The 113345-nt window shown below is 71.1% G+C and carries 104 protein-coding genes, 5 pseudogenes and 1 riboswitch (1 of these 110 cut by a window edge); of the genes and pseudogenes, 53 read left to right on the top strand and 56 right to left on the bottom strand.

The window, feature by feature from the left end:
• Window positions 1-280: 280 nt before the first annotated feature.
• Both ACIGXM_RS16355 and ACIGXM_RS16350 read right to left on the bottom strand, forming a co-directional pair.
• Complete coding sequence (locus tag ACIGXM_RS16355) at window positions 281-790, bottom strand: DDE-type integrase/transposase/recombinase (RefSeq protein WP_396561259.1); 510 nt, start codon at window positions 788-790, stop codon at window positions 281-283.
• Window positions 787-1461, bottom strand: coding sequence for a Type 1 glutamine amidotransferase-like domain-containing protein (locus ACIGXM_RS16350; RefSeq protein WP_396561257.1), 675 nt, complete (start codon window positions 1459-1461; stop codon window positions 787-789). Before ACIGXM_RS16350 ends, ACIGXM_RS16355 begins: the two co-directional genes overlap by 4 nt.
• A 760-nt stretch (window positions 1462-2221) precedes the next feature.
• Here ACIGXM_RS16350 and ACIGXM_RS16345 point away from each other — a divergent pair.
• Entirely contained in the window at window positions 2222-2539 is a 318-nt protein-coding gene (locus ACIGXM_RS16345; protein WP_396561255.1) for a MazG-like family protein, read from the top strand.
• A 199-nt stretch (window positions 2540-2738) separates the two neighbouring features.
• On the opposite strand, the gene ACIGXM_RS16340 is transcribed toward ACIGXM_RS16345, so the two are convergent.
• Together ACIGXM_RS16340 and ACIGXM_RS16335 are read right to left on the bottom strand one after the other, a co-directional pair.
• On the bottom strand, window positions 2739-3359 hold the full coding sequence (locus ACIGXM_RS16340) for a pyridoxamine 5'-phosphate oxidase family protein (RefSeq protein WP_396561253.1): 621 nt from the start codon (window positions 3357-3359) through the stop codon (window positions 2739-2741).
• Between the two features lie 487 nt (window positions 3360-3846).
• Complete coding sequence (locus ACIGXM_RS16335; protein ID WP_396561251.1) at window positions 3847-4707, bottom strand: DUF427 domain-containing protein; 861 nt, start codon at window positions 4705-4707, stop codon at window positions 3847-3849.
• 883 nt (window positions 4708-5590) lie between these two features.
• Here ACIGXM_RS16335 and ACIGXM_RS16330 point away from each other — a divergent pair.
• The 3 genes from ACIGXM_RS16330 to ACIGXM_RS16320 all read left to right on the top strand — a co-directional run bounded on the left by ACIGXM_RS16330 (window position 5591) and on the right by ACIGXM_RS16320 (window position 8052).
• On the top strand, window positions 5591-5785 hold the full coding sequence (locus tag ACIGXM_RS16330) for a CGNR zinc finger domain-containing protein (RefSeq protein ID WP_396561282.1): 195 nt from the start codon (window positions 5591-5593) through the stop codon (window positions 5783-5785).
• A gap of 569 nt (window positions 5786-6354) precedes the next feature.
• On the top strand, window positions 6355-7221 hold the full coding sequence (locus ACIGXM_RS16325; protein WP_396561249.1) for an alpha/beta fold hydrolase: 867 nt from the start codon (window positions 6355-6357) through the stop codon (window positions 7219-7221).
• A gap of 135 nt (window positions 7222-7356) precedes the next feature.
• Window positions 7357-8052 carry an alpha/beta fold hydrolase gene (locus ACIGXM_RS16320; RefSeq protein WP_396561247.1) on the top strand — a complete coding sequence of 232 codons (696 nt, stop codon included), beginning with the start codon at window positions 7357-7359 and terminating at the stop codon, window positions 8050-8052.
• 191 nt (window positions 8053-8243) lie between these two features.
• Here ACIGXM_RS16320 and ACIGXM_RS16315 read toward each other — a convergent pair whose 3' ends face one another.
• Both ACIGXM_RS16315 and ACIGXM_RS16310 read right to left on the bottom strand, forming a co-directional pair.
• Complete coding sequence (locus ACIGXM_RS16315) at window positions 8244-9146, bottom strand: LysR family transcriptional regulator (protein ID WP_396561245.1); 903 nt, start codon at window positions 9144-9146, stop codon at window positions 8244-8246.
• A 113-nt stretch (window positions 9147-9259) separates the two neighbouring features.
• The gene (locus ACIGXM_RS16310; RefSeq protein ID WP_396561243.1) at window positions 9260-9691 is read right to left on the bottom strand and encodes a VOC family protein; all 432 of its coding nucleotides are present in this window, start codon (window positions 9689-9691) and stop codon (window positions 9260-9262) included.
• Window positions 9692-9923: 232 nt separating this feature from the next.
• Here ACIGXM_RS16310 and ACIGXM_RS16305 point away from each other — a divergent pair.
• From ACIGXM_RS16305 to egtD, 6 genes and pseudogenes are all read left to right on the top strand, one after another.
• Window positions 9924-10835 (top strand): annotated as a pseudogene (locus tag ACIGXM_RS16305) (MOSC domain-containing protein); the annotation flags it as partial.
• 133 nt (window positions 10836-10968) lie between these two features.
• Window positions 10969-11103 carry a 2Fe-2S iron-sulfur cluster-binding protein gene (locus tag ACIGXM_RS16300; RefSeq protein ID WP_396561281.1) on the top strand — a complete coding sequence of 45 codons (135 nt, stop codon included), beginning with the start codon at window positions 10969-10971 and terminating at the stop codon, window positions 11101-11103.
• A gap of 222 nt (window positions 11104-11325) precedes the next feature.
• Window positions 11326-12567, top strand: coding sequence for an ergothioneine biosynthesis glutamate--cysteine ligase EgtA (gene egtA / locus ACIGXM_RS16295; protein WP_396561241.1), 1242 nt, complete (start codon window positions 11326-11328; stop codon window positions 12565-12567).
• Window positions 12564-14024, top strand: coding sequence for an ergothioneine biosynthesis protein EgtB (gene egtB / locus ACIGXM_RS16290; protein WP_396561239.1), 1461 nt, complete (start codon window positions 12564-12566; stop codon window positions 14022-14024). Before egtA ends, egtB begins: the two co-directional genes overlap by 4 nt.
• A pseudogene (egtC, locus tag ACIGXM_RS16285) lies at window positions 14024-14767 on the top strand (ergothioneine biosynthesis protein EgtC); the annotation flags it as partial. The gene egtB and the pseudogene egtC, both read left to right, overlap by 1 nt.
• A 189-nt stretch (window positions 14768-14956) precedes the next feature.
• Window positions 14957-15946 carry an L-histidine N(alpha)-methyltransferase gene (gene egtD / locus ACIGXM_RS16280; RefSeq protein ID WP_396561280.1) on the top strand — a complete coding sequence of 330 codons (990 nt, stop codon included), beginning with the start codon at window positions 14957-14959 and terminating at the stop codon, window positions 15944-15946.
• A gap of 370 nt (window positions 15947-16316) precedes the next feature.
• Here egtD and ACIGXM_RS16275 read toward each other — a convergent pair.
• From ACIGXM_RS16275 to ACIGXM_RS16240, 8 genes and pseudogenes are all read right to left on the bottom strand, one after another.
• Window positions 16317-16657 (bottom strand): annotated as a pseudogene (locus tag ACIGXM_RS16275) (Na+/H+ antiporter NhaA); the annotation flags it as partial.
• Between the two features lie 246 nt (window positions 16658-16903).
• Window positions 16904-17431: a CGNR zinc finger domain-containing protein gene (locus ACIGXM_RS16270; protein ID WP_396561237.1), complete on the bottom strand. Its 528-nt coding sequence runs from the start codon at window positions 17429-17431 to the stop codon at window positions 16904-16906.
• Between the two features lie 342 nt (window positions 17432-17773).
• On the bottom strand, window positions 17774-18268 hold the full coding sequence (locus ACIGXM_RS16265; RefSeq protein WP_396561235.1) for an alpha/beta hydrolase: 495 nt from the start codon (window positions 18266-18268) through the stop codon (window positions 17774-17776).
• A gap of 267 nt (window positions 18269-18535) precedes the next feature.
• Window positions 18536-18685: pseudogene (locus ACIGXM_RS16260) on the bottom strand (IS5/IS1182 family transposase); the annotation flags it as partial.
• 75 nt (window positions 18686-18760) lie between these two features.
• Complete coding sequence (locus ACIGXM_RS16255; protein WP_396561233.1) at window positions 18761-19564, bottom strand: maleylpyruvate isomerase family mycothiol-dependent enzyme; 804 nt, start codon at window positions 19562-19564, stop codon at window positions 18761-18763.
• A 31-nt stretch (window positions 19565-19595) separates the two neighbouring features.
• Window positions 19596-20459 carry an NAD(P)-dependent oxidoreductase gene (locus ACIGXM_RS16250; protein ID WP_396561231.1) on the bottom strand — a complete coding sequence of 288 codons (864 nt, stop codon included), beginning with the start codon at window positions 20457-20459 and terminating at the stop codon, window positions 19596-19598.
• Between the two features lie 132 nt (window positions 20460-20591).
• Window positions 20592-20750, bottom strand: coding sequence for an aldehyde dehydrogenase family protein (locus ACIGXM_RS16245; protein WP_396561229.1), 159 nt, complete (start codon window positions 20748-20750; stop codon window positions 20592-20594).
• Between the two features lie 80 nt (window positions 20751-20830).
• Window positions 20831-21208, bottom strand: a pseudogene (locus tag ACIGXM_RS16240) (aldehyde dehydrogenase family protein); the annotation flags it as partial.
• A gap of 772 nt (window positions 21209-21980) precedes the next feature.
• Between ACIGXM_RS16240 and ACIGXM_RS16235 the strand changes: the two are divergent.
• Window positions 21981-22844 (top strand): SDR family oxidoreductase, encoded by an 864-nt coding sequence (locus ACIGXM_RS16235; protein WP_396561228.1) that lies wholly within the window; start codon window positions 21981-21983, stop codon window positions 22842-22844.
• A gap of 538 nt (window positions 22845-23382) precedes the next feature.
• On the opposite strand, the gene ACIGXM_RS16230 is transcribed toward ACIGXM_RS16235, so the two are convergent.
• Window positions 23383-23760 carry a winged helix-turn-helix transcriptional regulator gene (locus ACIGXM_RS16230; protein WP_396561226.1) on the bottom strand — a complete coding sequence of 126 codons (378 nt, stop codon included), beginning with the start codon at window positions 23758-23760 and terminating at the stop codon, window positions 23383-23385.
• A 140-nt stretch (window positions 23761-23900) separates the two neighbouring features.
• Between ACIGXM_RS16230 and ACIGXM_RS16225 the strand changes: the two genes are divergently transcribed.
• Genes ACIGXM_RS16225 through ACIGXM_RS16215 form a run of 3 tightly spaced genes read left to right on the top strand, consistent with a single transcriptional unit; the run spans window position 23901 to window position 25716 of the window.
• A complete protein-coding gene (locus ACIGXM_RS16225; RefSeq protein WP_396561224.1) occupies window positions 23901-24869 on the top strand; it encodes an NADP-dependent oxidoreductase in 969 nt (322 codons plus the stop codon).
• Window positions 24870-24899: 30 nt separating this feature from the next.
• Entirely contained in the window at window positions 24900-25220 is a 321-nt protein-coding gene (locus ACIGXM_RS16220; RefSeq protein WP_396561223.1) for an NIPSNAP family protein, read from the top strand.
• 55 nt (window positions 25221-25275) lie between these two features.
• Window positions 25276-25716, top strand: a complete 441-nt coding sequence (locus ACIGXM_RS16215; protein WP_396561221.1) for a heme-binding protein — start codon at window positions 25276-25278, stop codon at window positions 25714-25716.
• Between the two features lie 230 nt (window positions 25717-25946).
• Here the strand turns inward: ACIGXM_RS16215 and ACIGXM_RS16210 are convergent, their stop codons facing one another.
• Both ACIGXM_RS16210 and ACIGXM_RS16205 read right to left on the bottom strand, forming a co-directional pair.
• A complete protein-coding gene (locus tag ACIGXM_RS16210; RefSeq protein WP_396561219.1) occupies window positions 25947-26582 on the bottom strand; it encodes a hypothetical protein in 636 nt (211 codons plus the stop codon).
• Between the two features lie 2496 nt (window positions 26583-29078).
• Entirely contained in the window at window positions 29079-29282 is a 204-nt protein-coding gene (locus ACIGXM_RS16205) for a cold-shock protein (protein WP_184941582.1), read from the bottom strand.
• Window positions 29283-29596: 314 nt separating this feature from the next.
• On the opposite strand from ACIGXM_RS16205, the gene ACIGXM_RS16200 reads away from it, so the two are divergent.
• Complete coding sequence (locus ACIGXM_RS16200) at window positions 29597-29950, top strand: TetR/AcrR family transcriptional regulator (RefSeq protein ID WP_396561217.1); 354 nt, start codon at window positions 29597-29599, stop codon at window positions 29948-29950.
• Here the strand turns inward: ACIGXM_RS16200 and ACIGXM_RS16195 are convergent.
• The gene (locus ACIGXM_RS16195) at window positions 29884-30729 is read right to left on the bottom strand and encodes an alpha/beta fold hydrolase (RefSeq protein WP_396561215.1); all 846 of its coding nucleotides are present in this window, start codon (window positions 30727-30729) and stop codon (window positions 29884-29886) included. The two genes, ACIGXM_RS16200 and ACIGXM_RS16195, sit on opposite strands and share 67 nt — an antisense overlap.
• An 824-nt stretch (window positions 30730-31553) precedes the next feature.
• Between ACIGXM_RS16195 and ACIGXM_RS16190 the strand changes: the two genes are divergently transcribed.
• On the top strand, window positions 31554-32795 hold the full coding sequence (locus ACIGXM_RS16190) for an Ldh family oxidoreductase (protein ID WP_396561213.1): 1242 nt from the start codon (window positions 31554-31556) through the stop codon (window positions 32793-32795).
• A 3-nt stretch (window positions 32796-32798) separates the two neighbouring features.
• On the opposite strand, the gene ACIGXM_RS16185 is transcribed toward ACIGXM_RS16190, so the two are convergent.
• The 3 genes from ACIGXM_RS16185 to ACIGXM_RS16175 all read right to left on the bottom strand — a co-directional run bounded on the left by ACIGXM_RS16185 (window position 32799) and on the right by ACIGXM_RS16175 (window position 34875).
• Entirely contained in the window at window positions 32799-33182 is a 384-nt protein-coding gene (locus tag ACIGXM_RS16185; protein ID WP_396561211.1) for a cupredoxin domain-containing protein, read from the bottom strand.
• A gap of 92 nt (window positions 33183-33274) precedes the next feature.
• Window positions 33275-34069: a ferritin-like domain-containing protein gene (locus ACIGXM_RS16180; RefSeq protein ID WP_396561209.1), complete on the bottom strand. Its 795-nt coding sequence runs from the start codon at window positions 34067-34069 to the stop codon at window positions 33275-33277.
• Entirely contained in the window at window positions 34066-34875 is an 810-nt protein-coding gene (locus ACIGXM_RS16175; RefSeq protein WP_396561208.1) for a ferritin-like domain-containing protein, read from the bottom strand. The genes ACIGXM_RS16180 and ACIGXM_RS16175 overlap by 4 nt, the downstream gene beginning before the upstream one ends.
• Before the next feature lie 825 nt (window positions 34876-35700).
• On the opposite strand from ACIGXM_RS16175, the gene ACIGXM_RS16170 reads away from it, so the two are divergent.
• Window positions 35701-36258: a DUF3291 domain-containing protein gene (locus ACIGXM_RS16170; protein WP_396561206.1), complete on the top strand. Its 558-nt coding sequence runs from the start codon at window positions 35701-35703 to the stop codon at window positions 36256-36258.
• Between the two features lie 238 nt (window positions 36259-36496).
• Here ACIGXM_RS16170 and ACIGXM_RS16165 read toward each other — a convergent pair whose 3' ends face one another.
• Together ACIGXM_RS16165 and ACIGXM_RS16160 are read right to left on the bottom strand one after the other, a co-directional pair.
• Window positions 36497-37237 (bottom strand): anti-sigma factor domain-containing protein, encoded by a 741-nt coding sequence (locus ACIGXM_RS16165; RefSeq protein ID WP_396561204.1) that lies wholly within the window; start codon window positions 37235-37237, stop codon window positions 36497-36499.
• Complete coding sequence (locus tag ACIGXM_RS16160) at window positions 37234-37818, bottom strand: sigma-70 family RNA polymerase sigma factor (RefSeq protein ID WP_396561202.1); 585 nt, start codon at window positions 37816-37818, stop codon at window positions 37234-37236. Before ACIGXM_RS16160 ends, ACIGXM_RS16165 begins: the two co-directional genes overlap by 4 nt.
• 306 nt (window positions 37819-38124) lie before the next feature.
• Between ACIGXM_RS16160 and ACIGXM_RS16155 the strand changes: the two genes are divergently transcribed.
• Together ACIGXM_RS16155 and ACIGXM_RS16150 are read left to right on the top strand one after the other, a co-directional pair.
• A complete protein-coding gene (locus ACIGXM_RS16155; protein ID WP_396561200.1) occupies window positions 38125-38436 on the top strand; it encodes a hypothetical protein in 312 nt (103 codons plus the stop codon).
• Window positions 38437-38885: 449 nt separating this feature from the next.
• A complete protein-coding gene (locus tag ACIGXM_RS16150; protein WP_396561198.1) occupies window positions 38886-40298 on the top strand; it encodes an IS4 family transposase in 1413 nt (470 codons plus the stop codon).
• 154 nt (window positions 40299-40452) lie between these two features.
• On the opposite strand, the gene ACIGXM_RS16145 is transcribed toward ACIGXM_RS16150, so the two are convergent.
• Complete coding sequence (locus ACIGXM_RS16145) at window positions 40453-40635, bottom strand: hypothetical protein (RefSeq protein WP_396561196.1); 183 nt, start codon at window positions 40633-40635, stop codon at window positions 40453-40455.
• Window positions 40636-40642: 7 nt separating this feature from the next.
• Between ACIGXM_RS16145 and ACIGXM_RS16140 the strand changes: the two genes are divergently transcribed.
• Window positions 40643-40951 (top strand): VOC family protein, encoded by a 309-nt coding sequence (locus tag ACIGXM_RS16140; RefSeq protein ID WP_396561194.1) that lies wholly within the window; start codon window positions 40643-40645, stop codon window positions 40949-40951.
• A gap of 429 nt (window positions 40952-41380) precedes the next feature.
• Here the strand turns inward: ACIGXM_RS16140 and ACIGXM_RS16135 are convergent, their stop codons facing one another.
• Complete coding sequence (locus tag ACIGXM_RS16135) at window positions 41381-42025, bottom strand: LuxR C-terminal-related transcriptional regulator (protein ID WP_396561192.1); 645 nt, start codon at window positions 42023-42025, stop codon at window positions 41381-41383.
• Window positions 42010-43314 carry a sensor histidine kinase gene (locus ACIGXM_RS16130; RefSeq protein WP_396561190.1) on the bottom strand — a complete coding sequence of 435 codons (1305 nt, stop codon included), beginning with the start codon at window positions 43312-43314 and terminating at the stop codon, window positions 42010-42012. Before ACIGXM_RS16130 ends, ACIGXM_RS16135 begins: the two co-directional genes overlap by 16 nt.
• Before the next feature lie 194 nt (window positions 43315-43508).
• Between ACIGXM_RS16130 and ACIGXM_RS16125 the strand changes: the two genes are divergently transcribed.
• Window positions 43509-44786 carry a serine hydrolase domain-containing protein gene (locus ACIGXM_RS16125; protein WP_396561188.1) on the top strand — a complete coding sequence of 426 codons (1278 nt, stop codon included), beginning with the start codon at window positions 43509-43511 and terminating at the stop codon, window positions 44784-44786.
• Between the two features lie 102 nt (window positions 44787-44888).
• Window positions 44889-47405 (top strand): MMPL family transporter, encoded by a 2517-nt coding sequence (locus tag ACIGXM_RS16120; protein WP_396561186.1) that lies wholly within the window; start codon window positions 44889-44891, stop codon window positions 47403-47405.
• 381 nt (window positions 47406-47786) lie between these two features.
• On the opposite strand, the gene ACIGXM_RS16115 is transcribed toward ACIGXM_RS16120, so the two are convergent.
• Entirely contained in the window at window positions 47787-48755 is a 969-nt protein-coding gene (locus tag ACIGXM_RS16115) for an alpha/beta hydrolase (protein WP_396561184.1), read from the bottom strand.
• Window positions 48756-48933: 178 nt separating this feature from the next.
• Between ACIGXM_RS16115 and ACIGXM_RS16110 the strand changes: the two genes are divergently transcribed.
• The 4 genes from ACIGXM_RS16110 to ACIGXM_RS16095 all read left to right on the top strand — a co-directional run bounded on the left by ACIGXM_RS16110 (window position 48934) and on the right by ACIGXM_RS16095 (window position 53390).
• Complete coding sequence (locus ACIGXM_RS16110; RefSeq protein ID WP_396561182.1) at window positions 48934-49413, top strand: MarR family winged helix-turn-helix transcriptional regulator; 480 nt, start codon at window positions 48934-48936, stop codon at window positions 49411-49413.
• A gap of 1151 nt (window positions 49414-50564) precedes the next feature.
• On the top strand, window positions 50565-51110 hold the full coding sequence (locus ACIGXM_RS16105; protein WP_396561180.1) for a hypothetical protein: 546 nt from the start codon (window positions 50565-50567) through the stop codon (window positions 51108-51110).
• Between the two features lie 301 nt (window positions 51111-51411).
• Entirely contained in the window at window positions 51412-52656 is a 1245-nt protein-coding gene (locus ACIGXM_RS16100) for a sensor histidine kinase (RefSeq protein ID WP_396561179.1), read from the top strand.
• Between the two features lie 50 nt (window positions 52657-52706).
• Window positions 52707-53390 (top strand): response regulator, encoded by a 684-nt coding sequence (locus ACIGXM_RS16095; RefSeq protein WP_396561177.1) that lies wholly within the window; start codon window positions 52707-52709, stop codon window positions 53388-53390.
• 174 nt (window positions 53391-53564) lie between these two features.
• Here ACIGXM_RS16095 and ACIGXM_RS16090 read toward each other — a convergent pair whose 3' ends face one another.
• On the bottom strand, window positions 53565-54149 hold the full coding sequence (locus ACIGXM_RS16090) for a TetR/AcrR family transcriptional regulator (RefSeq protein WP_396561175.1): 585 nt from the start codon (window positions 54147-54149) through the stop codon (window positions 53565-53567).
• Between the two features lie 82 nt (window positions 54150-54231).
• On the opposite strand from ACIGXM_RS16090, the gene ACIGXM_RS16085 reads away from it, so the two are divergent.
• Window positions 54232-55152, top strand: coding sequence for an NADP-dependent oxidoreductase (locus tag ACIGXM_RS16085; protein WP_396561173.1), 921 nt, complete (start codon window positions 54232-54234; stop codon window positions 55150-55152).
• Window positions 55153-55361: 209 nt separating this feature from the next.
• On the opposite strand, the gene ACIGXM_RS16080 is transcribed toward ACIGXM_RS16085, so the two are convergent.
• Window positions 55362-56843, bottom strand: a complete 1482-nt coding sequence (locus ACIGXM_RS16080; RefSeq protein ID WP_396561171.1) for an LCP family protein — start codon at window positions 56841-56843, stop codon at window positions 55362-55364.
• Between the two features lie 1287 nt (window positions 56844-58130).
• Between ACIGXM_RS16080 and ACIGXM_RS16075 the strand changes: the two genes are divergently transcribed.
• From ACIGXM_RS16075 to ACIGXM_RS16055, 5 genes are all read left to right on the top strand, one after another.
• The gene (locus ACIGXM_RS16075; RefSeq protein ID WP_396561169.1) at window positions 58131-59633 is read left to right on the top strand and encodes an aldehyde dehydrogenase family protein; all 1503 of its coding nucleotides are present in this window, start codon (window positions 58131-58133) and stop codon (window positions 59631-59633) included.
• Between the two features lie 71 nt (window positions 59634-59704).
• The gene (locus tag ACIGXM_RS16070; RefSeq protein ID WP_396561167.1) at window positions 59705-61237 is read left to right on the top strand and encodes a GMC family oxidoreductase; all 1533 of its coding nucleotides are present in this window, start codon (window positions 59705-59707) and stop codon (window positions 61235-61237) included.
• A complete protein-coding gene (locus ACIGXM_RS16065; protein ID WP_396561165.1) occupies window positions 61237-62355 on the top strand; it encodes a glycine betaine/L-proline ABC transporter ATP-binding protein in 1119 nt (372 codons plus the stop codon). The genes ACIGXM_RS16070 and ACIGXM_RS16065 overlap by 1 nt, the downstream gene beginning before the upstream one ends.
• A complete protein-coding gene (locus tag ACIGXM_RS16060; protein WP_396561163.1) occupies window positions 62352-64334 on the top strand; it encodes an ABC transporter permease in 1983 nt (660 codons plus the stop codon). The genes ACIGXM_RS16065 and ACIGXM_RS16060 overlap by 4 nt, the downstream gene beginning before the upstream one ends.
• Before the next feature lie 18 nt (window positions 64335-64352).
• On the top strand, window positions 64353-65345 hold the full coding sequence (locus ACIGXM_RS16055; protein WP_396561278.1) for an ABC transporter substrate-binding protein: 993 nt from the start codon (window positions 64353-64355) through the stop codon (window positions 65343-65345).
• 90 nt (window positions 65346-65435) lie between these two features.
• On the opposite strand, the gene ACIGXM_RS16050 is transcribed toward ACIGXM_RS16055, so the two are convergent.
• Both ACIGXM_RS16050 and ACIGXM_RS16045 read right to left on the bottom strand, forming a co-directional pair.
• Window positions 65436-66251: a hypothetical protein gene (locus ACIGXM_RS16050; RefSeq protein ID WP_396561161.1), complete on the bottom strand. Its 816-nt coding sequence runs from the start codon at window positions 66249-66251 to the stop codon at window positions 65436-65438.
• 314 nt (window positions 66252-66565) lie between these two features.
• Complete coding sequence (locus ACIGXM_RS16045; RefSeq protein ID WP_396561159.1) at window positions 66566-67147, bottom strand: TetR/AcrR family transcriptional regulator; 582 nt, start codon at window positions 67145-67147, stop codon at window positions 66566-66568.
• Window positions 67148-67228: 81 nt separating this feature from the next.
• Here ACIGXM_RS16045 and ACIGXM_RS16040 point away from each other — a divergent pair, with 81 nt between their 5' ends.
• A complete protein-coding gene (locus ACIGXM_RS16040; protein ID WP_396561157.1) occupies window positions 67229-68110 on the top strand; it encodes an SDR family oxidoreductase in 882 nt (293 codons plus the stop codon).
• Between the two features lie 174 nt (window positions 68111-68284).
• Here ACIGXM_RS16040 and ACIGXM_RS16035 read toward each other — a convergent pair whose 3' ends face one another.
• From ACIGXM_RS16035 to ACIGXM_RS16015, 5 genes are all read right to left on the bottom strand, one after another.
• Window positions 68285-72715: a cation-translocating P-type ATPase gene (locus ACIGXM_RS16035; protein ID WP_396561276.1), complete on the bottom strand. Its 4431-nt coding sequence runs from the start codon at window positions 72713-72715 to the stop codon at window positions 68285-68287.
• Window positions 72716-73392: 677 nt separating this feature from the next.
• Window positions 73393-73920 carry a general stress protein gene (locus ACIGXM_RS16030; RefSeq protein WP_396561155.1) on the bottom strand — a complete coding sequence of 176 codons (528 nt, stop codon included), beginning with the start codon at window positions 73918-73920 and terminating at the stop codon, window positions 73393-73395.
• A gap of 349 nt (window positions 73921-74269) precedes the next feature.
• Entirely contained in the window at window positions 74270-74443 is a 174-nt protein-coding gene (locus ACIGXM_RS16025) for a CsbD family protein (RefSeq protein ID WP_396561153.1), read from the bottom strand.
• A gap of 280 nt (window positions 74444-74723) precedes the next feature.
• Window positions 74724-74909, bottom strand: a complete 186-nt coding sequence (locus tag ACIGXM_RS16020; RefSeq protein WP_396561151.1) for a hypothetical protein — start codon at window positions 74907-74909, stop codon at window positions 74724-74726.
• 436 nt (window positions 74910-75345) lie between these two features.
• Window positions 75346-76962, bottom strand: coding sequence for a threonine/serine exporter ThrE family protein (locus tag ACIGXM_RS16015; RefSeq protein WP_396561149.1), 1617 nt, complete (start codon window positions 76960-76962; stop codon window positions 75346-75348).
• Between the two features lie 258 nt (window positions 76963-77220).
• Here ACIGXM_RS16015 and ACIGXM_RS16010 point away from each other — a divergent pair, with 258 nt between their 5' ends.
• The 5 genes from ACIGXM_RS16010 (at window position 77221) to ACIGXM_RS15990 (ending at window position 79495) form a co-directional block, all read left to right on the top strand.
• Entirely contained in the window at window positions 77221-77415 is a 195-nt protein-coding gene (locus tag ACIGXM_RS16010; protein WP_396561147.1) for a hypothetical protein, read from the top strand.
• Between the two features lie 200 nt (window positions 77416-77615).
• The gene (locus ACIGXM_RS16005; protein ID WP_396561145.1) at window positions 77616-77795 is read left to right on the top strand and encodes a hypothetical protein; all 180 of its coding nucleotides are present in this window, start codon (window positions 77616-77618) and stop codon (window positions 77793-77795) included.
• A 95-nt stretch (window positions 77796-77890) separates the two neighbouring features.
• Window positions 77891-78511 carry an HAD-IA family hydrolase gene (locus ACIGXM_RS16000; RefSeq protein ID WP_396561143.1) on the top strand — a complete coding sequence of 207 codons (621 nt, stop codon included), beginning with the start codon at window positions 77891-77893 and terminating at the stop codon, window positions 78509-78511.
• A gap of 82 nt (window positions 78512-78593) precedes the next feature.
• Complete coding sequence (locus ACIGXM_RS15995; protein WP_396561141.1) at window positions 78594-78779, top strand: helicase associated domain-containing protein; 186 nt, start codon at window positions 78594-78596, stop codon at window positions 78777-78779.
• 119 nt (window positions 78780-78898) lie between these two features.
• The gene (locus tag ACIGXM_RS15990) at window positions 78899-79495 is read left to right on the top strand and encodes an HDIG domain-containing metalloprotein (protein ID WP_396561139.1); all 597 of its coding nucleotides are present in this window, start codon (window positions 78899-78901) and stop codon (window positions 79493-79495) included.
• A 283-nt stretch (window positions 79496-79778) separates the two neighbouring features.
• Here ACIGXM_RS15990 and ACIGXM_RS15985 read toward each other — a convergent pair whose 3' ends face one another.
• From ACIGXM_RS15985 to ACIGXM_RS15975, 3 genes are all read right to left on the bottom strand, one after another.
• On the bottom strand, window positions 79779-81155 hold the full coding sequence (locus tag ACIGXM_RS15985; protein WP_396561137.1) for a cytochrome P450: 1377 nt from the start codon (window positions 81153-81155) through the stop codon (window positions 79779-79781).
• A 92-nt stretch (window positions 81156-81247) separates the two neighbouring features.
• Window positions 81248-81673 carry a PPOX class F420-dependent oxidoreductase gene (locus tag ACIGXM_RS15980; protein WP_396561135.1) on the bottom strand — a complete coding sequence of 142 codons (426 nt, stop codon included), beginning with the start codon at window positions 81671-81673 and terminating at the stop codon, window positions 81248-81250.
• Window positions 81674-81977: 304 nt separating this feature from the next.
• Window positions 81978-82358 carry a nuclear transport factor 2 family protein gene (locus tag ACIGXM_RS15975; protein ID WP_396561133.1) on the bottom strand — a complete coding sequence of 127 codons (381 nt, stop codon included), beginning with the start codon at window positions 82356-82358 and terminating at the stop codon, window positions 81978-81980.
• A 452-nt stretch (window positions 82359-82810) separates the two neighbouring features.
• Here ACIGXM_RS15975 and ACIGXM_RS15970 point away from each other — a divergent pair, with 452 nt between their 5' ends.
• The 3 genes from ACIGXM_RS15970 to ACIGXM_RS15960 all read left to right on the top strand — a co-directional run bounded on the left by ACIGXM_RS15970 (window position 82811) and on the right by ACIGXM_RS15960 (window position 85666).
• The gene (locus ACIGXM_RS15970; RefSeq protein ID WP_396561131.1) at window positions 82811-83539 is read left to right on the top strand and encodes an SDR family NAD(P)-dependent oxidoreductase; all 729 of its coding nucleotides are present in this window, start codon (window positions 82811-82813) and stop codon (window positions 83537-83539) included.
• A 156-nt stretch (window positions 83540-83695) separates the two neighbouring features.
• Complete coding sequence (locus ACIGXM_RS15965; protein ID WP_396561129.1) at window positions 83696-84610, top strand: ABC transporter substrate-binding protein; 915 nt, start codon at window positions 83696-83698, stop codon at window positions 84608-84610.
• Between the two features lie 276 nt (window positions 84611-84886).
• Window positions 84887-85666, top strand: a complete 780-nt coding sequence (locus tag ACIGXM_RS15960) for an SDR family NAD(P)-dependent oxidoreductase (RefSeq protein WP_396561127.1) — start codon at window positions 84887-84889, stop codon at window positions 85664-85666.
• 126 nt (window positions 85667-85792) lie between these two features.
• Here ACIGXM_RS15960 and ACIGXM_RS15955 read toward each other — a convergent pair whose 3' ends face one another.
• Window positions 85793-86650, bottom strand: a complete 858-nt coding sequence (locus tag ACIGXM_RS15955; RefSeq protein WP_396561125.1) for an alpha/beta fold hydrolase — start codon at window positions 86648-86650, stop codon at window positions 85793-85795.
• Between the two features lie 271 nt (window positions 86651-86921).
• On the opposite strand from ACIGXM_RS15955, the gene ACIGXM_RS15950 reads away from it, so the two are divergent.
• Window positions 86922-87641: a TetR/AcrR family transcriptional regulator gene (locus tag ACIGXM_RS15950; RefSeq protein ID WP_396561123.1), complete on the top strand. Its 720-nt coding sequence runs from the start codon at window positions 86922-86924 to the stop codon at window positions 87639-87641.
• 123 nt (window positions 87642-87764) lie between these two features.
• Here ACIGXM_RS15950 and ACIGXM_RS15945 read toward each other — a convergent pair whose 3' ends face one another.
• On the bottom strand, window positions 87765-88370 hold the full coding sequence (locus ACIGXM_RS15945) for a PadR family transcriptional regulator (RefSeq protein WP_396561121.1): 606 nt from the start codon (window positions 88368-88370) through the stop codon (window positions 87765-87767).
• A 123-nt stretch (window positions 88371-88493) separates the two neighbouring features.
• On the opposite strand from ACIGXM_RS15945, the gene ACIGXM_RS15940 reads away from it, so the two are divergent.
• A complete protein-coding gene (locus ACIGXM_RS15940; protein ID WP_396561119.1) occupies window positions 88494-88886 on the top strand; it encodes a nuclear transport factor 2 family protein in 393 nt (130 codons plus the stop codon).
• A 70-nt stretch (window positions 88887-88956) separates the two neighbouring features.
• On the top strand, window positions 88957-89799 hold the full coding sequence (locus ACIGXM_RS15935; protein WP_396561117.1) for a siderophore-interacting protein: 843 nt from the start codon (window positions 88957-88959) through the stop codon (window positions 89797-89799).
• Between the two features lie 216 nt (window positions 89800-90015).
• Here ACIGXM_RS15935 and ACIGXM_RS15930 read toward each other — a convergent pair whose 3' ends face one another.
• Window positions 90016-91071 carry a threonine/serine dehydratase gene (locus ACIGXM_RS15930; protein ID WP_396561115.1) on the bottom strand — a complete coding sequence of 352 codons (1056 nt, stop codon included), beginning with the start codon at window positions 91069-91071 and terminating at the stop codon, window positions 90016-90018.
• A 24-nt stretch (window positions 91072-91095) separates the two neighbouring features.
• Window positions 91096-91899, bottom strand: a complete 804-nt coding sequence (locus tag ACIGXM_RS15925) for a proline hydroxylase (protein ID WP_396561113.1) — start codon at window positions 91897-91899, stop codon at window positions 91096-91098.
• A 62-nt stretch (window positions 91900-91961) separates the two neighbouring features.
• On the opposite strand from ACIGXM_RS15925, the gene ACIGXM_RS15920 reads away from it, so the two are divergent.
• Together ACIGXM_RS15920 and ACIGXM_RS15915 are read left to right on the top strand one after the other, a co-directional pair.
• Window positions 91962-92630 carry a TetR/AcrR family transcriptional regulator C-terminal domain-containing protein gene (locus tag ACIGXM_RS15920; RefSeq protein WP_396561111.1) on the top strand — a complete coding sequence of 223 codons (669 nt, stop codon included), beginning with the start codon at window positions 91962-91964 and terminating at the stop codon, window positions 92628-92630.
• 195 nt (window positions 92631-92825) lie between these two features.
• Entirely contained in the window at window positions 92826-93161 is a 336-nt protein-coding gene (locus ACIGXM_RS15915; protein WP_396561109.1) for a hypothetical protein, read from the top strand.
• A 174-nt stretch (window positions 93162-93335) separates the two neighbouring features.
• On the opposite strand, the gene ACIGXM_RS15910 is transcribed toward ACIGXM_RS15915, so the two are convergent.
• Window positions 93336-93842, bottom strand: a complete 507-nt coding sequence (locus tag ACIGXM_RS15910) for a DUF302 domain-containing protein (protein ID WP_396561107.1) — start codon at window positions 93840-93842, stop codon at window positions 93336-93338.
• Entirely contained in the window at window positions 93839-94597 is a 759-nt protein-coding gene (locus tag ACIGXM_RS15905; RefSeq protein ID WP_396561105.1) for a hypothetical protein, read from the bottom strand. The genes ACIGXM_RS15910 and ACIGXM_RS15905 overlap by 4 nt, the downstream gene beginning before the upstream one ends.
• A gap of 482 nt (window positions 94598-95079) precedes the next feature.
• Here ACIGXM_RS15905 and ACIGXM_RS15900 point away from each other — a divergent pair, with 482 nt between their 5' ends.
• Window positions 95080-95232 carry a hypothetical protein gene (locus tag ACIGXM_RS15900; protein ID WP_396561103.1) on the top strand — a complete coding sequence of 51 codons (153 nt, stop codon included), beginning with the start codon at window positions 95080-95082 and terminating at the stop codon, window positions 95230-95232.
• Window positions 95233-95592: 360 nt separating this feature from the next.
• Here the strand turns inward: ACIGXM_RS15900 and ACIGXM_RS15895 are convergent, their stop codons facing one another.
• From ACIGXM_RS15895 to ACIGXM_RS15885, 3 genes are all read right to left on the bottom strand, one after another.
• Window positions 95593-96549, bottom strand: coding sequence for a serine hydrolase (locus ACIGXM_RS15895; protein WP_396561101.1), 957 nt, complete (start codon window positions 96547-96549; stop codon window positions 95593-95595).
• A gap of 170 nt (window positions 96550-96719) precedes the next feature.
• A complete protein-coding gene (locus tag ACIGXM_RS15890; protein WP_396561099.1) occupies window positions 96720-97625 on the bottom strand; it encodes an oxidoreductase in 906 nt (301 codons plus the stop codon).
• A 240-nt stretch (window positions 97626-97865) separates the two neighbouring features.
• Window positions 97866-98504, bottom strand: a complete 639-nt coding sequence (locus ACIGXM_RS15885; RefSeq protein ID WP_396561097.1) for an HD domain-containing protein — start codon at window positions 98502-98504, stop codon at window positions 97866-97868.
• A 255-nt stretch (window positions 98505-98759) separates the two neighbouring features.
• Between ACIGXM_RS15885 and ACIGXM_RS15880 the strand changes: the two genes are divergently transcribed.
• On the top strand, window positions 98760-99677 hold the full coding sequence (locus ACIGXM_RS15880; RefSeq protein ID WP_396561095.1) for a DUF6891 domain-containing protein: 918 nt from the start codon (window positions 98760-98762) through the stop codon (window positions 99675-99677).
• A 97-nt stretch (window positions 99678-99774) separates the two neighbouring features.
• On the opposite strand, the gene ACIGXM_RS15875 is transcribed toward ACIGXM_RS15880, so the two are convergent.
• Entirely contained in the window at window positions 99775-100770 is a 996-nt protein-coding gene (locus ACIGXM_RS15875) for a chitinase (RefSeq protein ID WP_396561093.1), read from the bottom strand.
• A 319-nt stretch (window positions 100771-101089) separates the two neighbouring features.
• A complete protein-coding gene (locus tag ACIGXM_RS15870; RefSeq protein ID WP_396561091.1) occupies window positions 101090-102118 on the bottom strand; it encodes an aldo/keto reductase in 1029 nt (342 codons plus the stop codon).
• Window positions 102119-102453: 335 nt separating this feature from the next.
• On the opposite strand from ACIGXM_RS15870, the gene ACIGXM_RS15865 reads away from it, so the two are divergent.
• From ACIGXM_RS15865 to ACIGXM_RS15850, 4 genes are all read left to right on the top strand, one after another.
• Window positions 102454-103440: an alpha/beta fold hydrolase gene (locus ACIGXM_RS15865; RefSeq protein WP_396561089.1), complete on the top strand. Its 987-nt coding sequence runs from the start codon at window positions 102454-102456 to the stop codon at window positions 103438-103440.
• Window positions 103441-103620: 180 nt separating this feature from the next.
• On the top strand, window positions 103621-105195 hold the full coding sequence (locus ACIGXM_RS15860; RefSeq protein WP_396561087.1) for an SDR family oxidoreductase: 1575 nt from the start codon (window positions 103621-103623) through the stop codon (window positions 105193-105195).
• Complete coding sequence (locus ACIGXM_RS15855) at window positions 105192-106571, top strand: cryptochrome/photolyase family protein (protein WP_396561085.1); 1380 nt, start codon at window positions 105192-105194, stop codon at window positions 106569-106571. The genes ACIGXM_RS15860 and ACIGXM_RS15855 overlap by 4 nt, the downstream gene beginning before the upstream one ends.
• A 108-nt stretch (window positions 106572-106679) precedes the next feature.
• A complete protein-coding gene (locus tag ACIGXM_RS15850; protein WP_396561083.1) occupies window positions 106680-107312 on the top strand; it encodes a helix-turn-helix domain-containing protein in 633 nt (210 codons plus the stop codon).
• A 166-nt stretch (window positions 107313-107478) separates the two neighbouring features.
• Here ACIGXM_RS15850 and ACIGXM_RS15845 read toward each other — a convergent pair whose 3' ends face one another.
• A complete protein-coding gene (locus ACIGXM_RS15845; RefSeq protein WP_396561081.1) occupies window positions 107479-107769 on the bottom strand; it encodes a 3,4-dihydroxy-2-butanone-4-phosphate synthase in 291 nt (96 codons plus the stop codon).
• 137 nt (window positions 107770-107906) lie between these two features.
• Window positions 107907-108037, bottom strand: a riboswitch (FMN riboswitch).
• A gap of 176 nt (window positions 108038-108213) precedes the next feature.
• On the opposite strand from ACIGXM_RS15845, the gene ACIGXM_RS15840 reads away from it, so the two are divergent.
• Window positions 108214-108852, top strand: a complete 639-nt coding sequence (locus ACIGXM_RS15840; RefSeq protein ID WP_396561079.1) for a carbonic anhydrase — start codon at window positions 108214-108216, stop codon at window positions 108850-108852.
• Between the two features lie 134 nt (window positions 108853-108986).
• Here ACIGXM_RS15840 and ACIGXM_RS15835 read toward each other — a convergent pair whose 3' ends face one another.
• The 5 genes from ACIGXM_RS15835 to ACIGXM_RS15815 all read right to left on the bottom strand — a co-directional run.
• Window positions 108987-109469, bottom strand: a complete 483-nt coding sequence (locus ACIGXM_RS15835) for a DUF6328 family protein (protein WP_396561077.1) — start codon at window positions 109467-109469, stop codon at window positions 108987-108989.
• A 227-nt stretch (window positions 109470-109696) separates the two neighbouring features.
• On the bottom strand, window positions 109697-110950 hold the full coding sequence (locus ACIGXM_RS15830; protein WP_396561075.1) for an MFS transporter: 1254 nt from the start codon (window positions 110948-110950) through the stop codon (window positions 109697-109699).
• On the bottom strand, window positions 110947-111462 hold the full coding sequence (locus ACIGXM_RS15825) for a GNAT family N-acetyltransferase (RefSeq protein ID WP_396561073.1): 516 nt from the start codon (window positions 111460-111462) through the stop codon (window positions 110947-110949). Before ACIGXM_RS15825 ends, ACIGXM_RS15830 begins: the two co-directional genes overlap by 4 nt.
• Before the next feature lie 220 nt (window positions 111463-111682).
• The gene (locus ACIGXM_RS15820; protein WP_396561274.1) at window positions 111683-111886 is read right to left on the bottom strand and encodes an MbtH family protein; all 204 of its coding nucleotides are present in this window, start codon (window positions 111884-111886) and stop codon (window positions 111683-111685) included.
• Window positions 111887-112019: 133 nt separating this feature from the next.
• On the bottom strand, window positions 112020-113345 hold the 3' end of the coding sequence (locus ACIGXM_RS15815) for a non-ribosomal peptide synthase/polyketide synthase (protein WP_396561071.1). Its footprint extends 18690 nt past the window's final position; the window shows 1326 of its 20016 coding nt (coding positions 18691-20016); the start codon falls outside the window, past its right edge; the stop codon is at window positions 112020-112022.

The following is a 113345-nucleotide window of genomic DNA, read 5'->3' as shown; positions in this document are numbered from 1 at the left end:
GGCAACCTCGTCGGCACCGCGAAACTCGCCAACGTGCAGCACGGACAGAGCTACAACATCTCCTTCGTCTGCAGATCAGACCCCAAGACCGTGGTAACCAGCACCGTAGCGGTGAAGTAACCACACCCCACCACCCCCACCAGCCACACCCACGCTCAACGAGCCGGTGGCCCCCGCCCCCAAGGCACGGGACCACCGGCTCACCCACACCCCGAAAGGACCCGGAACCACCAACCCACTGAAGTTGCGCCGGTCTGACAGACACCCATGGGCTTGCGAGCTACGCGACTGCGTGGAGCACGCTATGCGGTGTCTTCGCTGCGTGACGACGTTCGAACTCGGCTGGGCTGAGCTGGCCGTTGGCTGAGTTGCGGCGCCGGGGGTTGTAGGCGAAGAGGGCTTGCTCGACATGGTGTCGGGTGGGGAAGGTGGTGCGGTCGATGAGCTCCGTTTCGAGTGCGGCGAAGAAGCTCTCGGTGGCGGCGTTGTCGAAGCACGAGCCGGTGCGGCCGGTGGGGGGTCGGACGCCTGCCTCGTCGCATCGCTGACCGAACGTCAGGCCGGTGTATTGGGAGCCCTTGTCGCTGTGATGCACGAGGCCGGGGCGAGGCCGGCGGGCGGTGATCGCCATGGCGAGGGCGTCGGTGATCAGTTCGGTTCTCATGTGGTCGGCCATTGCCCAGCCGACGATGCTCGCGGTCTTGATGCCGGCGAGAATCGCTTCGATCGCGGATTCACGCTCCGGCCCCGGCGCGGCGAACTCGAGGACGGGAAGGTTGTCGACGTTCACACTGCCGGATTGAGCAGCTTCCAGTGCCCTTCGGAGACGACTTCGACGCCGCTGTCGGTCACCTTGATGGCGGTCTGAGCATCGATGGCGTACGCCGGACCCATTATCTCGGCGGCCCACCGTTCCGCCTCAGCCATGGTGTTCTCCGGACAATCCGGGCTGTCGAGGTGCGGGAAAATGGAGAAGTCGACGACTCCCAGCGCGCTGTCGTCACCGATGGGCGGCTTCCAGCCGACGAAGTCTTCCCCGATGCGGGGAGTCAGCACCATGCTCCCGGCACTGAGCCCTACGTAGACCGTGTCGCGCAGCGACGGCAAGAGGTCGGCCAGTCCGGACTCCCGCATCCAATGGCACAGGTACAGCGCATCGCCGCCGTTCACCAGCAGAGCGTCCGCCTCTCGGACCCAGGAAACCCAGCGCTCCTTGTCGATGCCGGGCAATGCGGTGAGCTCCAGCACGCCCACCGACTTCCACCCCAACTCGGTCATGGGGCTGGGGGACCGTCCGCTGATGAAACGCCACGGCCCGCCCGGATCCCCGTACTGGCCCCCATAGCCTGCGGTGGGGATGCAGAGGGCGCTGGCCTCGGCGATCGGTTTGCCCAGGAGATCGACCAGCGCCGCCAGAATGCTTGCGTTTCTGACGCCAGAGTCGGTAAGGAGAAGCTTCATCACGCCATCCTAGGCCGACGGTCACGTCAGCAACTGCTCGAACGGGGAAGCCACTTGCACCACGCCTGCTGCACCGCCCAGCTTGTGCTCGCAAGCCCTCTGAACTGCGGTGATCGCGACATTCTCGCGGCCTGAGTCAGCCCCACACACAGGAGGCCTGATGCCCTCCTTGTCGTCGCGCAGTTGCAGCAGGATCTCGCCGCGCGGGGTGGTGATGAAGGCGTCGGCGCTCGTGAAGTCGGTCGGGCCGGCGCTCCGTTGACGAGCCGGCAGGCAAAGCCCGTGGCTTGGGCGAGTTGGAGGGCGGTGAGCAGGCGGAGCGTGGTGGGCGGCAGCAGGCTCAGGGATTCCGTCGGCCGACTTCTGCAGCCGACCCCGGACGGGCCTCAACCTGCACTCCCGTGAGGCAGCGGACCTCACCGCGAGGTGGCTGGACTCCTTCGAGCAGACGGGCCGGGCCCTCTTCTTCCTGTGGTCCGAAGGCCAGCTCACACGGGACCTGCGTGACGTGATCACCCACCACGTGATCTTCCACTGGAACCGTCTCGGCATCCCTTGCCCCACCCAAGGCGCACTCGCCCTCGCTGCCCGAAGCACCGTCTTCGACAGCGCCCCCGCCCAGCTGATCACCCCAGCCGCCCCGCCGGACCAGTGGACAACCGCGAAATCGAAAGCGTCCCGTACGTCCCGGGCGCGCCGCGATTCGCCCGGAACCGCCCTGCTTGAAAAGGGAGTTCGAACACCGGGAGGATCATCACCCGTGAACGAAATCTGGGAGATCACGAACTCCCTTGCAAGTAGGCTGGATTCACACTTCGACCGCGCTGATGAGCAGCGCTGGACCGTGCAGGCCCTCAAGCTCCAGGAAGAGGCCGGCGAGGTCGCCGAGGCGGTCATCGGGGCGCTCGGCGCCAACCCCCACAAGGGCTTCTCGCACGACTGGGACGACGTGCGCAAGGAGGTCTGCGACGTGGCCCTGACCGCGCTGGTGATGCTCGCCCGGATGGGCGGCGACCCGCGCCGGTTCTTCGAGGAACACGCGCGCGGCGTCGCCGCCCGCAGCGATGCGGGGGTCTGATCCGTGGCCGATCGGCACGCCCGCCTCCTCGACGCCGCACTTCCTCTGGACATCGACGTCCGCCTGGCCGCGCTCCGCACCGGGGCACCCGTGGTCGACGAAGGGGGTGGTCGTCTTCCCCGACTCCGCCCGCCCGTACCCGTACCTGTGCACCGCACCGGCCCCGGCCCGCAGGGGACGGGCGCCGTCGCGGGGGCTGTCAGGCGGCCCCGTTGCCCTGGCGTGTCTGGGCGAGACGCCTCTCGAGTTCGGCGATGGTCGACGTCAGCTCTTCCACGCGGCGGCGGACGGTGTCCTCGGGCAGGAGCAGGGGGATGTGCTGGTTGCAGTTCCAGGTGGATCCCTCGATGGCGATGACGACGGCGCGCTCGACCTTGGCCTGGTACCCGTCGGCCGGAGCGAGACGGTTCAGCAGTTCGGGGTCGTCCAGCTCGGTGACGATCCTTGCGTGGCCGAACGCCTTGAGGCGCGCCTGGTAGGTGTAGTCGACGAAGAACAGCGCGACGCGGTCGTCACACGTCAGGTTGCCGACGCTGACGTACTGGCGGTTGCCGCGGTAGTCGGCGAAGGCGATGGTGCGCTCGTCCAGCACGTGGACGAAGCCGCGTGGCCCTCCCCGGTGCTGGACGTAGGGCCATCCCGTCTCGGTGACGCTCGCGAGGAAGAAGCTGTTGGCCTGGCCGATGAACTGTTCCTCGAATTCCCCGATGGGAGCATCGGGAGAGTCCTCGGCCCGGCCCTGGTAGGCGCGGTCGCTGCCGTGGGCCCGCTGCTGCTCGCGGACGGCCGGGGTGAAAGCGATCTGGGTGTAGCGGCTCATGGGTTGTTCCTTCCCTCGGTGGTGCGGGGCCGGGACTGTCGGGAAGGACGACGGCGTCAATGACACCGCGCTCGGCGGTGCGGGCCAGGTCGACCGTAGTAGTCCAGGTGAAGGACCTCCGCCGGCTCGGTCGAGCCGATCTTCCACGCGGCCTCGTGGTAGCCGGAGTTGCGTAGGTGGAGGTTGAGGCCGAGGTGGCGGGGTCCGCGGTCGTCACGGGCTCCTTCTCGGGGTGGGATGCGGGACGACCGGGATCGCTCATGTCGTGGACACGTCATGCGCTGGCAGGCGGGTTGCCTGTCGGCGGGTTTCCCACCGAAGGGGTGGGGCGTCTTGCTCTGCCGACCGGTGAGGCCGACCCGGCCGCCGCCCTTCGGCGGTCGGACTTCTTGCCCCGTACGCCGCCCGGGAACCCGAGGGCCGGCCCCCGCCTCGCGCCCGGGTCCTGGGCGCCGTCGCAGTGGGGTGGCGCCCGGGGAGACCCGGGTCAGAGGCCCTTGACCTCGTCCACGTCCAGCCCTCGGTCCACGCCGTGGGCGACGACCCGCTGACCGGGCTCCAGCTCGAGGCGCTTGCCGTCGAGGTAGACCTCGACCCTGTCGGGCTCGAAGGAGACCGTGCCGGCGATCCGGTCGACCTCGCGGTAGGGGTTGGCGTAGTACCAGGCGCCTCGAGCCACGCCGGCGACGTCGTAGTAGTCGCACAGCCCCTTGTAGGGGCAGAAGGTCTGCCCTTCGACGGAGGTCAGGTGCGTGCTGTCGATGTCGGCGAGCGGCACGTACCACCGCGGGGCGAAGCCGGACTCGAACAGGACGATCGGGTTCTGCGAGCGCGCGACCACGGTGTCCCCGACGCGGACCTCCAGGGTCCGGGAGGTGTCCCGGATGTCGATGCGGTGGTAGGGGTCGGCGGCGTGGCCGAGGATGCGCTCGTCTTCCTCGTAGAAGGCATCCATGGCCCGCCAGGCGAAAGCGATCCGGTCCTGGAAGTCCGCCGCGTACTCAGGCAGGTCGATCAGTTCCCAGGCGGCGCGCTGGGTTGCGCGGTCGCCGACGCTGACGGTGTACCACGCGGTGAGGCCGAGGTCCTTGTGCTGGGTGACCTTGTCGGCGGCGACCAGGGCGCCAGCCTTGACGCTCTCGCGGGGGAAGTAGGCGACGGGGTAGCGGCCGGGCTCGTGGAGCAGCACGACGTCGTCGCTGTCGGCGATCCAGGTGTCGTTGAACTTGACGCGCATGCGGCGGCGGAGCCGCTCGGCGAACAGCAGCCGCTCGGGCAGGGGGTCGGGAGTGAGGAAGTGTCCGACCGGTCCTGCTCCAAGAGGGCCTTGCTGCCAGGACAGTCCCATGGAATGTTCCTTCCGGGTGAGGGGCGGGTATGGCGACCGACCCCTGGGGCGGGTATGTGGGATGCCCCGATCAGGGCATCACCGGGCAGCTCGCACGGACGGATGCGCGGGTCGGAGACGGGTCCAGACGACCTTGCTCCTTACCGATCCCGATGCGGGGCTGGATTGCCGCTGCCGTCTGCCCAACCTTCCTGTGGGCCCCGAGTGGTTGCACACCCAGTCGACCACTCGATGCATAACCTGTCAAGTTCTCTTTGAAGGTTAGGTTTATCTTTTGCCGGCGACACCGGGGAGCGCGCGGGCCGGCCGCGCGCTCGAGGCAGGGCGGCATTGGCTCTCGAACGCGGACTGCCGGGCCGATGCCACGACGACCGGATCGACGCTGCTCGTCGACTCCGCCCACCTCGCTGACCCGGGCGTGCGCAGGCCTCCGCACTCGGCATCGGCCCACTGGGGACGCAGGCCCGGCGCGGGCCAGGGACATCCAGACCACAGGGCGGCGCGCCGCCTGGATGTGCACCAGCCGCCAGGTCGCGCGTTCGCGCAGGTCAGGCCAACTGGGGGCCGCCACGAGTCCGCCCCCGCTCCACCCTGGAATCCGGCCTGCCCGTCTTGCACGGCCGCCCACTCGCATGCTAACCAGAAAACCTAATTTATATGGTTAGCTAGCGTTGGACACAACCCACCAACCCCAGCCGCTGAGGTTAGGAGAAGTAATGAGCGAACGGGACCGGCAGCAGGCCCTGCTGGAGCTCCTGAACACAACGCCGACCGGAAGCCGGGGCCGCCGCTGCTGGATGGCGTCACGTCGCACCCGCGGGTCTCATCCGGGGGTATCGACTGGGCTCTGGAGGCTCCCAAGGGACGTGAGCTGGCCGTGGAGATGCTCATGACCTGGAGTGCGCTGCAGGAGTCGATGCCCGGGCGGCTGCGGCCGTGCGAGAACCCGGACTGCCAGCGGTTCCTGCTCGATCGGAGCAAGCCCAACAACGCCCACTGGTGCTCGATGGCCGCGTGCGGCAATCGCATGAAGGCGCGACGCCACCACGCGCGCACGCGCGCCGCCGCCGGGGAGTAATGGCCGGCAGCCCGCGAGAGGGCGGCGGGATCACTCCGATACGGCGGACGGTCAGCAACCCAGGCCAGGCGTGCCGCCTTCCGCGCCCACCGGGGTGATCCCCGCCGTTTCAAGGCCAAGATTTCAAGGCCAAGATGACGAATTGACCCCCGAAGCATCGGGCGGCGTCAGCGCCGCCGCCCGAGCCCGTGATTCCCCTGCGCGCCGGAGGGCGCGCGCCGGTCGCCCGGGGCCGCATCCCGAAGATCGAGCTGCTCGACGCCACCCATCGGGCGCCCCCGCTCCCATCCGTCGCCCGGCGGCGCCCCGGGCCCCACCATCGGCCGACCCCACCGGCTGCGAGCCGAGAGCCCGCCACCGAAACCCGGCCCGGTGCACGTGCGCCGATCGCAGGCGATCTGGACCAACGGCAAGGATCCGCAGGCCATGGGCACCGGCAGGCCATTTCGTACGACGGATGAGGCCCGCACCCCGCAAGAGTTGCCTAACCACTGAACGCGCATTGACAGGTTAGGTCGAAGCTGCTTGACTCGTCCTTGTCCACGAACGCGACAAAGGAGCTGAGTGAAATGGCCAACGCTGTGACCTACCGATCGGTCGACGTCGACGGGCTCAAGGTCTTCTACCGCGAGGCCGGCCCCAAGGACGCGCCGGCGCTGCTGCTGCTGCACGGCTTCCCGAGCGCCGGCCACATGTTCCGGGACCTGATCCCGCTGCTGTCCGACCGGTACCGGGTCATCGCCCCCGACCTGACCGGCTTCGGCCAGTCCGACATGCCCAGCCGCGACGAGTTCGACTACACCTTCGAGAACGTCGCCAAGGTGATCGACCGCTTCACCGAGGTCATCGACCTGCAGCGGTTCGCCGTCTACGTCTTCGACTACGGCGCCCCGACGGGGTTCCGCCTCGCACTGGCGCACCCCGAGCGGATCGCCGCGATCATCTCCCAGAACGGCAACGCCTACGAGGAGGGCCTGAGCGACGGCTGGGCACCCATCCGCGCGTACTGGGAGGACCGCTCCGAGGCCAACCGCGAGGCGCTGCGCGCCTTCCTGGCCCCGGAGACCACCGTGTGGCAGTACACGCACGGCACCTCCGACCCGGAGGCCGTGTCCCCCGACGGCTACAGCCTGGACAACCACTACCTGGCCCGGGCGGGCGCCGACGAGGTGCAGCTGGACCTGTTCGGCGACTACAAGTCGAACGTCGAGCTCTACCCGACGTTCCACGAGTACTTCCGCGAGCACACCCCCGCGTTCCTGGCGGTCTGGGGCCGCAACGACCCGTTCTTCCTGCCCGTGGGCGCGGAGGCCTTCAAGCGCGACAACCCCAACGCCGAGGTGCAGCTCTTCGACACCGGGCACTTCGCGCTGGAGACCCACGCGGTCGAGATCGCCGAGGCGATCCGCGGCTTCCTCGGCAAGGTCGAGTTCTAGAGCGGCTCACCGCCCAGGACCTGCCTGGGTTCGGTCGCGCAGAACCGCCGAGTTTCTGACATTCCGTCACCATCCAGCCGCACCTGGCGTGCCCGCATGCACGCCGCCGGCTCCCACAACCAAGGAGTTCTCACCATGTCTTCGGACATCACGGTCGTCCTCGTCCACGGCGCCTGGGCGGACGGTTCCAGCTGGAACAAGGTCATCAGCCGGCTCCAGGCCGCGGGCGTCCGTGCCGTCGCGGCGCCACTCCCCCTGACCTCGCTCAAGGACGACGTGGCGGCGCTGGAGCACACCCTGGACCACGTGGGAGGGCCGGTCGTCCTGGTCGGCCACGCCTACGCCGGCGGCGTGATCGGATCCACGGCGGCGGACAACGTCCGTGCGCTGGTGTACGTCGCGGCGCTCGCGCCGGATGAGGGCGAGACCGTCGGCGAGGTCTTCGGGCGCGGTACCCCGCACCCGGAGGCCCCGGCGCTGGCCCCGAACGAGCGCGGCTTCATGTGGCTGCCCGACGAGGCGTTCCCCAACGCGTTCGCGCAGCTGGCCACCGCCGAGGAGCAGGCTCTGCTGCGGGCGGTCCAACGGCCGATCAACGTCGCCTCGATCACCACTCCGGTGGGTCGCCCGCTGTGGAAGGACCGACCCAGCTGGTACCTGCTCGCCGAGCAGGACCGTATGATCCCGGCTGAGAACCAGCGCTTCATGGCGGGGCGCATGGGCGCCTCGGTGCGGGTGCACGACGTGGACCACACGCCGCTCGTGACGGCCCCGAACGTCGTCACCGACCTCATCACGGAGGTCGTGGAGCAGGTCGAGAAGGACTTGTAGCCGGCCTCGGCCCCCGGCCGACCGGTGGTGGAGGAACGGACACCCCCGACCGCGTCCACACCACCGGTCTCTCCGCGCGCCGTCACGGTGTCCTCGGTCCGGCGCGGGACGGCAGCCACGCGCCGGCTTCCCCCAGCCCTCACTCCTCGCGGGAACCGACCATGCCGACAGCAGAAGATCAAGCCGCAGTTCTACAGCTGGACCTGGCGTTCCGTGTTCACGCGGGGCAGTCCCCGCCGCCTCGGGTCGGCGACGAATCGGCGTACCAGTGCGTCGGACGGAGTCAACGTGATGGCCAGGATGTCGCGGTGCACCCTGGGCTCCATGCGGCGCACCGTGGCGGAGAAGCGCCCGGCCAGTGCGGAGACCGGCACGATCGTCACTCCCATCCCGGCTCCGGCGAGTTGGGCGGCGGTCCGCGGGCTGCGTGTCCTCAGCACCACGTCCAGTCGGGTGCCGTAGTCCGCGACGAACTCGTCGACCCATGCGCCCATGCCGTTGGTCGCGTCGTAGTGGACGAAGGGCTCCCCGGCGAGATCGGAGACCTTGACCGAGTCCCGGTCGGCGAAGGCGTGGTTCGGCGAGCTGACGATGACGACCTCCTCCTGGCCCAGGACCTCCACGTGAGCCGTGGTGGCGGTCGGCTCCGGCCCGACCACCAGGTCCGTGCCGTCGGCCATGAGTTCCTCGACCATGCGGTCGGCGCTGCTGAACTCCTGCAGGTCGAGCGATACCTGCGGCCACTTGGTGCGCCACTGGCGCAGCACGGGGACGAGCAGCCAGGCCGTCATCGTCTCCGCGCACGCGATCCGCAGGCGCCCCCCGAGCCCCTCCCCTACGCGGCGTCCTACCTGGACCGCCCGCTCGGCGGCCTCGAGTGCCAGCTTGGCCTCCTCGGCAGCTGCCCGGCCGGCGGCTGTGACCCGGATCCCCCGGGTCATCCGCTCCACCACCGGAGTGCCCAGTTCACGTTCCAGGGCCGCGATCTGGTGGGACAGGGCCGGCTGCGACATGTGCAGTGCGGCGGCCGCTTTGGTCACCGAACCCTCGTCGACCAAAGCCACCAGGCACTCCAGTGCCATCAGAGTGGCCATTCACGCTTCCTCGGGATCGTCACGGGTACACGCCGCCATCGTGCCGCACCCTTCACCACCCGGCCCCGACACGGCGGACGCTGCGCCGTCGTCGAAGCCGGGCCGTCCTTGGCTCACGATCTGGGGAACCCGACCTCCTGCACCGTCCACCTGTTGCCGTCGGGGTCCGCGAACTCGGCGAAGCTGGCGTAGTCCAGGCGCTCGGCGTGGACACCGGGCTCGAAGCCGCCCTGCCAGGATCCGACCGGGGACTTGTGCCTGATCTCGCCGACAGCCACACCGCCGGCGACCAGATCGGCCCGGGCCTGCTCGATGTCGGATACCACCAGGTACAGGCCACGGACCGAGCCCGGCGCGGCGTCACTGATTCCGACGCCGATCTGGACCGAGCAGGCCGACCCCGGCGGCGTCATCTGCACGACCCGGAAGCCGGGGTTGGGCGCGTAGTCCACGTCCAGGCAGAACCCCAACTGCTCGGTGTAGAAAACAAGGGACCGGTCGACATCGCGGACCGGAACAACGACCACCTCGAGCTTGAACTCCATGGAGACGTCTTGGCCAGCGCGGCTCGCGATCGCCAACACAGCCGCCATGCGCCATTTCGATGGACAAGCACGAAAATGCTAATGGCTGGTTTGCCCGTGGCCGGTCGCACACGTGGAAAAATCGCAATCACCTCATCGGCATGACCCACTATCAAGGTTTCGCGAGCACCCGACCTCAAACCCCGTGCCGTTTCCTTCGGACCGGGTCGGTCGCGCACACAGGAGAGCCACCATGGGGACGCTGCTGTCCGTCAACGTAGGTCTACCCGTCGACGTCACCTGGCGGGGCCGGACCATCCGGACGGGAGCATGGAAGTCCCCGGTGGACGGGCCCCGGATGGTGCGGCGCCTCAACATCGACGGCGACGGCCAGGGCGATCTCGCCGGGCACGGCGGCGAGATCCGCGCTGTCCTGGTCTACCAGGCCCAGTCCTACGCCTACTGGGTGCGCACCCTCGGGCGTCACGACCTGACGTCCGGCATGTTCGGAGAGAACTTCACGGTCGACGGCCTGCCCGACGACGAGGTGTGCATCGGGGACCGCTACCGCATCGGCGAAGCGGAGTTCGAAGTCACCCAGCCGCGTGTGACCTGCTACCGGGTGGGGATGCGCCTGGGGGAACCCGACATGGCCTCACTGCTGGTCGCCGCCCACCGCCCCGGCTTCTACCTGCGCGTCCTGACCGAGGGGCGGGTACGGGCCGGCGACGAGATCACCCTGCTCGCCAAGGGCCCCGAGGAACTGACCGTGGCCGAGGTCGACGCCCTCCTCTACCTGCCCGACCGCGACCGCGACAAGCTGCGCCGGGCGCTGAACGTCCCGGCTCTCAGCCCGGGCTGGCGGCAGTCGTTCAAGGAACTCGCCGAACCGCCCAAGCCCGCCCGACCGGCCGGCTGGCCGGGCTTCAGGCCGCTGCGCGTCGCCGAGGTCGTCCCCGAGACCCCCACCGTGTCCTCCATCCGCCTCGAAGACCCAGACGGCGCCCCGCTGCCGCCGGCGCAGGCCGGGCAGTTCCTGTCGATCCGCGTCCAGCCCGGCCATGGCCCGGTCACGGTACGCAGTTACTCGCTGTCCTCCGCGCCCGGAGCGGACAGCTACCGCATCAGCGTCAAGCGGGAACCGCACGGCCTGGTGAGCGGCTACATCCACACCAAGCTCCGGGCCGGCGACACCGTCGACGTCGCCAGCCCTCGCGGCGGCTTCGTCCTGGAAGCCGGGCCCCGGCCCGTGGTCCTGGGCATGCGACATCCCCACCCGCTGGTCGTGCCGCACCGGGGTGTGCCACACCTGCGTGACCGAGCTCGTTTCCGGAGAGGTCGACTACGTCCCCGAGCCCCTGGAAGCCCCCGAACAAGGACAGATCCTGGTCTGCTGCAGTCGGCCGACCACCGAGGTCGTCCTCGATCTGTAAGGGCCAACCGCCTACCCCCGCCGGACACCCCGGTGTTGACTCTTCCACGGCGCCCCGCACCCGACACCACATGACGGCCCCCGTCACCGGCCGTCACTGATGCTGCCTCGGGACGTGCCGCGCGATCGCCACTACCAGAAAGGTCGAGCAGTGACGGATTGGACCACCTCACAGTCCGCAGGAAAGCTCTCACTCGAACAAGCCAGAAGGCTCGGCCGTGCCGTGTGCTTCAAGACAGGACCGCCCGGGAACGCGGGCGTCGAACTCGAATGGCTGGTCCTCGACCGCACGCAGCCGCGCCTGCCCGTGGCGCCCGAGCGCCTCGACGCGGCCCTCGCGTCGCTCCCGGCGAGAGACGGCCGACTGCCCAGCGGGACCGTGCTGACCCGCGAGCCGGGCGGCCAACTGGAACTGAGCACTCCCTGCGCGCCCGGCCCGCTCGCGTGCGTCACCACCGCCACGGCCGACCTCGCCCTCGTCCGGCAGGCCCTGGACCACCACGGCCTGCACCTGGCCGGCTACGGCCTGGACCCCTTCCGCGATCCGCCGCGCGTGCTGGAGCACCCGCGCTACGCGGCGATGGAGGCCTACCTCGACCGGATCGGCCCGTGGGGCCGGATGATGATGCGCGCCACCGCGGCCGTGCAGCTCAACCTGGACGCCGGCACCGAGAACGGCGGACTCGACGGCTACCGCGCCCGCTGGCAGCTGGTCCACCGGCTCGGCCCGCTCCTGGTCGCGGCCTTCGCCAACTCCCCGCTGTGGCAGGGCCGGCCCACCGGCTGGCGGTCCACCCGCCAGGCCGTCTGGGAGCGCCTGGACCCGAGCCGCACCCGCCCCCCGCAGAGCCTCCCCCCGGACGCCGACCCCCGCGACACCTGGACGCGCTTCGCGCTCGACGCCGGCCTGCTGTGCCTGCGGCGCGAGGCGCCCGCGGACTGGACCTCCCCGCCCGGCCACACCTTCGCCTCCTGGCTCGACGGCAGCGTCACCGAACGCCCGCCCACCCGCGCGGACCTCGACTACCACCTCAGCACGCTCTTCCCGCCGGTCCGCGCGCGCGGCTGGCTGGAGCTGCGCATGATCGACGCCCAGCCGGGCGACGGCTGGCTCGTCCCGGCGCTCGTCACCACCGTGCTGCTGGACGACCTGGCCGCCGCGGAGGCCGCCTGGACGGCCACCGAGCCGCTCTGCCCCGCCACCTCCCCCTTCCCGCCGGGGAGCATGTGGAGCCGGGCGGCACGGCTGGGCGCGTCCAGCCCCGAACTCGCCAAAGCCGCAATGGCCTGCTTCGAGGCCGCGGACGCGGCCCTCGCCCGCGCGGGTGCCCCCGCGCCGCTGCGCGCAGCGGTCACCGCCTTCGCCGAGCGGTACACCGCACGCGGACGATGTCCCGCCGACGACCTCCTGGACGACCTGAGCGCCGCCGGTCGCCCCACCCACCCGGAAGGACTCCCGCGATGACCGCGACCGCCCGCCCCAGCCAGCCGGCGAGCACCCCGACACCGACCGACGACGATGCGGCTCACCCGTCCGGCACCGCAGGAGCGTCCGGGACGCTCCCCGCTCCCGAGGCCCTGCGCACGGCAGCGCGGGAGGCGCTGGAGCGGGCGCGAGCGCGCACCCTCGCGCTGACGGACTGCCTGGACGAGCAGGAACTCGCCGCTCAGCACTCGCGGCTGATGTCGCCGCTGGTCTGGGACCTGGCGCACATCGGCAACCAGGAGGAGATCTGGCTGGTCCGCGCCGCGGGCGGCCAGGACGCGATCCGCCCGGACCTGGACCCGCTCTACGACGCGTTCCAGCACCCGCGCGCCGAGCGTCCCTCACTGGCGCTGCTGCCGTCCGACCCCGCCCGCCGCTACGTCGCCGTCGTGCGTGAACGCGCCCTCGCCGTCCTGGACGCCGCGCCACTCGACCACGACACGGCGGATCCGCTGCTCGCCAACGGCTTCGTCTTCGGCATGGTCGCCCAGCACGAGCAGCAGCACAACGAGACCATGCTCGCCACCCACCAACTGCGCCGCGGCCCCGCTGTCCTGCACGCCCCGCAGCCCGCCCCGGCGCCCGCCGACGCCGCGGACCTGCCCGCCGAGGCATGGATCCCCGCAGGCCCGTTCAGCATGGGCACCGATGACGAACCGTGGGCGCTCGACAACGAGCGCCCGGCCCACCGCCTCGACGTGCCCGGCTTCTGGCTGGACACCGTGCCCGTCAGCAACCGCGCCTACCAGGCCTTCATGTCCGACGGCGGCTACGAGGACCCTAGTTGGTGGACCACCACCGGCTGGGCCCACCGCATCCAGGCGAACCTGCACGCGCCCCTGTTCTGGCAGCGCGCCGAAGATGCCGACGCCGTCGAAGGCGGGTGGCTGCGCCGCCGCTTCGGCGTCCTCGAGCCCGTGCCGCTGGACGAACCGGTCATGCACGTGAGCTGGTACGAGGCCGAAGCCTACGCCCGCTGGGCCGGGCGGCGCCTGCCGACGGAAGCCGAATGGGAGAAGGCCGCCCGCCACGACCCCGCCACCGGCCGCTCCCGCCGCTATCCGTGGGGCGACGCCGCGCCGACGCCGGAGCGGGCCAACCTCGGCCAGCAGCACCTCCAGCCCGCCCCCGTCGGAAGCTTCCCGGCCGGCCAGTCACCGTACGGCGTGCGGCAGCTGATCGGGGATGTGTGGGAGTGGACCTCCAGCGACTTCACGCCGCATCCGGGCTTCACGGCCTTCCCGTACCAGGAGTACTCGGAGGTCTTCTTTGGCCCTGACTACAAGGTGCTGCGCGGCGGCGCGTTCGGCGTGGACCCGGTGGCCTGCCGCGGCACCTTCCGCAACTGGGACTACCCGATCCGCCGCCAGATCTTCGCCGGCTTCCGCACCGCCCGCGATGCGCGCCCGGACGACGGTGCGGAGGCGCGGAACTGATGTGTCGCCACCTCGCCTACCTCGGACCGGTGGTGCCGCTCGCCGAGATCGTCCTGCAACCGGGGCGGGGACTGTACGAGCAGTCCTGGTCCCCGCGTCGGCAGCGCCACGGAACCGTCAACGCGGACGGCTTCGGGCTCGGCTGGTACCCCGAACCCGGCGCGCCCGGCCCGGACGAGGAAGCCTGGGCCCCCGAACCCGCCCGCTATCGCCGCGCGGTTCCGATCTGGGCCGACCCGAACCTCCCCGAGCTGGCGGGCGCGGTGCGCAGCGGCGCGATCCTCGCCGCGGTGCGCTCGGCGACGGCCGGCACCACGCAGGACGAGTCGGCCGCGGCCCCGTTCCGCGACGGGCGACGGCTCTTCAGCCACAACGGCGCGGTCGCGGACTGGACCCGCCTCCCGGCGGCCATCGCCGCCTCCGGCGGACCGGGTGCGGACGCGCCGCTGGACAGCGCCGCGTTGCTCGCGCTCGACGCGCACAGCGACTCCGCGCTGCTGTGGGCCATGCTGGTGCGCCGGATGCGCCGCGGTGAGCCGGCCGGTGGCGCGCTCGCCGCGCTGGTGCGGCAGGTCGCCTCGGTCCGCCCGGACGCCCGGCTCAACCTCCTGCACACCGACGGTGCGACGATCACGGCCACCCGCTTCGGCGACACCCTCTGGTACCGGCACGCACCGGGCCGCGTCCTGATCTCCTCCGAACCCGACGACGAACCCGCGACGCCCGCGACGGGCCCCTGGCAGGAGGTCCCCGACCGCTCCCTGCTCCTCGCGACCCGCTCCGGCGTCCGGATCATGCCCTTGCGTCCGCCGACGGAGCCTCGGCTCCCCCCAACGGAAGCGGCCGACAGCCCTTCCCGTCCCGACCGTTCCTCCCGCAGGCCCGACCGCGGCCTGCCCGCCCACGGCGGATCAGAACCCGAGAGAGTCACCATGAGCACGCAGCGACCCCGCTTCACCCTGGACGACCGGCTCCCCGCCGACCACCTGGCGAAGGCCCTGCACACCGACGTCACCGCCGGCCTCACCGCCGACCCAAAAACGCTGCCGCCCAAGTGGTTCTACGACGCCTTGGGGAGCGACCTGTTCGAACAGATCACCCGCCTCCCCGAGTACTACCCGACCCGCGCCGAGCAGGAGATCCTCACCCGCCGCGCCCCCGAGATCGCCGCCCTCACCCGCGCCGGCACCCTCTTCGAGCTCGGCTCCGGCTCCTCCCGCAAGACCCGTCTGCTCCTCGACGCGCTCACCGCCGCCGGCACGCTCTCCTGCTACGCCCCGCTCGACGTCAGCCCCAGCGCGCTGGAGCAGGCAGGGGCCGCGCTCATCCGCGACTACCCGGGACTGCGCGTCGCCGCGACCGTCACCGACTTCGAGGCCGACCTCACCCTGCCCGCGGACGCTCCCGGACCGCGGCTGGTGGCGTTCCTCGGCAGCACCATCGGCAACCTCGACCCCACGCAACGCGCGGCCTTCTACCGCTCGCTGCGGCTCACCCTCAGCGCCGACGACGTGCTGCTGCTCGGCGCCGACCTGGTCAAGGACCGCGAGGCCCTGGTCCGCGCCTACGACGACAGAACGGGCGTGACCGCGGAGTTCAACAAGAATGTGCTGAACGTGCTCAACCGCGAACTGGACGCCGACTTCGACCCCGACGCCTTCGCGCACGTGGCGCTGTGGAACGAGGAGCACCAGCGCATCGAGATGCACCTGCGATCGCTGCGCGCGCAGACCGTCAAGGTCCCGGCGCTGGACCTGTCCGTGGAGTTCGCGGCCGACGAGCTGATGCGCACGGAGATCTCCTGCAAGTTCCGACGCGATTCCCTCACCGAGGAGTTGGCGGCGGGCGGCCTGACCGTCCGGCACTGGTGGACCGACGACGCGGAGCGCTTCGCCCTGCTGCTGGCCGTACCGAGCCGCTGAACGCGGACAGCCTCGTGACCGGCGAGAGTTCCGCCGGTCACGAGGCTTCTTGCTGTGCGTACCGGTTCGACCGTGTCGCACCGGGTTCCGTCCGGGGCTCGCACCCCGGCTGGCCGGTGGCTGGCTGGTGGTCCTGGCGATCGGAGCCTTGACCGCTCAGCTCTTCGCGGTCGCGACGCCGGTGCGGAGGCGACGCTGCTGGTTGAGGGTCTCCAGCAGTCGGAGCCAGATCTCGCTCGGCGTCGGGTAGCTGGGGACGGCATGCCACAGGGCGGACAGGGGGATCCAGCGCGTCCCGGCCCGGCGCGGGCGCCGACGCGGCCAGGCCGATGGCCAGACCTGAGACGACCGGATCGATGCCGCTGGCGAGAAGGGCGCCCCATGCCGCGACGGCCAGGGTGGCGAAGACCGGCTTGCGCGCCCCGTAAGCCACGACGGCTGCGGCCAGCGCGGCCATGTTGATGTGCCTGCTGTAGACGGCGGCGATCACGACCAGGGAGAGGAGGTCGTCGACGACGAAGACCGTGAGGATGTACGCCCGGACGCGCTCGGGAACACCGCGGGCCACGAGCGGGAACACCGCCAGCGCGAGAGCGGTGTCGGTCGACATCGCGGCCCCCAGCCGCTTGCGCCCGCCCCGGCGCGGTTGATCGCCAGGTAGACCAGGACCGGGACGATCAGGCCCGCCAGCCCCGCAGCGACCGGGACCACCAGCCAGCGACGGTGTCGAGCTGGGTGCGGACCGCCTCGGTGGTGGGCTGGGCAAAGACCGTGCGGGCGCGGACGTGACAAAGCCACTGGGGGGCGCGGGGACTGCCTCCAAGGACTCCGGGGTCACGCATGTTCGACGATCGGAGGTCAAGGAGCAAGCTGAGCGCCCGCATGGTGCTGGCTGCTTGTCAGAGGGCTGTGCGCGCCTTCGCGGTGGAGCCCCTCACTCCGACGCGGCAGAACCGTCTACTCGTCGCGAGCCTGCTCCAACGCCGCGTCTCGCGTCCGTTGGTAGTGGCGCCGTACCTTCATTCGGTTGCCGCAGACCGCCATCGAGCACCAGCGGGCCTTGTTGGTCTTGCTGCGGTCGATGAGGAACAGTCTGCACTCCGGGTTCGCGCATGCCCTCAGACGGCCGGGCATCGTTTCCTGGAGTGCGCTCCACGCCAGCACGGCTTCGACGGCCATCCGTCGGTCTTCGCGGGTGTCCACCTCCCACAACACGCCCTCTGCCGAGACGAGAGGCCTGGAGACGACACCCTTCAGGATGGGATTCAACGAGTTGGCCGGCTGGTCGCCGCGGACCACGTCTTGGATAGCCTTGCGGGCCTGGAGCAGGTTGCGCAGCTCCGCCGGGGATCCGTTGCCCCCGTGAGCCCGCTGCCAAGCGCTCGCCGCCGCCGGATCTGCCAGCTTGTCCTCGACCGTACCGCTCGGCATGGGCGTGCTGTTGAGGAGGCCCAGCAGGGTCTCGTGCTGTTCGTTCCCGCTCACCTGCACGCGCCTCCTAACCAACCAATGTCAATATACAGGTTACAGGAGCGTGTGCGTTCCAACCATCCATCCACGGGGAACTGGTTGGTCGGAGCGGGTGGTCTCGCCAGGCTCGATGAGGCTGCCGCCCTGGCGAGCAGAACGAACCGCCTGCCTGCACCTGACCGACTGACCGCGCCGGCCGCCACGGCGAAGCCGACAGCGACCTTGAATAGGACCCACTGACCTGGCGTCGTTGAACAGGTTCTCCGGCTGGAGCAGCACCTGGGCCCGTCCCGGCAGAGCCACGCGCCGGCCCAGCGCGGTGACGGCCACGGGACGGAACTGACCAGCGCGGGGTGCCTATTTCCGCATGTAGTCCTCGACGGCGTCGACGACCAGATTTTTGACCGCCTCCGGCTGGAAAACAAGGGACACGTGCGAGGAGTCTATCTCCACCGTCTTGCGGGCATTCGCCCGCTTCGCTTCGAATCGCTCCAGGCTCGGATTGATCGCCCGGTCCTGCTTGCCGACAAGGGCGTAAACGGGCTTGTTCCGCCATGCGGCTCCGGTGAGCTTCTCCGTGAACGCCGACAGTGCGATCGGGCGCTGCGTGGCTGCCAGAATTTCGGTCCGGCTCGTGGACAGGTCCTCGGCGAAGACCAGGTGCAGTCTGTCCGGCTGTACATATACGTCCGTGCCGGTAGTGCCGTCCCCATTACGGAAGGGCACCTGCTTCAAAGCCTTGGTGAGTTCAGGGGGAGCGAACTTCGCCCAGAGGCCGGAGAACGACTCCCCCACATCGGGCATGATCGCATTGATGTACACCAGGGCCTTGACATTGTCCTTTCCGAACACCCGGGTACCTTCCCGGATGGCGTCCCGTGGAGTGGCGTGGCAGGGCCCATGGAGTGACCCCTGGCCATGGGACGACCGTCGCCCAACTCTTCGATTAGAAGCACGAGTTCACCGGGTCCTGCGCGACAGCCTTGCCCTGGCCTGATCCGGAAGTCATCTCATTTGGTGATTCTTCGGAGACAGATGAGTGCTGCTGCGGTGGTGGCGAAGGCTGCGGAGTGGTTGGCTTTGCGCTCGTAGCGGCGGTGGAGGCAGCGGAAGCCGCGCAGCCAGGCCACGGTCCGCTCGATGTTGAGCCCACGTGCAACCGGTCGTGGCCACGAACGCGATCACCGCCAGCAGCTACCGGTCCCCGCGTCGGCGCCGGCCACCGCCCTGGGGTCGTGTGGGCGCCGCCGGTACCACCCGCTGGAACAGCTCCTACACCTCGTCCGACACCAGGCGCCCCACGATCGTCGCGCCAGCAGCCTACAAGCCCCAATGAGACGACTTCTAAATGATGTTGAGGCAGTCGAGGAACGGTGTCGCGGCGGATGCGTCGCCCGTCATGCGGCAGTAGTCACGCCAGGGTTTGCGGGTGGTGGCCCACACGATGAAGTCGATTGCCGTGCTGTGGACCTGGGTGGTGGCGTCCGCGTCCGCTCCGGGTGCCACGCTCAGCAACCCGTCCGGCCGGGTCGCGGGGAGGATGGTGACAGTGGTGGCGCCCGGCCCGGTCAGGTCGAGGACGAGGGGCCGGCCGACGGTGGCGGTGAGTTCGGGCCCCTGCATCTGGGGGAGGCCGGCGAGCATGAAGTCGACGGCGGCGGCGACCTGGCCGTCGGTCGGTTCCGGCAGGGTGAAGGGGAGCGGGCCGCCCGGGGCGAGCATGTCGTTGCGCAGGTGGCAGAAGACGTTGAACGCCATGGTGTTCGCCAGGAGGTGGCGCGGATACGTCCCGAGCCCGGGCACCTCCACAAGCTCGTCGGCCCTGGGCGGTTCCTGGGCCGCTTCGAGGAGGTCCAGCTGCCGGGGGGTGCTGTGCCGCCACTCGTCCAGGACTTCCGCGTGGCTCCAGCCACGGCGTTCGTCGACGCGCAGGTCGTGGTAGCGCTCGCGGTTCTTGGGAAGTGAGGGGTCGGGCGGTGGCGGGTCCACCGCCTCGGAGGCGAGGGCCGCGAGGTGGGCCAGCACGTCGATGACGCGCCAGCCGTCGCACGCGGAGGGCAGGTCCCATTGCTCGTCGTCCACCCGGGGGATGATGTCCGCCAGTTGCGCCGTGCTCGAACGCGCGGCGGCCATGCCGGCACGGGTCATTGTTCCTCCCTCTCTGGAAGGGGCGGCCTGGTCAGGATGCGGCCTGGCGGGACATGCGGTAGGTCGCGGCGACGTCCGCGCGGCCGAGTCCGTCATCGACCGCGAGGCGGAGGCGTTCGCGTACGACTTCGGCGATGCCCAGGTGCAGGCCGGCGGCGCGGGCGGTGTCGGTGACCAGTCTCGCGTCCTTGGCGGCCGCTTCGAGGGGGAAGGAGGGGGTGTCGAGGTCGTCGTCGATCATCTTCGGGCCCTTGCTCTGGACATACGTGCTATTGAGGCCACTGCTGTCGAGGACGTCGATGACAAGGCGTGGGTCCAGCCCAAGGGTGGCGGCGAGGGTGAGGGACTCAGCGATGCCCTCGACGGTGGTCAGGACCCAGGCGTTGTAGGCGAGTTTGAGGCTGCTCGGTTGGCCGACCTCGTCGAGCCACACGGTGCGTGAACCAACCGCCTCCAGGACCGGTCGCACCTCTTCCCGTGCCTCCCGCTGTGGGGAGGCCGCCAGGACGGTCAGAGTGCCGGCCACGGCCGGTTCCTTGGTCCCCAGGAGGGGAGCCTCGACGTACGCGACATTCAGCCCGGTCGCCTGTTCCGCGAGACGGCGGCCCCCGTCCGGGGAGACCGTGCACGTCTGCACCCACACCGTGTGGCCACCCAGACCATCACGGGCCTGGTCCATCACATCGGCGACCACCTTCTCGTTCGCGAGCGCGGTCAGGACGACGTCGGCGCCGCGGCAGGCTTCGGCCGGCGTGTCGCACACGGCGGCGCCGGCGTCGGCCAGCGGTTCGGCGGCGGCGCGGTCGCGGTTCCACACGCGCAGTCCCAGTCCCGCCGCCGCGATGTTGCCTGCCATGGCCTTCCCCATGGTGCCCGTGCCGAGCACCGCGACCACGGGCCTTCCCTGCCTGGACGACGGGGTCCGGTTCGCTCCACTCATCGTCGCACCTCCATGCGCTCGGCGGGCCGCGCGCCGCGACGGCCAGCGCGCATGCCTGTGGTGTCGGCCACCGCCCGGTACCAGGAGTCAGGCGTCCTGGCCGATCCAGACGGTCTTGGCGTTCATGAACTCCCGCATCCCGAGGTCGGACAGCTCGCGTCCGTAGCCGCTGCGTTTGACGCCGCCGAAGGGGATCTCGGGGTAACTGGTCGTGTTGCCGTTGATGAAGGCCATACCCGACTGCACGTCGCGGACGAAAGTTCGCGTTCCGCCTCGTCCTCGCTCCACAGGTTCGACCCGAGGCCGTAGGGATGCCCGTTGGCCTCCCGCAGGGCCTCCTCCAGGGAGGGCACCATCCACACCTGCGCCACCGGGCCGAAGACCTCCTCGTGGTACATGTTCATCTCCGGCGTGATTCCGGTCAGCACAGTGGGGGGTAGAACCAGCCAGGCCCGTCCGGGCGTTCGCCGCCCAGCAGCACCGTCGCCCCCCGTGGTGATCATCCGGCTGACGCTCTCGGCCTCCTTCTCCAGACGGTCGGCCGCACGCAGCAGGCACCCGGCCCGCTCCTCGACGCTCGTCAGTCGGTACGAGGCGGCCGCTGCCGCCGCCCGGGCGAGCTTGTCCTCCAGCTCCTCAGGAGTCAGTTCTTCGAACCTCCTGAGGACCTCACCTGTCACAGGACTTGTGGTTGCGGTGGCCATGAATCCACGCTATGACCAGCCGACAAGAGCCGCAAATACGCCTATTTACACTCCCTTTCACTCCGCGAAGCGGGGCGCTCACCGTCGGGAGCCATGCCCTCCGCGCCAGCCAGAACCCCTTCCGACGAACGAGTCCGAGCCGCTGGCTCCACCCCGCAGAACCCACCAACCCCGGAGGAACCCCGTGGTATCGACATCTGTGAGCCGGATCGTTCCGGCCACCCTGCCCGCGTTTGGCAGCTCACCGGCGGGTTCGGCGCTCTGACCGACTGGCTGCCCCACATCCGTGAGAGCACGCTCGACGAAGGCGGCCGCACCCGGCGGCTGAAGAACCCCGACGGAAGCACGGTCGTGGAACGTCCTGTCAACTTCAACGAGACGGAACGGCCTGGACCGCGATCGGAACGGTCCCCCGCCGCAGACCGTGCCTGATCCGACGGTCGGCCACTTTGACGATCCGTCACTTCGTCGAAGCCCTGACCCGGATCCTGAGCAGGGGTCACCAACCACTGTGCACACTGTTGGTAGCCCTTGAGCATTGCTCTCTCGTGCGCTGCCAATACCCGATTGGCCTACTTGAGTTGCTTTCCTCGGCGGAATGCGTCGATCATAATCGTGCAACGCTCCCGGGCCGGAATGCTTCACTTGTTGCCCCGAGAGGGAGCGTCCTCGCGCATGACAGCCAGCACGCCGGCATGCCTCAGTCCACTCTCGGTGAACGGTCAAAGCGTCGACGACTGCGGGACCAACAACATGAAAGGAAGCACTCGGCATGGCGAATGCGGAACTCAGGAAGGTCCTCATCACGGGAGCCGGCACCGGCTTCGGGTTCGAAGCCGCCATGCGCCTGGCCGAGAAGGGCTTCGACGTGATCGCCGGGGTGGAGATCTACGCTCAGGTGCAAACACTGAAGTGGCAGGCGGTCGAGCGCGGAGTCAAGCTTCAGGTCGAGAAGCTCGACGTCACGAACGACGGCGACCGTCGCAAGGCCCTCAACTGGGGCGTGGAAATCCTCGTGAACAACGCCGGTGTCGGCGAAGGCGGCTCCACGGTTGACATTCCCGAGTCGAACATTCGGCACCAGTTCGAGGTCAACGTCACCGGGCCCCTGGTCCTCACCCAGGGGATCGCCAAGCAGATGATCAAGCGCGGGGCAGGCCGCATCGTCTGGGTTTCTTCGAGGGAAGGCCTGAACGTCAACCCGTTCACTGGTATCTACTCCGCCTCCAAGCACGCAGTCGAGGCCATCGCCGAGACTATGGCCTACGAGCTGCAGGAGCACAGAATCGAAGTCGCCACGGTCAATCCTGGGCCCTTCCTGACCGGGTTCAACGACCGCATGTTCCAGACCTGGGAGAGCTGGGAGGATGATCCGTCCCAGCGGCTCTTTGACTACTCCAAGCTCTCCTTCCCCCGCGCGCAGTTCGATCCTGAAGCGGTCTATGCGACCTTGACGGCCGTCGCTGCCGGCGAGGTCGACAGTTACCGCAATTTGGAGCCCAAGTCGATGCTTGAAGAAACCAAGCATCTTCAGGAGGTTCCGTGGGAGCGCAAGATCTCGGACGGCCTTGGGACCCGGCACCCGGCCATCCAGCATTCCTACGAGATGAAGCCGGAGACTCCTGTCGCCAAGTGACCCCCCACGCCCCAGGTGACCGTGAGCAGAAGAGGCTCCTGAGTCGCGCCGGTGGTCGCGCACGGCCCATTCCCCGCTGCTGCAAGAACGCTCCTGCCCGAGGACAGCCGGTTGTGGAAAGCAGCAGCAGTCATTTCGTGAAGTCCGACGGTGGACCGGGCTGTCGCACTCCGAGCCATGCGCTGGCACGAGCGCACAACACTCACGAGACGCCGAAAGGACATCAGTTCCTGTCAAACCGATCGTGTTGCAGGATCGCTACCGCTATCGCAACTGCGGCACCGCGTAGACGCTGGAGGAACGGACGAGGCTTGGGATCACCGGGCGACTGACTCGGCGCTCGGCGTTGGCGTGCTCGACGCAGATCCGACGGGAGGACTGGCGGCGGCGCTTCGTCGGACTCACCCCCGTGCGGTTCCGCGAACCGGTGCCCGAGGCGGCCACCCGGCTCGCACCACCCATCGGGCTGAGCGGCGTCGACGACTACCTCACCTGCGTCTTCGGCGCCCGCCGGGAGCAGTTCGTGGCCACTGCCGGATTACCCCGCGACCGGCTCCGAGCGGAAGGCCTGGTCGATGTTGTCCTCGACCCAGGAGCGGAGCGCGTTGAGCGGCACCGCGGCGCTGCGGCCGAGCGCCGTGAGGGAGTACTCGACGTGCAGCGGGACCGCGGGGTAGACCGTGCGGTCGAGGATGCCGAAGTCCTCCAGGCGGCGCAGGGTCTGGGTCAGCACCTTGGGGCTGACGCCCTGGAGCCGGCGCTGGAGCTCGCCGAACCGCTGCGGCCCGCCCTCCATGGCGCCGATGGCCAGCGCGGCCCACTTGTTGGCGAGCAGGTCGAGCAGCGCGCGGCAGGGGCACTGGGCGGCGTAGACATCGTGGTGCAAGTGCTGGCCGCTGGGGCAGGTGGTCGTCATGTTCGCTCTCCTCACCAGGTCACTTCCCAATGGGAAGTAGCAGACCTTGAAGGTAACTATACCCGCGGGGATAGCGTCGTCGACGTCAAGGGAGAGGCCGTCAACGGCCCTCCGCAGGGTGCTGTTTCAGGAGATGACGCATGTCCGCAGACACGATGCGCGCGGTGGTCCAGGACACCTTCGGCGGCCCGGAGGTGCTGCGGGTCGCCGAGGTGCCGAGGCCGCAGCCGCTGCCCACCGAGGTGCTGGTGCGGGTGCACGCCGCCGGGATCAATCCGGTGGACTGGAAGACCCGCGGCGGTACCGGCATGGCCGGGCTGCTGGGCGAGCCGCCGTTCACCCTCGGCTGGGACGTCTCCGGAGTGGTCGAGGAGGTCGGCTTCGGCGTGACCACCCTCGAGGTCGGCGACGAGGTGTACGGCATGCCGTGGTTCCCCCGCGTCGCGAACGCCTACGCCGAGTACGTCACCGCCCCGGCCCGCCAGTTCGCCCGCAAGCCCGCCACCCTCGACCACGTGCACGCCGCCGCCGTCCCGCTGGCGGCACTGACCGCCTGGCAGGCCGTCGTCGACACCGCACACGTCCAGGCCGGGCAGCGCGTCCTGATCACCGCCGCCGCAGGCGGGGTGGGCCACTTCGCCGTCCAGTTCGCCCGCCACCTGGGCGCCCACGTCATCGCCACCGCCAGCGCCGCCCGCCACCCCTGGCTCAAGGAACTCGGCGCGAACCGGAGCATCGACTACACCACCACCCGCTTCGAGGACGCCGCCGCCGACATCGACATCGTCATCGACCTGGTGGGCGACGCCCACGACCTCACCAGCACCCGCTCGCTGAAGGTCCTGCGCCCCGGCGGCCTGCTGGTCGCCATCCCGCAGGGTGTCTCCCCCGAGCTGGCGCAGGCCGCCGACGCGGCCGGCGTGCGGGTCACCGCGTTCCTGGTCGAGCCGGACGGCGCCGCACTGACCGCGATCGCCGGCCTGATCGACGCCGGCGAGGTCGCCGTCGAGGTGGAGCAGACCTTCCCCCTGGAGCAGGCCGGCGCGGCCCACGCCCGCGGCGAGGCGGGCCGCACCCGCGGCAAGCTCGTCCTCACTTCCACCAACTGACCACCCCGACAAGGCTCTTGGAGTGACACCGTGTACTACGAGATCCGCCGCTACCAGGCCCAGCCCGGGCGTCGGGCGGAATGGGTGCGCTACATGGAGGACGTGGTCATCCCGTTCCAGACCTCGCTCGGCATGGACGTGACCGCCTCCTTCGTCGACGCCCAGGGCGAGGACGGCTACGTCTGGATCCGCCGCTTCGAGGACGAGACTCAGAGCGAGGCCCTCCATGCCGCGGTCTACCAGCACGACCGCTGGAAGAACGAGATCGGCCCGGTGGTCCACAGCCTGCTGCTCCCCGAGAAGTCCGTCGTCACCCGCGTGCTCCCCACCTCCGCCTCACCGCTGCGCTGAGGCGGCCCCGACCGCCACGCACCACCGCACCGCCGAACAGTCAAGGACCTCCCCCATGAACACTGACACGATTCCGAAGTCGTCCCCCGCTTCCTCGATCACTCGGGCCGCCGCCGGCGCACTCATCGCCGCGGTGCACACTGCCGCCGCCCGGATCGGCTTCACGGCGGCCGTCGCCGTCACCGACCAGGGCGGACACCTGAAGGCCTTCGACCGCACCGACGACGCGCCCTTCCTGACCGCCGAGGTGGCCCTCGACAAGGCCTGGACCGCAGCCTCCTTCCACACTCCCACCCACGCCTGGAACGACTACCTGACCAATCCGCGGATCGCACCGCTGGCCGGCCACCCACGTCTGATGGCCGTCGGTGGCGGCTACCCGATCACCGAGAACGGCCACTGCATCGGGGGCCTGGGCATCTCCGGCGGGAGCTACGAGCAGGACCAGCAGGCCGCCGAGGAAGCGCTCTCCTCGCTCGGGTTCGACCTGCCCTGACGATCCGTCGGCCGCGGGTCGGCCCGGCTCGCCCCGTCACCTCGTCGGCGTAGCCGACGGGGGGTCTGCTCCGACTGCTCCGCCAGATGGAAGGCGGTGCGGGAGAAGATCGCCGGTCCCGACTACATCGCGGCACTCAGCGGACGGTGCGGCCGGCGTCGATCCAGGCGCGCCGCGCGATGGCGAGCGGCGCGCCTGGATCACCAACCAGCGGATCGAGGCCTCACGGTTCACACTTCCCGCTGTCCGGCGGCGGCGCCGGTCTCCGGTTGAATTTCATTGCTCTGTCGCACCATCCTCTCGTAGGTCAGAGCAGGCACATCGTTTTCGTTCGCGAACCGCAGAAGCGAGGTGGACCAGTCATCGAACAGTGAGAAGACTCGATCCACCATCAGCTTCGATTCCTCGCGCTGGGTCGGGTCGAGGTCCGGCAGGCTCGATGCGGCCACCTCCGGGGACTTGATACTGTGCGACGCCTCCGCGGCATAGTGCTTCGTGCCGAAGAACTCGCACTCCTGCCCGTCCTGCATGGTGATTCCCTGGCAGTGCTTGAAGATCGTGATCGAGACGGCTTCGATGGACTCGACCATCGCGAAGACGGCGTACGTCGGCGAACCGGACGCAAGCGATGCCAGTTCGAGGCACAGGCGCCGGGAGTGCTTGAAGTCCGCTCCCCACAACACACGTGTGGCGTCCGACAGCGGCATCCGGCTGTCAGCTCCGAGCTTGCCCAGATCGTTCAGCAGCCACTGCCAGTGAAAGTCTTCTTCATAGGTGTGGGCATTCAGCAAGACCTGCAGATGGTCAAGTTGAGGGTCGCCCTCACCCTTGCGAAAGACGTACTTGTTCAGATCGGAGTAGCCCATGATGAAGGGGATGACGCTCGGCCCCCACGCGAGGCGCCGCTCCCGGGCAAGGATTCGTCAGCCAACAGGCGGGCGAAAAAATCGTGCGTCTCGTACTGCTTCCGTCGCTCTTCGACATAGCCGATGACCTGTTGCATTCCCCGCTCCGTCCTGGACCTGAACAGCACCTCATCACTCCGCACTCCCCCACCCAAGGCCAGTGTCGGACAATGCAGTTGGTGCCCCGGCGTGGTGTTCGCGCCGAGGACAGGTCGCACTGCGGGTGAGCGGGGCGTGCGGACTCGACCTGGCCGACAGAGCACCATCGACACGGTGGTGCCTGTCACGCGACAGTCGGTACTCCGCTCGCGGCGGTGTGGACCGTCGGCTGTGCCCCGCTCCCCAGCGTCAATACCGCGGCACTGTACGCGGCGAGCGGAAGAGTGGCGAGCGGAAGAGTGCGGCCTCCCTGATCGCACCCCTCGGCAAGGCCGCCACATCGCGGCCGACAAGGACGCAGAGCCTCCCGACCGACCGCGCGTTACACCGGCGTACAAGGACCTTGGCGCGACAGCCCGTGGCGCTGCTTGAGATCCCCGGACAACCGGGTGCCACACCGGAGCGAGCGCGGCGGGGGCGACCACGGCTTCATCGCCCAACTGGTCGCCACCGCACGGGAGAAGGGAGTACCCGGCGGCATCGGCGGCGGGGCCGGTCGCCGGCCTGCCGTGCACGTCCGGGACGCCGCGCGCCTGTTCCGCCCCGCACTCGACAGGCTCCGGTCGGATCGACGTGGTACGCCGTCGCCGACGAGGGCGTCCTGGTCTGCGAGATCGCCAAGATGATCGGCCGTCACCTTGGCCTGCCGACGGCTTTCGTCCCGGCCGAGGACTCCGGCCTCCTGGACGGGGCCCCTGGCCATCGATCAGCTGGCCTGCAGCGCCCTGCCCCGGGGCAGTTCACCCTGGATCCTGACGTAGCCCCAGCTCGGATTCTCCATGGCGAGGCGCTGGATGAGTGCGGCGACCTCTTCGGGCAGTGGCGGTCGGCCGGGTCTCGCCGGTGGTTGGCCCATTTCCAGCGGACCAGGCGGCGGTGCCGGGCCAGCAGCGTGCCCGGGGTGACCAGCCGGTTCCGGCGCAGGGCGGAGGGGAGATGCCGGGCGAGCGCTGAGAGCACGGCGCGGTCGGCCCACGACATCTGCAGCCGCCCGACCTGGCGCCGTAGCACTGCGGCCTCATGGCGCGGAGCGAGGATCTCGGCATTGTCCGCGGCGGAGGAGCGCCCCCGGCAGCGCGAGCCCGCCCAGGATCCGGCAGAAGATCAAGTGAAGCAGTCTCAGGCCCACGATCAGCGATCACGCCCCCTGGCCGGGCAGCGCCAATCTGGAACGAAGGGCACCTGTGCCGGGCCCTACTCGCATACCAGCGGCACCGGACACTCCGCCGGAACGACGCAGCCCTGTCCGGCGGCCGCCGACGCGGGCGCTCGAGTGCCCACATCTGGGCACTCGAGCTCAATGGCTCATGGAATTCCGCCTCCAGTGAGGAATTCCGCGCTCGACTATCTGTTAGTAACCTCCGCCGTAACCACCACCGCCGTAGCCGCCACCGTAACCACCGTAGCCGCCACCGCCATAGCCGCCGCCGTAGCCGCCACCGCCGCCACCCCAATCGGAGACAACGGAGACATGGGCAGGCGCTGCGTGGGCAGCCGTCGTGGCGCCGGCGCTACAAGCGAGAGCCAGGATGGGGGCTGCGAACGCGGCTGCCACCGCCCGGCGGGTCCTTGACGTATGTGCATGCATCATGTTCCCCTTTCGGGGATTCCCGAGAAAACGAACCGAATTAACAGTTCTGATGTGCACCGCAATCGCTCCGGTGCAGGATGCATCCGACAGGTATTCCGGGTTGCTGAACGCAAGCCTGGCGGTCGTTTCCCGGCTGCCGAACGCCCGTTTTTGAGATCGGAGTAGGTGATCCACAACCCAACGTAGGCAGCCATCACGAGCCGAGTCAAAGGATGGATGTAAAGCATTGATAACAATATGCGCGGAGCACCTCTGCTGGGCCTGACCTGCGGCGTTACACGGCGCCATCTCAGTTTACGAGATGCGGTCCCACATCGTAGAAGGCAAGCCCCGGCCTTCTGCCGTTCGCGAATTCCGATGGCTCGGCGTGGAAGCACGACCCGGCTCACGAAGACCGCTCCAACGGGCTCAGTGAAGGGTGGAGCCAGGAGGGGATCCTGGCGCGGTGGCGAAGGTCGCGGTATTGATCCGCAGCCGTTTCAGGGCCGAGCCCACCGGTCGCGCCGACGGGCGCCTTCGAGGTCTGGCCGCAGGAGCCGCCGAACGGCGCCTGATCGCGCCCCGGGCTACGGCAATCGGAGTACCGCGATGCCGGCTTGCCCGTAGCTGAGCTGGTGGGCGAGCCGGGGCGGCCGGATGACAGGCGGCCGGATGACAAGGCGCCCCGCACATGGTCCCGTGCAGGGCGCCCGCCTGTGCGCTGAAGGTCAGGCCGGACGGATGTGCTCGGCCTGCGGGCCCTTCTGGCCCTGGGTGACATCGAAGGTGACCTTCTGACCTTCCTGGAGCTCGCGGAAGCCCTGGGCATCGATGTTCGAGTAGTGGGCGAACACGTCAGCGCCGCCACCGTCCTGCTCGATGAAACCGAAGCCCTTTTCCGCGTTGAACCACTTCACGGTGCCGGTAGCCATGCTGCTCTCCTTCTCGGGGGGGGTGCTAAGCCGGGCTCCGCAAGGTGCGGGGCCCGGAGGTGATCGCCCTGGTCCGGAGAGGCGCTGGACAGCAAAAACGCCCACGGCATCATCACCGCGGGCGAGAACTTCGGAACCACGACTGCTTGACCAAAACATTACACCGCAGGGGATCGCCACCAGGGGACCGACGGCACGACGCGCCGCCCGAGCCCCGAGGGGCGCGACAGGTCTCCGCCCGAGCCCTTGCCGGTGGTCAGCCGGTATGGACCGTCGCCTTCCCAGGCTGCCGGGTACGGGATCGGAGGAGATCGATGACGACGGGCAGGACGTCATTCCCCTCCGGGCGGGCGACAGCCGAGCGGAACCGCGACCAAATCCTGGCCGTCGCCAGGGCGGCCTTCGTCGCTGGCGACACGGACATCTCGATAGCCGAGGTCGCCCGCCGTGCCGGCCTCGGCATGGCCGCGCTCTACCGCAACTTCCCCGGTCGCCAGGAACTCCTGGAAGCCCTCTACGCCGACGAAGCCGACGGGCTGTGCAAGGCCGCGATCACCGAAGACCGACAGACCCCGTACAAGCCAGAACTCTCGCTCGAGTATCAGGCGGCGGTGAGGAAGTCGGACAGTGCCCTTGCCACTTCTTCGGGTGCCTCGACCTCCGGATAGTGGCCGATGCCGTCCAGCACGGTGAACGTGGCGTCGGGACGTCGTTCGCGCAGGCGCTTCAGGACGTGGGCTCCGCTGATGGGGTCTTCGGGACCCCAGACGAACAGAAGCGGTCCCTCGTCGTAGTGTTCGAGGGCGCCGGTCCAGCGGTCGTAGTTGGCGCGGCGATCATCGATGTAGTGGAGCAGGTCCGGAAGCACGAGCAGGCCGTGGTCGCGTGACGAGGCCAACCACATCTCGTGCAGGTGCTCGTCGGAGATGGGTTTGCCAAGGACGCTGCGGACGCTTTCGGTGTACTTCTTCTCGTCGATGAAGTGGGCCAGGAGCGGGCCGATCCGGCTGTGCAGGAGGCGCTGGCCCAGGATCGGGCGGTGGAGGTCGGCGTAGAGGCCGCCGTTCAACAGGGCGGTCCGGGTGAAGCGTTCCGGCTCACGGGCTAGCAACTCTTGAGCGACCGAGACGCCGTAGTCGTGGGCGATCAGCGCGGTCCTGCCGATGCCCAGGCGCTTCCAGACGGCCTGGAGCAGATCGGCTTGCTCGTCGATGGAGTAGTGGTGGTGGCGGGGCTTGTCGCTCTGTCCGAATCCGAGCATGTCGAATGTGGTCACCTGGCATCCGGCCTCGACCAGGTGCGGGACGACTCCTGCCCAGTCGTGGGAGGAGGTGGGGAAGCCGTGTACGAGTGTCACGGGTCTGCCGGCACCGTCTTGGCGGACGAACACCTGGTGGCCGTTCAGCTCCACCCTGGTGCCGCCGGCAACCCAGTCGGCGAGTTTCATGTGCGCGTTCCAATGCTCTCGTGCGGGGTGCTCGGCGCACGGCCGAGCCCTTGAGAGGTGGAGGTGCCTTCGGCGAGCGAGACGCCCAGAGCACCCGGCACCGAGCACGACGACCGGGCGGGTGGCGGTGTCCTTTCGTTTCGACGGGGCCGCACCGCGATGAGCGCAGACAGGAAGCCGGTGCACGGGTCGTCGCGCACCGAGCGCACGATGTATCCGATGAACTGAATACTCGAGAGCGTGAAATCCGCCGCAAAAAACACCAACTTACATTACTCGATATAATTACCATACGCACCATAGGCGCTCCCCGCTACGTCAGCACCCCTGGCCGCCCCTGCGTACTGGCCACCCATGTCGGCGCGCGTGGCACCTGTGTGCTCGACCGCGCAACCCCCGCGATCGAACGGCCGCGCCGCGCCCGGGCGGAGGTCGGGCGACCCAGCGCGAGCCGCCGCATGGGTCCCCAAGGGTGACTGTTCGTGTGCTTTTTCTCCGAATGGCCGTCGATGACCGGCCGGTAACCTGCGCGCGGACGCGAACGTTTACTCTGACTCCTTGGGAATAGGCCAAGTGAGTAGGGCTTCGCCATAAGGCGCCGTGGAAGTGACTGCCCGACCCGGGAGCGCCGAGGCTCCCCTGCTCCTGCTGTGCGGGGAAGGACCGTTGCCCTCCGCCAGCTTTCAGGCCGCTGCTGGAAGACACAAGGCAGCTCACACATTTCCGCCAAACCCCCTACCCGGCAGGATAGCGGGCCTGGCCCGCCCGCAGCTCCCGATCGCTGGCAGCCACGGGCGCCAGATAGGCAGATAAGGGGTATTCCCATGACAGTCGTCCTGTCAGTTGACGAATCGCGTTCCCTTTCCGAACGGTGCTTGCAGACCGCTGGATACTCAGCCGAGGATTCGGCAATCATCACGGACCACCTGATGGACTGCGAACTGCGCGGCGTGCCCTCCGGAGGCCTGCCGCGCCTGCTGTCGATCCTGGAGCGCCTGCGCGACACCCCGCAGCCGGCCGGCGAGATCACGCTCCTGCGCGAGAACGCCTTGTCGGCATCGTTCGACGGCGGGGACCAGGTCGGCTACCTGGTGGCCCACAAGGCGGCTACGGTTGCCATCGCGAAGGCCAAGGAGACAGGCGTCGGGGTCGCCGGAGCCAGCAACACCTGGATGACCGGCATGTTCACCTACTACATGGAGATGACCACCCGCGTGGGCCTCGTCACCATGGCCGCTGGCAGCAGCGTCCAGGCCGTCGCCCCATTCGGCGGCACCGAGCCGCGCTTTGGCACCAACCCGATGGCGTTCGGCTTCCCCTCCGACGACGGGCCGGTCATCTGGGACATCGGGACCTCCAACATCGACCACGCCAAGGTCTCGGTATGCATGCGCCTCGGCCAGCCACTGCGCGAGGGCCTCGCCTTCGACGAGCACGGTCAGCCGACCACCGACCCCACCGCGGCGTCGTCGGGCGCGTACACGGTATGGGGCGGCTACAGAGGCTCGGGACTGGCAGTCGTGATCCAGCTACTGGGGATGACGACCGGCGCGGACGCGTCCCCCGTCGGCATGTCCGGCTGCGGCTTCGTCATCGCCGTGATCGACCCTGAGATCTTCACCTCTGCCGACGACTTCCGCCGTCGGGTGGCTGCCTACGCCGACTCCGTCCGGACCTCCCGCCCGGTGGACCCGGCCAAGCCGGTGCGCGTCCCCTTCGACCGGTCCGCCGCAACGAAGGCCGCGCGGCTGCGGGAGAACCGGGTCGAGGTCTTCGACGTGGTCTACAGGACACTTCGCGAGGCTGCGGACAGCCCGCTCGCCCCTCCACCGCGGCACCTGTCGACCGCTGGCGGGCGCCCCAGGCTCAGCCGGCACAACTGCCGAGCCGGCCGGACCCCTGACCGGACAGGCCGCCTGGCCCCGGGCGTGCACGGCCGCTTCGACCGCGAGCGCGGCGGCGGCCGAGAGCCGCGGAGGCCCGCGGATCGGTCCTCGTGCGGGCAGGCGACCGGTGGTTTCGGTGGTCACGGCAGCCACGCCTCCGGAGTGAGTCGAACTGACTGACGGTCAACTGACCGTCAGGGTGGCGTGCATGTACTGGTGGATCGTGCAGATGTAGGGGTAGCTGCCGGGTGTGGTGGGAGCGGTGAAGGTCGCCGAGGCGCCGCCGTTGACGGCTCCGGTGTCGAACGACTTGTCCTCGGCGGTCACGGTGTGGGTGGTGGCGTCCTCGTTGACGACGGTGACCTGTTCGCCGGGGTGCACGGTGATCGTGGCGGGGGCGAAGAGGAAGTTCTTGATGGTGATCCGGGCGGCAGCGGAAGAGGACCCGGCCGGTGGGGCGTTCGGTGCGCTGCCGACCGGGGCGCCGGAGTGGCTCGAGGAGCAGGCGTTCACCGTGAGGGTGAGCAGGACGGCTGCGAGGGTCGAGGGCAGGCGCGCGGCGGTCACAGGTGTTCGTTTCTGGCGATGGGGGTGGGTGCCCGGGCGAGGGGGGAGTCGACCGTTCGCGCCGGGGCACCCACCGGCTGTGGGGCGACCGGTCAGACGGTCAGCAGGGCGGGGCTGGCGGCCTTGTCGGCGGGCAGGAAGTCGTCGGGGACCGGGTACTGCCCGAGCACGTAGTTGAGGATCGCGGCGTGCATCGCCTCCACCGGGGCGATGGTGGCGGCGGTGGCGATGCCACCGGGGCTGGTGACGTTGTAGGTCGCGTAGAGGTAGGTCTGCGCGGCCTGGTCCTCCAACTGCAGGGCCAGCTTGGCGACATCACCGACGGTGCCGGCCTGGCCCAGCGCGGCCAGCGTGGCGGGCTGGTTGGAGAGCGGGACGTTGGTGACGGCGGGCTTGCCGGCGCCGGTGAGCACGGCGTTCCAGGCTTTGGCGTGGTCGGCGTGCTGGGCCATCGCGGTGGTCACGAAGGTCGCGACCGCGGGCGGGACGGTGCCGAGCTTGCCGGCCTTGGCCGCGTCGAGGGCGGCCTGGTAGGCGCCCACCGCCTGGTTCTCCAGCGCGGTGGCCAGAGCGACGACCTTCAGGTCCCCGGTGTACCGGCCGCTCACCGTCCTGCCGGAGGTCGCGGCGTCGCTGGACCTGCTGTTGGAGGAGCAGGCGGCCAGCGTGAGTGCGACCGCTGCCCCGCCGGCACCCAGCAGGAACCGTCGTCGCCCGCTGTCACGTGGCGCGCCCGTCTGACGCGCCCGGATCTCCTCGGTGAGGTCCAGCGCGCCGGCACGCATCGTTGGCAGCGTCTCCTGGTGAGCCTGGTGCATGTCCCGGGTGAGGCGCGTGAGTTCGCCCTCGCTGATGGGAAGGTCCCAGCCGCCCTTGGTGGTCGTCACTTCACGGCCCCTTCGCTGATCGGGGTGGCACTGTCGGTCCTGTAGAACAAGTCGGGGAACCCGACACCGCCCGCGGCGGCCGGCAGCTTGGCCGGGTCGACCGGGATCGTGATCAGGTCGGCCGCGTTGCCGGCCAGCAGGGCCTGGACGGCCAGCAGCGTGGCGCGGTGCTGCGCCTCCACCGGAGCGACCGAGGCGAAGAGCTTGCGCAGTTGGACGTCGCTGACCTGGGTGACGTTCTTGGTGTAGGTCCGCGCGGCCACGTCCTCCAGGGTGATCGCCAACTTCACCACGTCCGCCGGGCCTTGGATGCCGGGCAGGGCCGAGTCCACGACGGCCTTGTACTTGGGGTCGGGGCTGTTCTGTGCCTGGCCGCCGGCCTGGGTCGCCGCCGCGTTGAACGCCTGCGCGTGCGACTGGTGCTGCATGGTGGTCCTGGCGATGAACGCCGCCACCGTCGGGTTGCCGTTCTTGATGAACGACAGCCCCGCGGCGGTCTGGTAGACCGAAACTGCCAGGTTCTCGATCGACGCGGCGGTCTGCAGCGTCATGATGTCGTCCGTCGAAATCGACCCCGACCCCGGGGCCGGATCGGCGAACGCACGACCGCCGACCAGTGCCGCCATCCCGGCCGCACCCGCCAGGACCGTGCCCCGCTGCCACCAGCGACGCCGCACCGGCTCGTTCGCCTGCCCGAAGTCGGTCAGGGCGCAGCGCGTGATGCGCGCCGCGTCGCTGTTCAAGTCCGCGGACTGCTCGGTCAGTTCCTCGAGCAGTCGGGTGTCGATGTGCTCTGTGGCCATCATGTCCCGTCTCACGTCGTGAACCCGCGATCGGTGCGGGCTCTCACACCGTCGATTCGGCGTGACCCCCGGGGCGGCTTGGTCGACAGGCGGACCGATCCGGGATTCACCCGCCGGGGTGACGCGAGAGGACATCATCCGAACAGACGGCCCTTTCCATGCGATCCCCGGGCGCTGCCGCTTTGCGGCACAGGAGGGCCCCACAGTCCCGGACGAGGAGTCGAGGAGTGTGCGCGCGGACAGGCAGCGACGACCGTCACGGACCGGCTCCAGCTGAGTGTGCCCATGACCGCGGGGGCGGCTCCGAAACGCACCTTGTCAGCGATCACCGCGTGTCCTTGACCGGCCGGCCGGGTGTCCGCCTCGCACAGGCCACCGCACTCCGCCGCGGTGAAGCCCGTATGCGGCGATCGGCCCCGCCACGTCGGGACGTCATCCTGATCGGGGCCGAAGCCCCTGATAAGGGATGTCCACCAAAGCGAATCGTGACTGGTTTGGTGGTCCTGGTACGCTGAGTTGATCTTGGCGTCATACTGGCGGAGCTCGCCGCGCTGCTGGTGGGCACCGCGAGGACCCCTGCAAGAGGCCACTTGGACAGGGAAAACGCAACTTGGACAAGGCCCGCAGGGGGTAGCTATCTTCACCTGGCCTTCGGCGGTCGCACGGTCGCTCAGGGGTTCCTTCAGGCTGAGTCACCCGCGACGGGATGAGTTGGTCGCGCCCACAGCTCCGCACGCCCACGCGTGAGCCACCGAACCGAGTCCACGCCCGGGCAGCCAGACCGCCAAGGACTTTCCACATGAGGCACCCTCAACCAGGGAGAGACGCATGCCCCATCTTGCGCTGTACACATTCGGCGTCCTGAAGTCACCTCTCGCCGATCCCGCACCTCTCACGCGGGAGTTCCACGACAGCGGCGAGGCCGTCTACCGGAAGATCGGCCAGCACCCCGGATACCTCGCTCATGCTGAAGCGGCAGACGGCGCCCGGGGCACACACTTCGACTTGGACTGGGGTGCATGGGGCGAGTTCGCCGTACCGACCTGGTACGGCAAGGGCCGTACTGTGGAAACCACCGCCCTGGCCGCGACCCTCTCACTCTGGACCGACCTCCGCCCCGCCTTCGACGCCATCTACACCGGTCTGCACCGTGAGGCGCTCAACAGGCGCTATGACTGGTTCGAGAGGACAGCACACCCGAGTCACGTCTTCTGGTGGGTCTCCGACGGCGTGACACCCACCTGGCAGGACGGGGTTTCCAGGCTTGAGCACCTCCACGACCATGGCTCCGCACCGCACGCCTTCACCTTCCACCACTCGTTCGCCCCGGACGGAACTCCGACCAGGATCAAAGGCATCGGGCCGAAGAGCGACCAAGTTCGCTGACAGGGAAGCCCGAACGACTGGGTTCGCTGTCAAACGCCTCGATTGAATGACGGCGAACACCAGCCTGACCACCAAACCAGTCAAAGCGAATCAAGCCCACTGCGGCAGCCGAGACCTTTCCGGACACGGTCACCGCGGTCCTCCGTTCCGCCGGACCGGCCATACGGTTCATGCCGTCCCGCCCAGCGTTCACTCCCCTCACCGGTCAGGCCCGCTCGGCCCGGCCGGGATACGGCCGTCAGGTGAGCGGCAGCAGCAGAACCGGCTGCCCGCTCGGGTGAGGCGAGCCGCCCGCCGGCTCCACCGTGACCCCGACGCCCGCAGCGTCGCCGATCGGTCCGGTCAGCACCAGTGAACCCGTCGAGGAGGGCAGCAGACCGGCCGGGCGCATGATTCCCGCGTCGTTGAACCACAGTTCGTATGCCTTGCCCCGTGCCAGGGCGGGCAGGCCCTGTGCGAGGAAGCCGGCCTGTCCCCGGCTCCGGGACCACACCACGGTGCCCACGCCCGAACCGGCGCGTTCCGTGACGGTCTTCGCGTCCGCGGCCGTCAGGAGCGCGCCAAAGCGGTTCTGCTGGTCCTGCAACCGCGCGGCGCGCACTGCGGCCTGGTGAACCTGCTCGTGCTGCTGGACCGCGACGCCGCCCAGCGCGGCCGCGGCGGCGATCGTCGCGGCGAGCGCGAACCTGGGCCAACGTCCGGCGGACCTGTCATGAGACCCGACGGCGACCGGCCCGATGACCGGGGCGAGTTGGCGGATGCTGGCGGTCGCCGCCAGTACCCTGGCCTTCAACTCGAATGGCGGCGCGAGAGCTTCGGCCGCGCCGAACCGGGCCAGCGTCGCCTGGAACTCCGCGACCTCGGCCGCGCACGCCTCGCACTGGGCGAGGTGGCGTTCGAACATCCCACGCTCCGCCTCGTCCAACGCGTGTGCGGCGTAGGCACCGGTCAGCGTGTGCAGATCAGCTGAAACCTTCACGATGCCACCCCCAGGCAGTCACGCAGGCGGATCAGACCGTCCCGCATACGTGTCTTGATGGTGCCCAACGGAGCGTCGAGCATGTCGGCAACCTCCCGGTAGGAGAAGCCCCGGTAGTACGCCAACGTGACCGACTCGCGCTGGATCTCGGTCAATGCCTTCAGGCAGCGCCGCACCTGCTCCCGCTCCAGCCGCCCCTCGACCTGCTCGGCGACCTCGTCGAACGCAGGAACGTAGCCCTGGGCGGCCACCTTCTGCTCCCGGTCGCTGGCAGCCTGCACCGAACGCACCCGGTCCACCGCCCGGCGGTGCGCGATGGTCAGCACCCACGGCATCACCTCACCGCGTTCGGGCTGGTACCGGGCGGCGGTGCGCCACACCTCCAACAGGACCTCCTGCGCCACCTCCTCCGACTGCGCCGGGTCCCGCAGCACCCGGCGGACGAGGCCGAGCACCGGGCCGGCGATGACGTCGTAGAGCCGGCCGAAGGCGTCCTGGTCGCCGAAGGCCACCCTCGCCACCAGATCCTTCAGATCGGGTCCGCGCCACTGCGGGGTCGCCAAGTGGACCACCGTGTTCACCGAATCATCCCCACCGCTCAACAGCACATCCGGCCTGATGCGACGGGCAGCCGTGGTGCCTGTCGGTCGGACGGCAGATGCGCATGGAGACCTCCTGGATGAACACGGGCGAAACCAATCGGAAGAACTCGAACGGCCTGTATTCGGAACCGGATGGGCAGCGGATTGCCGCCGATGAGGACAGACTTCCACGGGTACGGCTGTGGCCCCGCGGCATGCCGCGCTCGTCCACCGGCGTCGACAGTTCCGGCTCGACCGACCAGGATGCGGCCGCGGCTGACCTCGGACGATGTGCAAGGCCACTGGATGGGCGTGATCAGCCTCGTGCTCGTACGGACGATCTGCCTGCTCGCCACCCGAGTCTTCGCATGGTTGGCCCTGTTCTGCGGATCTACCGCGACCAAGAACGCCGGGATACTCATCCTGCGGCACGAGGTCACGGTACTGCGCCGCCAGGTCGCCGCTCCGAAACCCGGCTGGCCGAACCGGGCGTTGCTGGCCACGCTCGCCCGCGCTGCCCGCCGCCCCGACCTGAGCACGACGGGGTGCCCGCCGAGCCGGCTCTTCGGCGGGGCAGCTGCCGGTGGCGTGGACTGCGCGAGGACGTCGGCCTTGTGATGTCCTGACGCCCCAAGACAGGGCGGCTGCGGAATCACTCGCGCGGGGCGGCCGACCGGTCCGACCATCCGACAGGCTGATGTTCAATGTCACCGACCGGCATCAAGCGCGGCGCTGGCGCCGGTGCCCGCCCCAGGAGCAGGTTCCGCTACCGTTCGGAGCCGACCTTGTCCTGCGGGTCGCTGCTTGGCGAAGTCGACGTCGAGGTGCAGCTCGTACGCCTCGGATGCCAGGCCCAGTGGACCGTCCAGGAACTCGACGCCGCCGGCGACCGCTACACCCACCAGGCGCTGCTCCTCCCGAACGCCCAGGGGCGTTTCAAAGCAATGCCGCGAAGTTTACGGCTGAGGTGGCACTGTCAAGCGGTTCGTTGAAGCTGGTCCCAGCGGGCAGGGCTCCTGCTAGGAGAGGAAGTCGACCAAGACGACTCTCCCTGTGCAGGAGCCCTGTTGACCTCCCATTCTGGCAGTTGTCCCGCCACAGATGTCCATGCTCCGGGGCATCTCGGTGCGCTCACCCGGAAGATCCCGCCGAGTCTCGTCGACGATGTCCTCGATGCAACGGGTCACCGCGAACGGCGTGTGCGTCTACTGCCGGCCCGCGTGGTCGTGTACTTCGTGCTCGCCATGGCCCTGTTCAGCAGCGACGGGTACCACGGGGTGTGGGCCGCCCTGGTCAAGGGGCTCGGCGGTCTTGCCGGGCGGATGCGGTCCACGCCGGCCCTGTCCCAGGCCCGTGCCCGGCTCGGGGCGGCTCCGATGGCCGAGCTCTTCACCCGACTGTCGGGCCCGGTGGCCACCACCGCGACTCCGGGAGCGTTCTGGCACGGTCTGCGTCTGATGGCCTGGGACGGCCTGCACCTGGAGGCGGCGGACAGCCCAGCCAACGCCGCCGCCTTCGGCTACCTCCACGCCCGCCGGGGCCGCTCCGGATTCCCTCTGGTCAGGCTCGCCGCCCTGGTGGAGTGCGGCAGCCGCGCCATCCACCAGGTGGCCTTCGGCCCGTACGCGACGGCAGAGAAGACACTCGCGCAGCACCTGCTGAGCAGCCTGTGCCCGGGCATGCTGCTGCTCGCCGACCGCAACTTCGACGGCTACGAGCTATGGGGCCAGGCCCGGGACACCGGCGCTGACCTGCTGTGGCGGGCCAAAGGCGTGCGAATCTTGCCCCGGCTGGTCCCGCTGGCGGACGGCTCCTACCTCTCCGTGCCGCCCGACCGCAACGGGCGCGGCTACCGCACCGCCAACGGGCACCAGGTCCGTGTCATCGAGTTCCAGCTCACGGTGTCCACCAGCGACGGCGCCAGCCGAACCGAGCACTACCGCCTGCTGACCACGCTCATGGACCCCCGCCGCCATCCCGCCGACCAACTGGCCACCCTCTATCACCAGCGCTGGGAGGTGGAGATCGCGTTCTTCGGACTGAAGGTGACCTTGCGAACGGCAGACCGGGTCCTGCGATCGCAGCACCCGGAAGGCGTTGAGCAGGAGATCTACGCCTACCTGGTCGTCTATCAGGTCCTGCGCCGGGTATCGCATCACAGTGCCCGCCGCGTCGGCGTTGACCCGGACCGGGTCTCCTTCACGGTAGCGGTCCGCGCCGCACGGCACAGCGTCATCGCGGCCGACCACGCCTCGCCCGGCACCCCGGAGCAGGCCTTCCACCAGCTGTTGATCAGCGAACTCCTGCCGCCACGACGTGCGGACCGCGTCAGCCCCCGCGCGGTCAAGCGCCCGGTCTCGCCGTTCTCCTACAAACAGGGCCAGGCCCTCCGCAAGAACCGGACATCCAGACGTGCGACCTACACAGTCCACCTCCGCGAACCCTCCGCCGACGCCTTGACAGCGCCACCTCAGCCGTAAACTTCACGGCATTGCTTTGAAACGCCCCTGCCCGAACGCCGGACCCCATGAAAGCGGACTCAGACCCACTCCCCCACGGTTCCGAACGGCCCGTCAGCAGATTCAACGTGATCGGCTCCGCAGTCCAGAGTGCAGGTCCTGCTGACGGCGGCGGCTACCTGCCGAGTGCGTTCTTGGCGATGAGCGTGGCGGCGGTGTCGGTGATCGTCTGTTCGATGGAGCGGGGATGCCAGCCGAGCTGAGTGCGTGCCTTGCTGCTGTCGACGAGCCTCTTGCGGCCGAGCTCGGGGCGCAGCATCGCCATCTGCGGGTTGCGCTGCGCGAGCGGCGCGCTCACCGTACTGGTGGAGCTGGTGGCGGAGCCGGCCCATCTGCGTTTCGAGTTCGGTGAGGTGGAGGTCGCGGCGGTCGGCGACTTCCTGGTCATCGCGGGCAGCGCTGAGGCAGCGGCACGGCTTCCGCGGGCGTCCACGACCGTCGTCGTCTCGGACCTGGCCGCTGTGCAGGCGGTGTTGGCCGCTCATGGCGCAACGCTCACCCACGGCCCGGCCCGGAGCGTGACCGGCTCCTACCTGTTCGCCCGGCATGCCGAGGGCGCGGAGGTCGAATACGTCCAGTGGAAGCCCGAACTGGTGGCCCGGCTCCTGGGATGACGATCCGGCCGCCGGGCACGACTCCGTCTCCAGGAACGTCCGGACAACAGGCCCAAGGAACTGGACACCGAACCCGACCGCCGCCTCGAAGGCGACCGCACCCGGCCCGTCACCGCAGAGCAGCTGTGGGCTTCAGCAGCGAGATCGCCCGCAGAGGTGTCCCCGCCGAGATCCACAGGCCGGTCCTGGGCGTCAACTCTGGACAGCCCGTCATGTTCCTCTCTCTCCTCACCCAGGCGCTGCTCCGCACAACGCCGGGCCCGCCAGGAACTGCCGACCGCGGCACCCGGATGAGTCAAGATCAGGAGAGATTCGAACGGCCTTTCGCCCAACGCGGCGGCCCGGCCCGCACCGGTCCCGCCGATCAGAGATCTCCCCCAGTCGACGGCCTTCTCCGCCGGCAGCCCGCTGCCGGGAGGGGCCGCAGCGTCAGGCCTGGAGGTAGGCGAGCACGGCGAGCACCCGACGGTTGTCCTCCCCGGACTGCTCCAGGCCGAGCTTGGTGAAGATGTTGTTGCTGTGCTTGCTCACGGCCTTCTCCGAGATGAACATCCGGGCGGCGATGGCCGCGTTGGAGCGGCCCTCGGACATCAGGGCGAGCACCTCGTGCTCGCGCGGGGTCAGCGTTCGCAGCGGCGGGTCGGCCGAGCGGTGGCCGATCAGCGCGGCCACCACCTCCGGGTCCATCACCGTGCCACCGGCGGCGACTTGGCGCACCGCGCCGATGAACTGGTCGACCTCCATCACCCGGTCCTTCAGCAGGTAGCCGACCGCGCCGGCCCCGTCGGAGAGCAACTCCCGGGCGTAGAGCTGCTCGACGTACTGGGACAGCACCAGTACGGGGAGGCCGGGAAGGCGTTCGCGGGCCTCGATCGCGGTGCGCAGGCCCTCGTCGGTGAAGGTCGGCGGCAGCCGGACGTCGACGACGGCGAGGTCGGGGGTGTGTGTGGTGAGGGCACGGCGGAGTGAGGGGGCGTCGCGGACCGCGTCCAGCACCTCGCAGCCGTAGGCCTGGAAGATCCGTACCAGGCCGTCGCGGAGCAGGGCGAGGTCCTCGGCTATGACAACGCGCATGGTAGCGACATCCTCACTTCGGTGGGGCCGCCGGTGGGGCTGTCGAGGGCCAGGGTGCCGTCGAAGGCCGCGAGGCGGCGGGCGACGCCGAGCAGTCCGCCGCCGTCCTCGATTCTGGCACCTCCGCGGCCGTCGTCCGCCACCGTGATCGTCAGCTCTCCGGTGGTGTGGTCGGGTGGGTGGGTGAACTCGACGCGGATCCGGATCAGGTCGGCCTCGGCGTGTTTGATCGCGTTGGTCAGCGTCTCGGCGATGGCGAAGTAGGCGGCTGACTCCACCGGTGCGGGCAGTCGTCCCGGCAGTCGTACCTCCACCGTGGTGGGTACGGGGTTGGCCAGTGCGAGGGCCTGGACGGCGCCGTCCAGACCGCGGTCGGCCAGCACCGGCGGGTGGATGCCGCGGACCAGGTCGCGCAGTTCCGCCAGTGCGTCGGTGGTCGAGGCGCGGGCCTCGGCGAGCAGCCGGCGGACCGCCTCGGGATCGTCCGCGAGGCGCTCGGCCAGGCCCAGGCTCATCCCGAGCGAGACCAGCCGGGCCTGTGCGCCGTCGTGCAGATCGCGCTCGATCCGCCGCAACTCGCTCGCCCCGGCGTCCACGACGTTCGCCCGCGACTCGGTCAACTGGCCTACTCTCGCCACCAGTTCGGCATTGTCGGTGGGGGCCAGCAACGCGCCCATCAGGTAGGCGTTGAGCTTCGCCAGCGGCTCGGCCGTGCGGTACCAGGCCGCGAGGAAGACCGGTCCGGCCAGGGCGACCAGGAGTGTCTGGCCGAGGCCGTGCACGGCGAAGAAGCCGAACGGCTCGCGGAACACCTCCGGTGGAGTCACCGCGACGAGTAGCGGATAACCGCCGTAGAACAGCCCGGCCAGGAAGAGGATCAGCGTCAGCCCCGAAGTGAGCCAGCTGACCAGCGAGTTGGCGAGCAACCAGGCGCAGTCGCGCCAACTCGCCGGATCGCGCAACACCACCTGCAGCTCGGTCAGCCGGTTCCCGGGCGGGATCGGCAGGTAGGCGCGGGGGATCGGCGCCCCGAGCCGGCGACCGGCCCACTGCCGGTGCCGGTCGGCGAACCAGCGCACCACGACCGCACACAGCAGGGTCATCGGGAGGCCCAGCCCGAACGGGACCAGCACCACCGACGCGAGCCACAGGCAGCACAGGCAGGCCCCGACCATCGAGGCGAGCGGCAACACCAGCGACCAGCCCAGCAACGCGAAGCGGCCCGCCGGCCCGGAACGGGCCACCGCTCCCGCGGGTGCGACCGCGCGCCGCTCACCCGATCCGGCCATCACGGCCACCTCCTTCTCCCTCTCGCCTCCAGAGTGACCGATCATGCCCGCCTCGCACAGTGGGGTTTTCTCCACCCCTCGGTGGGGTCTCCTCCACCCCCGAACGGCTCCCCAGCACCAGTGATCTCCGCACCCGCCGGCAGCAGGCTGGTGCCGTCCCCGAACAGCTCTCGCCCGACGAGGAGCGCACCGCCATGACTGTCCATCCGACCGCGCCGCGCCGATACCGCACGGTGGCCTTGGCCCTCACCACCGTGCTCGGCGCCACGCTCACCGCCTGCGGGGCAGCCACCGCGGCACCCGCCCCCGCCCCCGCCCGCGGCCAGCTGGCCGAACTCGCCCGGCAGAACGTCGACGCCGGCGTGCCGGGCGTGATCGTCCGTGTCGACGACGGCCGCCACCCGGTCATCGACATCGCCGACCAGGCCCCCTGGACCACCGCCGACCACCGCCTCACGGCGAGCGACGAGTTCCGGATGGGCTCCAACACCAAGACCATGGTCGCCACCCTGGTCCTCCAACTGGTCGCCGAACACCGCCTCGCCCTCACCGACCCGGTCGAGCGATGGCTGCCCGGCCTCGTCCCCAACGGCCAGGCGATCACCGTGCGGATGCTGCTCAACCACACCAGCGGCCTGGCCAACTACCTCTACGACCCCGCCGTCCTGACGTCCTACACCGGCCAGGACACCCGCCAGTGGACGCCCGAGGAACTCCTCGCCGCAGGCACCGCCCAGCCGCCGCTGTTCGCCCCCGGCACCCGCTTCTCCTACAGCAACACCAACTACATCGCCCTCGGCCTCGTCCTCCAGCGGGCCACCGGCCAGAGCCTCGCCGACCTGATCCAACAGCACATCGCCGGCCCACTGCACCTGCACCACACCTACCTGCCCGCCAGCCCCACCACAGACCCACAGCTCGCCCACGGCTACGAACCCGACGCCGTCCACCTGACTCCGCTGCTCCCTGCGGGCAGCCCGCCCGGCTCCTCGTTCGCCGGCCCGCACCGCGGCCCCGCCGATGTCGACACCACCACGGACAACCAGAGCACCCTGTGGGCCGCCGGCGGCATCGTCTCCACCGCCGAAGACTGGGCCGCCTTCGACACCGCCCTGCTCTCCGGCAAACTGCTCCCCGCCGCCCAACTCGCCGAGATGCGCACCACCGTCCCCGAGGACCCCACCGCCCCGAACGGCGACGGCTACGGCCTGGGCCTACGCAAGGTCGTCTTCCCCTGCGGCACCGTCTGGGGCCACGACGGCCAGGCGGCCGGCTACTCCAGCGAGACCTACACCGACTCCACCGGCCGACGCACCGTCGCCGTCCTCACCAGCACGGTCTTCGACCTCACCCGCCCCCAGGCAGCCGCCACCCACCAGGCCCTGGTCAACGCCGCCGTCTGCACCATGCTCGACAAACCCCTCCCCGCCACGCCCTCGCCCTTGCCGTCGCCGTCGCCGTCCGCCGGCTGAGCCCGGCGACGACGCCGTGCCGCCCGGTCGGCACACCGGCGCACCCACCGTGCTCCTGCCAGCCGCTTCGTACCCACACCCCGATCAGAAGAGTGTTCCGTCATGACCGTGCTAGCCAGATGGTGCTTCCGGCACCGCTTCGTCGTCCTCGGGCTCTGGGTCGCCCTGCTGACCGCGATCGCCGTGCCGTACACGATGCTGGGCACCGCCTACTCCGACGCGTTCAGCCTGCCCCACACCGAGTCGGCCCGGGCGCAGACCCTGCTCCAGACCGCCGCGCCGCAGCAGGCCGGTGACACCGACCAGATCGTGCTGCACGTCCGCAGCGGCTCGGTCCGCGACGCCGCCGTCCAGCAGAGGGTCGACGCGATGCTGACCAAGGTCGCGGCCCTGCCCTCGGTCAGCTCCGTGGCAGGCGTGTACGGCCCCGCGGACGCGGCCCAGATCAGCCAGGACGGCCGCACCGCCTACGCCACGGTGACCTTCGACGCGCCCGCCGACCGGATACCCGTCGCGGACATCACCAGGGTGGTCGACACCGCACAGGCCGCCCGCGACGCGAGCCTCCAGGTGGAACTCGGCGGCCAGGCGGTCACCGACGCCGCCCAGGGCGCGACGCAGAGCACCGAGCTGATCGGCCTGGTGGCCGCGGGCGTCATCCTGTTCGTCGCCTTCGGCTCGCTGCTCGGCACGCTGGTGCCGCTGCTGGTCGCCGTCGCCGGCCTCGGAGCCGGCCTGCTCACGGTCGGCCTGCTCTCCCACGTGACCACGCTGGGCAGCATCGCCCCGACCGTGACGGCCCTGCTCGGACTCGGCGTCGGCATCGACTACGCGCTGTTCATCGTCACCCGCTACCGCACCAACCTGCGTGCCGGCCTGCCGCCCGAGGACGCGGCGGTACGCGCCATGGACACCTCGGGACGCGCGGTGCTCTTCGCCGGCGGCACCGTCGTCCTCGCCCTGCTCGGCCTGCTCGTCCTGAACATCAGCCCGCTGACCGGCATGGGCATCAGTGCCGCGACCGGCGTCCTGGCCACCATGACCGCGGCCGTCACGCTGCTGCCCACGCTGCTCGGCCTTTTCGGCGCAAGGCTGCTCACCAGGCGTCAGCGGCGGGCCCTGGCCGCGCGCGGCCCGCGAACCGCCGCCGCGGGCACAGCGGGTACGGGTACGGGCACGAACACGGGCGGCTTCTGGGGACGCTGGGCCGATCTGGTCGGCCGCCGCAAGGCCGGGCTGGGCCTGTTCGCGATCGTCGTCATCACGGTGCTGTCGACCCCCACGCTGTCCCTGCGCCTGGGTACCGCGGACGCCGGCAACGACCCGAAGGGCACCACCACCAGGAGCGCGTACGACCTGCTCGCCCAGGGCTTCGGCGCCGGTTCCAACGGCCCGCTGGTCCTGGTCGCCGAGCTGGGCGGGGCCGCCGACGTGCCCCACCTGAACTCCCTGGTGTCCACCCTCGGGAACACTCCCGCGGTGGCGTCGGTGCAGGCCCCGCCGGTCTCCGCCACCACCCGGCTCGACGTCATCCAGGTGATCCCGGACAGCGCACCCCAGGCCCGGGCCACCAGCACCCTGATCAACCACCTGCGCAAGGACGTGATCCCCGCCGCCGAGCACGGCAGCACCCTGAAGGTCCACGTCGGCGGAACGACTGCGGCGGCCGACGACCTCGCCACCGTACTCGCCGGCAAGCTGCCGCTCTTCCTCGCCGTGATCGTGCTGCTCGGCTGCGCGCTGCTGCTGCTCGCCTTCCGCAGCATCCTGGTGCCACTGACCGCCGCCGTGATGAACCTGCTCGCCTCGGCGGCGGCCTTCGGCGTGGTCGTCGCGGTGTTCCAGTGGGGCTGGGGATCCGAGCTGCTGGGCGTGGGCAAGGCCGGTCCGGTGGAGGCCATCCTGCCGCTGATCATGCTGGCGGTCCTGTTCGGCCTCTCCATGGACTACCAGGTGTTCCTGGTCAGCCGGATGCACGAGGAGTGGGAGCTCACCCACGACAACCACCGCGCGGTCCGCACCGGCCAGGCCGAGACCGGCCGGATGATCACCGCCGCTGCCATGATCATGGTCTGCGTGTTCACCGCCTTCGTCCTCGGCGGCCAGCGGGTCATCGCCGAGTTCGGCGTGGGCCTGACCGCCGCGGTCACCATCGACGCCTTCGTCCTGCGCACCCTGCTCGTCCCGGCCGTGATGCACCTGCTCGGCCGAGCGAACTGGTGGCTCCCGGCCTGGCTGGACCGGCTCCTGCCGCGCCTGTCCGTCGAGGGCGCGCCCCGCCCCTCCCCCGCCCCCACTGCCGGTCCCCACCGCGAACCCGATCCGGCTACCGTCACGCGGCGCGCGCCGAAGTCAGCCTGGGCCGCGTACCTCTGGTGGCTCTTCCTCGGCCTGTTCGGCGCGCACTGGTTCTACCTCGGCAGGACCCGCCGCGGGCTGCTCTACCTGTGCACGGCCAGCCTGTGCGGGCTGGGCTGGCTCGCCGATCCCTTCACCCTGCACCGCCAGCTCCGCGCGGCGAACGCCCGGGCCACGCCGCCTGCCCAGCGCCGCGGTGACCGGCCCGGTCCGAACGCACCTGCTACGCCGTCCACCGCAACCACCAGTACCCAGGCGTGATCAGGTTGCCGGGCGCGGTCCGGGTGATGTCAGCCCGCGCCCAGCGTCGAGGTGATCGTGTCGCGGAGCCAGCGGTGTGCGGTGTCGTCGTCCAGGCGGGGATGCCAGGACCGCGTGAGTGTCGGGAACGCCCTGGACGCGCAGGCTCATCCTTCCGCCCACCCCCTGGCCCCGCTCATCCGTGAGTGCAAGCCAGGGGGCGGGCGAGCGCGGAGCCCGGCCTCGACCCGGGTGCCGCGCGGGAGGGTGAAGCAGCCCCCGGCGGATCGGCTGCCGGGGGCTGCTCGCTTGGGCGGGAGCGGAGGGGCCGCGCCTTCTGCCGGTCCCGAGCCCGCCGCTACCGTGAGCGGCGGGCTCGGCGAGCTCGGCGGGTGAGCCTGGTCAGCCCGCGTGGAGCGCGGTGCGCAGGGTCTCGGTCGCGAGCGTGATGGCGGCCTGGGCGGCGTGGGTGCCGCGCAGGGCGTTGAGCATGACGAAGTCGTGGATGATGCCCTGGTAGCGGACGGCGGTGACGGGGACTGCGGCCTGGCGGAGCTTGTTGGCGTAGGCCTCGCCCTCGTCGCGCAGCACGTCGGCTTCGCCGGTGATGACCAGGGCCGGGGGCAGGCCGGTGAGTTGCTCGGTGGTGGCGCGCAGGGGGGAGGCGGTGATCTCGGCGCGCTGGGCGGGGTCGGTGGTGTACTGGTCCCAGAACCACTGCATGCCGTCGCGGCGCAGGAAGTGGCCCTCGGCGAACTGGTGGTAGGACGCGGTGTCGAACGAGGCGTCGGTGACCGGGTAGAAGAGCACCTGCTGGACGAGTGGGACGTCGCCGCGTTCCTTGGCCATCAGGGTGAGGGCGGCGGTCATGTTCCCGCCGACCGAGTCGCCGGCCACCGCGATGCGGGTGGCGTCCAGGCCGTTGGCGGCGCCGTCGGTGACGATCCAGCGGGCGACGGCGTAGTTCTGCTCGATGGCGACGGGGTAGCGGGCCTCGGGGGAGAGGCTGTACTCGGGGAAGACGACGGCTGCCTGCGCTCCCACGGCCAGTTCGCGGACCAGGCGGTCGTGGGTGTGGGCGTTGCCGAAGACCCAGCCGGCGCCGTGGATGTAGAGGACCACCGGCAGGGTGCCGGTCGCGCCGGCGGGCTTGACGATCCGGGCCCGGACCTCCCCGGTGGTGCCGCTGTTGACGGTGATCCACTCTTCGTCGATCGCGGGCTTGGCGGTCTCGCTGGACTGCACCTCGTCCACGACCTTGCGGCCCTCGGTCGGGTCGAGATCGAAGAGGTAGGGCGGGTTGGCGGTGGCGGCCGCGAACTCGGCGGCGGCGGGCTCCAGGACCGGGCTGGTGGGCGTGTGGTCGGACATGGTGGTCTCCTCGGTGCTGGGTGTGCGGGCGGAGGCTTGTGGGGTGTCGTGCTCCCCCGACACCAGAAGGCTATGACACGATTAACTTGTGCACAAGTAAAACTTGCATGGTGAAATCGCGCCATCGTCCCGGGTATGCTCTGCTGTTCAGGTTGACCATGGATCGAAGGAGTCCGCGATGGACGGCACCGACCTCCCGGGAACTCCGGAGGAGTTCACGCTCCTGCTGGACGACCAGCTCTGCTTCGCCCTCTACGCCGCCTCGCGTGCGGTCACCAACCGCTACCGCCCGCTGCTGGACGACCTGGGCCTCACCTACCCCCAGTACCTGGTCCTGCTCGTGCTCTGGGAGCACGGCGCGGTCCCCGTCAAGGACATCGGTGCCGCGCTGCAACTCGACTACGGCACACTCACACCGCTGATCAAGCGCCTGGAAGCAGCCGGGCTGGTGCGCCGCGAGCGACGCCCCGACGACGAGCGCACCGTGCAGGTCACCCTCACCGAGCAGGGCCAGGGCCTGCGCGAACGCGCCCGCGCCGTGCCCGCCGCCATGGGCGACGTGATGGGCCTGTCACCGCAGGAGTCCAGCGACGCCAAGAAACTGCTCCGCCGCCTGACCGCCAACGTCACCCGCGGCCGCACCGACGACCACGCCTGACCGCACGCGCGCACCACCCGAAACGCCCCCGGAGGACACCGCGCAGCCCCGGCCGCCCAGCTGCTCTCCGGTCGCGACTTCGACCCGCGCGAAGTCGGCGTTCCTGAGGGCGTCATCGCCTGCATGATCGGCCGGACAAGTCCTGGCTGTAGCCAGCCTGCGTCCGGCTTCTCCGGGAGCCCGAAGGCCACCCCAGGTGGTGTCGATGACGCTTCCCCAGTGGATCCGCGTAGTCCTGCGGTGTACGCCAATCGCCGTAAGGGAGTGCGCGTCCTGCGACGAGGGGTGACGGTTGGGGGCATGGACGTGGTGCCGTTGCTGGAGTTGGACGAGCCGTCGAACGTACGGATGCTCGCTTGGGACGGGGAACCGGCCGTCCCGGAGGCTCCGGTGGTGCGGGTTCACGCCGCCGAGCCTCGGTCGGAAGGCAGCGCGGGGACGTTCACGGTCTGTGGGCTCGCGGCCGACAGGATGGTGACCGACGGGTGGCGGGCGGCCGGTCCGGGGGCGAAGTGGTGGCCGCCGCAGTGGGCCGGACGGGCATGCCTGGTCTGTGCCACCGCCCTCGGGACGCCAGTCACTGCACCCGCTCCCGCTACCGGCCTGGGCCGGGCCGGGGACACCACCGTGGATGGCCCCTCGTCGGGAACGCAGCCCGGGATCCGGGCGCTCCGGCGCTGGATGAGGCTGCGGGGTACTCGGCCACGAGGCCGATGAGGCCAGCGGTGGTCAGGGAACGCAGTCGCGACAGACCGGCCGGCGTCGGGGTGCGGTCGGTCGATCGTCGGGTTCGACCAGCCGGCCTACGGTGGTGACTTCTCCGACCTCGACGACATGATGAGGCGCGACAGGACTGCGATCGAGGCCCTCGGGCGGCCGTCGGAACACTCGGGCAAGCCGCTCGTCGTCACCTCGGGCACACTGGTCATGCCCGCCGGCCGGGAGAGTACCGAGAAAGACGAGCCGGGCACGACCGGGATCGCCGCCTTCCGCATCGCGGGCGAGCGAGCGTGTCTGGACTTCGCCGTCCAGGGAGTACGCGCGAGCGTGGTCCGTCTCGCTCCTACCGTCCCAGGAGGACGCGCGGGTTCAACCCGGCTTCCACCCAGGGGTTGAAGGTATTCGCGACGCCGGAACCCATAGTCGGACACATGACGCTCTCCGACTGGATCATCGACCTCGTCCTCCTCCTCATCGTCTTCCGCCAGTTGCGTGAGGAGCGGCTCACCGCCCGCACGCTCCTCCTGCCGCTGGCCATCGTCGGCTGGGTGGCCAACAGCTACCTGCACCACATACCGACGGCCGGCAACGACATGGTGCTGGTGGTGGTGTTCGCCAGCATCGGCATCACCTTCGGGCTCTGCGGCGGCCTCCTCACCCGGGTCCGCAAGGTCAACGGGCACGTGCACATCAAGGCCTCCGCCGGCGCGGCGGCGTTGTGGGTGATCAGCATGGGCTTCCGGCTGGGCTTCGCCATTTGGTCCACGCACCCCTCCGGCACCGCCTCCCTCGGTCGCTTCTCCGCGACGCACGACATCACCAGCGGCCAGGCCTGGGTGGCGGCGCTCGTCCTGATGGCGCTCAGCGAGGTCGTCGTCCGCCTCGGTACGATCGTCGTCCGGGGCCAGCTCCTCGTCGCGCGCGACGGTCGGAACAAAGCGGCCGCCCCGGCGCGCCGTTCCGACACCTACGTGTGAGCGGACGCGCGCCGCGCCCCCGGAGCGGCGACCGGTCCGGCCACGGAACGCGGAGGGTCCCGGTGCTGCCGCACGCGCCCCGGGCCCGCCGCCGTCCCGCGCCCGGCGTGCGGGCGTTCGGCCCGTTCGGCGGCACGGGGCCGCTTGGAGGTGAGCGGCCTGACGGCCGCACGAACCAGTCAGGAGACCCAGTGACGCAGACCGACGGCACGGTTGCCGCGGAAGCGGTTCCGGCGGGGAGCCCGGTGGACCGGTCGGTGCCCGCCAGCGGCCGCGAGGCGTCGGCGACCGGGAGGCGGGCGTGCTGACCTCCCGGTGGAGGACGGGTCCCGGTGAGCGCCACCCCCTCGACCACCGCAGCCTGATCGGCGCGACGGCGCTGGTGGCGTGCGGGGCGATCTCCGTCCTCGCGACCGCGGGCCCGGTCAACAAGATCATCGTTGGTGTGCTCATGGCGTGCGCCGAACTCGGCATGCTGCTGAGCCGCCGGGTCCTGCCGTCCTACGTGGGCAGCCTCGGAGCGGCGCTCACCATCTGCACCGGCCTCGCCGTCACGCTGCTGGCGCCCAACGGTCTCGGCGAGGTCGCGGTACTGGCCGGTGTCTCGGTCCTGCCGCTGCGCGTGCCCACGGGTCCACTGGGCACCGCCGCGATCGTGGTGGTGGCCCTCGCGTTCGGGGCCACGATCATGGCGATCTCCGGCAGCGTGGCCGGTCTGCTCGCGGGCGTGGGGGCCTGGCTCATGGCCGACCGGTCCGTCGAGCACGCGGCCCTCCAGGCCGAACGGGACCGCGCCGTCGCGTTGCTGGCCGAGGTCGAGGCGTCCCGTCTGGCGCTGCGAGAGGCGGCGGCCACCGAGGAGCGCAACCGCATCGCCAAGGAGATGCACGACGTGCTCGCACACACGCTCGCCGGCCTCTCCATGCAGTTGCAGGGCATTCGCGCGATCGCCGGCCGGGACGGCGCCCCCGCGTCGCTGACCGGACCGCTGGACCGGGCCGCCGAGTTGGCCCGCGACGGAGTCCAGGAGGCGCGGGCCGCGGTCGGCGCCCTGCGGGCCTCCTCGCTGCGGGGTGTCGACGATCTGGAGGCACTGGTCGGGGGCTTCCCCGGCGACGCCCGCTTGCAGGTCACCGGCCCGGCCGGTCGACTCGACCGCGAGACGGGCCACGCCGTGTACCGGGCGGTCCAGGAAGCCATGACCAACACGGCCCGCTACGCGACCGGTAGCGTCATCCAGGTGCATGTGACCTGGGAGCAACGGGAGTTGCGGGTCACCGTGCGCGACCACGGGCTGCCGACCGGACGACGGCCGTCCGGAGTGCACGGGAGCGGCACCGGTCTGCGGAGCATGACCGAGCGGATCGAGACCGTCGGTGGAACCCTGGTCGCCGGCCCCGAACCTGGCGGACCCGGCTGGCGGATCGAGCTGCGGGTTCCCGTGGCCGGAGGGGGTGACGGCGGCAGGCGTTCGGCGCCGTCCGCGCCGTACGATTCGACGGGCGGAACGGCTGCGGCCGGCGCCGGCAGGAAGACTGGTTCGTGAGCGGATCGGCTGTCGTCCGGACACCGAACGCGGGTGGGAATGGCGGGCGGATGACGATTCGGGTGCTGGTCGTCGACGACCAGGCAGTGGTACGCGACGGCGTCGTACTCCTCCTGTCCTCGGCCGACGACGTGGAGGTGGTCGGTGAAGCCGGCGACGGCCGCCAAGCGGTGCGGCTGGCCTCGGAGCTGAGGCCCGACGTCGCTCTCATCGACCTGCGGATGCCCGAGCTGGACGGCGCGCGGGCGACCGCCGAGATCGTCGCGAGGGACATCGGGGTCCGGGTGCTGATCCTCACCACGTTCGCGGACGACGACGCGGTGCTGCCGGCGTTGCGGGCGGGAGCGGTCGGCTACCTGACCAAGGACGCCACGGGCGAGGCGCTGCTGGCCGCGGTCCGCGAGGTGGCCGCGGATCGCACCGTCCTGGACCCCGCGGTCCAGCGGCGTCTGGTCCAACTCCTCGTCAGCGAACCGGGCTTGCCGCCCTCGGTGCCGACGCCTCCGGCCGAAGTCCGCGTCAGGACCGCGGGACTCACCCGCCGTGAGATCGACGTCGTCCGGCTCGTGGCCAACGGGCTCAACAACCGGCAGGTGGCCAAGGAGATGGTCGTCAGCGAGGCGACGGTCAAGACACACCTCAACCACGTCCTCGCCAAGCTGGCGGTCGAGGACCGCGCCGCGCTCGTCGCCTGGGCCTGGCGGCACGGGCTGGCCGACCGGACACAGGCCTAGTACTGCAACAGTGCCTACCGTGACGGGTTTCAGCTGTCGGGTTGTGGCCTCGTCTCTTGTAGTGGCTGATTCGGGCCTGGTGTTGGCGTTGGCGTCGCCAGCGGGAACCAGTGCAGGACGTGATCGGTGCCGCGGCGGACAGGTCGTGCGGGGTGGGCGATCAGGCGGCGGATCTCAGGGACGGTCAGCGGTATCGGGTCTGGCGGCCGCGCGTACTTCGGCGAGCGCTTGCCGTGCCAGCGGGCCGAAGCCCTCGCTGTTGTTGGCGTCGATCCACTGGTCGTAGGCGATCTCCCAGACGAGCGTGCCCAGTTTCGCGGCCACCCGCGCGGTCGGGCTCGGGACTCCGCGGCGGTTGAGGGCCTCGATCATCGAGGCGGTGAGGTCGATCCTTTTCAGGGCTTCGCGTTCACGCAGTTCCGCATTGGCGTTCAGCACGGCCTGGCGCCGGCCGCTGAACTCGCGGCGGTCGACGGTGAAGAACGTCCGGCCGAGCGCATCGAGACCGTCCACCACCGCGTCGAGCGGCCCGGCCGCCGGCGGCGCCGAGGCGATCCCTTCGACGAGCAGACCGGTCACCGTGCCCCTGCCGAAGAGCACCTCGCGCTTGTCCGGGAAGTACCGGAAGAACGTGCTCTTGGTGAGCCCCGCTCGCTCCGCGATCTCGATCACGGTCGTGTTCTCGTAGCCGTGCTCCTCGAAGAGGTCGAGGGCGGCGGCGGCGAGTCGTCCTGGTGCGTCGGGTTGCCAGCGAGCCATGGGAGCAGTGTACGGGACTTCGTCCCATCACTGGTGTACGGTCATAAGACCAAGTCCCATCACTGGCCAGGAGAGGTCACCGATGAGTAGAGCTGTCCGTTACCGGCGATTTGGCGGTCCCGAAGTACTCGAACTGCAGGAGATACCCGAGCCGCACGCCGCTCCGGACGAGGTTCGCGTCCGGGTCACGGCCGCCGGGCTGAATCCGATGGATTGGCAAATCACCACACAGCCCGACATGGCGGCGCGGTTCGGCATCACCTTGCCGGCCGGGTTCGGCAGCGACTTCGCCGGAGTGGTGGACGAGGTGGGCGCCGAAGCCACGGGATTCGCGACCGGCGACCGGGTGTACGGGGCTGCGATTGGCCGGTCCGTCGCCGATTTCGTGCTGGTCAAGACACCCGCGGCACACCTGTGGCCCACCCCGGAGGGCATCGGCGACGAGGTGGCGGGCACGCTTCCGGTGTCCGCTCTGACGGCCTCCGCCGCGCTCGCCGCGATCGGGCTCCGCACCGGGGACACCGTCCTGATCGGTGGGGCGGCGGGTGGCGTGGGCGTCTTCGCCGTGCAGTTGGCGAAGCTTGCGGGTGCCCGGGTGCTCGGCACCGCCTCCGAGCGCACGTTCGAATTCCTGCGCGGGCTGGGCGCCGAACCCGTGGCGTACGGCCCTGGCCTGGCGGACCGGGTGCGGGCCCTGGCGCCCGAGGGGATCACCGCCGCAACCGACCTGTTCGGAAGGGAGGCGGCCGAGACCGCGCTCAAGCTCGGCGTGGCACCCGAGCGGATCTCCGTCGTGGCCGACGGCCCCGCCCCGCCGCCCGGTGTGCGCAAGGCGGGCGCCCTCGATGCGGGTCCGGGTGCCCTGGAACGGATCGCCGACGCGATCCATTCTGGCGAGATCACGGTTCCGATCGCGGCGACCTTCCCGGTCGAGCAGATTCGCGAAGCCGTGACGACGCAGGCCGAGAGGCATGTTCACGGCAAGATCGTCATCGCGCTGTGAACCGGACGCCGGTAGGCGCGGACGCGATTGTCCGCGCCTACCGGGTGACCCGGTCCAGGCGGTGGTACTCCACCCACGCGGGCGACTGCGTCACCGTGGTCAGCGGCCCGGGTGCCAGAAGCCTGACCGTTCGCGACGACAGCCGCGAGACCGTCGGGGTCTTCAGCGGGGTGGCCTGTGACACCGGCGTTCCCCCGACGGCTCGGGGCCTATCCCTCGTCGGCCGGGGCGCCGCCGTACTTGGCGGGTGTGGGCAGGCCGGAGCAGATGTTCTCGTCGCCGGACCGGCTCTCCGCGCTGATCGTCGGGCTGGGCTGGGCGCTTGTCGGAGCGGTGGTGGCGGGGGGATTGGTGAGGTTGGCCGGGGTGTTGTCGCCGAGGATCAGGGTGAGGCCGGTGACGCTGGAGTCGGCCTCGGTCTGCGAGCCGGGGATGTCGTTGGCCAGGGCCTGGGCGGCGGCTTGCTGGCCTGCCGGGTACTGGATCTCGGTGGTCGGCTCGCTGCTCTTCGCGTCGCCGCCGACGGTGGCGTTCACGCCCTGGGCCTTGAGCGCGGCGGCGGCGTTCGCGGCCAGCCCGGCCTTGCCCGTGCCGTTGTAGACGGTGACCGCGAGCGAGGAGAGCGGCACGCCGGTCGGGGAGGCCGACGGTGACGGCGCCGCTGACTGGGCCGCCGTGCCGTAGGTGGCCGCCGCGTTGGATCCGGGCAGCGGCTGGTCGTTGCGCAGGTCGTCCCACACCTGGGCGAAGCCCTGCCCGGGGATCACCCGGTTCTGGTTCTGCGGGTCGAACTCGTAGGGCGCGGTGATGAACTGCATGTAGCGGGAGTTGAGCCCCTGCACGCTCTCGGCCAGTGAGACCATGGCCGTGGGCGAGTCCAGGCCGCTGTCGACCGTCATGTTGGAGACGACCGCGTTGGCGATGTTGTACAGCGTGACCGGGTTCGACAGGGTGCCGTTGCTGCTCAGCTTCTTGAACAGCGAGGAGACGAACATCTGCTGCATCTGGATGCGGCCGAGATCGGTGCCGTCGCCGACGCCGTGCCGGTCGCGGACGAACTCCAGGGCCTGGGTGCCGCTGACCGTGTGCAGGCCGGCGCTCATCACCAGACCGCTGTAGTTCGGGTCGTTGATTCCCGGTTCCGGCACGCACACCTGGACCCCGCCGACGATGTCGGTCAGCTGCTGGAAGGCGTTGAAGTCGATCTCGACGAAGTGGTCGACGCGGATGCCCGTCATCTGCTCCACGGTGGCCACCGCGCAGGAGGGCCCGCCGATGGTCATCGCGGCGTCGAACATGTCGTCGCTCGAGCCCGGTTCCACGGTGCTGGACGTCTGATCGCCGATACCGACGCGCTGGTGGCACTCGGGTCGTGGCACTATCAGGTCACGCGGAATCGACGCGACCACGGACCACTTCCGGTCCGCGCTCAGGTGTACCAGCATCGCGGTGTCCGAGAGGTTGGTGCCGTCCTTCGAGGCGTTGCCGAGGTTGACACCCTGCTGGCCGTCCCGGGTCTGCGAGCCGAGGACCAGGACGTTCACCGGAGTCTGGCCCTGCGCGTTCGCCTTCGCCGCGGCGGGGCGGTTCGTCAGCCCGGCCAGGCTGACCGACTGGATCTTGCCGAACAGATGGTCGTAGGCGTAGGCGCCGGTGCCGGTCGCCACGACCAGCAGCCCCGCCGCGCCCACACCGACGATCTTCAGCCTGCGGCGGCGCCGGGGAGGCCGGCCCGACCCCCGTTTCGCGGCCCGTCGGCCGTGCCCGCCGCCGTCCGCAGGGCCCTGGCCCGATGCGGCAGCGCGCCGACGGGCCGCGCGCCCGCCCGAAGCGTCCGCGTACGGCGTATCGTCACTGGTCATGTCTCTGCCCCTGCCCCTTGGCCTTGGCGTCCTGTCCGGGGACAAACCGAATCGATGGCGGGGGCATCGGAAGCCCCATCGCCGGTTGCTCAGTTGCGCAACATAGCAAGTATTTCTCAAGCGTTCCTGGGAGCCCCGGCAGGGAGCGACGAACGGCGATCGCGGCGACCACCCGCCAGTCCCCGCCGCGACTGCCGTCGACGCCTCAAGTCACCGACAGTGCAGGCTCCTTGACGCTTCGAGAAAGTCGTCGGTCAGGTGCCACCTTCGGCACACTCTCAGCGTCTCGACGATGAGAAGTTCGTGAGGAGGAGGACGGATGACAGAGCTGAGCGACAGCGGCTCTGGCGGGGCCGCCGGCGGACGCCCCCGCGCCGTGCCGCCGGGGGGACCGACCCCGTCACGGCACCGGCGGCCACCACCACCCCAGCCGCTCCAACCTCCCCACCCGTCATCACGCCCGGGATCGATCCCACGCCACCAACCACGACCCGCTCCCCCACGGACCAGGCGCAACAGCAGTCGGGCAGCCCTTCACCGAGCCCGACCGACCAGTTCACGGGCGACACGGTCGAGGGCGGAAAGATCCCCTGCGTCAACTGACACCGCGCACGCTCGCGTCACGCCATGGGCTCGCATTCGCCTGCCGGTCATGACAGCCACAGGGCTGCAGCCGGCATGAGTCGCGCGAAGTGACGCGGAACCAGCCGACCCAATGAACAGCTGACCCGATCTGACCGGTCCGGGGTCGCCGTTCTTGTCAGCCGGTGCGCGTAGCCGGGAGAGGACCACTCGTCGATGGTGAGAAGGAGGAGCTCGACGCCGATGCGTGCCGCGTGGCCGGCCGCGTACGCGAGTGCCCGGTCACCGCGGGGGCTGCCGTGGAAGCCCACCAGGACGAGCAGCCGGTGTTCCGGCAGGGAACGCCCGGTGCCGCTTGTTGCCATCGATGCCTCCCCACTCAGGGTGGGAATCCGCACGCCGGCCCCAGGGTGATCACCGTCACTCCTGCGGGGAATCGCGCATGTGTCCCTCCGTTCCGGTCAGACGTGCGTGGCGATGGCGCGGCCACCGGGCGCGCCTGTGGGCCACGACGGAGATCGGAGAGCAGGCAACGTGTCGGCAGTCGAAACCATTCATGTGGACGGGGTGTGGCGTCCCGCCGCGTCCGGAGCGCAACGCGAGATCCTGGACCCCGCCGACGCCGGGACGCTGGCGGTGGTGGCCGAGGGCGGCGCTGACGACGCCGATGCCGCCGTCGCGGCCGCCCGCCGCGCCTTCGACTCCGGGTCCTGGTCGCGGACGCCGGTCGAAGAGCGGGCCGCGCTGCTGCACGCCGTGGCGGACCTGCTGCGGCGCGACCGTGAGACCCTCGCGCTCATCGAGAGCCGTGACACCGGCAAGACCCTGGAGGAGGGCCGGGTCGATGTCGACGACGTGACCAGAGCCTTCCGCTACTTCGCCGACCTGGTGGTCGAGGACAGCGGTGGCCGGGTGGTCGATGCCGGGTCCGCGGACATCCGCAGCGTCGTCGTGCACGAGCCGGTCGGCGTCTGCGCGCTGATCACCCCCTGGAACTACCCTCTGTTGCAGGCCAGCTGGAAGATCGCCCCGGCACTCGCCGCGGGCAACACCTTCGTGATCAAGCCCAGCGAGATCACCCCGCTGTCCACCATCCACCTGATGCGGCTGCTGGTGGAGGCGGGCCTGCCGGCCGGCGTCGGCAATCTGGTCACCGGTGCGGGCGAACCGGTCGGCGCACGGCTCGCCAACCACCCCGAGGTGGACCTGATCTCGTTCACCGGCGGGCTGGCCAGTGGCACGAAGGTGATGGCCGCCGCCGCGCCGAGTGTGAAGAAGGTCGCCCTGGAGCTGGGCGGCAAGAACCCCAACGTGGTGTTCGCCGACGCCTGCGCCACCGAAGAGGGCTTCGACACCGCCGTCGACCAGGCGCTCAACGCGGCCTTCATCCACAGCGGCCAGGTCTGCTCGGCCGGCTCCCGGCTGATCGTCGAGGAGTCGCTGCGAGAGCGCTTCGTGGCCGAACTCGCCCGCCGCACCGCCCGGATCAGGCTCGGGCGCGGTACCGAGCCCGGCGTCGAGTGCGGGCCACTGGTGTCCGCGCAGCAGCTGGCCCGGACCGAAGCGTACGTGGCGTCCGCACTCGCCGAGGGCGCGATCCTGCGCAGCGGCGGATCACGCCCCGCACCCGCCGCGAACCGTCCGGCCACCGGCTTCTTCTACGCGCCGACCGTGCTCGATCGCTGCCACCGGCAGATGAGGGTGATCCGCGAGGAGACCTTCGGCCCGATTCTCACCGTCGAGACCTTCCGCACCGAGGACGAGGCGGTGGCGCTCGCCAACGACACCGAGTACGGGCTCGCGGGTGCCGTCTGGACCGGCGACCCGAGCCGCGCCCAACGGGTCGCCGGATGGCTGCGGCACGGCACGGTCTGGATCAACGACTACCACCCCTACCTGCCGCAGGCCGAGTGGGGCGGCTTCGGCAAGTCCGGCATCGGCCGCGAGCTGGGGCCCAGCGGTCTGCGGGAGTACCGCGAGACCAAGCACGTCTACCAGAACCTGGCGCCCCGCCCGGTCCGCTGGTTCGCCGGCTGACGCCGGTGACGAGCCGGCCCTTGGCGATGCGCGCCCCGGCGTACGCGTTCCACACCGAAGGAGCAGCACCCATGCCCGTGTATGACTATGTCGTGGTCGGCGGCGGCACCGCCGGATGCGTCATCGCGTCCCGGCTGACCGAGGACCCGTCGGTCCGTGTCGCCGTCATCGAGGGGGGACCCAGCGACATCGACCGCCCCGAGGTGCTCACCCTGCGCCGATGGCTCGACCTGCTGGGCGGTGAGCTGGACTACGACTACCCGACCACCGAGCAGCCACGCGGCAACTCCCGCATCCGACACAGCCGGGCCCGGGTGCTCGGCGGCTGCTCGTCGCACAACACCCTGATCAGTTTCAAGCCGCTGCCGTCCGACTGGGACGAGTGGGCCCGGGCCGGCGCGCAGGGCTGGGACGCCGAGGCGATGGCACCGTTCTTCGAGCGTCTGCGCAACAACATCGTCGCGGTCGACGAGAAGGACCGCAATGCCATCGCCCGCGACTTCGTCGACTCCGCCCGGGCGGCGACCGGAGTGCCGCTGGTGGAGGGCTTCAACGCCGAGCCGTTCCACGAGGGCGCCGGGTTCTTCGACCTGTCCTACCACCCGGAGGACAACAAGCGCTCATCGGCGTCCGTCGCCTATCTCCACCCGTTCCTCGACCGGCCCAACCTCCATCTGATGCTGGAGACCTGGGCCCACCGGTTGGAGTTCGCCGGCACCCGGGCCACCGGGGTGCGGGTTCGGACCAGCGACGGCGAGGAACTGCTCGTCGAGGCGGAGCGCGAAGTACTGCTCTGTGCTGGCGCGGTGGACACCCCGCGGCTGCTGCTGCACTCGGGCGTCGGGCCCGAGCAGGACCTGGAGGCACTCGGCATACCCGTCGTGCACGACCTCCCGGGCGTCGGGGAGAACCTCCTCGACCATCCGGAGTCCGTGATCGTCTGGGAGACCCACGGACCGATCCCGGAGAACTCCGCGATGGACTCCGACGCGGGGCTCTTCGTGCGGCGCGATCCGACGTCCGAAGGCCCGGATCTGATGTTCCACTTCTACCAGATCCCCTTCACCGACAACCCCGAGCGGCTGGGCTACAGCAGGCCGCCGCACGGGGTGTCGATGACCCCGAACGTCCCCAAACCGCGCAGCCGCGGCCGCCTCTACCTGACCAGCGCCGACCCCGCCGTGAAACCCGCCCTGGACTTCCGGTACTTCACGGACGAGGCGGACTACGACGGCCGGACCCTGGTGGACGGCATCCGCATCGCCCGTGCGGTCGCCGCCAGCGAGCCGTTGGCGAGCTGGCTCAAGCGCGAGGTCTGCCCGGGGCCCGAGATCACCTCCGACGAGGAGCTTTCCGAATACGCCCGCAAGGTGGCGCACACCGTCTACCACCCCGCCGGAACCTGCCGGATGGGCGACCCGGACGACCGACTCGCCGTGGTCGACCCGCAGTTGCGGATCCGCGGACTGGACGCGATCCGCATCGCCGACGCGTCCGTCTTCCCGACGATGCCCGCCGTGAACCCCATGATCGGAGTCCTGATGGTCGGCGAGAAGGCCGCCCGGTTGCTCGTCGAGAGCCCGGCCTCCGGGGGTGAGGCGTGATGTCCACCGGGACCGCCACCACGACCGACGAACCCGTGTTCTCCGTGCGCCACCTGTGGAAGGTCTTCGGGCCGAAGTCCGACCGGGTACCGGGTTCGCCGGAGGCCGACCTCAGTGCCGAGGACCTGCGCGCGCGTACCGGGTGCACCGTCGCCGTCCGTGATGTCTCCTTCGACGTCCGCAGGGGCGAGGTCTTCGTCGTCATGGGTCTGTCCGGCTCGGGCAAGTCCACCCTGGTGCGCTGCCTGACCCGGCTGATCGAACCCACCGCCGGCGAGGTGGTCATCGACGGCGAGGACGTGCGCGCCATGGACCACGCCCGGCTGCGGCATCTGCGTCGCCACCGCGCGGCCATGGTCTTCCAGCACTTCGGTCTGCTGCCGCACCGCACGGTGCGCGACAACATCGCCTACGGGCTCGAGATCCGGGGCGCCTCGAAGGCCGAACGCCGAGCCAGGGCCTGCGAGATGGCGGAGAAGGTCGGTCTCGGCGGGCTCGAGGGCCGCCGCCCCGGGCAGTTGTCCGGTGGCCAGCAGCAGCGGGTCGGGCTGGCCCGCGCGCTCGCCCTCGATCCCGAAGTGCTGCTGTTCGACGAACCGTTCAGCGCGCTCGATCCGTTGATCCGCCGTGACATGCAGGAGGAGGTCGTCCGGCTGCACCGCGAGGAGGGCCGCACCATGGTCTTCATCACCCACGACCTGACCGAGGCACTGCGGCTCGGCGACCGGATCGCGCTGATGCGTGACGGCCGGGTCGTGCAGTGCGGCACTCCGGAGGAGATCGTCGGTTCGCCGGCGGACGACTACGTCCGCGACTTCGTCCGCGACGTCCCACGTGAACAGGTCCTCACGGTGCGGCGGGCCATGCGGCCGGCAACCGGCGCCGAGGCCCGGACCGGGCCGGCCCTGTGCCCCACGACGCTGGTCACCGAGGCCATCGAGGCCGTCGCCCGTAGCGGTGCTCCGGCCCGGGTGGTCGAGGACGGCCGCTGCCTGGGCGTCGTCGACCACGAGCAGCTGCTCGCCGTCGTCGCCGGGCTCGATCCGACGGCCGCCCCGACCGGCCCGACGGCCGGCCCCCCGGGCACGAGGGCCGGCACGGGAAAGGCCGTGGCATGAGTTCCCTGACCACGACGGCCACCACCGCACAGGACCGGAGCCCCCGCGACACCGCTCGCCGACTGCTGACCCGACACGGCGGCGCGACCAAGCTGCTGCTGCTCGCGCTGATCGCGGCGATCGTGGTGCCACTGGCCGCCTCCCGCTGGGGAAGCGGCAGTTGGCCCCAGGCGCTGACCGTCGACCTGTCGCATCCGCTGGGGAGTGCCAGCAACTGGATCATCGACAACCGGGACACCAACCCCCTCTTCCTCTACTTCTTCGGCTACATCAGCTACGGCGTCGGGGACGCGGTGCGCGCCGTCTACCTGCTGCTCCTCGCACTCGGCTGGGCCGGCGTGACCGCCGCCGGCACGCTGCTCGCCTGGCGGGCGGCCGGGCCGCGGGTGGCCGCCACCGCCCTCGTCTCGCTCGGGGTGTGCGGACTGCTCGGCATGTGGGTCCCGACGATGCAGACCCTTGCGCTGATGGTCGTCGCGGTCCTCGCCTCGGTCGCCGTCGGCGCGCTGCTCGGACTCGGGGGCGGACTGTCCGACCGTACGTTCCGCGCCCTGCGGCCGGTCCTGGACACCATGCAGGTCCTGCCGGCCTTCGCCTACCTGCTGCCGTTCGTGTGGGTCTTCGGCATCGGCGTACCGCCCGCCATCCTGGCCACCGTCGTCTACGCCGCCCCGCCCATGGCCCGGCTCACCGCGCTCGGGCTCCGCGGAGCCGATCGCGGTGTGCTGGAAGCCGCGACCTCACTCGGCACCACCGGCCGCCAGCGGCTGCTGACCGCCCGCCTGCCGCTTGCTCGCCCACAGTTGCTGCTGGGTGTCAACCAGACCATCATGATGGCCCTGTCGATGGCCGTCATCGCCTCGGTGATCGGGGCGGGCGGCCTGGGTGACCGGGTCTACCAGGCGCTGTCCACCGTCGATGTCGGCAACGCGCTCGCCGCGGGCATCCCGATCGTGCTGCTCGCCGTGGTCCTGGACCGGACGACCGGGGCCGCCGGAGCACGGATCGGCTCGCCGCAGCGGCCGGGCCGGCCCCCCGGGTGGCAGGTGTGGGGCGGGTCGGCGGTGCTGACCGCGGCCGCCGCGCTCCTCGCCCGGTCGGTGGGATCGAGTTCCTGGCCCGGCAGTTGGACGATCGACGTCGCCACGCCCGTCAACAGTGTGGTCAACTGGCTCACCGCCCACCTCTACACCGGCGTCCCGCTGCTCGGTGGCACGGCCGACTGGGCAGCGGACTTCACCACCTGGATCCTCGATCCGCTGCGCAGCGGACTGCAGGAGCTGCCGTGGTGGTCGGTCCTGCTGATGGTCGGCGCGCTCGCCTGGCTGATCGGCACCTGGCGCACCGCCCTCACCGCCGTCCTGGCCATGGCCGCGATCGGGGTGCTGGGCGTCTGGGGCCCCTCGCTCGACACCCTCTCCCAGGTGCTGGCAGCTGTGGCGGTGACCCTCGTCCTGGGCGTCGGGGTCGGCATCGTCGCGGCGCGCAGCCACCGGGTCGAAGCGCTGCTGCGCCCGGTGCTCGACGTCTTCCAGACCATGCCGCAGTTCGTCTACCTGATCCCGGTGGTCGCACTGTTCGGCGCGGGCCGGGCCGCCGGTACCGCGGCGGCCGTCGCCTACGCGGCGCCCGCCGTCGTGCGCATCACCGCCCAGGGTCTGCGGCAGGTGGACCCCGGCGCGATGGAGGCCGCCCGCGCGATGGGCGCCAGCGGCGGGCAGCAGCTACGGCAGGTCCAACTGCCGCTCGCCAGGCCGGCCCTGCTCCTGGCCGTGAACCAGGGCGTGGTCCTGGTACTCGCCGTCGTCGTGATCGCCGGCATGATCGGAGGCGGCGCACTCGGCTACAACGTGGTCTTCGGCCTTGCGCAGGGCGACCTGGCCACCGGCCTGATCGGCGGAGCCGCCATCGTCTGCCTGGGCCTGATGCTCGACCGCGTCACGCAGCCGACCCCGACTCCGACCTCCAAGGAGCGCTGAACCTTGGTTCCCACACGCATGTGCCGCCGTCCCCGTACCCCCGGCCGCGCCCGTCGCAGGACGATCGGCGCACTGGTCGCGGCCGCCGGGCTGGTCGCCGTCACCGGCTGCGGTGCGGCCGACATGACCAAGCAGAGTTCGCCGTACGCCGACGCCTCGGGCGCGAAGTCCGTCACCCTCTCCGTGCAGTCCTGGGTGGGTGCCCAGGCCAACGTGGCCGTGGCGCAGTACCTGTTGGAGCACGAACTGGGCTACCGGGTGGACACCGTCCAGGTCGACGAGGTCCCGGCCTGGGACGCGCTCAGCCAGGGCCGGGTGGATGCCATCTTGGAGGACTGGGGCCACCCGGCCCAGGAGAAGGAGTACGTCCAGGACAAGAAGACCGTCGTCCCGGCCGGGGACGAGGGCGTCACCGGTCACATCGGCTGGTGGGTGCCCCAGTACCTGGCGCAGGAGCACCCGGACATCCTGGACTGGCACAACCTCGACAAGTACGCGGCCGCCCTGCGCACCGCCGAGAGCGGTGACCAGGGCCAGCTCCTCGAAGGCTCGCCGTCCTACGTCACCAACGACAAGGCGCTGGTGAAGAACCTGCACCTGGACTACCAGCCGGTGTTCGCCGGTTCCGAGGCGGCACAGATCACCCAGATCAAGCAGTTCGCGAAGGAGCGGAAGCCCTTCCTCACCTACTGGTACACCCCGCAGTGGCTCTTCGACGAAGTGCCCATGGTGGAGGTCCAGCTGCCGCCGTACACCGACGCGTGCGGCGCCGGGGCGCCGGCCGACATCGACTGCGCGTATCCGACGACACCGCTGCAGAAGTACCTGAACGCCACGTTCGCCAGGAGCGGTGGCAAGGCCGCACAGTTCCTGAAGAACTTCCACTGGAGCGAGGACGACCAGAACGAGGTCTCGCAGCTGATCGCGGAGCAGAAGCTGTCGCCGCCCGCGGCCGCGAAGCAGTGGGTGACCGCGCATCCGAACGTGTGGAAGGCGTGGATCCCCCGGTAGTGGGGGCTCTCCCCCGGGTGACCCCCGGCTGAGCCGCTCCGCCCAACGGCCTGCCCCGGGCTCCTGGTGCTCGCATGCGTGCGGACAGCGTCAGCAGGCGAGCAGACGGTCCAGCATCGAGCGGTAGTCCCGCATCGCCAGCCGGAGTTGCTCGGTGCTGGGTGCCGGTCCCTCGGCGAGCGTGCGGAGTTCACCGCGACGCTCGCCGAAGTCGGCCGGCCCCAGCTGCCCCAGGGCCCGCCCCACCAGATCGTCCGCACGACGCACGGCATCCCTCGGGTCATCCACGAAACCCCGCTGGAGAGCGCTCCACTGCGCGACGAGCACCGGCCGCCGCCCCGGACGGACGCCCCGCCAGCGCGGCCCGGCCTTCGCGACGGGCCCGGCCGGTTCCTCGCGCAGCACCGCCACGATGAGTTCCGCCACCGCCACCAGGGCCATGCGCAGCTCCTCCGTCGGGACCGCCGCACCCTGCACCCGGACCATCACGGCGCGGGCCGCCCGGTACCCGGGGAGGCACGCGGCATGGCCGGCCGAGAGCGCCGCCAACCGCTCCTCCCGCGCCCAACCCATGTGATCCAGAATGGAGTTGAGCAGACGATCGGCCTCGGCGACCGCCCGCACCGGGTCCTCGACGAACAGTTCCTGCACCTCCTGGAGCCGAGCGGCCGCCCGCTCCCGATCGGCCGCCGGCATCGCCGCCGGGACCCGCCGCCGATCCTGGTCCAGCAGCTCCGTCAGCTCGTCTTCGGCCGCCCGGACATCACCGGCGTGCCGCAGCACGACCCGGTCGTACTCGGCACCGAACCGCCCGCGTAGTCGCCTGGTCCGCACCCGCGGCACCGCGAGAGCGAAACCCGACACGACAGCGAGCACCGCCACGGCGATCAGACTAATCAGCGTCATCTCCACTCCTTTCGCCAACACCCGGGCGCCGCGCCGGCGGTGGAACCGGCTCACCAGTACGCCCGGACAGCCGGATCACGCCTTGCCTCGTTCGGCGCGGGCAAACACCACCGCACCGGCCGACCACGTCCTCGTCGCGAACATTCCCGCCTTCCCTGGCCAGGGCTCGGCCGGCAGGTCTTCGGCGCAGTCGGCTGACGTCCCCGTACATGACTCGATTTGACGGGTGCGCTGCCGGGCGCAGTCGGTTGGGGGCCGGGCCGGCTCAGCAGCGGCTTTCCGGTTGGCCGCCCGAGTCGGCTCGTCGGTTGCCGCTAGCGAAGGGCCACGGCTGCCGCGCGGAGTTCGTCGAACGCGGCTCGCGTGAGGGTCGCCAGCTCGCCCGGGTCCTCGTCGCGGCTGGGGTCCGCCCACCGGGTGTATCCGAGCCTGAACGCGAGGACGCCGAGTTCGGCGGCCACCTGCGCCGTGGATTCCGGCACATCCCGCCTCTTCAACGCATCGACCATCGCCGCGGCCATGCCGATGCTCTTCAACGCGTTGCGCTCCTGCAACTCCGCGTTCGCCTCGATCGCCGCGTGCAGCAGCGGGCTGAGCTCGCGGTTGAACGACGTCATCGCGCCCGACGCGCGTTCCAGACCCGCCGCGACGGCTGTCAGCGGTGTCGCATCCGCGGGGGCGGCATCGATGCCCTCGGCCAGCAGGCGACTGAGAGCCTCCTGTCCCGACGTGAGGATCTCCCGCTTGTCGGCGAAGTGGCGGAAGAAGGTACTCCGCGTGAGCCCCGCCCGCTCGGAGATCTGGGCGACCGTCGTTTCGTCATAGCCCTGCTCTGCGAACAGGCCGAGCGCCGCCACGACCAGGCGCTGTCGGGCATCGGGCTTCCATCTCGGCATGGGGCCATCCTAGACGATGCGACACGTGTCGCATCAGGTACAGTGATGGGACACCAGTCGCATCACTCTTTGGAGCTCGCCATGCGCGTCTTCATCACCGGCGGAACGGGCCTGATCGGCTCCGCCGTCGTCGCCGAACTGCTCACCGCTGGCCACTCGGTCACCGCCCTCGCTCGTTCCGACGCCTCCGCGGCACGCGCCCAAGCCGCCGGCGCCGACGTGCTCCGTGGAGGTCTCACCGACCTCGAGGTGCTGCGAACCGGCGCGGAACAGGCGGACGGCGTCATCCACCTCGCCTTCAGCAACGACTTCAGCTCGCCCGACGCACTCGCACGAGGGGTCGCCGAAGAAGGCACCGCGCTCGCGACGCTCGGCGACACCCTCGTCGGCACGGATCGGCCACTCGTCACCGTGTCCGGCACGCCCCACGCGGCGGGACGCGCATCGACCGAGGAAGACCCGCTGCCGACCGACGGACCCGTCGGCGGACGCAGCCGGTCGGTGACCCGCGCACTCGCACTCGCCTCACGCGGCGTGCGCAGTTCGGCGGTACGGCTGCCGCGCACGGTCCACAACCAGGGCCGGGGCGGGTTCGCCGGGCTGCTCACCGACGTCGCCCGCCGCACCGGCGTCGCCGGCTACCCCGGGGACGGCGCCCAGCGCTGGCCCGCCGTCCACGCGCTCGACGCCGCCGTCCTCTTCCGGCTCGCGTTGGAGAAGGCTCCGGCCGGGAGCTCGTGGCACGCCGTCGCCGACGAAGGTGACGCGGTACGTGACATCGCCGCGGTCATCGGGCGGCGGCTCGGCCTTCCGGTCGAGCCGGTGCCGCAGGAGGGTTTCGGTCCCCTCGGCCCGATCTTCGCGACCGACCAGCCCGCATCCGGCGCCCGCACCCGCACGGCCCTTGGCTGGGAGCCGACGCAGCCGAGGCTGCTCGACGACCTGGAGAACATCGAAGGCTGAGACGCCTTCCGCACCGACCGGCGGTCGCAAAGGGACCCGGGCCCCGCCCACCCGAGCGGGGCCCCTGCGCGGCCCGGTCGCCCCAGCCGGTCCAGGCCGCGAGCGAGACCTGTTCGGTATCAGCCGTGCCCTGCCCACGCGGCGCTGCTGGGTTGTGTCGGGGACACCGGTGGGTCAGATCGCTTGTGGCCGGGGTGTCGGTTTCGCCAGGGTCCCGGGGGCGAGGCGTTCGGCGAGGGCGAGTGTCCAGGGGCTCACCACGGCGACGGTGATGGCTGCGCCGACGCCGGCCCAGGCGAGCGGGCCCAGGGGTGTGCAGCCGAAGAAGTGGCTGACGAGCGGCGTCTGGACGATGCCGGCCAGGACGGCGGCAGAGCCGACGGTGGTGGCCAGCACCAGGGGGCTGTGTTCCCGGCCGGTGAGGGTCTGGGTCAGTTGGGCGCCGACCACGCCGCACAGGGCCATGGTGCTGGTGCGCCGGGCGGTGCCTGGTGTGAGGCTTCCGATGAGCCATGCGGTGGTGGCGCCCAGTGCCGTGATGACGCCGCGCTGGCGGATCTGGCGGATCAGCGGTGCTCCCAGTGGCGCCGTGCCCACCGGTGAGCCGTCGACCGACCCGGCCTCGGCAGCCGTCCGCGTCCGGCTCGGGGTGACGGCCACGGCCATGGCCGGGAACATGTCGGTCAGCAGGTTCACCAGCAACAGCTGACGGGTGGACAGCGGCGAGGTCCCGGACAGGAGTGTGCCGAGCACGGTGAAGCCGACCTCGCCGGCGTTGCCGCCGATCAGGATGCTGATGGCGTCCGCCACGCTGCGCCACAGCGCCCGGCCCTCGGTTGCCGCTTCGACGAGGACGGCCAGGTCGTCGCCGGTGAGGACGAGGTCGGCCGCGTTGCGGGCGGCGGCGGAGCCGCGGGTGGCGATGCCGATGCCCACGTCGGCGGCGCGAATGGCCGCGGCGTCGTTCGCACCGTCCCCGACCATGGCCACGACCCTTCCCGCGGCCCGCAGTGCCTGGACGACCTGCAGCTTCTGTTCGGGTGCGACGCGGGCCACCACGCCTGCCTCGCGCAGGAGTCGGGTACGTCCCTGCTTGTCCAGGGCCGCGAGCCGGTCACCGGTGACGACCGTGGTGTCCGTGGGCCAGCCCAGCGAGACGGCGACCGCGCGTGCGGTCTGCGGGTGGTCACCGGTGAGCATGATCGGCTTCACTCCGGCCTCCCGCAGGCCGGCCACCAGGGTGGCGGAGCTGGCGCGCGCGGTGTCCGCGAGGGCGACGAACCCGACCAGCTCCAGCGCGGCCAGCGGCTGGCCGAGGGCATCCGCTGCCTGGCCCGGGCCGCTCAGCGGGCGCCGGGCGACGGCCAGGACCCGCAGGCCCTGGGCTGCCAGGTCCTTGCCGGTGGCGTCGGCGGCCGCGGGCAGGTGGGCGCAGTGCGGCAGCACGACTTCCGGGGAGCCCTTGACGACGAGCAGGTGTTCTCCGTCCCCGGTGTGGCCGACGGTGGCCGCGTAGCCGCGGCTGGCTTCGAACGGCTGGCCCTGGATCGGCGTCCAGTCCGCTCCGGGGTCGCCGGCGGCCAGGACGGCCTCGTCGGTGGCGTGGACGTGGCCGGCGTGTTCGTCGTCGGCCGGCGGGCACGCCCGGACGGCGTGGCGCAGAGCCTCGGCGGCCGCCGGGGCGTCGGCTTCGTGGACGGCGCCGTCGGCGGTGGCGAGGCGGACCAGGCGAAGTCGGTTCTCGGTCAGGGTGCCGGTCTTGTCGAAGCAGATGGTGTCGATCCGACCGAGGGCCTCCAGGGTGCGCGGGGCGCGCACCAGCACGCCGCGCCGGGTGAGCCGGCGGGCCGCGGCCATCTGGGCGACCGTCGCCACCAGCGGCAGTCCCTCCGGGACGGCGGCCACCGCCACGGACACCCCGCCGCTGACGGCCCGGCGCATCGAGTGCCCACGCAGAAGCGTCAGCGCGGACACGGCGGCGCCCCCGGCCAGCGTGAAGGGCAGCGCCTTGCGGGTCAGTTCCTTCAGGCGTACCTGGACCCCGGAGGCGGGCGCGCCGTGGGAGGCCAGGGCGGCGGCGCGCCCGGCCTCGGTCTGCTCACCGGTGTCCACGACCACGGCCCGGGCGTGACCGGACACGATCGTGCTGCCCTCGAACACCATGCACAGCCGGTCCGGGGCCGCCGCCTGCGGCGTGGCGGCGAGTTGCTTGCCGACCGGTAGGGACTCGCCCGTCAGGGACGATTCGTCCACCTCCAAGCTGTCCAGCTCGATCAGGCGCGCATCGGCCGGTACGACGTCGCCGGTGCCCAGCTCGATCATGTCGCCGGGGGCCAGGCATCCCGCGTCCACCGTGGTCGGCGCGGCCGGGTCGGTGTCGGGAACCAGGCGGGCCTTCTGCTTCTGGCCGGCGGCGAGCGCGGCGAGTGCCCGCTCGGCGCGCAGTCGCTGCACACCGCCGATGACGGCGTTCATCCCCATCGCCCCCGTCACCAGCAGGGCGTCCACGCCGGAGCCCACGATCGCGGAGGCGGCCGCACCGACGGCCAGGACGGGGGTGAGCGGATCGTCCAGTTCGGCTCGCACCGCGCCGACCAGCCGTGCCGAGAACCGTGCGGGGGCCAAGACGGGCAGCGTGGAGGCCGTCTGGAGCGCGTCGTGGGCGCCCTCCCGCACCCTGGACAGCGCGGTGGCTTCCGGGCGCGGATCGCGGGCGAGCCGGGCCAGTGCCTCGTCCGGTTCCAGGGCGTGCCAGGGCACCCGCGGCCTGGGCTGTGGTGCTCCGGTCGTGGCCACCTTCACCGCGGTCTGCCACCCCGTCACCAGCGCCGCGAGCGCGGCGGCGTTGACCGGCCCGAGCTGGAATCCGAGCGTGAGGGGGTTGGTCCGGCCCTTCGAGCGCCGGGTGGCCACCAGCAGACCCGACAGAGCCGCACCGGACTGGGCCAGAACCTTGGACTTCCGGCCCACCGCCTGGGCGCCGGGCACGGCGGCCAGCAGGCGCCACACCCCTGCCAGGCCGTCGAGCGCCAGCACGTCGGCGCTCCACACCACCGCGCTGCCCTCGTCCGTGACGGCGACGGCCAGATCGCTGCGCAGCAGACCGTCAAGGACCTCGTGGTCGCCTTCGGCCAAGCCCGCCGAGGCGCTGCGGCCGACGCCCAGCCGGGCAACCGTGAGCAGCACGTGGTCCGCTGCCTGACGGTCTCGTACGAAGTCGGCCAACGGGCCCTGCGCGTCGATGACTTCGTCCGCCAGTGCGGCGAAGTCCCCGAACGCGGGATCCTCGACCACCACGACGTGGAGGCCGGCCTGGCGGGCCGCGTCGAGGACCGCTTCCGCCAGCGGGTCGAGCTCCCAGCCGATCAGCGCCGTGCCGACGTCCCGGCCGGCCCTGGACACGACCATCAGGCCGGTTTCCGCGGATTCCTGCCCCGGCACGGGGCGTAGTTCCACGGCCGACGCCACGTCCGGCGACGTGGTGTCACCAGACCGGTCCAGGGCGGCCGTTGCGGCCTGCCAGAGCCGGTCGTGGTCCCATCCGGTCACGTTGGGATGGACTTCGAGGACGGCGCGGCGATTTCCGCGAAGCGCGCTCGGGTGGAGCAGCAGTGTGTCCACGGTCTCGAGATGCCGGAGCCGATCGGCGTCCCGTACCAGTACACCCCGGCGGGCCAGCGCGGTGCCCACCGTCGCGACGTAGGCTGCGGGACCGTAGCGGGCGGCCTTCGGGGAGCCGGCCAGGACGGCCTGCGCGGCTTCCCGGAGATCGCGCTTGAGGAGGAGGGTGGCGCCAGCTCCGATCAGACTGCCGGTGGCCGCCGAACTGGCGTAGTCCTCGGCAGGACAAGGGCGCTGGGGTCGACGCACCGCTGTGCCCGTGCCCACGCTCAGCCGCTCCGGTGAGCACAGCGCGTCGTGTGCGGTGTCGAAGGCGGCGGCCCGTGCCAGGGCCTCCGTCAGCTGGCCGGCCCGCAGTCCCGCGTCCAGGGCCAGCGCGGTCGGCGACTGGCCCGCGGCGTGGACGGTGGCGGTGGCGGCGGCCAGCAGGAGGTCGGCGCCCGGCTTGCCGAGCCGACGGTGAGCCATGGCGCGCACGCGCGGGTCCTCCCGCAGGAGCGTCACCGCGGCGGTGCACCACTCCGGGGTGGGCCTGTGCCCGGTCATCCGGCCGGTCACCGCGACCGCGACGCCGAGGGTGTCCAGGGCGAACGCCGCCGCAGCGGTACGCACCGGGGTGGGATCACCCGGATGCGTCGGCTCGTCCGCGACCGGATCGCCGTCGACGACCAGGCCGTGCCGGGCCCCCACCGCAGCGGCCCTGGCCGCGACGCGGTCGATCGCCACGTCCATGGCCGCCTCGACCACCAGCCTGGACAGCCCGCTGTCCCAGTAGGCGAGCACCACGTCGGGGTGCGCCATCAGCGTGCGGGCCGCCTTCTTGGCCGCGGCCTCCGCGCCCCTCCCGGCCGCCGGGCGCAGGGCGAGATGGACCCGCTCTCCCGCCCGCCACTCCTCGCCGGGCGTCAGCGCGTTGCGGGCGACACGACCGACCCGGACCGACGTGTCGGTCAGGGAGTCGGTGGCCCGCAGCGCCGTGTTCATGCCCAGGGCGGTCGCGTCGAGCGCCACCTCCGCGACCGAGCAGGCACCGCGCGCGGCGCGCAGCGGAACAGTCAGCGCCAGGCGCAGCCCGGTCAACGGCAAGCGGGTCAACGACTCCACGGCAGGGCCCAACTCTCGGTAGTGCGAAGCTTCGGTCTCAGTCAAGGGCGGGTTGGTCGGCACCCCGGCGGGGTGCGCCGGCCACGACGCCGCATCACCCGTCTGCCGGGGAAGGCGCGGATGCCGGCCGTCCCGCCCTGGCACGACCGCGTGACCAGTCCGGACACCGTCTGTGCCGGCCCGGACACCATCGACGGGAGCCGACCGCTCTGCTTGCTCACGCTGCCTCCTGCGCACACTGCGCGGGGCCGCGCCCCGCCCGGGTTGCTCGTTCGTCGCTCTCGGCTGCCCCGTACACCGCGGAACAATCCCGTGCCCTCGCCCTTTTCGGTGCGGCCACGCCGCCGCACGGAGGGGAACGCGTCGGGCCGGGGCGGACGGGTCCGTACGGCGCCCGCTCGGCGGCGTTCAGCCCTGGCTCGCATGCCACCTGCTCGGCGGCGGCGCGTCCTCGGCACTGCCTCGAAGGGGCGCGCCACACCTGACGCAGCGGGCGAAGCCCGCTCACCAGGCACCGCTTCTGTCGACTGGTGAGCGGGCTTCAGTACGCGGTCGGGTCAGGATGCGGCGACTGCGCCGGTGACGAGGTCGGGGTGGTGTTCGACCTCGCTCGCGTGGGTGTCCTCCGCGAACCGGGCGACGCTGTCGGCCGCCTGCGGCCCGTGGCGGACCACCAGGTAGCTGCCGGCCTCCAGGTGCCGGACGTACTTGGGCACATGGCGCTTGGCAATGAAGTGACCCAGCACCGCACCCAGTCCGCCGCCCGCGACCGCCCCTTCGGCCGCACCGACCGCGCCGGCCGCCAGCGGCCCGAGGACCAGCAGTGGCCCCACGCCCGGTACCAGGAGCAGCGCGGCGCCGGAGAGCACGCCGAACAGGCCCCCGGTCCAGGCACCGGCTGTGGCACCCGACTTGGCGACGTCCTTGGTGGTGACGAACCCGTGGACCTGGCTCTGGCTCTGCAGGTCCGTACCGATGATCGAGAGTTCGCCGGCGGGCACCCCCTGCACGAGCAGGATGCGAACCGCCTCCTCTGCGTGGTGCATCGACTTGTAGACACCGACGATCGCACTGGCCTCACCCATGAGAGCACTCCTCCGGTAGAAGAACGGCTGGCTCGCGGCCCCACCGTCGGGGGCGCGCTGCAGCCCGTCTACCCGCCACTCGCCCGGTCATACGGCCGCCCCGCCCCACTCCCTCCAACGAGCGCTGGGTTGGGTGGTCCGGCGGACCGTGCCCCCGACCAGGCAGGTGTCGTGAGTGTCGGAGCCGCTCTACCGCAGGAGGAGGTCGTGCCGACGTTCGAATTCCCATGCCCACCGTGCCCGCCTTCTTCCTGTTCCTGCACGCCCTGCTACCGATGACCCACCTGGGAGTGCTGGCCGAGGTGTTCACGCCCGAGTTGGTCGACCGTGTGACAGCCGAGCACGGCCATCAGGGCTTGAAGGAGTCCTTGACGTGCCTTCCGTCCCGCCTTCGGTCGCCCTTGGCCTGATCGGCCGCGCCCTCGGCCCGGAGACGCTCGCTACCGGTCACCATGCCGGCGTACTCCTTGATCAAGCCCTTGACCTTGTCACGGGTGTTCCGATGCCTGTCGTGGGTGTTCATCACGGCCTCCGATACGAACCTCGATCTTGGTACACGCCGTCGCCTGCCCCCGAACGGCCGGAAGATGCCTGCGAGTACGCGCACCGGCGTCGCCTCAGGATGCAAGGACCGGCGGCGCTTGCTCTGCGCCGACCGGGCCGTCTCCTGCACCTCGGCGTGCGGGGACATCGGCGCGTACCTGCTGACAAATGCGACCGGCCCGGTGGCAACGCCGCCTCCAGGATCCGGCGAGCGTGCCTGACGACGGCAGCGGACACGACACTGGCCTCGCAGCGATGGTTCATGCCGCCTGATCGCCTGCAAACGGCGTGGCCGGGCCCACCTCCTGGGGAGCACGTTCACCGGGCACGACACGCAGTTGTGGTCGGGTGGCCGAGTGTCCCCCAAAGAGGCGCTCCTCGAAGCGGCCGAGCAGGATGAGCGCACCGAGCAGGGCAGGGGGTATCAGCAGGGCGAACGCGATCACTGCGCCACCTCCCGAGCGGCAGAGACGAGTTCCTGTCCGCCTGCCCCGTCAGCCCCTTTCAAACGGCCTGAGGGGCCGCAGATCTCTCCTCGCCGCCCTCGGCCCTCGCCTCTTCGGACCCAGCAGATCGTCCAGGAACTCGACGCCGCCGGCGACCGCTACACCCACCAGGCGCCGCTCTGCCCGGACGCCGGACACGGCCTCGACACCTACCCCGGTCTCCCAGCCGGCGGCGTCCGACGCCGCCGCAGGGCACAGCGGCCAGCCGTCGCCGCGCCACTGCGGGTGCCGATGAACCGCGCCGGATCTGACGCCGGATCTTGTCCCGCGGAGGCGCTCTGGCGACGGGTTCTCGGCGCCTGCGCGAGGCCCGGTCCGCCGTCCCGCTCGGCCCTCCCTGAATCACTCGCAGGCCCCGGACGGTCGCCCGCCGCACCTACCCGCCGCGACTCCTTCTCCGCTTGGCCGCGTGCCGGGGGAAGGTCGGCGGCAAGGCAAGACGACCGGTCGCGCCGGGCATGCGCATGAACAGGTGGGCCATCTCTCCACCGAGATTCACGCCGATGGCAAGAGCCATGGCCATGGCTCCCGCGTGACCGATGTAGTCCAGACCGGCTTCGGGCTGGCGTTGGGCGAACGACAGCATGCCGAAGTAGAGCATGGAGCCCGGCATCAACGGCCCTATCGCGGCGGTGACGTGGGGCAGCGCGGAGGTCCGTCGATGACGGGCCATCAGCTGGCCGAAGAGGCCGACCAGTCCGGCCGCCAGCCCGGTGGCCAGAATCGTCTCGACGTGGGCGTTGACCAGCACTCCGTAGGTGGTCCACCCGATGGCGCTGTTGAGCACGACCAGCGGCACGGTTCGCCGGTCGGTCTGCAGCAGCATCGCGAAGCCGAGGGTCAGCAGCATCGCGGCCGTCAGTTGGAGTGGCGGGTTCCCGGTGCCGCCCAGGTTCTCGTACGGCTTCAGGTTCGCCCTGCTGTTGACACCCACGTAGAGCACCAGCATGACGCCGATCACGATGCCCGCCACCAGGTACAGCACTTCGAGCAGACGTGCGGCGGCGGTGAGGTAGAAGCCCGTCAGCCCGTCCTGCACCGCGGCGACCATCGGACGCCCGGGCAACAGGGCGAACAGTCCGCCGGTTACCACCAGCGAACCGCGCAGGTGCAGCTCGTTGAAGGAGAGCAGTATGCCCACCAGCGCGGCGGGCATCGCGGCGATCACGAACTGGTAGAACTCGGGCAGGCCACGACGGCCGACCAACGCGGCCAGCCGGTCCCCGGCACCGGCGGCGGTGAAGGCGCTGGCGAAGACGAACCAGGCCTTGCCATCCGCCCTGGCGCCGACCAGAAAGGTGGCGGCCCCCGCCAGCAGGCCCGAGGCGAAGGCGAGCAGCCACACCGGGTAGGGGCGCAGGCTGCGGCGCATCTCGGCCAGCCTGTGGTAGGCGTCGTCGACCGCCACCTGCCCGGCCACGATGTCCGAGGCCAGGCGGTAGACGGCGGCCAGCCGGGTGTAGTCGCAGGAACGGCGGCGGACCGTCCGCTCAGCGGTGATCGGCGGATCCACCAGCGAAGGCTGGTACGAGATCGCTATCAGCGTGAAGGTGACCCCCGGCTCGCATCGGCACAGCCGGTAGGCGCGGGCGACGCCGAGCATCGCGGCCTCGACGTCTTCGGCGGCCTCTCCGCTGGCGAGCAGCAACTCGCCGATGCGCAGGGTGAGATCCAGGATCCGCGCCACGTTGCCCGGTTCGGACTCGTTCTCACGTGGACCGCATTCGAACGCCGGGCGTTCGACCATCGGCGTGCGCAGCAGGATCCGCATCCGGTCCCGCCACGGAACGTCACCGGCAGGGGCCTGGCCGAGGACGGGGACGGCCTCCCCGCCGGCCGGCGGCCTGGGGCGACCCAGCCGCGCGCCGACGCCGTCCTCGGCGGACCGTCCGGACTCCGTCGAGGCCCCTTCAGTCCAGGCCCCGGACCAGTCCACTCCGTTCTGACCGGCCCCGGCCCCGGCCTCGTCGCCCAGCTGACCCTGCTCAGGCACTGCCGCTCCTCGCCGCCCGGCTCGTGTGTCACCCCATTCACTTTGCCCAATCGCGCACACTCGCGCACATATAGGACAAGACGGGATGAGGTGGGACGAGGAGCACGCGCCGGAAGGCTACCCGGCGCGCCTCTCCATCGGAGTGACGGGAAACCATGGTGACGGTGAGTGATAGCTGCCGATGGGCCGCCCAGTGGGTCGTGCAGTCGACGGCACAGCGCCGGTCACGGAGATCGGCGTTGCGGAGCCCGACCCCCTGTGCTCGTCGAGGCGTTCCAGGACGGTGCCGGCGAAGCCACCCTCAACGCCTACGGCAAAGGCCTCGCGCTCGCCCGCGGCCCGCACGGCGTGCGCGTCACCGCGGTCATGCCCGGTGTCATCGAGACCGCCGTCGAAACCGCCTGCGGCAGGCGGCGGAGCGCACCAGCCGCGACCCGGACACAATCCGCTTGAGCGGTTCGAGCGGCTTTCGGCCGGTACGCGATCGGGGCCCGACAGAGCCTCGGGTGTCCCGAGCGGGCTGCTTCCAGGGTTCAGTCGCGGATTGCGTGAAGTCGATTCCGCATCCATAGGCCCGGTGACGCTCCATCATCTCAGTGTGGATACTGACTGTGTGTGAGGTGAACTCCTTTCTGCTTCCCTGCCTCGTGGGAATGCAGATCGAGTACATGGAGGTGCGGGACGGCCACGTGGTGATCGAAGCACCGACGCCGGAGGCCACGGCGCCCCGAGGCGACAGGGTGTCACCGGCGAACGGCAGCACGATCCACTTCACGAAATCCGTGCTTGAACCGCTTCCAGCGGCAACTGTCCAGGGCTCCGAGATCGCTTGACCTTGCCCCAGCGGGAAGGACAACAGTGTCTCCGTGAATCACCTGAGCGAGCGGCCTGTGCTCGCTGATCAGGCAGGACGAAGAGGGAGATCCGCGTGACCGCGACCTGCGTCATTCTCGACATCGGCGGCGTGCTGGAGATCGCGCCGAAAACGGGGTGGGTGCAACGGTGGGAGGAGCGGCTGGAGCTGCCGCTGGGTACCGTGCATGAACGGATGCGCGACGTGTGGCGGGCCGGGAGCGTCGGAAGTATCGGCGAAGGACAGGTTCATACGCAGGTGGCAGCACGCTTGGGCCTCGACGCGCCCCAAGTCGAAGCCTTCATGGCTGATCTGTGGGCGGAGTATCTGGGGACACCGAACGAGGAACTCATCGCCTACGTGCAGGGGCTGCGGGGAAGCTGCGGGCTGGGCATCCTGAGCAACAGCTTCGTTGGCGCCCGGGAGCGGGAGACGGCGTCGTACCACTTCGACGAACTGGTCGAACAGATCGTCTATTCGCATGAGATCGGCATCGAGAAGCCAGCACCAGGTGCCTTCGAGGCCGCTTGCGCCAGTCTGGGGGCGCGGCCGGAGAGCTGTCTCTTCATCGACGATGTCGCAGTCAACGTCGAGGCCGCGAAGGCAGTGGGCATGCAGGCTCATCTGTTCGAGGACAACGCCGGGACGATCAGGCGCATCGCCGCTCATCTGGACGCCGGGCCCTTGGTTCCATGACGTGTCCCGCCCGGATGACGCTGGCCTGGCTGATGGGCGATCCACCGCGGCGGCCAGGCCTCGGACGTCCCGGGTGGAACGCTTGCAGCAACACCTGGCGGTACTCGCGGTGTTCGTCGAGCGGGAGGGGCATCCGAGGGTCCCCGCGGACGCTCGAGGGCGCGGGACGTATCTGAGCGCCCGACTGAAGAACCAGCAGGCCACGGCGGTGAAGCTGACTCACGGTCAGCTCGCGCGGCTCACCGAGGACGGGGTGGAGCGGGCGTGACCGGGCCAGCGGGCGGGGGTGAGCACGATGCCGGGTCACCGGCCTGGAGCCGGTGCCTGCCCGGCTGGGCTGGGGTGGGGAGGTTCTGGCTTGCGAGGCGCGGTTGTTACGCTGCCACGATGATCCTTCCGACCCTCGAAGAGGTACGCGCGCTGCACGAGAAGCACGCGCCGACGCACGAGGCACTGGACCTGGTGCTCACCCACTGCGAGATCGTCTGCGGCATCGCCGAGCAACTGCTGGCCCGTGCCGCCCTCCCACTCGACGCCGAACTGGTGCGGGTCGGAGCACTGCTCCACGACATCGGGGTCTACCGGCTCTACGACCACGCCGGCCGGCTCGACCACCGCAGCTACATCCGCCACGGGGTGCTCGGCCACGAGATCCTGCGCGAGGAGGGGTATCCGCAACGCCTGCGCCGCTTCTGCAGTTGTCACACCGGCGTCGGCCTCACCCGGCACGACATCCGCGAGCAGGGGCTGGCCATACCCGAGGCCGACTACCTCGCCGAGACCACCGAAGAGCAACTCGTGATGTACGCCGACAAGTTCCACAGCAAGGCCACGCCACCGACCTTCCTCACCGCCGACTCCTACGCCGCGTACGTGGCGCGATTCGGCGCGGCCAAGGTCGAGACCTTCGCCCTGCTGCGCGCCCAGTTCGGAGAACCCGACCTGACGTCCGCGCGGGAACGGTACGGCTACCCGCTGGCCTGATGGTGGCGAGGCGCCCCGCACGCGCACGGCGGTGATCCGCCATCCAGGCGGGCGTGCCGGCGTGGTGGTCGACCTCCTCCCCTGGGCTCTCTCCCGCGACTCGGCCTGAGTCGAAGCCGCCGTCGGGCAGGCCGACGTCGCGGGCGGACCGGTTCCAGCAGCACCTGCCCTTCTCGCCGCCCTCGTCGCATGGGGAGGGCACCGAAGGCCCCGCGCGCCCACAGGACCACGGAGCGGCCGTCGGACGGCTGGAGCAGGTCACAGGGCCGCGAAGCGGAGGGGATCACGACGGGGAGCGCCTCGGCTGCCGAGCAGGGCGACCTGGTGGGGCCACTGCCGGTCCCGGGGCGCGCGGGCTCACCAGCATGCGGATGTCGTCGGCGGCCCAGAGCACGAACCGCTCGATCGGGGTCACCTGGTGGCCGGGCACCGGCCGGAAGCGGAAGCGCTTGAGCAGGACGGCCAGCAGCAGTTCGGCCTCGACCATGGCGAGGGCGGCGCCCTCGCAGCTGCGTGGCCCGAGTCCGAACGGGATCCAGGCCAGCCGTGGCCGCTTGGCGCTCTCCTGCGGGGTGAACCGCTCGGGACGGAACCGCTCCGGTTCCGGCCAGTGCTCGGGGTTCAGGTGGACGGCCCAGAACGGGTAGAAGACCACCGCTCCGGCCGGGATCTCGTAGTCGCCGAGGGCGAGGGGTTCGGCCGTCTCCCGGGCACCGTACGGGCCGGGCGGATAGAGGCGCAGCGACTCCTTGAGGGCCATCTCCAGGTACGTCAGCCGTCGTAGGTCGGCGTACTCGGGCACCGCGCGGTCGCCGAGCACGCGGTCGAGTTCGTCCGCGACGCGTTCGGCGGCCTCGGGGTGCCGGCCCAGCAGGTGCAGGGTCCAGGAGACGGCGACCCCGGTGGTGTGGTGGGCGGCCAGCATCACCGCCAGGACGGTGTCGCGGATCCGGGCGGGACGCTCGCCGGCCTCGATCAGTGCGCCGATCAGATCGCTGCGGTCGGTGCGGCCATCCGAACGGTGCACCGCGATCACCCGGTCCACCGTGGCGCGCAGGTGGGCGAGAGCCTGCCCGGTCCGTTGGGCGCGTTCTTCCGGGGTGCCCGGGACCGGCACCTGGTACAGCCGTCCGAGGTATTCGGTGAGCACCTCTTCGAAGGCGGCGACGACGCTGTCCGGGTCCGCGCTGTCGCCGCCCAGGGCGTAGTCGCAGATCATCCGGAGGGACAGCGTGGTGAGGTCCTTCTGCAGTGCGACGGGGCCGCCGTCGGGCAAGCCGGCCCAGCGGTCCGCGAGTTCCGATGCCAGTGCGGTGAACCGCGCGAAATGCCGTTCGTGCGAAGGACGTCCGGCCAGCACGGAGAGCAACAGGCGACGCCACGGGGCGTGTTCGTCGGCCGGGAGGACCTGCAGGTTGCCTTCCTCGAACAGTGGCTCCAGGAAGGCGAACAGACGCTCCGGCCGGCGGTCGATGTGCGCCGTGGCCTCCAACAGCACCGGGTCGGCGATCGACACCGCCGACTCGGCACCGGGGAGTTGGAACCGCACGACGGGCCCGTACTCGGCATGCAGCCACAGCTGGTAGCCGTGCAGTCCGCCTGCCGCCGCGATGGCGCCGAGCCCGCCGTCCGATCGGGTCCCGGGACCAGGAATGTTCATGTCGGGCCTCCCTCTGACGGCTGGTCGGATTCTCCACCCGCGCGGTGGGCATCGCCAGCGAGAGCCGACGGCCGCGACGACCAAGCCGGCGCTCAGTCGGCCAGGTCGGCCACCGCGACCACGTGGTCGATCCTGACCCGGACCAGCAGCTCGCCCGGCACGCCGTTGCGCGCCGCGAACTCCTCCCGCCGCTCCTCCCCCATGTAGCGCGCGCCGATCCGTCCGGCCCACTCGCGCACCTCGGGCAGGTCGTCGCCGAGCGTCGCCGTCCCCCGGACCAGCACGAAGGAGAACGGCGGCCGCTCGTCGTCCACACAGAGCATCACCCGACCGTCACGAGCCAGGTTGCGGCCCTTCACGGTGTCCCGGCCGGTGTTGAACACGAGGTCGCCGCCGTCCAGCAGGAACCAGATCGGCGCCACGTGCGGGCTGCCGTCGGCCTTGGTGGTGGCCAGCTTGGCGGTGCGGGTACCGGCGGTGAGGAAGGCCCGCCACTGGGTCTCGGTCATCTGAGGCATGCGGCCCATGCTGGCCCAGGCCGCCCCGCGCGGCCGGGACAACCCGCCCAGGGCACCGGCCGGATCGACCGATCGGTTGATGCCCGGAAGCTGGCCGGGGCGAGGCCGGACACCCGCCCGGGCCGGGACCACTGAGCCGTGCAAGCTCCTCGCCGCGACGTCCGTCCGTTCGTCCGTCCGTCCGTCCGTCCGTCCGAGGAAACGCTCGACGAACTCGAGGTCGTCGCCGAAGAGCTCGAGGACGTCGCCGAAGAGCTCGAGGACGTCGAGATCCTGTCACGGGCTCCGAGCGTCAGGCAGCCCGTCAGGGCACCAGCTCCACCCATTGAGCGCGCCAGGCGGGTGGCGGGAATGGATCCGCGAAATACTGGGTCTCGTGGGCGACCTTTCCGTCACGGAATTCCATCACACTAACGGTGGGTACCGGTTTTCCGTCGTAGGCGATCGCATATTCGGTGACCCAGAGGTCCCCGTTGCCGAGAATCCGGCGCATGGTGAAGTCGAGCTTGGCCGGGTGGTGCGAGCGCAGTGCCTGCAGGTTGTGGCGGCCGTGGATGCGCTCACCCGACTGGGGATAATCGACCACGACGTCGTCGTGATAGATCTCGTGCTCGGCGTCCTGGTCCCCCGCGGCAGACGCTGCCCAGTGCCGATCCAGCGCCGCTCGGTTCTCCTGGTCCCCCATCGAGTTCCCTCCGATCACAGTGGTGTCGGACGAGGCCCACATCCGGTGCCCCGGCCTCCTGCTGACCACCGTAACCCTGGCAGCGACATGCTTCCTGACCACAGGCGCCAGGCCCCTTCCTCCTCCGCGCCAGCCGAACTCACGGCATTGCGGTCAGGTGCCCCCACCCCCCTGGAAGACCTGCCTTGACAGTGCAGGGGTGGGCGTCAAGCATGGAAAACATGGAAACGAATTCAGTTTCTGAAGTTTCCGAGGGCGACGGGCAGCGTGGCTCACCCGCGCGAGGCCCGGCGTGAGGAACAGCCGGCCGGCCGCCTCCACGTGCTCCGCGGGGCGATCCGCCCGGCACGCCCCCGCACCGACGATGAACACCTGCGGACGGTCATCCCGACGGCCCGCGATGACAAGCAGGGGGTGGTCCCATGACCGCGGCAACCAGCAGGGTGGCTCTGGTGACAGGGTCCAGCAGCGGAATCGGTGCGGCCACCGCGCGCCTCCTGGCCGCACGAGGGATGCGCGTGGTGGTCAACTACCTGCACAGCGCCGCGGCAGCCGAGGAGGTCGTCGCCGGCATCGAGGCCGCAGGCGGTCAGGCCATGGCCGTGCGGGCCGACGTGCGCGAGGCAACGGCGGCCGAGAGCATGATCGAGCAGGTCCAGGCGGCTTGGGGCGGCATCGACGTGCTCGTGCACAACGCGCTCACCCCGTACGTGGTCAAGCCGTTCCAGGACATGACGTGGGAAGAACTGGGCGGCAAGCTCGACGACGAGATGCGTGCGGCGTTCGCGGTCACCAAGGCCGTCCTGCCCGCCATGACCGAACAGGGCTGGGGGCGCATCATCTATCTCGGTACCGGTCTCAGCCGCCGGCCCCGGGAGGGCATGATCGCCCTGGGCACGGCCAAGGCCGCACTGGCGCAGTTCGGCCGGTACCTCGCCCAGGAACTGGGTCCGCTGGGCATCACGGTCAACGTCGTCGAGCCCGGCCCGGTGGACGACACCCGCATGTCGGCGGATGTGCTCGACGAGGAGCACAAGCGGCGGCAGGTGGCCGCCACCCCCCTGGGCCGCCTGGCACACCCGGACGACGTCGCCCAGGCGGTCGCCTTCTTCGCCAGCGAGGACAACGCCTTCATGACCGGTACCACGGCCGCGGTCAACGGCGGGATGTCCATGTACTGACGCCCCACTCCCCCGCGCGCACCGGGCCATGCCGTTCCCGTCCGCCGACGGCCGGACCGCAGCCGGCACATCGTCACCTGAACACCACGGCCCCCAGCGGCCGGGCTCGCGGCACGCACGGGCGCACGGCGGTGACACGATCAAGGGAGAACGTTCATGTACACGATCGATCTCGCCTACGTCGGGCGGGGCCTGCACGAGGAACTGGCCGCCTACATCGCCGACCAGCAGGGTTACTACGCCGACGAGGGCGTCCACGTCGCGCTGCACGACGGCATCTCCTGGGACGAGGAGCGGCTGCGCCGCTGCGCCACCATCGGGCTCGGTCGGGCGCTGCTGTCCCGCCTGGCCAACGGCACCCCCTGGGTCGCACTCAATGTCAACACCGACCGACCGCTCTTCTGGTTCCTCGCCCGACCCGGCCCGACCTCCCTGGCCGACCTGGCCGGCCGACGGCTGGCGGTGCACGCGCCCCACACCGCACCCGGGTGCTTCGCCCGGATCGTGCTGCGCCGGGCCGGCCTCGACCCGGACCGCGACATCCACACCATCGTCCGCCCGCCCGGCGACTACGGCATGGACCTGCGCTGGCTGCACGACGGCAGGGTCGACGCCGCCCTGGTCGGCAGCACCATGGCACCGGAGGCGGTGGCCGCCGAGTACGGCTGGAAGGTGCTGGCCTGGGTCGGCGACCACCTCCGGATCCCCACCGTGGGGGTGGCCGTCGACCCCACCCACATCCACCCGGACGACCCCGCGGTCCAGGCCGTCGTACGAGCCCACCGCCGCGCACTGCAGGTGATCCACAACGAACCCGACACCACGGTGCGGTACGTCCAGACGTTCCTCGGCCGACACACCGCAGACGAAGTCCGGGCCCACTACGAGACGTTCATCGCACCGTACTTCACCACCGAAGGCCGAGCCGACATCGGCGTCGGCGCCGCCGCGATCACCGCGGTCGCCGGCGAACTCGGGCTCCCCGCCGCCGTCACCGCGGCCGAGTTCTACCGCACCGCAGCCACCACCTCCCAGGAGCCCGGCGACGTCGGCGCTGCCGAAGCGCGGTGAGTCAGCACCTCGAGACCGCCCACGCGGACGGCCGCTGGACAGGGCCACACAGCGCGTACACCCGGCACCAGTCATCGATATCCCTGGGCCGAGCGGCCGAACGGCCCAGGGAGCCCGTCCGTTCGCGCTGGTCCCGGACCGGCACGGGACCGGCTGGCGGAGACCGGCGTTCCCGATGCCGCTGGACGGGGTGCGATTGAGCTGACTGCTCGTCATATCGTCATCTAGGGTGAATCGTCTCCGGATTCGACCGGGGCTTCACGAGGGAAGGCGATCATGGGGGAACTGGACGGCAGGACCGCGCTGGTGACGGGCGGCTCGCGCGGGATCGGGCGCGCGGTCGCCCTGCGGCTGGCCGCCGAAGGAGCGCTGGTCGCGGTCCACTACGGCGGCAACGACGCGGCCGCCGCGGAGACCGTGGCCCGGATCACCGGGGCCGGCGGCCGGGCGTTCAGGGTGCGGGCCAGGTTCGGCGAGAGCGGCGCGGTGGACCGACTGTTCGAGGGGCTGACCGCCGGGCTGGCGGACCACGGCGCGGAAGGCCTGGACATCCTGGTGAACAACGCGGGCATCCACTCGGTCGGTTCGATCGGCCAGCTCACCGAGGAGGAGTTCGAGCGGCTGCTGGCGGTCAACGTGAGCACGCCGGTCTTCGTGGTTCAGCGGGCGCTGCCACTGCTGCGGGACGGCGGACGGATCGTCAACATGGGTTCGGCGGCCACCCGGATCGCGGCCCCCGTCCAGATCGGCTACACCGTCACCAAGGCGGCGCTGGCGGCCCTCGGCCCGTCGCTCGCCCACGAGCTGGGCCGGCGCGGGATCACCGTGAACACCGTCGCCGCCGGAGTGGTGCGGACCGACATGACCGCCGGCTTCACCACGGTTCCCGAAGCGGTGGCCGAGCTCGAGTCGATCACCGCCCTCGGACGACTCGGCGAGCCGGAGGACATCGCGGACGTGGTGGGCTTCCTGGCGGGCCCGCAGGGGCGCTGGGTGACCGGCCAGACCATCGACGTCTCCGGCGGCACCTACCTCGGACCGGTCGCGGCCGGCTGATCCACCCGGGGCGCCCGCCCGGGTTGTTGACGTCGGCTCGGCCGGGGCCCGGGACCGGGACGTTCCTCGGTGCGGCCGCGCCCCGGGAGGTCCGTCGCGTACCCGGGACGTGGACGTCGGGTGGGGTCAGCCTTCGGACCTGACCTCGGTGTCGACGAAATCGCCGATGGCCTCGAGGACCGTGCCCGGCTGCTCGATGTGCGGGAAGTGCCCGGCCTCCGGGATGGCCCGGAAGGTGGCGCGGGGGAAGGAGTCGGCCAGGGCGCGCCCGTACTCCAGTGGCACGATGCCGTCCTGCTCGCCGGCGAGCACCAGCACCGGGACGGTGACCCGGTGCAGCCGGCCCCGGAGCTTGGGGTCGTGGCAGAAGGGGTCGCCCGCGTAGACGGCAAGGGTGCGCTGGTTCGCGGCCATCGCGGCCTTCTGCTCGTCGCCGAGCGCCGCGAAGTCGGGGCGCAGCTCGGGCTTGAAGAAGGCCAGCTCACCGGTCTTCGCCGGGCCGAGGTCCGCCGGGTTCACGATCTCCAGAGGCGGTTCGGGCTTGATGCCGGTGGAGCCGAGCAGCATCAGCGCGGTGATCCGGCCGTGGTTGTCGCGCAGTCCCATCTCGGCGGCGATCCAGCCGCCGACCGAGCTGCCGGCCACCACCACGCTGGTCAGGCCGAGCGCGTCGATCAGGTCCAGGTAGGCCGAGGCCAGATCGGCGATCGAGTCGACCGACTCCGGGCGGGGGGTGCCCTCGAACCCGGGGTGGGTCGGCACGACCACGTAGGCGTGCTGGGACATCGCGGCGGCGAATCCGGCCATCGAGCGCGGCCCGGCGCCGCCGTGCAGCATCAGCCCGCCGGTGCCGTCCGTGTTCTCGCCGAACTCCTGGAGGGAGACGGACAGACCGTTGGGAAGGTCGATGGTGCGGGTCGTACTGGTGGGGGTGGAGATGGTCATGGTGAAGGTTCCCTCGTCGATGCGGATGGCGGTGTGCACGGCCCGTGCTGCTTCAACCGGGCACGTGGATCACGGCCGACTCTCTTTGTGAGAGTCAACTGTTATTACTATAGGAAGCCTCCGCGCGCTTGTGCAAGTGAACTCTCATCAGGAGGGCCACCTCGCTCATGCCCCCACCGCGGACTGGCGCCAGGGCCGGCGGCGGACATCGTTCATGACCGACTCGCCACGACAGCCAATGAAGATAGATGGCAACTCTCTTTATGCGAGTTCCCTCTCGTTATCAGAGTTACCTTGCTACAGTGGCCGCGTGGAGCAGAGCGAAGCGACGACCCACCAGAGCACCAGCAGCCGCGGCGACCAGAAGCTGCGCACCCGCACGGCGATCCTGCGGGCCGCGGCCGAGCTGATGCGCACCGGCCGCGGGGTGACCATGCCGGAGGTCGCCAGGGCCGCCCTGGTGTCCGAGGCCACGGCCTACCGCTACTTCCCCGACCTGGCCAGCCTGCTGCAGGAGGCCATGACCGGGCAGTGGCCCACCCCGGAGCGGGCGCTGGCAGCCGTCACCGACTCCCGCGACCCGGTCGAACGCATCGCCGCCGCGACCGAGCACCTGTTGCGCCTGGTGCTGACCTACCAGGGCGCGACCCGCACCATGATCGCCGCCACCATCACCCGCCCCGGGGCCACCAGCGCCCGTCCCGCCCTGCGCCTCGGCCTGGTGGACCACGCACTCGCCCCTCTGGCCGAGACCCTCGGCGCCACCGACCCCGCTGCCCTGGCCCGGCTGAAGCACGACCTCGCCATCGTCATCAGCGCCGAAGCCCTCTTCACCCTCACCGACCTGTGCGGGCTCGACCCCGACGCCGCCATCGCCAGCGCCGTGCGCACCGCGACCACCCTCACCCGCGCGGCCCTGCGCGAAGACGCCACCGTCCGGCCCGCCGAAGCCACCAAGCGACGGCTTGCGGACGACTGCCCAGGCCGGCCCAGCCCGGCGTCGGTGCCGACCAGGTCAACGGGCGGATAGCCCTCAGCTTCCTGGGAATGCGCAGCACCCTGGTCCGTCGCGGCCGGCGGAGCACCGCGATGGCCGGCGAGGTCGACCGAGCCGGCCTCGCCGGCTCAGCCTCCGGCTGCCCGGCGGGAACTGTCAGCCAGGCCCCGTGACCGCGCCGGTCGGTCCAGGCGCCGGCAGTGAGGTCGACGCACGCTGGTCGAGGACCCGCACCGCGAGTTCGCCCCAGCGGATGTTCTCCCGCTCGAACTCCATGCCCCGCAGCAGGGTGAGGTAGGGGCCGATGCGCTCGGCGTCGGCGAGGTGGTCGTCCTCGCTGCGGCCGTTCAGGAGTCGGGCCTGGAGGCGTTCGTACCGGGCCAGTTTGGCCGTGGCCCACGCGACGCGTTCGGTGATCGCCGCGCGCACGGCCTCCGCGTCCCCGGTGTCGACGCACTGGACCTTGACCAGCAGCTCGTCGCGGATGGTGGTCGGCCTTGTCGCAGGCGCCACGGTGTGGTCGCGCACGGCGGCGAGACCGGCCTCGGTCAGCGAGAAGAGACGCTTGGTGGGGCGCCGTTGCTGTTCGACCACACGGGCGCGGATCAGCCCGTCACGCTCCATCCGTTCCAGCTCCCGGTAGAGCTGCTGGGGCGTGGCCATCCAGAAGTTGGCCACCGACGCGTCGAACCCCTTGGCGAGGTCGTAACCGGATGCCTCGCCCTCCAACAGGGCGGCCATCACCGCGTCACGCAGAGCCATCCCGCCAACCTAGCACCCGGCTGTCCCGGCGAGGCAGCGACCGATCAGCCCTGGACTCCCGGCGCCGACCAGCCTCATACTCCTCGATACACCTATTCAACTAGTTGAATATGAGGTTGCCCCGTGCACCCGTTCCGCAAGGCCGTCGAGGACCGCGACGAGCAGGCCATCGAGGCCCTCCTGGCCGACAACGTCGTCTTCACCAGCCCCGTCGCCTTCAAGCCCTACCCCGGCAGGGCGATCACCGCGGCGATCCTGCGCGGAGTACTGCGCGTCTTCGAGGACTTCCGCTACGTTCGCGAGATCGCCGACCCGGGCGGCCACGACCACGCCTTCGTCTTCACCGCGACCGTGTCCGGCCGGCAGATCCACGGCTGCGACTTCCTGCACTTCGACGAGGACGGGAAGATCGACGAGTTCACCGTCATGGTCCGCCCGCTCTCCGCCGCGCAGGCGCTGGCCGAGGCGATGGGCGCCCAGTTCGACCGGATCGCCCAGGAGGCGGCCGGACACTGACCGCGACCCGACCCAGGGTGCTAACTTAGGTGAGCCTAACTATCGGATCGACGTAGCCCAGGGGGACCCCATGGCAGACCAACCGGCCCGCAGGACACCGCAGGCCCGCCGAGCACAGGTGGTGCGCACCGAGCGGATCACGCCGCACATGGTGCGTCTGGTCCTCGGCGGAACGGGCCTGGAGACCTTCGACGCCACGGAGTTCACCGACCACTACATCAAGGTGCTCTTCGCACCCGAGGGCGTGAGCTACCCGGAGCCCTTCGACCTGGCGCGGATCCGCGAGGAGTTCCCGCGTGAGCAATGGCCACTCACCCGGACCTACACGGTGCGGGCCTGGGACCCGGGGCTGCGCGAGCTGACCGTCGACTTCGTCGTGCACGGCGACGAGGGCCTGGCCGGACCGTGGGCGGCCCGCGCGCGGATCGGTGAGACGGTGCACTTCCTGGGCCCCGGCGGCGGCTATGCCCCGGACCCGGCCGCCGACTGGCACCTGCTGGCGGGCGACGAGAGCGCCCTGCCCGCGATCGCCGCGGCGCTGGAGCGGATGCCGGCCGACGCCGTGGTGCACGCCTTCGTGGAGATCGCGGACGCCGCGGAGGAGCAGAAGATCGTCTCACCCGCCGGCGTCGAGGTGAACTGGCTGCACCGCGGCGAGCGCCCGGTGGGCGAGGCACTGATCGAGGCGGTGGGCGCGCTGGACTTCCCCACCGGCACGGTGTCCGCCTTCGTGCACGGCGAGGCGGGCTTCGTGAAGGAGCTGCGGCGCCGGCTGCGCATGGAGCACGGCATCCCGCGCGAGCGGCTGTCGATCTCGGGCTACTGGCGGTTCGGCCAGAGCGACGAGGCCTGGCGGGCGACCAAGCGCGAGTGGAACGCCCAGGTGGAGGCCGAGCAGGAGCGGGCCGACTAGGCCTGTCTCCTCGGTCATCCGCGGATCCGGACGAGGATGACCGCGCGGTGGTGTTCCGCAGGTGGGAGCGGATCGCGTGCGAGGCGCGGTCCGCGATCACGGGGTCGGGCCCGGCACGTGGTCCGCTGTCCCACCTGGCGGCATCCTGGCGGAGACGACGGGAGGGGGCAGCCGGACGGTCGTCGCCCGGAGGCCCTCTTCGCGCTGCCGGTCGGGTCAGAGCCCGGCCGCCTGTTCCACCAGGTCGCCGGGATCGGTGTTCGCTCCACACAGCACCACGACGACCTTCTCCCCGTTGCCCGGCCGGTAGCCGCGGCTCGGCGCGGCGGGCCTGGTCGGCAGGTCCCGGTCGGGAACGTGGTGCGGCGGAGCCGTCAGTGCGGCCAGCGCCGCCGCCGCCCCGTGCTCCACGGCCACCCGGCGGTGGTCCCACAGGGCCTGGCGGGCACGGACGATCTCGGCGTCCGGGACGAGTACGGAGTGGACGCCCTCCTGCTGGGCGGCGTGCAGGGCCATGGCGGAGGTGCGGCGGGCGCCGAGGGAGTCGGCGGCGACGGAGTCCACGGTGACGTCGACCGGGCGACCGGCCTCGACGGCGGCGTTCAGCGCTCGGCAGTTCTCCGGCTCGACGGCGACGGTGCGGATGCCGTGCCGCCGGGCCGCGGTGGCCACGCCGGCGAACAGGCCGCCGCCGCCGACCGCGACCACCACGGTGTCCAGCCCGGGGACCTGCCGGCGGATCTCCTCCAGCAGGGTGCCCGCCCCGGCGGCGATCAGCGGGTGGTCGTAGGCGTGCGAGGCGAGTGCGCCGGTCGCGGCGGAGAAGTCCTCGCAGGCGGCCAGCGCCTCGGCGTACTCCGCGCCCACCAGGCGCACGTCGGCGCCGAAGCCGCGGAGCTTGGCGACCTTCACCGCCGGGGCGGTGGTCGGCAGGAACACCGTGGCGGTGACGCCCTGCCGCTGGGCGGCCCACGCGCAGGCGAGTCCGGCGTTGCCGCCCGACGCGATGGTCACCCCGGCGTCCGGGAGGGTGTCGGCGTCGCGGTGGGCCTGGATGAAGTTCTGCGCGCCCCGGGCCTTGAAGGATCCGGTGTGCTGCATGTACTCCAGCGCCAGCCACACCTCGCACGGCTCTTCCGGACGGTCGTCCAGCGGGTCACGGTGCGCGGTGCGGATCGCGCCGGGGTCGGCCGGGGCGAGGGTGACGGGGCGGATGCGTCCGGCGATCCGGTCGGTGGCGGCCTTGATGTCGCCGTACGTGAGCTGGTGCACTTCGTTGCTCCTGCTGGGAGAGGGTCAGGACCAGGCGATGAGCTGGCCGGTGGTGGTCAGGGCGAGGAAGAAGGCGAAGGCGATCCGTCGCTGCCCGGGGCAGGGCTCGACCGCGTGGAAGTTGGCCGGGTTGAACAGCAGTCCGTCGCCGTGCTCCGGCCGCAGGCTGACCCGCTGGCAGTGCTCGACGGTCTCGGGCCGGTAGCCGTACGCCTGGCGGTGACGCTCGTCGGCCGGCTCCCAGCGGTGGCGCCACACGGTGGTCGCCCCGCCGGTGACCGGGACGGCCACCCAGACGTTGAACGCGAGCTGGGCGACGGTCTCCTGGTCGAACAGGCCGGTGGGGAACTCGCGGTTCAGGTCGTCGTAGTGGACCAGCGCGCCGGCGTTGATCTCGCGCAGGGTGCCACCGAAGACCGCCCGGCCGCCGATGGTGGCCGGGGTGACGGCAGCGCCCCAGGCGGAGCCGAGCCGGGCCAGCGAGACGGCGACGGGGTCGGGGCGCATCCCGGCCCGGTGCCAGGCCGCCCGGGCGGCCTCGGCGTCGCACCAGTACCGGTCGGCGTCCAGCCGGCCGTCCTGGTCGCGGTAGTCGTTGAGGGCCGGGCCGAAGCGGACGATCGGGGTGGGCACCCGGGCCGGGGCGTAGTCGGCGGTGGGCAGCCGGCCCAACGCGGCCAGCGCGCCCGCGCAGGTCCGCCGGTCGAGGAAGTCGGGGACGCGGACGGCGGCGAGGGTGCCGGCGGCGAGGTTGGCCAGGTGCCGGTCGGTGAAGGCCGCGGTGTTCACGGCGGTGAACAGCGGGTCGAGCGCCGTGGTGCGGGGCATGTCGCCTCCGTGAGGAGATGGAAGCCTACCGTGACGATACGCCGTACCGTACGCTGACTCACATGCCAAGGCAATCCACTTCCCTGGACCTCGCGACTCCCGAACGCATCGCCGAGCAAGCCCTGTTGATCGTGGATCAGCAGGGCCCCGGCGCGCTCAGCTTCCGCACCCTGGCCGCCGCGCTGGACATCTCCGTGGCCTCGCTCCAGCGCCGTTGCACCGACCTGGCCGGCCTGCTCGACCTGGTCACCGACCAGCTCGCCGCCCAGCTCCCGGTCGTCGCCGCGGACACGGACTGGGCGAGCGCCACCGAGACCCGCTTCACCGCACTGTACGAGCTGCTGACGGCCCATCCGGGCCTGGTCGCCCTGCGCGGTGGCCGACCCTGGCTCGGCCCGCAGTTGCTGAAGCGCCTGGTCGAACCGCAGCTCGCCGGCTCCCTCGCGGCCGGTATGACGCCCGAGGAGGCGATCGGCTGCTACCGGCGGCTGTACCTGCTGACCCTGGGCTGCGCGAGCTTCGTCGACCACCGCGACCCGAAGGCCGCCCAGGCCGCCACCCGGCGGGCACTGGCCACGCTGGACCCCGAGGAGTTCCCGGTGCTGACCGGCCACCTCGCCGCCATCCTGCCCGCCGTGGTCGACCACGGGGTCTACTTCGGCGCGCTCCGCCAGCTCATCCACGCCGCCGACCCCGTCCGGGACGGCCTGCGCACAGGGACCAACCGGTGACCGCTCCCCCACTCCGGCCGAGCAGGACCCGGTGCCGCCCGGCATCACCGCCTCCCCGCGGCTGCTCGCCGCCCCTGGCACGGCGAGCGTGAAGGGGGCCTGGCGGCGCCGGCACCGCGATGCCGCCGCGGCGGCCCTGGACAGGGCACAACACGCGGGGGCGGCTGCCGGATCGAAGGTGCGTCGGACATCAGAATGAGTACTTCGTGCGAGAAGAGCCTCCTGGACCTGCTGGCACCGGGCGGGAAACTGGTCAGTTACGGACTGATCGCCAAGGAGCCGATCTCGGTGCACGCGTCGACACTGCTGAGCAAGTCGCTGACGGTGCGCGGCAGGAACATCGGCCGGTGGCCGTCCGAAGCCTCCACCGAACAGCGGCGATCCGACGTCGCCACCGCGCGACAGATCGCGCTGGCGCTCACCGACCAGTTCGACGTGGCCGCCACGTACGGCCTGGCCGAGCTGGCCGACGCCGTCGAGCACGCGGTACGGCCCGGCAAGATCGGCCTCGTCCTCGTCCGCCCCTGGTGACCGCCGCCGTAGCCGGCAGACGCCAAGCCGCCACGCGGCCGTCGTCGACCACCTCGCCTTCGGCAGCGTCCCGCCGAACGGTGGGCTGCGGAGCGGCGGGCGCCGGCGGCGGATCGGGCACGCCCTGGTGCGATCCCGTCGCCCGGCCGCGCCATGCCGGTCGGCCACGTCGAGTCACAGCTGGGGAGGCACGTCGCCGCCGAGGAGGGTGACCAACTGGGCGAGGAGGGCGTCGAGTTCGCGGCCGACCTCGGAGATCCGCGGGTTGCCGTAGCTGGCGAACAGCAGGCTGGGCTGGTCGACGGCGAGTTTGGTGTCACCGTCGGGGTCCTCGTAGAGCAGGGTTCGCAGCGGTGCGTGCAGCATGACTGACGGGTCGTGGCGAAACATGCGCTCGGCGATGGTGTGGTTGCCCATCAGGTACTGGGTGGCTTTCCAGGGGGACGACGAGCCGGCCATGAGGGCGGTGATGTCGTCGCGGTGGTAGCGCATGAATCCGTGTGGGGCGTTGATCTCGGCGAGCTCGAGCGTGGCCTGCCAGGAGGCCATCTGGAAGAAGCGGTGGAAATCAGTCTCGGGGACGAGGGTTTCGTAGTGCTCGCGCGCCGTGTCGTAGGGCTGGGGAAGCGCCACGACCAGCCGCCGGGCTGGGTGGTCGATGACGGCATTGTCCGTAGTCATGGCTGTGCCTGTTCGCGGTCGGAATGGACGAGCTCGACACCGTGGATGTCGAGCGTGATGGAGGGGAGGTTGAGGTTGACGCTGTTGTCGGGGTTCCGGCGGAAGACCCTCCGCCGGGTCGCCACGAGCAGCCCGTCGAAACTCCGGTAGCGGCTGGTGTAGTGGCCGACGAGGGTGCTGCCGTTGACCTCGGCGACGTAGTCCATGCGGCGTTGCGCGCCGAGGGTGTCGAAGTAGAACACCTGGTCGGGGCTGTGTGTGGCGATTTCCGGTGGGAAGCGCACCCGCAGGCGCCGCCAGGTCTGCCCGGCCTCATGCCACGGTTCGATCTCGCGGGCCCGCACGTCTGGACGGGTGAACAGGAACGGTGTGGTGAAGTAGTTCCAGCATGCGTAGCCCAGGAAGTAGCCGAGGTGCAGGGCGTCCCAGGCGCTGTTGCGCAGCATTCCCTTGAAGCCGGCACGTGCGGGGGCGAGGGTCTCGACGGGTTCGCCGTCGAGGGTCCGCATGGTGACGCTGTCGGTGGCGGCGTCGAAGACCATCTGCTGGTCGGGACGGGTGAACGGGCTGAACACGATGTGCTCTCCGACCGTGTCGAGCGTCAGGAGCTGGTCGAACGTCTTCTCCGGCGGCCAGCCCTTCGTCGCCCAGATCGGGCCTCCGATGGAGATGTCGATCTTCAGGCCACGCAGGGTGTCCCAGAGTTCTTGACCGCCGGTGGTGGCGATCGCCAGATCGAGGAGTTCGTCACTCATGGACCGGGTGCTTTCCGTCGCGATGCGTATGGCCGTCAGCGTGCAGGGAGCGGGAATGGCACGCAACCGCTGCGGCGGACCTCGGCATCGAGATCGACCGCCACGGGTCCTCGGCCGGCCCCGCCGCTGCCGAGGAAGTCGGTGACGAACCGGCGCGCGTACGCCGCGTCGAGACCGGCCGGACGGAACACGACGCGGACCCGTAGCGGAAAGCGTGTCCTGTACGTACGGACGCCGCAGGGATCGGACCTGCTCGGCTTCTCCCCGACCGCGTCCCCGTGACACCGGGCGCCTGCCGGCCGCGCTCGCCGAGCTCGGCCGCGACTGACATCGAGCCTTCGATCAGCAGGCGATCTCCTGAACAGAACGGAAAATGAAAGGTGACATCCGCGATCTGGTGTATGATTTGAAACCTGAGGGTGGCCTCCGGGACTGGTATCACGGTGATGCCGACGGATCACCCGCCACTAGGGGGAAGCACCATGACCTACCAACTCGAAGCGGCGCGGGCGACGATCGACGAGCGTCTGCGCGCGGCCGAGGAGTACCGCCTCATCCGCGCGGCCCGACTCAAGAACCGAGCCGAGCGCACCACCCAGCGCGCCCGCCAGGCCCTGACCAACCTGACCGCGTGAACTCCCCGATCGCAACGGGCCGTCACCGAATCACCGGTGACGGCCCGTCCTGCTTCCCACGCTGAAGATCCGCCGCGAACCAGCCGGCGCCGCCTGGAGCCGGCGCCGAGGAAGCCCGGGGCTGCCCGGCCCTCGTGACCTGCGGCACGGCCCTCGGCGAGTTGACCGACGCCCTCGAGGCCGGGGACGTCGACGTCCCCGGCCTCTCCGGCGCCCGGCGAGCCATCCAACCCGGCACGTCCCGGTTCGGCTCCGCCCGCCGCTCCCCATCGGGGTGCTCCGCCTCGCCGGGGCCATCCGGCTACCGGAGTCCCCCGCCTGACCCCTCGTCCGCCCGATCCCGCGACCGGCGCGCGGGCGTCAGCCGGCGACGGGCCCGAACGGCGCGGACCCGTCGGAGGTCTCGGGCGCTTCGGCCCGCGGCGCCCGCGGCGCGACCCCGCCGACACCACCGTTGAGATCCCGGTGAACCACCGCGGCGATCGCCTGGATCGTGTCGATCCCGTCCGATTCATCGGGGTTGTCCTGGGTCAGGACCGCCATCCGGTAGTCCTTGCCGGGTCCGGTGAAGATGCCCAGGCTGTGCACCCGCCAGCCGTGGGTGGCCCGGGGCAACCAGCCGTTCTTGACGTGCACGGTGACCGAGGCCGGCGCGCCGAAGGGGGTGCCCCAACGCTGGTCGGCCTCCACCTGGCTCATCAGCCCCAGGCCGTACGCCTTCGCCGCGGGCGTGATCACGTTCGAGTTGCCGGTGAACACGTCCAGCGCCTTCATCTCGTCGGCGGCGGTGATCTGGGTGAGGCCCCAGTAACCGTCGGCGCCCAACTGGGTGTCCTTCATCCCCGCCAGCTCGAGGAAGGACTGGAGACGGGGCATGCCCAGGCTCTGCCACAGCGCGGTGGCCGCGTCGTTGTCGGACGCGGTGATCATCTGTTGGAGGTTGCCGTCCTCCCAGTCGGTCAGGTAGCGGTGCTCGTCCTCGGCCCGGCGCAGCACGGCACCCATGATGGTCACCTTGACGACGCTCGCCGAGTCGAAGTGCTCATCGGCATGGAAGGCGCAGGACACACCGGTGGTGTCGTCCGTCACCGCGAAAGCCACCGTGTCCTTCCGGCCGGCCAGCGCGCTCCCGATGTCGGAGGAGAGCCGGGCGGCGAGCCGCGGGTCATGCGCGGAGGAGCAGTAGCCCTGCTGCGGTGCGGAACCGGTCGCCGCCTGTGCGCCGGTGGGCACGGCTGACACCAGCAACGTCACCGCGGTTCCGGCGGCCAGCCTGGCGAGCGGGCGGCGTATGGGGTGGGACTCGAAGGTTGTCATCGGAAGGGGATCCTTCTGGGAGTTCGAGCGGCATGCGTGCCGTGCGTGTTGATCACGCTTCTGTTATCACGCGCGAACTCCCGCTGACGTTGCGTCAGTGAGCGGTGGATCGGCCGATCGGCTCAGTGGCGGCTGCCACCTCCGCCCGGGACCCGGACACTCGCCGGGTCTCAGGCCGCGCCCCGGTCCGGCTTGCCGAGGAGGGCCAGCTCCTCCCCGGTCAGGCGCAGGGCGCCGGCGGCGATGTTCTCGGCCAGGTGCGCCGGGTTCGTGGTCCCGGGAATGGCCAGTACGTGCGGACCGCGGTGGAGCGTCCAGGCGAGGCGTACCTGGGCCGGCGTCGCGCCGTGGGCGCGGGCGACCGCGTGGACGCGCGCGTCCTGTTCCCGGGCCGCGGCCGCCTCGCGCCGCAGGCCGGAGACGGCGAAGAACGGGACGAAGGCGATGCCCTGCTCCCGGCAGAGGTCCACCAACCCGCTCTCGTCGGCGCCGCGCAGGTCCAGGCCGTAGGAGTTCTGCACGCAGACCACGGGCGCGATCGCCCGGGCCTCGGCCACGTGCTCCGGCCGGACGTTGGAGAGCCCGAGGTGCCGGACCAGGCCCGCCTCGCGCAACTCGGCGAGGGCGCCGAACTGCTCGGCGATCGAGGCCGTCCCGGGGCCGTTGCGGCGCAGGTTCACCACGTCCAGATGGTCCCGGCCGAGCTGGCGCAGGTTCTCCTCGACCTGGCCGCGCAGCTGCTCGGGGCGGGCCATGGTGAGCCACTCGCCGGAGGGATCGCGCCCCGGGCCGACCTTGGTCACCACGACCACGTCGTCGCGCCAGGACGAGAGGGCCCGGTTGACGAGCTCGTTCGCGGACCGCAGCGGTGAGAAGTAGAAGGCGGCCGTGTCGATGTGGTTGACGCCCTGCTCGAACGCGCTGTGCAGCAGGCGAACGGCGGCATCGCGGTCGATCGGCGTGCCGTCGGAGTTCCCCATCATTCCGTTGCCGGTCAGCCGCATCGCGCCGTAGCCGACACGGTTCACCTCCAGGTCCCCGAGTTTCCAGGTTCCTGCCGCCGCCGCTGCGCTCACCGTGCTCCTTCGCCCGTTGGTTCGTCAGGTCCCGAGTATGGGTGGTCGCGGAGTGCTGCGACAGGTCGTGAGCTGGGCGAAACGTCACATCCACATCGGGAACGAACCGTCGTCGCCCAGCCGTTGGACCTGCCGAGAGACGTTCGGTCAGGACGTCGTTCCGGTCACCGCCTGCCGGCTCGCCCACGCGCAGGCGTGACGGCCGCGAGGGCACGGCGCGCCGCGGGTGGGGCGCCGCTCTCATTCGGGCCAGTCGGAGTTCCTGATCACCTCCACGAAGTCGCCACGCTGGAAACCGGGGACGTAGTGGGTCAGGACGTCCGCCTTGACGTTGCCGAAGGTGGTCTGCGGGCGGTCCTTGATGCCCTCAGTGAACGCGGCGAGGATCTGGTTCTTGAAGTCCGGACGCGGGTGCGCCGCGACCACGGCCGTGCGCTGCTCGTCGGAGACAGCGTGGTAGCCGATGCCCAGGACGTCCAGCTCCACGCCACGGGTGACCAGTGCCACCTCGGGTGCCATGTGCAACGGGATCTCGGGAGTGGTGTGCAGGGCGATGGCCGTCCAGACCCGGTCGGCCCGCTCGCCCGTGATGCCGTGCCCGCGCAGGAAACGGCGGGCCTCGTCGGCACCGTCGATCTCGAAGCGCTGGTCCGTGCGGCGGAAACGCTTGGTCAGCCCCAGATCGTGGAACATCGCCCCCACGTACAGCAGCTCGGGATCGAAGTCGAGTCCCTGCTCCCGGCCGCGCAACGCCCCGAAGAGGAACACCCGCCGGGAGTGGTCGAACACCAACGGCGAAGCTGCTTCACGCACCAGTTCGGTTGCCTCCCGCACCAGAGGGCTGTCCGGGATCCGCACGCCCGCGATCGTCTCACTCATGATGTGCGCCTTCCTACGCTGATCGGTGACTGCCTCCACGGTCGCCCGGTGACGCAACCTGGCGCCATGTCAATTTAGCCAGGAGAAACTCAGATTCAGACATGACGCAGCGCGTGGCTTCTTTGGTGTTCGACGGCGTGACCATGCTCGACGTGAGCGGCCCCGGGGAGGTGCTGCACCAGGCCGATCGTGGCCGGGCCGGCCGAACCGAGTCACGGGAGGTCTGCTGTCGGACGGGTGTGTCAGAGTCTGCGCATGCTCGAGATCACGGTGAAGACGGAGAACTGGGAGCGGCACGTCCGTGTGTCCGCCGAGGAGCTGGCCGGGCTGGTCCGGCGAATCGGCGGTGACGGTGACCGGTTCCTGGTGGTCCAGCGGATACCCGACCTGCCCGACGTCTTCGTCCAGGTCTGGCACGAGGCCGGTGGTGGCTACACGCTGGAACACCGCGACCACTCCGCTGACCGGCACTTCCAGGCGATGGCCGACGGGCCGGAGGCCGTGATCGCGGCGATTTCCGGCTGGGCCCGCCAGGAGGCCGGTTGGGACGCTGGTCCGGCCTGGTCACTGCTGGACATGGGCCCCACCCGTGAGGTGCCGCCACTCGACCTCGACGAGGAGGAGCGCGAGGAGTTGGAGAGGCACGTCCGCGAGGTACTGGTCGGCGGCTACGCGTCCCGCGCCGAACTGACCGAGCTCGCTGAGGAGTACCTGGTGAGCGAGGACCGCCGGCCCGTCTCGAGCGAGCAGGCGCGGGCGCTGGCCGACCGGATGTGGCTGGAGCGCGTGGCGGAGCAGGCCGAGTGGCGGGGCGAGACCGACCCCGAACGGCTCACCCGCGCGTTCATCGCCCTGCAGGAGGCCGGTGTCACCGCCCGCGAGAACTTCACCTGCTGCCGCAACTGCGGCCAGTCGGAGATCGCCGGTGAAGGCGGGCCCGACGCCCGCGGCTTCGTCTACTTCCACTCCCAGTGCACGGACTCCGCCGCGGCCGGCCACGGACTGGCGCTCCTCTACGGTGGCTTCGACGGCTCGTCGGAGACCACCGGCGCGATCGGCCGCGAGGTCGTGGCCGCCCTCGAGGTGGTCGGCCTGCGCGCCGAGTGGGACGGTGACCCCGGCCGGGCCATCACCGTCACTCCCCTCGACTGGCGCCGCCGCCTGGTCGGTTAGCGGTCGCGAGGCCGGCGGCCGCGGCCGGGCCGACGTGGTGGCCGGCTCGGCCGCCCGGGCGCGCTGCCCGGCCACGGCCGGCGATCCGCCCCGTCCCTCAGCCGTGGTAGCGCGCGATGAGCCTGGTGAACGCGTACGGCGACTGGTCGATCCCGCTGCAGGTGTCGCCGGCGGAGGTGCCGGCCGGGCAGGGGCGGTCCCGGTTGACGGCCCAGAAGGTGAAGCGGGCCAGGTGATGGACCTGGGCGTAGCGGAGCATGGTGGTGAAGTCGGCCGTGGAGGCGACCTCGTCGGCCTCGTCGGTGTGGCCGTTCATCGAGGAGATGCCGATGTGGCGGTAGGCCGTCGCCAGGCTGTAGCCGTACGCCTTGGCGACGGAGCGCGCGAGGCTGTCCGCCGCCGCCGCGCTGGCCGCGCCCATGGAGCCGGTGTGGCCGCCGAAGTCGAACGGCATGATGACCCAGCCGTCGACCGGGAGCCGGGCCGCCGCGCCCCTGGCGATCAGGTCGAGCCCGGTGGCGTCCGGACCGCTCGGGGTGGTGCCGAAGGTGACGTACACCTTCAGGGCCGGGTCGGCGGTCTTGACGATCTCCAGCGCGCTGATCACCCGCTGGCGCACGACGGCGTCGGCGACCTCGGTGTTCTCGATGTCGATGTCCATCGCGTGCAGCCGGTAGGTGGTGATCACCTTCTGGTAGGCGGCCGCCAGCGCGCTCGGGGAGCCGCACTTCTCGCCCAGCTTGTTCCCGGCCCAGCCGCCGAAGGACACCACGACGTCGCCGCCGGCCGCCCGGATCCGGTTGATCGCGCTCTGGTCGCTGCCGCCGGTGAGCGGCCGGGTGCCGTCCCAGGCCGGGGCGCAGGTGCCGTCGCTGAGCATGAACGCGAGCGTCAGCTGCCGTACCCCGCCCGCCGACAGCACGCTCACCGGGTCCGGCGGGTTGCCCCAACCCAGGTACTCGTACGGGGCGTTGCGGCCGACCGGTCCCCCGGTGGCGGCCTGTCCGGCAGGGGCGAGCGCGACGGGCACGGCGGTGAGCAGGGCGGCGGTGGCGAGAGCGGCCAGGCGGCGGGCCAGGGTGCGCGGTGTCATGGCAGACGAATGAACCATGATGACAGGTTCTCGTCAAGATGCCGACCCTGCGGGCCAGTTGCGGCTTCACCCGGGCCCGAATGACCGCGTTGATCGAGGCGGAACCGCGCTCGGCCGGCCTCGACGCCCCGTCACGGACCCCACGCCGCCCGGCCTTTCGCCCGTTCTGGCGCGGGTCGGCGGCCGCGCGACCGGCCCGGGCGACGGGACCCGCCCCGGATCCGGGACGGGCTGCCGTCCGCAGGGCGGCAGCCCGTCGGGCAGGGAGCCTCGACCGTCAGCGGGGCGGGATCCCCCGCAGGCCGTTCCCGGGGACGGGTCAGGCCGCGGCGCGCTCCTCGGGCAGGCGGCGACGCAGCGCGGTCCGCTGGATGGCGGGTGGGTTGTAGGCCATGTCGAGCGTCCCGATGTCGGTACCGGGAGGCACGATGGCGTCGATCTGGTCGAGGATCTCGTCGGTCAGGGTGGTCTCGGCGCCCGCGAGCAGGTCGTCGAGGTGGTCCATGGTGCGCGGCCCGATGATCGCGGAGGTGACGCCGGGGTGGGAGATCGCGAAGGCCATGGCCAGGTGCGTCAGCGACATCCCCGCCGCTTCGGCGAGGGGAACGAGCTGTTCGACGACATCGAGCCGGCGTTCGTCGCTCAGGTGCCTGAAGCCGAAGCCGGCTCGATGGGTGGTGGCCTGCCGGCCCTTGCGGTAGCGGCCGGTGAGCAGTCCCCCGCCCAGCGGACTCCAGACCAGCGTGCCCATCCCGTAGTGCTGACAGACCGGCAGCACCTCGCGTTCGATGCCCCGGTTGAGGATCGAGTACGACGGCTGTTCGGTGCGGAAGCGCCGCAGGCCACGCCGTTCGGCGACCCACTGCGCCTCGACGATGTCCGAGGCGGGGAAGGAGGAGTGACCGATGGCCCGGACCTTGCCCGCGCGCATCAGGTCGGTGAGGGCCGAGAGGGTCTCCTCCACGTCGGTGTCCGGGGCGGGGCGGTGGATCTGGAACAGGTCGACGTGGTCGGTCCGCAGCCGGCGCAGCGAGTCGTCCAGTGCGCGCGTCAGCCAGCGCCGCGAGTTGCCCTGTTGGTTGGGGTCGTCGCCCATCGGGAGGTGCGCCTTGGTGGCGAGCACGACGTTGTCCCGGCGGCCCTTGAGGGCCTTGCCGACGATCTCTTCGGACTCGCCGCGCGAGTAGGCGTCGGCGGTGTCGACGAAGTTGATGCCCGCGTCCAGCGCCTTGTGGATGACGCGCGTGGAGTCGTCGTGGTCGGGGTTGCCGATGGCGCCGAACATCATCGCGCCCAGGCAGTACGGGCTGACCTTGATGCCGGTTCGGCCCAGCATGCGGTACTTCATGGTTCTCCTCGTGCGTAGTGGTCGGCGCCCACCGCGGCGCGATACGCCGGCGCAAGCGGAACATCGTTCCACTACAACGATACGGAACACCGTTCCGGTTATCAACCGTAGTTCCCGTGGTTCACCGTGCACGACGGCGCGCCGATGCGGGACATCCTCACCAGCGCGTGCGCGCCGACGCACTCGCGCGAGGGATCACCACCAGGTCGGGCGTGCCGCTCTCGGCCCTCGGGCGTGGGACGTCCACGGGTCCGGAGAATTCGCCGCCACGACGCGGGCCGCGCACGTACCGTGTCGCAGAGGATGAATGCGCGTTCGATGGAGGGGGAAGAGACATGAGGCAGAGCACACGGCGCCGCCGGCGGAGTTCTCTCACCGGGTACGCGGCCGCGGCCGCCGCGGCCGTCTTGGCGGTGTGCGGCTCGGGATCCGCTTCGGCGGCCACACCCGGGAACGTCACGGCCGGCGGCACCACCGTCGGGGCGCGGGCCGGAGCCGGCGCCCCTGGGCAGGCGGACGTCCTGAGTGCGCCGACGCTCGTCGCGCACAGCGTGCTGGGGGACGTCGGGTACCGCGAGGTGGGTGAGGGCAGCCCGATCCTGTTGGTCATGGGGTACGGCGGATCCATGGACGACTGGGCCCCGTCATTCGTGGACGCCCTCGCCGCCCACCACCGGGTCATCGTCTTCGACAACGCGGGAGTCGGGCGGACCAGCGCCCTGCCGGCGCCGCTGACCGTCTCGGCGATGGCCGACCAGACCAGCGCGCTGATCTCCTCGCTGCGGCTGCACCGACCGGCCGTTCTCGGCTGGTCCATGGGCGGCATGATCGCCCAGGCTCTGGCCGTGCGGCATCCAGGCCAGGTCGGCCGGCTCGTCCTGACCGCCACGCAGGCCGGAACCGGAAGGTCCCTGCCCGTTCCACCCGCCGCTGCCGCTGCCCTGAACAGCCCGATCCCCGCGGTCGAGCTGTCCGTCCTGTTCCCGGGGGACCAGACCGCCGCGGCGCGGGCCTACGCCGGGGGGATTCTCCAGTACCCGAACTTCTACCGGGCTTCTGACGTCGTGAAGAACGCGCAGACCGGCGCCGTCCAGCAGTGGATGGCGGGCGCAGAGCCCGCGGGTCGCCAGGTGGGCCGCATCCGCACCCCCATCCTGGTCGCCGACGGGACCCTGGACGCGCTGGACCCGACGGCCAACGACGTGATCCTGACGCACAGCCTGCGCCGGGCTGGTCTGGCGCTGTACCCCGACGCCGGGCACGCCTTCCTCTTCCAGGACGCGGCGGAGTTCGTCCCGGCCGTGGACCGCTTCGTGAGCTGAACACGTACGGGCCGCCGCCGGCCCCGACGAACGGCGCCCTGTGACAACCGTGCGCCCGTGCCGTGCCGCCAGTTCCACCGTTCGGGGGAAAACCCGCCGCCGCGCGGAGCGGATTCGTCGCGACGACGGGCGGGTGCGGATGACTTGGGCCGTCCAGCACGCGGGAAAGGCGAACTCCTCATGTCACCAGGGAACCCGTCCGACGGGGCGCTCTGTCTGGTCACCGGGGCCACCGGCTACATCGGCGGGCGACTCGTGCCCGAGCTGCTGGCCGCGGGCTACCGCGTACGGTGCCTGGCGCGTGATCCGGGGCGGCTGCGCGACCAGCCGTGGTCGGCCCGGGTCGAGGCGGTGCGCGGCGACGTGACGAAGCCGCAGACGCTTCCGGATGCCTTCCGGGACGTCGAGGTCGCCTACTACCTGGTGCACGCCATCGGCACCGGACCGGGCTTCGAGGAGACCGACCGCACCGCCGCCCGCGCCTTCGCGGCGGCGGGCCACACGGCCGGGGTGCGGCGGATCGTCTACCTCGGCGGACTGACTCCGCAGGGCGTGCGGGAGAGCGAGCTGTCGCCTCATCTGCGCTCGCGGGCCGAGGTGGGCCGCATCCTGTTGGCCGGTCCGGTGCCGGCGGCCCAGTTGCGGGCCGCGGTGATCATCGGTTCGGGTTCGGCGTCCTTCGAGATGCTGCGGTACCTGACCGAACGGCTGCCGGTGATGGTCACGCCGACCTGGGTGAACACCAGGATCCAGCCGATCGCCGTCCGCGACGTGCTGCGCTACCTGGTCGGCGCGGCCAGGCTGCCGGGGACGGTCAACCGGAGTTTCGACATCGGCGGCCCCGACGTCCTGACGTACCGGCAGATGATGACCCGCTACGCGGCTGTCGCCGGGCTGCCGCGCCGGGTGATCGTGCCGGTGCCGGTGCTCACCCCCCGCCTGTCCAGCCACTGGGTGGGCCTGGTCACCCCGGTCCCGTCGGGTATCGCCCGTCCGCTGGTCGAGTCGCTGCGGCACGAGGTGGTCTGCTGCGAGCACGACATCAGGGACCACGTCCCGGACCCGCCGGGCGGCCTGGTCGGTTTCCAGGACGCCGTCCGCCTGGCACTCAGACGCGTGCGGGACGCCGACGTCGCCACCCGTTGGTCGTCCGCCGCGGTGCCCGGCGCCCCCAGCGACCCGCTGCCCACCGACCCCGACTGGTCCGGCGGCAGCCTCTACCAGGACCGGCGCTCGGTGGCCGTCGACGCCGAGGCGGGCGCGCTGTGGCAGGTCATCGAGGGCATCGGCGGCGAGAGCGGTTGGTACTCCCTCCCGCTCGGCTGGGAGCTGCGGGGATGGCTGGACCGGCTGGTCGGCGGGGTGGGGCTGCGTCGTGGGCGGCGCGACCCGCGACGGCTGCGGGTCGGCGACTCGCTGGACTTCTGGCGGGTCGAGGAGATCGAGCCCGGACGGTTGCTGAGGCTCCGGGCCGAGATGCGGTTGCCGGGCCGGGCATGGCTGGAACTGACCGTCACGGACGCCGCCGAGGGACGATGCGTCTACCGGCAGCGCGCGCTGTTCCGGCCGCACGGCCTGGCCGGACACGCGTACTGGTGGACCATCGCGCCGTTCCACGCCCTGGTCTTCGGCACCATGGCCCGCAACATCGCCCACCGGGCGCGGCAGCTCATGGCCTCCGCCGACGCTCACTCCGCGGGCCTCGGCCTGCCCGACGACCCCACCGCGCCGCCCACCGGAAGGGGGGCACGGTGAAGGCCTCGGTCGCGCTGTTCACCGCTGACCTGCGCGTTCACGACAACCCCGTGCTGAGCTCGGCGCTGGCGGACGCGAACGGCACGGTGGTGCCGCTCTTCGTCCTGGACCCGGCCGTGGATCGGGCCGGTTTCCTGGTGCCCAATCGGGCCGCGTTCCTCGCCGACTGCCTCGCGGACCTCGACGCGGCGCTGCGGAAGCGCGGCGGACGCCTGATCGTCCGACACGGCGACGTGGCGGAGCAGGTGTGCCGGGTGGCGCACGAGGCAGGTGCCGGTACCGTGCACGTCGCGGGCGGGGTGAGCGGCCACGCGACGCGTCGTGAGGACCGGCTGCGGAGGGCGCTGTCCGCGTCCGGCCGCGAACTGCGGGTGCACGACGCCGTGGTGACGGTGCTGGCTCCGGGGCAGGTCCTGCCGTCCGGGGCGAAGTCCAAGGGCCACTTCGCGGTCTTCACTCCGTACTTCCGCCGCTGGTGCTCCGAGACGCCACGCGGTGTCCTCCGGGCGCCCCGCGGGATCAGGACCCCGGAGGTGCGCTCCGACCCGCCGCCGAAGGCTGCCGACCTGGCAGGTGGGTGGGTGTCGCCGGCACTGCCCCCCGGGGGCGAGGGCGAGGGCCGCGGACGAATGCGCCGCTGGGAGTCGGCCGCCTTGGACGAGTACGCCGACCGGCACGACGACCTGGCGGGCGACGCGACCTCGCGCCTGTCGCCGTACCTGCACTTCGGCTGTCTGTCGGCGGTGGAGCTGGTGGGGCGGGCGCGGGCCCGCGGCGGCGCCGGAGCGGACGCCTTCGTGCGGCAGCTCGCCTGGCGTGACTTCCACCACCAGGTACTCGCCGCACGACCCGACGCGGCCCACCAGGACTACCGGCCGCGCGGCGACCGGTGGCGGCACGACGCCGAGGAGATCGCCGCATGGCGGGACGGCCGGACCGGCTACCCCGTGGTGGACGCGGGGATGCGCCAGTTGCGGCACGAGGGCTGGATGCACAACCGGGCACGACTGCTGACGGCCAGCTTCCTGACCAAGACCCTCTACGTCGACTGGCGCGTCGGGGCCGCCCACTTCCTCGACCTGCTGGTCGACGGAGATGTGGCGAACAACCAGCTCAACTGGCAGTGGGTGGCGGGCACCGGTACCGACACCCGGCCGAACCGGGTGCTCAATCCACTCGCGCAGGCCGCCCGTTTCGACCCCGACGGTGCCTACGTGCGGCGGTGGGTCCCCGAGCTCGCCTCGGTCGGCGGCCCCGCCGTGCACCGCCCCTGGCGGTTGCCCGCCACCGAACGCGCACGGCTCGACTACCCCGACCCCATCGTCGACCTCGACCAGGCCCTCGCCCGCTTCCGGCAGGCGCGCCGCATCGACTGACGTCGTCCTCAGCTCCGGCCGTCCACCGTGGCGGCCTCCTTCGCGACGACCACGCGCGCCCTGCCGCACACTACGCAATCTCCGTTGCCGTTCTGGCAAGCTGGGGGCATGGACGACGACCTCGACCGAACGCTCGACGCGGTCGGCCCCCGGCTACGCGCGCTGCGCCGCCAGCGGGAGACCACGCTGGCCGACCTCTCGGCAGCGACCGGCATCTCGGTGAGCACCCTGTCCCGGCTGGAGTCCGGCACTCGCCGACCCAACCTCGAACTGCTGCTCCCCCTGGCCAGAGCCCACGGCGTCACGCTCGACGAACTCGTCGGCGCGCCGCCCACCGGAGATCCGCGCATCCACCTGCGCCCGGTCACCCGCCACGGCATGACCATGCTGCCCCTGACCCGCCGGGCCGGCGGCATCCAGGCGTACAAGCTGGTGATCCCGGCTGGCAGCTCCCGGAAGGACGCCGATCCACAGACCCACGAGGGTTACGAGTGGCTCTACGTCCTCAACGGACGGCTGCGGCTCGTCCTCGGGGACCACGATCTGGTGCTCTCCCCCGGGGAGGCGGCCGAGTTCGACACCCGCGTGCCGCACTGGTTCGGCGCCGTCGATGCCGAACCGGTCGAGTTCCTCAGCCTGTTCGGCGGGCAGGGGGAACGCGCACACCTCCGCGCACGCCCCAGGACAGAACACTCATCCGGACGACCCGGCCAGGGGCCACCGTCAGATGGTCCCGGGTGACGGAGCAGGGCGAGGTGCTCGGCGGCTGTTCCCGGCACGGCGTCGCCCTCCCCGGGCGACCCGCGGCGGCGGGCGCCCAACGGACGAGACGGCGGCCCACGGGCCTGAGCCGCAGCGGTACGCCGGGCACCGGGTGGAGGTGACCCGGTGTACGGCCCGGTCGGCGTCAGGCCGCGCGGGCCCGCCGGTAGGCGGCCAGGTCGCCCACCGAGACGAGGGCGAGTCGTTCTCGATCGGCGAGGTCCAGCAGATCGTCCAGCCTTCCCATGCCCCAGTCGGATCGGACGAGCTCGCACATGGTGGTCACGCCGGACAGCCCGGCCAGGCGGGACAGATCGACGGCGGCCTCGGTGTGGCCGTCGCGTTCCAGCACACCGCCACGGCCGGCTTCACTGGTCGGCGAGAGAACGCGGCCATGGGGCAGACCCCGCGCGCAAGCGCACGCGGGCTGCCCCATGGGACGGCGTGGCGCGCGACGGGGACACGATGACGGCAGACGGCCCGCCCCCGTTGCGCGCACGTCGTTCCGGGGAGAAGCGAGCACCAGTCCGCCGACGGCCCGTCAGGGGACACCGCCGGTCGGACAGTGGATCGCCGCGCACTGCCTTCCATCCGGACTTTCACCGTCGGTCCTGGAGTTCCACCAGGTCAACCAGCCGATGGCTTCGGCTGGGTCGCGGACTTTCACCGCCGGTTCGGAATTGCACCGACCCCGGAGCGCGCGAACACTCAGGGGGATCTTGGCACGACTCGGCATGACAGCGGCGCCCCCTCGGCGCGACCCGTGAGACGGCGCCGCTGCCGCGCCGGGCGCCGGCTCATGCCACCCGGCGCCCGGCGCGCGGGAGCCGGAGGCATGGCCTCCCGCGCGCCGGGCGGGAGCGGACCGTAGGCTGCCACCATGACCGATGTCTTGACGCCGAGTCCCGCCGAGGCCTTCGAGATGCTGCTCGCCGGCAACCTCCGGTTCGTCGCCGGCCTGCCCCAGCACCCGAACCAGGACGCCGCCCGCCGTACCGAGACCGCTCCGGGCCAGAGCCCGTTCGCGGTGTTGTTCGGGTGCTCCGACTCCCGCCTGGCCGCGGAGATCATCTTCGACCGGGGGCTGGGCGACATGTTCGTGGTCCGCACCGCCGGGCACGTCGTGGGCACCGAGGTCCTGGGCAGCATCGAGTACGGGGTGAGCGTGCTGGAGTGCCCGCTGGTCGTGGTCCTGGGCCACGACTCGTGCGGGGCGATCGCCGCCGCCCGCGCCGCCGCCGACGGCGGCAGGACGCCGGGCGGATTCGTACGGGACGTGGTCGAACGGGTGACCCCGAGCGTGCTCGCCGCGCGCGCCGCCGGACGGGACGAACCGGAGGAGATCCTCCACGAGCACATAAGGAGCACCGTCGACCTGCTGCTGGACCGCTCCCGCATCCTCGCCGAGCGCGTCGCCGCCGGCCGGCTCGCGGTCGCGGGCCTGTCCTACCGCCTGGCCGACGGCAGCGCGCACCTGGTCGCCGCCAGGGGCCTTCCCGCCCCTGCCGTCACGGCGTGACACCCGGTCACAACGGGGGCACCTCCACGGGTCGCTGACCGCTGACCGCTCAGCGTCGCTGAAGACCGGCGGAACCAGCCGCCCCGGTTCCGCGTCCACCATGCCCACCATCACTGAACTGACAATCAGTTTCATCAGGACCGGCGCAACGCCCAGGGCAGGAAGAACCACAGCCCCGCGAACATCAACATGCTGGCGCTGGTGACGGCGATCGCGGCCGCGCGACCGAGAACCACGTCGATCAGCAGGAGCACCACGCCGTTCAGCGCGAGCGCGAGGAAGACCAGGCCCACCAGGGCGAGCCGGGTCGACAGCTCCACGATCCGGCGCTTGGCCCCGCGGTGGAACAGGCCCCGGTGCAAGGCCACCGGGGTGGCCAGGACCGTGGAGGAGACCACGGTCAGCAGCAGGGCGGTGACGTAGACGCCCTGCTGGGCATCGCTCAACTGCGCGAAGCGCGGCGTGAACGCCACGCCGAGGAGGAAGGCGAACACGATCTGGACGCCGGTCTGCACGACCCGAAGCTCCTGGAGCAGCTCGACCAGGTTCCGGTCGGCCCGTTCCTCGACCGTCTCGTGACGCTGCGGCACAGGGGGGTGCTCCGGCTGTTCCTGCATGGATCCCAATGTCGCCCGATGAGCGGGAGCACGCGAGCCAGGTTCGTCCGCACCCTGATCCGGCCGCGCCGGGGGCTGGGGGACTGACGCCCGCCATACTGCGGGTGGACACGCGACCCAGGACGACGACGTACGACCGGGTGCCCACCGGCGAGGCCCAGATCCGGCAGCTCCCGCGCCCCCGGGGCGGGGCCGCGCCGGGCCCGGTCCCCGCATCGGGCGGTGCCTCACGGCTGGCGGGACATGGACCTGATACCCCTGCCGAACGTGGCCACCAGCGCGGAGGCCGCGACCAGGAGCGGGAAGACCAGCATCGCCGTGCGGCCGGGGACGTGGGCCAGCAGCACCCCGGCGAGGGCGGGTGCCAGAGCGGCCGCCGAGGTGGCGGCCAGGAGGAGCAGGCTGACCACCCGACCCTGGAGGTGGTCCGGGGTGACGGCCGCCTGGTAGCCGAAGAGGGCGGCGTTGGCGGTGGGACCGAGGAACAGCGCGGCGGCGAGGGGTACCGCGGTCACGATGCTGGTGGACACCAGCACGCTGAGCGCCATCAGTACGGCGGTGGACCAGCAGATCACCGTGATCAGCGTCGGCAGGCGCAGTCGGCGTTGCAGGGCCGGAGCGGCGATGGCACCGAGGAGACCGCCCACAGCGATGATCATGCTGACCAGGCCGACGAGGACCGGCGAGAGTCCGGAGCGTCGCAACGAGATGGTCATCGCGAAGATCATGCCGGTGAAGGCCATGTTGAGCGGGGCGGCGATCACGAGCAGGGCCCGGAGGAACGGACTGCCCAGGACGAACCGCAGGCCCTCCCCTCCGGGGCCGCCTCCGGAGGGGGCCGTGGCCGGCCGGGGCTGTTGCAGGGGCCGGCGGATGCACAGGACGGCCGACAGCGACAGCAGGAAGCTGAGGGCGTTGCCGAAGAACGGCAGCGCCTTGCCGAGCCCGAACAGCAGGCCGCCCAGGGGCGGCCCGACCAGCGACGTGCCGTACGCCCGTGCCTCGTTGCGGGCGACGGCGGTGACGATCTGATCCTGACCCACCAGGCTGCGGACCGCGGCGTGTTCGGCGGTGCTGAAGACGGCGGTCGCGGCAGCGCTCCCGGCGACCACCGCCAGGATCACGGCCAGACCGGCGGCGCCGGCCTCGACGGCGCAGGCGAGGACCGCGTACACGACGAGCCGGAAGACGTCACAGAAGATCATCAGCCGGCGCCGGTCGAAGCGGTCGACGAGGAGGCCGGCCGGCAGCCGGGAGATCATCGTGACGGCGAAACCGACCGTGCCGACGAAGCCGGCCTGTGCCGGCGACCGGGTCAGCTGGAACACCAGGAGGGGCAGCGCCAGGTCGGCCATGGCACTGCCGGTGTCCGAGAGGCACTGGCCGGTCCAGAGCAGGTTGAAGGCGCGGTTGCGCCACAGGCTCGGCGGCCGGCTGGTCCGGGACGGGTCGAGGGCGTCCCCGGTGAGTGGCTGTGTCACGTCGACTCCGTCGTGGATACGATCAGCATCTTCGTCACCGAACCGTTGTCGGCGACGACGTCGCGCAGGTGCCGGAAGCCCAGACGCCGGCACAACGCCAGGCTCGCGGTGTTCTCCGCGCCCACCATCCCGTAGACCTCCTTGAGTCCGAGGCCGTCGGCGGCATGGCGCAGCAGGCCGCGGATCACCTCCGTGCCGAGTCCCCGACCCCAGAACTCCGGGGCGAGCGCGGTGACCAGTTCATGGCCGTCGACGTTTCCCGTCCTCTTCACCTCCGCGTGGCCCGCGTACGTCCTGCCGTCCAGCCACAGGCCCCACACGTCGAAGAGACGTCTGGGGTACACCTCGGTCAGGATCGAGCGGAACAGCACGCGGACCTCCGGCTCGGGCACGAGGTCCTGGCCCATCCAGCGGCACACGTCCGCATTGCGCAGGAGGGCGACGAAGGCGTCCTCGTCCTCGTCCCGGTAGGGGATGAACTCCACGTGTTCGGTGTGCATAACAGGGGTCATGGTGGGCTCCTCGGGGTGTCGTGGGGCGGGCCTGCTGGTCCGTGCCGCGGCGGCGCGCGGGCTGGCCGACGCGGCACCGGACGGTGAGGCCGGGGCGGTTGGGGCGGCGGTGCTGTGGAGCTGGAGGCTGCGGGACAGGGCGCCGGGAGTCGCGGCGGCGGTGCCGCGGGTGGCGGGGCGCCGGCCGGCGAGGTCGGCCGGCGCCCCGTCCCCCGACCGGTCAGGCTTCGACGTTCTCCATGCGCTCGCGCAGGCTCCGCGGCCGCATGTCGGTCCAGACCTCGTCGACGTAGGCGGAGCACTCCGCCTCGGTGCCCTCCTTGCCGACGGTCCGCCAGCCCGCGGGCACCTCGATGTCGACCGGCCAGAGGGAGTACTGCTCCTCGTCGTTGCACAGCACCTGGTAGACGGTGTTCTCGTCCATGTCACGTTCCTTCGTCATCGCTGGGTTGTCGTCGGTGAGTCGTCGCCGCACGGGGCGGTGGTCGGGGCCCGGGCGGACCGCGGGCCGCGCGGGGCGGCCAGCGGCAGCGGCGCCCCGCGCGGTCGGAATCTCGTCATCGCCCTCCTCGGGCGTGCCGGGCGATGTGGCGCAGTGCCTGGCCGAACTCCTCGGCCACCCGGCGCACGGTGGCCGTGTCGTGGACCGCGGGGCGGTGGTGCCAGGTGAAGGCGAGGCGGCCGTGCTGCACCGCGCCCACCACCTCCACCAGGTGGGAGCCGCCGTCCCGGGGGTCGTGGTCCTGCCCGAAGGAGCCGTGCTCGGCCCGGACCAGGCCACCCTCGGGGACCTCCGACCGGGCGTCCCACTGACCGAGGTAGTTGAAGACCACCAGGCCGTGCGCGCCGGCGGCGAGGCGCTTGCGGACGTCGGGCGAACCGAAGGTGCGCAGGGCGCCGAAGCCCAGCCCGTTGCCCGGCACCGCGCGCAGTTGCCGGCGTACCGCCTTCACCAGGGAACGCCAGTCACGGTCCGGGCCGAAGTCGTCGGGAGCGGGCACCTGGAAGGCGACCGGGTAGACGGTGGTGAACCAGCCGACCGTGTGGGAGAGGTCGACGCCGTCCAGCACGTCCTCGCGGCCGTGTCCTTCCAGGTCCAGGCGGACCCGCTGGTGCCCGGTCCAGCGGGCCAGCGCCAGGGCGAGCGCGGCCAGCAGCACGTCGTTGACGCGGGTGCGGTAGGCCGTCGGCGCGGCCCGCAGCAGGGCCGCCGTGTCTTCTTCGCCCAGTTCCACGGTCACCGCCGCGGTCTCGGCCGGCTGGTGTCCCGCGGGGCGGTCGAGCGGGGCCGTCCCGGCGGTCACCGCCTCCTCCCAGTAGGGCAGTTCGTGGTCCAGGCCACCTTCCGCGACGTGGGCCGCGAGCCCCAGCGCCCACTCCCGGAAGGAGGTGCCGCGCTCCCCGAGCGTGATCGGGCCGCCCCGCAGGGCCTGCTGGTAGGCGCTCTCCAGGTCGTCGCGCAGCACACGCCAGGAGACGGCGTCGACGACCAGGTGGTGGGCGACCAGGAGCAGGTGGACCGGCCGACCGGGGTCGCCGGTGAACAGGGCCGCCCGCAGCAGCGGACCGCGTGCCAGGTCGAAGCGGGCGTGCAGCTCGTCGGCGGCCTTCGCCATGGCAGCGTCGGCCTCCGCCGCGGACCGCCCCGTCAGGTCGTACGGGACGAGGAGGTCCTCGGTGCGGGCCGGCGGCGGGTTGAACTGGTGCCAGCCCTCCTCGTCCCGGGTGAACCGCATGCGCAGGGCGTCGTGGTGTTCCAGCAGGGCGTCCAGGGCGGCGCGCAGCGCCCGCGGGTCGGGGTCGGCGTCGAGTTCCAGCAGCGTCGACTGGTTGAAGTGCTGGTGGGCGGCGCGCGGGGTGGTCAGGAACCACTCCTGGATGGG

Origin of the sequence: Kitasatospora sp. NPDC052896, assembly GCF_044547075.1 — a bacterium.
GTDB lineage: Bacteria > Actinomycetota > Actinomycetes > Streptomycetales > Streptomycetaceae > Kitasatospora.
Note: the sequence above shows the minus strand (reverse complement) of the source record. Positions and strands in the feature narration are given on the sequence as shown.

Coding starts and splice junctions, on each gene's coding strand:
- ACIGXM_RS16350 (WP_396561257.1), bottom strand. CDS start 1,461: ATGAAGCTTCTCCTTACCGACTCTGGCGTCAGAAACGCAAGCATTCTG.
- ACIGXM_RS16340 (WP_396561253.1), bottom strand. CDS start 3,359: ATGAGCCGCTACACCCAGATCGCTTTCACCCCGGCCGTCCGCGAGCAG.
- ACIGXM_RS16335 (WP_396561251.1), bottom strand. CDS start 4,707: ATGGGACTGTCCTGGCAGCAAGGCCCTCTTGGAGCAGGACCGGTCGGA.
- ACIGXM_RS16330 (WP_396561282.1), top strand. CDS start 5,591: ATGCTCATGACCTGGAGTGCGCTGCAGGAGTCGATGCCCGGGCGGCTG.
- ACIGXM_RS16325 (WP_396561249.1), top strand. CDS start 6,355: ATGGCCAACGCTGTGACCTACCGATCGGTCGACGTCGACGGGCTCAAG.
- ACIGXM_RS16320 (WP_396561247.1), top strand. CDS start 7,357: ATGTCTTCGGACATCACGGTCGTCCTCGTCCACGGCGCCTGGGCGGAC.
- ACIGXM_RS16315 (WP_396561245.1), bottom strand. CDS start 9,146: ATGGCCACTCTGATGGCACTGGAGTGCCTGGTGGCTTTGGTCGACGAG.
- ACIGXM_RS16310 (WP_396561243.1), bottom strand. CDS start 9,691: ATGGAGTTCAAGCTCGAGGTGGTCGTTGTTCCGGTCCGCGATGTCGAC.
- egtB (WP_396561239.1), top strand. CDS start 12,564: ATGACCGCGACCGCCCGCCCCAGCCAGCCGGCGAGCACCCCGACACCG.
- egtD (WP_396561280.1), top strand. CDS start 14,957: ATGAGCACGCAGCGACCCCGCTTCACCCTGGACGACCGGCTCCCCGCC.
- ACIGXM_RS16255 (WP_396561233.1), bottom strand. CDS start 19,564: ATGACCCGTGCCGGCATGGCCGCCGCGCGTTCGAGCACGGCGCAACTG.
- ACIGXM_RS16235 (WP_396561228.1), top strand. CDS start 21,981: ATGGCGAATGCGGAACTCAGGAAGGTCCTCATCACGGGAGCCGGCACC.
- ACIGXM_RS16230 (WP_396561226.1), bottom strand. CDS start 23,760: ATGACGACCACCTGCCCCAGCGGCCAGCACTTGCACCACGATGTCTAC.
- ACIGXM_RS16225 (WP_396561224.1), top strand. CDS start 23,901: ATGTCCGCAGACACGATGCGCGCGGTGGTCCAGGACACCTTCGGCGGC.
- ACIGXM_RS16215 (WP_396561221.1), top strand. CDS start 25,276: ATGAACACTGACACGATTCCGAAGTCGTCCCCCGCTTCCTCGATCACT.
- ACIGXM_RS16210 (WP_396561219.1), bottom strand. CDS start 26,582: ATGGGCTACTCCGATCTGAACAAGTACGTCTTTCGCAAGGGTGAGGGC.
- ACIGXM_RS16205 (WP_184941582.1), bottom strand. CDS start 29,282: ATGGCTACCGGCACCGTGAAGTGGTTCAACGCGGAAAAGGGCTTCGGT.
- ACIGXM_RS16200 (WP_396561217.1), top strand. CDS start 29,597: ATGACGACGGGCAGGACGTCATTCCCCTCCGGGCGGGCGACAGCCGAG.
- ACIGXM_RS16195 (WP_396561215.1), bottom strand. CDS start 30,729: ATGAAACTCGCCGACTGGGTTGCCGGCGGCACCAGGGTGGAGCTGAAC.
- ACIGXM_RS16190 (WP_396561213.1), top strand. CDS start 31,554: ATGACAGTCGTCCTGTCAGTTGACGAATCGCGTTCCCTTTCCGAACGG.
- ACIGXM_RS16175 (WP_396561208.1), bottom strand. CDS start 34,875: ATGATGGCCACAGAGCACATCGACACCCGACTGCTCGAGGAACTGACC.
- ACIGXM_RS16170 (WP_396561206.1), top strand. CDS start 35,701: ATGCCCCATCTTGCGCTGTACACATTCGGCGTCCTGAAGTCACCTCTC.
- ACIGXM_RS16155 (WP_396561200.1), top strand. CDS start 38,125: ATGGGCGTGATCAGCCTCGTGCTCGTACGGACGATCTGCCTGCTCGCC.
- ACIGXM_RS16135 (WP_396561192.1), bottom strand. CDS start 42,025: ATGCGCGTTGTCATAGCCGAGGACCTCGCCCTGCTCCGCGACGGCCTG.
- ACIGXM_RS16130 (WP_396561190.1), bottom strand. CDS start 43,314: ATGGCCGGATCGGGTGAGCGGCGCGCGGTCGCACCCGCGGGAGCGGTG.
- ACIGXM_RS16125 (WP_396561188.1), top strand. CDS start 43,509: ATGACTGTCCATCCGACCGCGCCGCGCCGATACCGCACGGTGGCCTTG.
- ACIGXM_RS16120 (WP_396561186.1), top strand. CDS start 44,889: ATGACCGTGCTAGCCAGATGGTGCTTCCGGCACCGCTTCGTCGTCCTC.
- ACIGXM_RS16115 (WP_396561184.1), bottom strand. CDS start 48,755: ATGTCCGACCACACGCCCACCAGCCCGGTCCTGGAGCCCGCCGCCGCC.
- ACIGXM_RS16110 (WP_396561182.1), top strand. CDS start 48,934: ATGGACGGCACCGACCTCCCGGGAACTCCGGAGGAGTTCACGCTCCTG.
- ACIGXM_RS16105 (WP_396561180.1), top strand. CDS start 50,565: ATGACGCTCTCCGACTGGATCATCGACCTCGTCCTCCTCCTCATCGTC.
- ACIGXM_RS16095 (WP_396561177.1), top strand. CDS start 52,707: ATGACGATTCGGGTGCTGGTCGTCGACGACCAGGCAGTGGTACGCGAC.
- ACIGXM_RS16090 (WP_396561175.1), bottom strand. CDS start 54,149: ATGGCTCGCTGGCAACCCGACGCACCAGGACGACTCGCCGCCGCCGCC.
- ACIGXM_RS16085 (WP_396561173.1), top strand. CDS start 54,232: ATGAGTAGAGCTGTCCGTTACCGGCGATTTGGCGGTCCCGAAGTACTC.
- ACIGXM_RS16070 (WP_396561167.1), top strand. CDS start 59,705: ATGCCCGTGTATGACTATGTCGTGGTCGGCGGCGGCACCGCCGGATGC.
- ACIGXM_RS16065 (WP_396561165.1), top strand. CDS start 61,237: ATGTCCACCGGGACCGCCACCACGACCGACGAACCCGTGTTCTCCGTG.
- ACIGXM_RS16060 (WP_396561163.1), top strand. CDS start 62,352: ATGAGTTCCCTGACCACGACGGCCACCACCGCACAGGACCGGAGCCCC.
- ACIGXM_RS16055 (WP_396561278.1), top strand. CDS start 64,353: ATGTGCCGCCGTCCCCGTACCCCCGGCCGCGCCCGTCGCAGGACGATC.
- ACIGXM_RS16050 (WP_396561161.1), bottom strand. CDS start 66,251: ATGACGCTGATTAGTCTGATCGCCGTGGCGGTGCTCGCTGTCGTGTCG.
- ACIGXM_RS16045 (WP_396561159.1), bottom strand. CDS start 67,147: ATGCCGAGATGGAAGCCCGATGCCCGACAGCGCCTGGTCGTGGCGGCG.
- ACIGXM_RS16040 (WP_396561157.1), top strand. CDS start 67,229: ATGCGCGTCTTCATCACCGGCGGAACGGGCCTGATCGGCTCCGCCGTC.
- ACIGXM_RS16035 (WP_396561276.1), bottom strand. CDS start 72,715: ATGAACACGGCGCTGCGGGCCACCGACTCCCTGACCGACACGTCGGTC.
- ACIGXM_RS16030 (WP_396561155.1), bottom strand. CDS start 73,920: ATGGGTGAGGCCAGTGCGATCGTCGGTGTCTACAAGTCGATGCACCAC.
- ACIGXM_RS16025 (WP_396561153.1), bottom strand. CDS start 74,443: ATGAACACCCACGACAGGCATCGGAACACCCGTGACAAGGTCAAGGGC.
- ACIGXM_RS16005 (WP_396561145.1), top strand. CDS start 77,616: ATGCAGATCGAGTACATGGAGGTGCGGGACGGCCACGTGGTGATCGAA.
- ACIGXM_RS15990 (WP_396561139.1), top strand. CDS start 78,899: ATGATCCTTCCGACCCTCGAAGAGGTACGCGCGCTGCACGAGAAGCAC.
- ACIGXM_RS15985 (WP_396561137.1), bottom strand. CDS start 81,155: ATGAACATTCCTGGTCCCGGGACCCGATCGGACGGCGGGCTCGGCGCC.
- ACIGXM_RS15980 (WP_396561135.1), bottom strand. CDS start 81,673: ATGCCTCAGATGACCGAGACCCAGTGGCGGGCCTTCCTCACCGCCGGT.
- ACIGXM_RS15975 (WP_396561133.1), bottom strand. CDS start 82,358: ATGGGGGACCAGGAGAACCGAGCGGCGCTGGATCGGCACTGGGCAGCG.
- ACIGXM_RS15965 (WP_396561129.1), top strand. CDS start 83,696: ATGTACACGATCGATCTCGCCTACGTCGGGCGGGGCCTGCACGAGGAA.
- ACIGXM_RS15960 (WP_396561127.1), top strand. CDS start 84,887: ATGGGGGAACTGGACGGCAGGACCGCGCTGGTGACGGGCGGCTCGCGC.
- ACIGXM_RS15945 (WP_396561121.1), bottom strand. CDS start 88,370: ATGGCTCTGCGTGACGCGGTGATGGCCGCCCTGTTGGAGGGCGAGGCA.
- ACIGXM_RS15935 (WP_396561117.1), top strand. CDS start 88,957: ATGGCAGACCAACCGGCCCGCAGGACACCGCAGGCCCGCCGAGCACAG.
- ACIGXM_RS15925 (WP_396561113.1), bottom strand. CDS start 91,899: ATGCCCCGCACCACGGCGCTCGACCCGCTGTTCACCGCCGTGAACACC.
- ACIGXM_RS15920 (WP_396561111.1), top strand. CDS start 91,962: ATGCCAAGGCAATCCACTTCCCTGGACCTCGCGACTCCCGAACGCATC.
- ACIGXM_RS15915 (WP_396561109.1), top strand. CDS start 92,826: ATGAGTACTTCGTGCGAGAAGAGCCTCCTGGACCTGCTGGCACCGGGC.
- ACIGXM_RS15910 (WP_396561107.1), bottom strand. CDS start 93,842: ATGACTACGGACAATGCCGTCATCGACCACCCAGCCCGGCGGCTGGTC.
- ACIGXM_RS15905 (WP_396561105.1), bottom strand. CDS start 94,597: ATGAGTGACGAACTCCTCGATCTGGCGATCGCCACCACCGGCGGTCAA.
- ACIGXM_RS15900 (WP_396561103.1), top strand. CDS start 95,080: ATGACCTACCAACTCGAAGCGGCGCGGGCGACGATCGACGAGCGTCTG.
- ACIGXM_RS15895 (WP_396561101.1), bottom strand. CDS start 96,549: ATGACAACCTTCGAGTCCCACCCCATACGCCGCCCGCTCGCCAGGCTG.
- ACIGXM_RS15885 (WP_396561097.1), bottom strand. CDS start 98,504: ATGAGTGAGACGATCGCGGGCGTGCGGATCCCGGACAGCCCTCTGGTG.
- ACIGXM_RS15880 (WP_396561095.1), top strand. CDS start 98,760: ATGCTCGAGATCACGGTGAAGACGGAGAACTGGGAGCGGCACGTCCGT.
- ACIGXM_RS15875 (WP_396561093.1), bottom strand. CDS start 100,770: ATGACACCGCGCACCCTGGCCCGCCGCCTGGCCGCTCTCGCCACCGCC.
- ACIGXM_RS15870 (WP_396561091.1), bottom strand. CDS start 102,118: ATGAAGTACCGCATGCTGGGCCGAACCGGCATCAAGGTCAGCCCGTAC.
- ACIGXM_RS15865 (WP_396561089.1), top strand. CDS start 102,454: ATGAGGCAGAGCACACGGCGCCGCCGGCGGAGTTCTCTCACCGGGTAC.
- ACIGXM_RS15860 (WP_396561087.1), top strand. CDS start 103,621: ATGTCACCAGGGAACCCGTCCGACGGGGCGCTCTGTCTGGTCACCGGG.
- ACIGXM_RS15850 (WP_396561083.1), top strand. CDS start 106,680: ATGGACGACGACCTCGACCGAACGCTCGACGCGGTCGGCCCCCGGCTA.
- ACIGXM_RS15845 (WP_396561081.1), bottom strand. CDS start 107,769: ATGGGGCAGCCCGCGTGCGCTTGCGCGCGGGGTCTGCCCCATGGCCGC.
- ACIGXM_RS15840 (WP_396561079.1), top strand. CDS start 108,214: ATGACCGATGTCTTGACGCCGAGTCCCGCCGAGGCCTTCGAGATGCTG.
- ACIGXM_RS15835 (WP_396561077.1), bottom strand. CDS start 109,469: ATGCAGGAACAGCCGGAGCACCCCCCTGTGCCGCAGCGTCACGAGACG.
- ACIGXM_RS15825 (WP_396561073.1), bottom strand. CDS start 111,462: ATGACCCCTGTTATGCACACCGAACACGTGGAGTTCATCCCCTACCGG.
- ACIGXM_RS15820 (WP_396561274.1), bottom strand. CDS start 111,886: ATGGACGAGAACACCGTCTACCAGGTGCTGTGCAACGACGAGGAGCAG.